Annotated in this window: 81 protein-coding genes and 1 tRNA gene (2 of these 82 running past the window's edge); 35 read left to right on the forward strand and 47 right to left on the reverse strand. The window is 72.8% G+C overall.

The genetic code is table 11. The annotated features are described in order from the left end of the window. From ACH4OW_RS24315 to uvrB, 3 genes are all read right to left on the reverse strand, one after another. Nucleotides 1-1319, reverse strand: partial view of a TerD family protein gene (locus ACH4OW_RS24315; RefSeq protein WP_398030003.1) — the 5' portion only. The gene continues 739 nt to the left of window position 1, outside the view; only the first 1319 of its 2058 coding nucleotides appear in the window; the start codon lies at nucleotides 1317-1319; its stop codon lies off the left edge, out of view. A 60-nt stretch (nucleotides 1320-1379) separates the two neighbouring features. Continuing rightward, nucleotides 1380-1958, reverse strand: coding sequence for a TerD family protein (locus ACH4OW_RS24320; protein WP_360126652.1), 579 nt, complete (start codon nucleotides 1956-1958; stop codon nucleotides 1380-1382). Between the two features lie 684 nt (nucleotides 1959-2642). After that, nucleotides 2643-4775 carry an excinuclease ABC subunit UvrB gene (gene uvrB / locus ACH4OW_RS24325; protein ID WP_360126655.1) on the reverse strand — a complete coding sequence of 711 codons (2133 nt, stop codon included), beginning with the start codon at nucleotides 4773-4775 and terminating at the stop codon, nucleotides 2643-2645. Nucleotides 4776-5246: 471 nt separating this feature from the next. Here uvrB and ACH4OW_RS24330 point away from each other — a divergent pair, with 471 nt between their 5' ends. The 3 genes from ACH4OW_RS24330 to ACH4OW_RS24340 all read left to right on the forward strand — a co-directional run bounded on the left by ACH4OW_RS24330 (nucleotide 5247) and on the right by ACH4OW_RS24340 (nucleotide 7475). Then, a complete protein-coding gene (locus ACH4OW_RS24330) occupies nucleotides 5247-6128 on the forward strand; it encodes a glycerophosphodiester phosphodiesterase family protein (RefSeq protein WP_398030004.1) in 882 nt (293 codons plus the stop codon). A 158-nt stretch (nucleotides 6129-6286) separates the two neighbouring features. Beyond that, a complete protein-coding gene (locus tag ACH4OW_RS24335) occupies nucleotides 6287-6856 on the forward strand; it encodes a methylated-DNA--[protein]-cysteine S-methyltransferase (RefSeq protein WP_398030082.1) in 570 nt (189 codons plus the stop codon). 64 nt (nucleotides 6857-6920) lie between these two features. Continuing rightward, entirely contained in the window at nucleotides 6921-7475 is a 555-nt protein-coding gene (locus ACH4OW_RS24340) for a DUF1697 domain-containing protein (protein ID WP_398030005.1), read from the forward strand. 56 nt (nucleotides 7476-7531) lie between these two features. Here the strand turns inward: ACH4OW_RS24340 and ACH4OW_RS24345 are convergent, their stop codons facing one another. Then, on the reverse strand, nucleotides 7532-8170 hold the full coding sequence (locus ACH4OW_RS24345) for a uridine kinase (protein ID WP_398030006.1): 639 nt from the start codon (nucleotides 8168-8170) through the stop codon (nucleotides 7532-7534). A gap of 85 nt (nucleotides 8171-8255) precedes the next feature. On the opposite strand from ACH4OW_RS24345, the gene ACH4OW_RS24350 reads away from it, so the two are divergent. After that, the gene (locus tag ACH4OW_RS24350; protein ID WP_398030007.1) at nucleotides 8256-10115 is read left to right on the forward strand and encodes a hypothetical protein; all 1860 of its coding nucleotides are present in this window, start codon (nucleotides 8256-8258) and stop codon (nucleotides 10113-10115) included. On the opposite strand, the gene ACH4OW_RS24355 is transcribed toward ACH4OW_RS24350, so the two are convergent. The 5 genes from ACH4OW_RS24355 to ACH4OW_RS24375 form a co-directional block, all read right to left on the reverse strand. Next, on the reverse strand, nucleotides 10099-12441 hold the full coding sequence (locus ACH4OW_RS24355) for a tetratricopeptide repeat protein (protein WP_398030008.1): 2343 nt from the start codon (nucleotides 12439-12441) through the stop codon (nucleotides 10099-10101). The genes ACH4OW_RS24350 and ACH4OW_RS24355 overlap by 17 nt on opposite strands. Further along, nucleotides 12434-12892: a hypothetical protein gene (locus tag ACH4OW_RS24360; protein ID WP_360126673.1), complete on the reverse strand. Its 459-nt coding sequence runs from the start codon at nucleotides 12890-12892 to the stop codon at nucleotides 12434-12436. Before ACH4OW_RS24360 ends, ACH4OW_RS24355 begins: the two co-directional genes overlap by 8 nt. A gap of 208 nt (nucleotides 12893-13100) precedes the next feature. After that, the gene (locus ACH4OW_RS24365) at nucleotides 13101-14981 is read right to left on the reverse strand and encodes a helicase-associated domain-containing protein (RefSeq protein WP_398030009.1); all 1881 of its coding nucleotides are present in this window, start codon (nucleotides 14979-14981) and stop codon (nucleotides 13101-13103) included. Nucleotides 14982-14995: 14 nt separating this feature from the next. Further along, entirely contained in the window at nucleotides 14996-16588 is a 1593-nt protein-coding gene (locus ACH4OW_RS24370) for an SWIM zinc finger family protein (protein ID WP_398030010.1), read from the reverse strand. Continuing rightward, entirely contained in the window at nucleotides 16585-19557 is a 2973-nt protein-coding gene (locus tag ACH4OW_RS24375) for an SNF2-related protein (protein WP_398030011.1), read from the reverse strand. Before ACH4OW_RS24375 ends, ACH4OW_RS24370 begins: the two co-directional genes overlap by 4 nt. Nucleotides 19558-19926: 369 nt before the next feature. On the opposite strand from ACH4OW_RS24375, the gene ACH4OW_RS24380 reads away from it, so the two are divergent. Then, nucleotides 19927-21471 carry a UvrD-helicase domain-containing protein gene (locus ACH4OW_RS24380; protein WP_398030012.1) on the forward strand — a complete coding sequence of 515 codons (1545 nt, stop codon included), beginning with the start codon at nucleotides 19927-19929 and terminating at the stop codon, nucleotides 21469-21471. A 151-nt stretch (nucleotides 21472-21622) separates the two neighbouring features. Next, on the forward strand, nucleotides 21623-21988 hold the full coding sequence (locus ACH4OW_RS24385) for a DUF6343 family protein (RefSeq protein WP_398030013.1): 366 nt from the start codon (nucleotides 21623-21625) through the stop codon (nucleotides 21986-21988). Between the two features lie 99 nt (nucleotides 21989-22087). On the opposite strand, the gene ACH4OW_RS24390 is transcribed toward ACH4OW_RS24385, so the two are convergent. Next, the gene (locus ACH4OW_RS24390) at nucleotides 22088-22939 is read right to left on the reverse strand and encodes an alpha/beta fold hydrolase (protein ID WP_398030014.1); all 852 of its coding nucleotides are present in this window, start codon (nucleotides 22937-22939) and stop codon (nucleotides 22088-22090) included. Between the two features lie 103 nt (nucleotides 22940-23042). Between ACH4OW_RS24390 and ACH4OW_RS24395 the strand changes: the two genes are divergently transcribed. Then, complete coding sequence (locus ACH4OW_RS24395; RefSeq protein WP_398030015.1) at nucleotides 23043-23477, forward strand: winged helix-turn-helix transcriptional regulator; 435 nt, start codon at nucleotides 23043-23045, stop codon at nucleotides 23475-23477. A 194-nt stretch (nucleotides 23478-23671) separates the two neighbouring features. Here ACH4OW_RS24395 and ACH4OW_RS24400 read toward each other — a convergent pair whose 3' ends face one another. The 4 genes from ACH4OW_RS24400 to ACH4OW_RS24415 form a co-directional block, all read right to left on the reverse strand. Next, nucleotides 23672-24055: a tetratricopeptide repeat protein gene (locus ACH4OW_RS24400; protein WP_398030016.1), complete on the reverse strand. Its 384-nt coding sequence runs from the start codon at nucleotides 24053-24055 to the stop codon at nucleotides 23672-23674. A 187-nt stretch (nucleotides 24056-24242) separates the two neighbouring features. Continuing rightward, nucleotides 24243-24671 carry a cupin domain-containing protein gene (locus ACH4OW_RS24405; protein ID WP_398030017.1) on the reverse strand — a complete coding sequence of 143 codons (429 nt, stop codon included), beginning with the start codon at nucleotides 24669-24671 and terminating at the stop codon, nucleotides 24243-24245. Between the two features lie 320 nt (nucleotides 24672-24991). Continuing rightward, nucleotides 24992-25582 carry a dephospho-CoA kinase gene (gene coaE / locus ACH4OW_RS24410; RefSeq protein WP_360126703.1) on the reverse strand — a complete coding sequence of 197 codons (591 nt, stop codon included), beginning with the start codon at nucleotides 25580-25582 and terminating at the stop codon, nucleotides 24992-24994. Nucleotides 25583-25771: 189 nt separating this feature from the next. Then, complete coding sequence (locus ACH4OW_RS24415; RefSeq protein ID WP_360126706.1) at nucleotides 25772-26719, reverse strand: PAC2 family protein; 948 nt, start codon at nucleotides 26717-26719, stop codon at nucleotides 25772-25774. Between the two features lie 555 nt (nucleotides 26720-27274). On the opposite strand from ACH4OW_RS24415, the gene ACH4OW_RS24420 reads away from it, so the two are divergent. Continuing rightward, the gene (locus ACH4OW_RS24420) at nucleotides 27275-28258 is read left to right on the forward strand and encodes a right-handed parallel beta-helix repeat-containing protein (protein ID WP_398030018.1); all 984 of its coding nucleotides are present in this window, start codon (nucleotides 27275-27277) and stop codon (nucleotides 28256-28258) included. A gap of 181 nt (nucleotides 28259-28439) precedes the next feature. Here ACH4OW_RS24420 and rpsA read toward each other — a convergent pair whose 3' ends face one another. Continuing rightward, nucleotides 28440-29957 (reverse strand): 30S ribosomal protein S1, encoded by a 1518-nt coding sequence (gene rpsA / locus ACH4OW_RS24425; protein WP_030021005.1) that lies wholly within the window; start codon nucleotides 29955-29957, stop codon nucleotides 28440-28442. A gap of 374 nt (nucleotides 29958-30331) precedes the next feature. On the opposite strand from rpsA, the gene ACH4OW_RS24430 reads away from it, so the two are divergent. Together ACH4OW_RS24430 and hrpB are read left to right on the forward strand one after the other, a co-directional pair. Further along, on the forward strand, nucleotides 30332-31168 hold the full coding sequence (locus ACH4OW_RS24430; protein WP_398030019.1) for a class I SAM-dependent methyltransferase: 837 nt from the start codon (nucleotides 30332-30334) through the stop codon (nucleotides 31166-31168). Nucleotides 31169-31292: 124 nt separating this feature from the next. Continuing rightward, the gene (gene hrpB / locus ACH4OW_RS24435) at nucleotides 31293-33869 is read left to right on the forward strand and encodes an ATP-dependent helicase HrpB (protein ID WP_398030020.1); all 2577 of its coding nucleotides are present in this window, start codon (nucleotides 31293-31295) and stop codon (nucleotides 33867-33869) included. On the opposite strand, the gene ACH4OW_RS24440 is transcribed toward hrpB, so the two are convergent. The 3 genes from ACH4OW_RS24440 to ACH4OW_RS24450 all read right to left on the reverse strand — a co-directional run bounded on the left by ACH4OW_RS24440 (nucleotide 33856) and on the right by ACH4OW_RS24450 (nucleotide 36988). Then, a complete protein-coding gene (locus ACH4OW_RS24440) occupies nucleotides 33856-34848 on the reverse strand; it encodes a DUF3068 domain-containing protein (protein WP_398030021.1) in 993 nt (330 codons plus the stop codon). The two genes, hrpB and ACH4OW_RS24440, sit on opposite strands and share 14 nt — an antisense overlap. Nucleotides 34849-34864: 16 nt before the next feature. After that, the gene (locus tag ACH4OW_RS24445; RefSeq protein WP_360126721.1) at nucleotides 34865-34999 is read right to left on the reverse strand and encodes an SPW_0924 family protein; all 135 of its coding nucleotides are present in this window, start codon (nucleotides 34997-34999) and stop codon (nucleotides 34865-34867) included. Nucleotides 35000-35200: 201 nt separating this feature from the next. Further along, the gene (locus ACH4OW_RS24450) at nucleotides 35201-36988 is read right to left on the reverse strand and encodes a lytic transglycosylase (RefSeq protein WP_398030022.1); all 1788 of its coding nucleotides are present in this window, start codon (nucleotides 36986-36988) and stop codon (nucleotides 35201-35203) included. 154 nt (nucleotides 36989-37142) lie between these two features. On the opposite strand from ACH4OW_RS24450, the gene ACH4OW_RS24455 reads away from it, so the two are divergent. Beyond that, nucleotides 37143-38012, forward strand: coding sequence for a DUF4184 family protein (locus ACH4OW_RS24455; protein ID WP_398030023.1), 870 nt, complete (start codon nucleotides 37143-37145; stop codon nucleotides 38010-38012). Between the two features lie 80 nt (nucleotides 38013-38092). On the opposite strand, the gene polA is transcribed toward ACH4OW_RS24455, so the two are convergent. Then, nucleotides 38093-40831: a DNA polymerase I gene (gene polA, locus ACH4OW_RS24460; RefSeq protein ID WP_360126730.1), complete on the reverse strand. Its 2739-nt coding sequence runs from the start codon at nucleotides 40829-40831 to the stop codon at nucleotides 38093-38095. Nucleotides 40832-40994: 163 nt separating this feature from the next. Between polA and ACH4OW_RS24465 the strand changes: the two genes are divergently transcribed. The 7 genes from ACH4OW_RS24465 to ACH4OW_RS24495 all read left to right on the forward strand — a co-directional run bounded on the left by ACH4OW_RS24465 (nucleotide 40995) and on the right by ACH4OW_RS24495 (nucleotide 50296). Next, entirely contained in the window at nucleotides 40995-43283 is a 2289-nt protein-coding gene (locus tag ACH4OW_RS24465) for an FdhF/YdeP family oxidoreductase (protein WP_360126733.1), read from the forward strand. Nucleotides 43284-43445: 162 nt separating this feature from the next. Further along, complete coding sequence (locus ACH4OW_RS24470; RefSeq protein ID WP_398030024.1) at nucleotides 43446-43919, forward strand: PaaI family thioesterase; 474 nt, start codon at nucleotides 43446-43448, stop codon at nucleotides 43917-43919. Between the two features lie 501 nt (nucleotides 43920-44420). Then, nucleotides 44421-45656, forward strand: coding sequence for a branched-chain amino acid ABC transporter substrate-binding protein (locus tag ACH4OW_RS24475; protein WP_360126813.1), 1236 nt, complete (start codon nucleotides 44421-44423; stop codon nucleotides 45654-45656). 204 nt (nucleotides 45657-45860) lie between these two features. Then, a complete protein-coding gene (locus ACH4OW_RS24480) occupies nucleotides 45861-46790 on the forward strand; it encodes a branched-chain amino acid ABC transporter permease (protein WP_360126739.1) in 930 nt (309 codons plus the stop codon). 5 nt (nucleotides 46791-46795) lie between these two features. Continuing rightward, nucleotides 46796-48634: a branched-chain amino acid ABC transporter permease gene (locus tag ACH4OW_RS24485; RefSeq protein ID WP_360126742.1), complete on the forward strand. Its 1839-nt coding sequence runs from the start codon at nucleotides 46796-46798 to the stop codon at nucleotides 48632-48634. Between the two features lie 7 nt (nucleotides 48635-48641). Next, complete coding sequence (locus tag ACH4OW_RS24490) at nucleotides 48642-49559, forward strand: ABC transporter ATP-binding protein (protein WP_398030025.1); 918 nt, start codon at nucleotides 48642-48644, stop codon at nucleotides 49557-49559. Beyond that, nucleotides 49556-50296: an ABC transporter ATP-binding protein gene (locus tag ACH4OW_RS24495; protein ID WP_398030026.1), complete on the forward strand. Its 741-nt coding sequence runs from the start codon at nucleotides 49556-49558 to the stop codon at nucleotides 50294-50296. The genes ACH4OW_RS24490 and ACH4OW_RS24495 overlap by 4 nt, the downstream gene beginning before the upstream one ends. An 81-nt stretch (nucleotides 50297-50377) precedes the next feature. On the opposite strand, the gene ACH4OW_RS24500 is transcribed toward ACH4OW_RS24495, so the two are convergent. Next, a complete protein-coding gene (locus tag ACH4OW_RS24500; protein WP_398030027.1) occupies nucleotides 50378-51052 on the reverse strand; it encodes an ANTAR domain-containing response regulator in 675 nt (224 codons plus the stop codon). Between the two features lie 92 nt (nucleotides 51053-51144). On the opposite strand from ACH4OW_RS24500, the gene ACH4OW_RS24505 reads away from it, so the two are divergent. From ACH4OW_RS24505 to ACH4OW_RS24515, 3 genes are all read left to right on the forward strand, one after another. Further along, nucleotides 51145-51227, forward strand: a tRNA-Leu gene (locus ACH4OW_RS24505). Nucleotides 51228-51313: 86 nt separating this feature from the next. Further along, a complete protein-coding gene (locus ACH4OW_RS24510) occupies nucleotides 51314-52102 on the forward strand; it encodes a helix-turn-helix domain-containing protein (RefSeq protein WP_398030028.1) in 789 nt (262 codons plus the stop codon). Between the two features lie 124 nt (nucleotides 52103-52226). Further along, a complete protein-coding gene (locus tag ACH4OW_RS24515; RefSeq protein WP_398030029.1) occupies nucleotides 52227-53000 on the forward strand; it encodes a helix-turn-helix domain-containing protein in 774 nt (257 codons plus the stop codon). A gap of 8 nt (nucleotides 53001-53008) precedes the next feature. On the opposite strand, the gene pyk is transcribed toward ACH4OW_RS24515, so the two are convergent. After that, nucleotides 53009-54445 (reverse strand): pyruvate kinase, encoded by a 1437-nt coding sequence (gene pyk, locus ACH4OW_RS24520; RefSeq protein ID WP_398030030.1) that lies wholly within the window; start codon nucleotides 54443-54445, stop codon nucleotides 53009-53011. Between the two features lie 142 nt (nucleotides 54446-54587). Then, nucleotides 54588-55298 (reverse strand): SIMPL domain-containing protein, encoded by a 711-nt coding sequence (locus ACH4OW_RS24525; protein WP_398030031.1) that lies wholly within the window; start codon nucleotides 55296-55298, stop codon nucleotides 54588-54590. A 217-nt stretch (nucleotides 55299-55515) separates the two neighbouring features. Between ACH4OW_RS24525 and ACH4OW_RS24530 the strand changes: the two genes are divergently transcribed. Next, entirely contained in the window at nucleotides 55516-57321 is a 1806-nt protein-coding gene (locus tag ACH4OW_RS24530) for a bifunctional metallophosphatase/5'-nucleotidase (protein ID WP_398030083.1), read from the forward strand. Between the two features lie 100 nt (nucleotides 57322-57421). Here ACH4OW_RS24530 and ACH4OW_RS24535 read toward each other — a convergent pair whose 3' ends face one another. The 5 genes from ACH4OW_RS24535 to ACH4OW_RS24555 all read right to left on the reverse strand — a co-directional run bounded on the left by ACH4OW_RS24535 (nucleotide 57422) and on the right by ACH4OW_RS24555 (nucleotide 65059). Next, complete coding sequence (locus tag ACH4OW_RS24535; protein WP_360126763.1) at nucleotides 57422-57982, reverse strand: isochorismatase family cysteine hydrolase; 561 nt, start codon at nucleotides 57980-57982, stop codon at nucleotides 57422-57424. A 119-nt stretch (nucleotides 57983-58101) separates the two neighbouring features. After that, on the reverse strand, nucleotides 58102-59628 hold the full coding sequence (locus ACH4OW_RS24540) for a SidA/IucD/PvdA family monooxygenase (protein WP_360126766.1): 1527 nt from the start codon (nucleotides 59626-59628) through the stop codon (nucleotides 58102-58104). Then, nucleotides 59625-61169 (reverse strand): pyridoxal phosphate-dependent decarboxylase family protein, encoded by a 1545-nt coding sequence (locus tag ACH4OW_RS24545; RefSeq protein WP_398030032.1) that lies wholly within the window; start codon nucleotides 61167-61169, stop codon nucleotides 59625-59627. The genes ACH4OW_RS24540 and ACH4OW_RS24545 overlap by 4 nt, the downstream gene beginning before the upstream one ends. A 298-nt stretch (nucleotides 61170-61467) precedes the next feature. After that, nucleotides 61468-64047 (reverse strand): aminopeptidase N, encoded by a 2580-nt coding sequence (gene pepN, locus ACH4OW_RS24550; RefSeq protein ID WP_398030033.1) that lies wholly within the window; start codon nucleotides 64045-64047, stop codon nucleotides 61468-61470. 124 nt (nucleotides 64048-64171) lie between these two features. Further along, complete coding sequence (locus ACH4OW_RS24555) at nucleotides 64172-65059, reverse strand: helix-turn-helix domain-containing protein (RefSeq protein WP_398030034.1); 888 nt, start codon at nucleotides 65057-65059, stop codon at nucleotides 64172-64174. Between the two features lie 158 nt (nucleotides 65060-65217). On the opposite strand from ACH4OW_RS24555, the gene ACH4OW_RS24560 reads away from it, so the two are divergent. Further along, nucleotides 65218-66987: a beta-galactosidase gene (locus ACH4OW_RS24560; RefSeq protein ID WP_398030035.1), complete on the forward strand. Its 1770-nt coding sequence runs from the start codon at nucleotides 65218-65220 to the stop codon at nucleotides 66985-66987. Nucleotides 66988-67105: 118 nt separating this feature from the next. Here ACH4OW_RS24560 and ACH4OW_RS24565 read toward each other — a convergent pair whose 3' ends face one another. Together ACH4OW_RS24565 and ACH4OW_RS24570 are read right to left on the reverse strand one after the other, a co-directional pair. Further along, nucleotides 67106-70276, reverse strand: a complete 3171-nt coding sequence (locus ACH4OW_RS24565; RefSeq protein WP_398030036.1) for an endo-alpha-N-acetylgalactosaminidase family protein — start codon at nucleotides 70274-70276, stop codon at nucleotides 67106-67108. A 229-nt stretch (nucleotides 70277-70505) separates the two neighbouring features. Continuing rightward, on the reverse strand, nucleotides 70506-71312 hold the full coding sequence (locus ACH4OW_RS24570) for a serine protease (protein WP_360126784.1): 807 nt from the start codon (nucleotides 71310-71312) through the stop codon (nucleotides 70506-70508). A gap of 267 nt (nucleotides 71313-71579) precedes the next feature. Here ACH4OW_RS24570 and ACH4OW_RS24575 point away from each other — a divergent pair, with 267 nt between their 5' ends. Then, nucleotides 71580-72500 (forward strand): hypothetical protein, encoded by a 921-nt coding sequence (locus ACH4OW_RS24575; protein WP_398030037.1) that lies wholly within the window; start codon nucleotides 71580-71582, stop codon nucleotides 72498-72500. 18 nt (nucleotides 72501-72518) lie between these two features. Here the strand turns inward: ACH4OW_RS24575 and ACH4OW_RS24580 are convergent, their stop codons facing one another. From ACH4OW_RS24580 to ACH4OW_RS24590, 3 genes are read right to left on the reverse strand one after another with little or no spacing between them, the layout of a single operon-like run. After that, nucleotides 72519-73514, reverse strand: a complete 996-nt coding sequence (locus tag ACH4OW_RS24580; protein ID WP_360134423.1) for a hypothetical protein — start codon at nucleotides 73512-73514, stop codon at nucleotides 72519-72521. Between the two features lie 37 nt (nucleotides 73515-73551). Beyond that, nucleotides 73552-76350: a right-handed parallel beta-helix repeat-containing protein gene (locus ACH4OW_RS24585; RefSeq protein WP_398030038.1), complete on the reverse strand. Its 2799-nt coding sequence runs from the start codon at nucleotides 76348-76350 to the stop codon at nucleotides 73552-73554. Beyond that, the gene (locus ACH4OW_RS24590; protein ID WP_398030039.1) at nucleotides 76350-82610 is read right to left on the reverse strand and encodes a putative T7SS-secreted protein; all 6261 of its coding nucleotides are present in this window, start codon (nucleotides 82608-82610) and stop codon (nucleotides 76350-76352) included. Before ACH4OW_RS24590 ends, ACH4OW_RS24585 begins: the two co-directional genes overlap by 1 nt. A gap of 234 nt (nucleotides 82611-82844) precedes the next feature. On the opposite strand from ACH4OW_RS24590, the gene ACH4OW_RS24595 reads away from it, so the two are divergent. After that, on the forward strand, nucleotides 82845-83852 hold the full coding sequence (locus tag ACH4OW_RS24595; RefSeq protein ID WP_360134432.1) for a hypothetical protein: 1008 nt from the start codon (nucleotides 82845-82847) through the stop codon (nucleotides 83850-83852). A gap of 82 nt (nucleotides 83853-83934) precedes the next feature. After that, nucleotides 83935-84243, forward strand: coding sequence for a hypothetical protein (locus ACH4OW_RS24600; protein WP_360134435.1), 309 nt, complete (start codon nucleotides 83935-83937; stop codon nucleotides 84241-84243). 88 nt (nucleotides 84244-84331) lie between these two features. On the opposite strand, the gene ACH4OW_RS24605 is transcribed toward ACH4OW_RS24600, so the two are convergent. The 7 genes from ACH4OW_RS24605 to ACH4OW_RS24635 form a co-directional block, all read right to left on the reverse strand. Next, entirely contained in the window at nucleotides 84332-89044 is a 4713-nt protein-coding gene (locus ACH4OW_RS24605; protein ID WP_398030040.1) for an FtsK/SpoIIIE domain-containing protein, read from the reverse strand. Next, nucleotides 89041-90603 carry a hypothetical protein gene (locus ACH4OW_RS24610; protein WP_398030041.1) on the reverse strand — a complete coding sequence of 521 codons (1563 nt, stop codon included), beginning with the start codon at nucleotides 90601-90603 and terminating at the stop codon, nucleotides 89041-89043. The genes ACH4OW_RS24605 and ACH4OW_RS24610 overlap by 4 nt, the downstream gene beginning before the upstream one ends. Further along, on the reverse strand, nucleotides 90600-91214 hold the full coding sequence (locus ACH4OW_RS24615) for a sigma-70 family RNA polymerase sigma factor (RefSeq protein WP_398030042.1): 615 nt from the start codon (nucleotides 91212-91214) through the stop codon (nucleotides 90600-90602). Before ACH4OW_RS24615 ends, ACH4OW_RS24610 begins: the two co-directional genes overlap by 4 nt. 242 nt (nucleotides 91215-91456) lie before the next feature. Continuing rightward, entirely contained in the window at nucleotides 91457-92152 is a 696-nt protein-coding gene (locus tag ACH4OW_RS24620; RefSeq protein WP_398030043.1) for an alpha/beta fold hydrolase, read from the reverse strand. 117 nt (nucleotides 92153-92269) lie between these two features. Then, nucleotides 92270-93031: an MBL fold metallo-hydrolase gene (locus tag ACH4OW_RS24625; RefSeq protein ID WP_398030044.1), complete on the reverse strand. Its 762-nt coding sequence runs from the start codon at nucleotides 93029-93031 to the stop codon at nucleotides 92270-92272. Between the two features lie 91 nt (nucleotides 93032-93122). Continuing rightward, nucleotides 93123-94229 (reverse strand): hypothetical protein, encoded by a 1107-nt coding sequence (locus ACH4OW_RS24630; protein WP_398030045.1) that lies wholly within the window; start codon nucleotides 94227-94229, stop codon nucleotides 93123-93125. Nucleotides 94230-94245: 16 nt separating this feature from the next. Continuing rightward, nucleotides 94246-94506 carry a hypothetical protein gene (locus ACH4OW_RS24635; RefSeq protein WP_360134456.1) on the reverse strand — a complete coding sequence of 87 codons (261 nt, stop codon included), beginning with the start codon at nucleotides 94504-94506 and terminating at the stop codon, nucleotides 94246-94248. 144 nt (nucleotides 94507-94650) lie between these two features. Between ACH4OW_RS24635 and ACH4OW_RS24640 the strand changes: the two genes are divergently transcribed. Continuing rightward, a complete protein-coding gene (locus ACH4OW_RS24640; protein WP_360134459.1) occupies nucleotides 94651-95118 on the forward strand; it encodes a PPOX class F420-dependent oxidoreductase in 468 nt (155 codons plus the stop codon). A 22-nt stretch (nucleotides 95119-95140) separates the two neighbouring features. On the opposite strand, the gene ACH4OW_RS24645 is transcribed toward ACH4OW_RS24640, so the two are convergent. Beyond that, on the reverse strand, nucleotides 95141-95869 hold the full coding sequence (locus tag ACH4OW_RS24645; RefSeq protein WP_398030046.1) for an SDR family NAD(P)-dependent oxidoreductase: 729 nt from the start codon (nucleotides 95867-95869) through the stop codon (nucleotides 95141-95143). 69 nt (nucleotides 95870-95938) lie between these two features. Between ACH4OW_RS24645 and ACH4OW_RS24650 the strand changes: the two genes are divergently transcribed. Further along, entirely contained in the window at nucleotides 95939-96478 is a 540-nt protein-coding gene (locus tag ACH4OW_RS24650) for a MarR family winged helix-turn-helix transcriptional regulator (RefSeq protein WP_398030047.1), read from the forward strand. Nucleotides 96479-96562: 84 nt separating this feature from the next. Next, entirely contained in the window at nucleotides 96563-97507 is a 945-nt protein-coding gene (locus tag ACH4OW_RS24655) for a serine hydrolase (RefSeq protein ID WP_398030048.1), read from the forward strand. A 110-nt stretch (nucleotides 97508-97617) separates the two neighbouring features. Here ACH4OW_RS24655 and ACH4OW_RS24660 read toward each other — a convergent pair whose 3' ends face one another. The 3 genes from ACH4OW_RS24660 to ACH4OW_RS24670 form a co-directional block, all read right to left on the reverse strand. Beyond that, nucleotides 97618-99078, reverse strand: coding sequence for a glutamate synthase subunit beta (locus ACH4OW_RS24660; RefSeq protein ID WP_360134470.1), 1461 nt, complete (start codon nucleotides 99076-99078; stop codon nucleotides 97618-97620). Then, a complete protein-coding gene (gltB, locus tag ACH4OW_RS24665) occupies nucleotides 99071-103702 on the reverse strand; it encodes a glutamate synthase large subunit (protein WP_398030049.1) in 4632 nt (1543 codons plus the stop codon). The genes ACH4OW_RS24660 and gltB overlap by 8 nt, the downstream gene beginning before the upstream one ends. A 311-nt stretch (nucleotides 103703-104013) precedes the next feature. Then, entirely contained in the window at nucleotides 104014-104745 is a 732-nt protein-coding gene (locus ACH4OW_RS24670; RefSeq protein ID WP_360134670.1) for a VIT1/CCC1 transporter family protein, read from the reverse strand. Nucleotides 104746-105144: 399 nt separating this feature from the next. Between ACH4OW_RS24670 and ACH4OW_RS24675 the strand changes: the two genes are divergently transcribed. From ACH4OW_RS24675 to ACH4OW_RS24700, 6 genes are read left to right on the forward strand one after another with little or no spacing between them, the layout of a single operon-like run. Continuing rightward, nucleotides 105145-106245, forward strand: coding sequence for an ADP-ribosylglycohydrolase family protein (locus ACH4OW_RS24675; RefSeq protein ID WP_360134476.1), 1101 nt, complete (start codon nucleotides 105145-105147; stop codon nucleotides 106243-106245). Continuing rightward, entirely contained in the window at nucleotides 106242-107414 is a 1173-nt protein-coding gene (locus ACH4OW_RS24680) for an ADP-ribosylglycohydrolase family protein (RefSeq protein WP_398030050.1), read from the forward strand. Before ACH4OW_RS24675 ends, ACH4OW_RS24680 begins: the two co-directional genes overlap by 4 nt. Before the next feature lie 6 nt (nucleotides 107415-107420). Further along, the gene (locus ACH4OW_RS24685) at nucleotides 107421-108581 is read left to right on the forward strand and encodes an ADP-ribosylglycohydrolase family protein (protein ID WP_398030051.1); all 1161 of its coding nucleotides are present in this window, start codon (nucleotides 107421-107423) and stop codon (nucleotides 108579-108581) included. Then, complete coding sequence (locus tag ACH4OW_RS24690; protein WP_398030052.1) at nucleotides 108581-110011, forward strand: ADP-ribosylglycohydrolase family protein; 1431 nt, start codon at nucleotides 108581-108583, stop codon at nucleotides 110009-110011. Before ACH4OW_RS24685 ends, ACH4OW_RS24690 begins: the two co-directional genes overlap by 1 nt. After that, the gene (locus tag ACH4OW_RS24695) at nucleotides 110008-111318 is read left to right on the forward strand and encodes a CaiB/BaiF CoA transferase family protein (protein WP_398030053.1); all 1311 of its coding nucleotides are present in this window, start codon (nucleotides 110008-110010) and stop codon (nucleotides 111316-111318) included. The genes ACH4OW_RS24690 and ACH4OW_RS24695 overlap by 4 nt, the downstream gene beginning before the upstream one ends. Then, the gene (locus ACH4OW_RS24700) at nucleotides 111315-112193 is read left to right on the forward strand and encodes an aldolase/citrate lyase family protein (RefSeq protein ID WP_360134491.1); all 879 of its coding nucleotides are present in this window, start codon (nucleotides 111315-111317) and stop codon (nucleotides 112191-112193) included. Before ACH4OW_RS24695 ends, ACH4OW_RS24700 begins: the two co-directional genes overlap by 4 nt. Nucleotides 112194-112271: 78 nt before the next feature. Here ACH4OW_RS24700 and lgt read toward each other — a convergent pair whose 3' ends face one another. The 4 genes from lgt to trpB all read right to left on the reverse strand — a co-directional run. After that, nucleotides 112272-113231 (reverse strand): prolipoprotein diacylglyceryl transferase, encoded by a 960-nt coding sequence (gene lgt, locus ACH4OW_RS24705; protein WP_360134494.1) that lies wholly within the window; start codon nucleotides 113229-113231, stop codon nucleotides 112272-112274. 70 nt (nucleotides 113232-113301) lie between these two features. After that, nucleotides 113302-114222: a DsbA family protein gene (locus ACH4OW_RS24710; RefSeq protein ID WP_398030054.1), complete on the reverse strand. Its 921-nt coding sequence runs from the start codon at nucleotides 114220-114222 to the stop codon at nucleotides 113302-113304. A gap of 80 nt (nucleotides 114223-114302) precedes the next feature. After that, nucleotides 114303-115121 carry a tryptophan synthase subunit alpha gene (gene trpA, locus ACH4OW_RS24715; protein ID WP_398030055.1) on the reverse strand — a complete coding sequence of 273 codons (819 nt, stop codon included), beginning with the start codon at nucleotides 115119-115121 and terminating at the stop codon, nucleotides 114303-114305. Then, on the reverse strand, nucleotides 115121-115343 hold the final stretch of the coding sequence (gene trpB, locus ACH4OW_RS24720; RefSeq protein ID WP_398030056.1) for a tryptophan synthase subunit beta. Its footprint extends 1082 nt past the window's final position; 223 of the gene's 1305 nt are visible here — the last part of the coding sequence; the start codon falls outside the window, past its right edge; the stop codon is at nucleotides 115121-115123. The genes trpA and trpB overlap by 1 nt, the downstream gene beginning before the upstream one ends.

Here is a 115343-nt window from a genome sequence, read left to right on the forward strand (position 1 = left end):
CCGCTGTCGATCCACAGCCCGCGGTCCATCGGCAGCCGTACGAGCATGGGAATGCGCAGGTCCGGGCACTCCGGCAGGCGCAGATCGCCGAGCCGCACCGCCGTCGGGTACTCCTCCGCTGCCCGGTAGCCCTGCCAGACGGGGCTGCTCCAGGCGGCGAGGGCGGGCGGCAGGGCGGGCTCGACGACCTCGGCCTCGGCCGTGAGCTGGGCCAGATCCCGGTCGAGCACCTCGCGGGCCTGGACGGCGAGCCGGGCGTGCTTGTCGTGTGCCGCGGCGCGCGCGGCGTCGGCGGCCGCCCCGACGCGGTTGCGCGGGTCGGCGTTGACGGCGTCCAGCTCCTTCGCCAGGCGGGACTGGGCGAAGTCCATGGCGCTGCGGTAGGCGGCGACCGTACGCGCCAGGTCTTCGAACATGCCCCAGACCTGGTTGTAGAGCCGCTCGTCCATGGTCCGGCCGGCGGCGTCACCGGCGACCGGGCCGGTGGGGGCGCCTTGGGCCGCCGGGGGCGCTCCTGCTGCGGTCGGGGGCGCGCCTGCGGCGGTGGGAGCGGCCGGGGCGGGGCTGTCCGGCTGCGGGTGCGGGCTCGGGGTGCGGCGCTTCGGGTGGCGGTAGTCGACGGGGCCGGCGGCGGAAGCGGCTTCCGGCGCCGGGCCGGCGTCCGGGGCTGCGCCCGTGCCCGTACGCGAGCCTGTGCCCGTACGCGTACCCGTGCCCGTACGCGAACCCGTACCCGCGTCCGGGGCGGGAGCGGGGACCGAGCGCGCGTGGCCGCTGCGTACCGCTTCCTGGATTTCCGAGGCCAGCTCGGCGGCCTGCGGCAGGCCCTGGTCCTGGAGCAGCGCCGCGAGCCCGCCCGCGTACCCCTGGCCCACGGCGCGCACCTTCCAGGCGCCCTGCCTGCGGTACAGCTCCAGCGCGACGACGGCGGTCTCGGCGCCGAGGTCGGTGAGGGTGTAGCTGGCGATGCCCGTGCCGTCGAGACCCGTCACGGAGACGAACGGTGCCGCCGCGGCGCCGATGGCCGCCGGGCCGCCGACGCCGACGGGCAGCGCGAGCAGCACGCTCACCCGGTGCACGGCGGCAGGCAGGGCGTCGAGATCCACCGCTATCCGGTGCTCGGCCGCGGCCTGCCGGGGAACCTCGATGCCGGTACGGCGCGGCGCGCCCGGATGGGCGACCGCCTCGACGCCCGGGATGCCACCCGCCTCGTCGGCGAGCGTCGCCCCCGCGACGACGGGTCCGCCCGCCGCGATCCTGATCTCCAAACGGGTCCGGTCCAGCGGGTGGTTCTGCCCGCGGACGAGTTCGGCCGTCATCGTCGTTCCCCCGAAGTGTCGTGCCGCGCCCCGTGCTCGCCGACGGGGCGCCGTGTGTGCTTACAGGTACGGCAGGATCGCCGGTACCACGTCCTTGAACGTACGGCCGTTCGACGGCTCGCCGATCGCGGTCATCTGCCAGCCGCTGCCGGAACGGTGCACCTTGCTCATGATCTGCGCGGTGTAGTCGCCGCCGCCGGTGAGGGTGTAGCGGGCCATCTCCTGGCCGGTGGACTCGTCGACCAGGCGGCAGAAGGCATCCTGCACCTCGGCGAAGGTCTGCCCGGTGAAGGAGTTCACGGTGAACACGATCTGGTCGATGTGCACCGGCACCCGCGCCAGGTCGACGACGATCGCCTCGTCGTCCCCGCCCTGCCCGGCGCCGCCGACCACGTTGTCGCCGGTGTGCCGCACCGAACCGTCGTCGCTGACGAGGTGCTGGAAGAAGACGACGTCCATCGGCTGCTTGTCGGCGAACAGCACGGCCGAGGCGTCGAGGTCGATCTCCCGGGTGCGCGATCCGAACAGGCCGCGGCGCGGCGCCGCCCGCCAGCCCAGGCCCATCCGCACCGCGGTCAGCGTTCCCCCGTCGGACTTCGCCAGGCTGATGCCCTGCCCCTTGGACAAGTTGACCGACACGTGCCGTCCCCTCTCGTTCCGTTCCCCGTTTGCCGCCTCCCCGGCGGCCTTCCCCGACCCTATGCGCGGAACGGGCCAGTCATTCGCCCGCCCCACGCTTTGTGGCGTTCCTGCAACACAGCGACAGGCCGGGGAAGGCGCCGGGTGGCGAGGAGCGCGCCGGGTGACGGGGAGCATGCCGGGTGGCGGGGAGCGTGCCGGGTGACGGGGAGCGTGCCGGGTGACGGGGAGCGTGCCGGGTGACGGGGGCGTGCCGGGTGACGGGGGCGTGCCGGGTGCCGGGGGCGTGCCGGGTGCCGGGGGCGTGCCGGGTGCCGGGGGCGTGCCGGGTGCCGGGTATGGCGCCGGCCGCTGGGCGGGCGCGTCAGCCCGGGCATGGGGCCGGGCGCCGGGCACGGCGTCGGTTACCGGGCGGGCGCGTCAACCCGGGGCATGACGCCAGCAGCCTGGCGGGCGCATCGGCCCGGGCGCGACGCTGGCCGCTGGGCGGGCGCGTCAACCCGGGCATGACGCCAGCCGCCGAGCGGGCGCCTCAACCCGGGCACGACGCCAGCAGTCAAGTGGGCGCCTCAGTCCGGCCCGGCCGGCGTGGGCGGGCCGCCCGGTCGGCCCCGCTCCCGCTGCTCCCCGGCCCGCCCGGCTCCCCCGGCACACCCCGCGTCACCTCGTCACCGCGTCACCTCGTCACCGCAGTCCGGCCTCCCTCATCTGCCGCAGTTCCTTCTTGAGCTCCCCCACCTCGTCGCGCAGCCGGGCGGCCACCTCGAACTGGAGTTCCGCGGCGGCGGCCCGCATCCGGTCGGTCATCTCCTCGATGAGCTCGGCCAGTTCGGCGGCGGGTCGGTCGGTGGGCGTGGCACCGGCCTTGCCGCCCTTGCCCTTGGCCGCCTTGCCGCCCAGCGCGGGTACCGGCGCCTTGCCCTTGGCGTCCTTGCCTTCGGCCGCCTTGCGGTAGCCCGTGCCCAGCAGCTCCTGGGTGTCGATCTCCTCGCGCGCCAGCGTCGCGACGATGTCGCCGATCTTCTTGCGGAGCGGCTGCGGGTCGATGCCCTTTTCCTTGTTGTACGCGAGCTGCTTCTCCCGGCGGCGGTTGGTCTCCTCGATCGCCTTCTGCATGGCCGGGGTGATCTTGTCCGCGTACATGTGCACCTGGCCGGAGACGTTACGGGCGGCCCGGCCAATGGTCTGGATCAAGGACGTGCCGGACCGCAGGAAGCCCTCCTTGTCGGCGTCGAGGATCGCCACCAGCGACACCTCGGGCAGGTCCAGGCCCTCCCGCAGCAGGTTGATGCCGACCAGGACGTCGTACTCGCCGGCCCGCAGCTCCCGCAGCAGCTCGATGCGCCGCAGGGTGTCCACGTCGCTGTGCAGGTAGCGGACCTGGATGCCCAGCTCCAGGAAGTAGTCCGTGAGGTCCTCGGCCATCTTCTTGGTGAGGGTGGTGACCAGGACCCGTTCGTCCTTCTCCGTACGCAGCCGGATCTCGTGCACCAGGTCGTCGATCTGGCCCTCGGTGGACTTCACGATCACCTCGGGGTCGACCAGGCCCGTCGGGCGGATGATCTGCTCCACGAAGCCGTCGGAGCGGGAGAGCTCGTAGTTGCCGGGCGTCGCGGAGAGGTAGACCGTCTGGCCGACGCGCTCCAGGAACTCCTCCCACTTGAGCGGCCGGTTGTCGAGGGCCGACGGCAGCCGGAAGCCGTGCTCGACGAGGGTGCGCTTGCGGGACGCGTCGCCCTCGTACATCGCGCCGATCTGCGGCACGGTGACGTGCGACTCGTCGATGACCAGGAGGAAGTCCTCCGGGAAGTAGTCGAGGAGGGTGTTGGGCGCGGTGCCGGGCGCGCGGTCGTCCATGTGCATCGAGTAGTTCTCGATGCCGGAGCAGGAGCCGACCTGGCGCATCATCTCGATGTCGTAGGTCGTGCGCATGCGCAGCCGCTGGGCCTCCAGGTGCTTGCCCTGCTTCTCCATCGTGGCCAGGCTCTCGGCCAGCTCCGCCTCGATCCCGGCGATGGCCTTCTCCATGCGCTCCGGGCCCGCGACGTAGTGGCTGGCGGGGAAGACGTACAGCTGCCGGTCCTCGCTGATGACCTCGCCGGTGAGCGGGTGGAGCGTGGACAGCGCCTCGATCTCGTCGCCGAACATCTCGATCCGGACGGCCAGCTCCTCGTAGACCGGGAAGATCTCGATGGTGTCGCCGCGCACACGGAAGGTGCCGCGGGTGAACGCCAGGTCGTTGCGGGTGTACTGGATGTCGACGAAGCGGCGCAGAAGCTGGTCGCGGTCGATCTCGTCACCGACCTTGAGCTGCACCATGCGGTCCACGTACTCCTGGGGCGTGCCCAGGCCGTAGATGCAGGACACCGAGGCGACCACGACCACGTCACGCCGTGTGAGCAGGGAGTTCGTCGCGGAGTGGCGCAGCCGCTCGACCTCCTCGTTGATCGAGGAGTCCTTTTCGATGTACGTGTCCGACTGCGGGACGTACGCCTCGGGCTGGTAGTAGTCGTAGTAGGAGACGAAGTACTCGACGGCGTTGTTGGGCAGCAGCTCGCGGAACTCGTTGGCGAGCTGCGCCGCGAGGGTCTTGTTGGGCGCCATGACGAGGGTGGGGCGCTGCAGCTTCTCGATCATCCACGCGGTGGTCGCCGACTTGCCGGTACCGGTCGCGCCGAGCAGGACGACATCCTTCTCACCACCGCTGACGCGCTGCTCCAGCTCGGCGATGGCCGCCGGCTGGTCGCCACTGGGCTGATACGGGCTGACGACCTCGAAAGGTGCCACCGTGCGTTCGATCTTGGATACGGGCCGCATGGAACCAACCGTACGACTCCCCACTGACAACCGGCCGGAAAACGCTCCGGCCAGCGGTTCCGTGGTCGGGGGCAGCGGGGTGCGGAGTCTCGCGGGAGGAGTCGGCGGCGGGTGAGGGCCGGGCGGTCCCGGCCGCAAGCCGAAAACCGGTCGGAGAGGCCGGGCGGGCCGTTTCCCGGTCTGCGGGCCTGGAGGCCGGGACTATACGTCGCCGGCCGGGCACGGACCGTGCGTATGTTGCGCACCGCCCGGGCGGAGGGCGCGGGCCGCGGCGTTCAAACCCGGAACACAGGACACTTCTCGTTCAATTTCTGTCCATCGGGCGCCTGTCTTCCGGTACACCCCAACTGCGAACCTCTGCGCGTCCCACCCCGAATTCCACCTCGTTACCGCAAGAGTCCCGGTTCCGCTCCGGCCCTGCCGGATCCGGCCCGGACCGCGCTCGCCTTCCCGTCGTCACTAGGAGTCCGTATGCGTATCCGTCCTGTCGCCACCGTCGCCGGTGCGCTCGTGGGCCTGGCCGCGTCCATGCTCCCCGCGGCCGGCGCCCAGGCCGCCGAGAGGCACCACAAAGTGGTGACCATCGCCCACCGGGGCGCCTCCGCCTACGCGCCCGAGAACACGCTCGCCGCCGTCGACGCCGCCGCCGACCTCGGGATCACCTGGGTGGAGAACGACGTCCAGCGCACCAAGGACGGCGAGCTGGTCATCCTGCACGACACCTCGCTCGCCCGGACGACCAACGTGGAGCAGGTCTTCCCGGGCCGCGCGCCCTGGAACGTCGGCGACTTCACGCTCAAGGAAATCGAGCAGTTGGACGCCGGCAGCTGGTTCAGCCCGAAGTTCGCCGGCGAGCGGGTACCGACGCTGGAGGACTACATGGACGCGGTCGAGGACAACGACCAGAAGCTCCTGATGGAGCTCAAGGCCCCCGAGCTGTATCCCGGCATCGAGCGGCAGACGCTCAAGGAGCTGCGCGAGGACGGCTGGCTGGACCGTGACCACGTCAAGAACCGGCTGATCGTCCAGAGCTTCAACGCCGACTCGGTGAAGAAGGTCCACAGCCTGCGGCGCGACGTCAAGACGGGCTTCCTCGGCACTCCGGGCGTCGCCGAGCTGCCCAAGTACGCGGCGTTCGCCGACCAGATCAACCCGCAGTACAAGTCGATCGACGCGGCCTACGTCTCGGCCGTGCACAAGGTGAAGGGCCCGCACGGCCGCCCGCTGGAGGTCTTCACCTGGACCGTCGACGACGCACCGAACGCGGTCAAGGCCGCAGGTCAGGGTGTCGACGGCATCATCAGCAACAAGCCCGACGTCATCCGCGACGCAGTGAAGAAGACCGGCCGGTAGTACGGCGGTGACAGCCCCCGGAACCGCGTTCCGGGGGCGTTGTCAGTGGTGGGTCATAGGCTGAATCCGTGACGAACTCAGAGCGGGATCAGCGGGATCAGCGGGACGGCCCGGCCGGCCGACACGAGCGGCCCGGGCCGGAGACGCCGCCCGGACGGGTGGCGCCGCGCCGGGAGCCGGAGTCGCACCGGGAGCCCGAGTCACGCGACTGGGCCTGGCGGGTGCTGGACACCCCCATCGGCCCGCTGCTGCTCGCGGCGACCCGCGAGGGGCTGGCGCTGGTCGGCTTCCACGCCGACGAGCGGACCACCCGCCGCTCCCTGAGCCGCCTCCGGCACGCGTTCGGCCGCGAACCGCTCCCCGAGATACCCCACTTGACCACGGCCGCCGACGAGCTGACCCGGTATTTCGACGGCGGCCTGCGCGCCTTCACCGTCCCCCTGGACTGGTCCCTGTCGGCGGGCTTCAACGAGCGGGTGCTGCGCGAACTGGCCGCCCACGTCCCGTACGGCGCGGTGGTCGGCTACCAGCACCTGGCCGACCGGGTCGGCGAGCCGGGCGCCGCCCGCGCGGTGGGCGCGGCCATGGGCTCCAACCCGCTCCCCGTCGTCGTCCCCTGCCACCGGGTGGTGGCCAGCGACGGCGGCATCGGCGGTTTCGGCGGCGGCCTGGAGACCAAGCGCCGCCTGCTGGCCCTGGAGGGCGTCCTTCCGCAGCCCCTCTTCTGACGCGTCCGTTTCCGGCTCCCGAGCCCCGCGCACCTCCCGTACGCGAGAAAGGCCCGTACCCGCCATGTCCCGCCAGATCGCCCTGCTCCGCGGCATCAACGTCGGAGGCCGCAACAAGTTCACCATGGCCCAACAGCGTGAACTGTTCGCCGCGTTGGGCCACAAGGACGTGACGGTCCTCCTGCAGACCGGCAACATCGTCTTCGCGGACCCCGGCACGCCGCCCGAGGAGACCGCCCACGCCATCGAGGCCCGGATCGCCGACGAACTGGGCTTTCCCGTCCCCGTGCTGGTCCGTACGCGTGACGAATTGGCCGCCGCCATCGCCGCCAACCCCTTCCCGCAGGCCGAGGCGGAGCCCAAGACCCTTCACGTGACCTTCCTGTCAGCCGAGCCCGCCCACGTCGCCCCGCTGGAGGCCCTGGAAGAGGCCTTGGACACCGGGGCGTACACCCCGGACCGGTTCCGGCTCGTCGGCCGCGAGCTGTACCTGTGGTGCCCGAACGGAATAGGCCGTTCCAAGCTGGCCGAGGCGGTCTCCCGCGCCCGGCTCGGCGTGACGGCCACCGCCCGCAACTGGAACACCGTGACCAAGCTGCTGGCCCTGGCCGACGCCTGACACGGCGCGGGCCGCACACCCCGGGAAGGCCCGGTGCGCCAGAGGAAAGCGGCTGGTCAGGCGCTTCCGGTCCAGACCGGGCGGTTCGGATCGTCCGCCTTCACGACGACGTCCGCGGTCTCGTCAGGCCGCACCTCGTCCTCGTAGCGCGCGAAGGCGGCCAGCGTCCACCGCTCGCCCTCCGGCGTGCGCCGGGTCAGGGCGGCGGGCGACAGCTTCAGGTGGACCGACAGGTCGAAGGGGAACCAGTGGCCGAACAGCAGCGGTCCGTGCAGCAGCAGGACACCGCCCGGCGGCAGCGCGGTATACGGACTGCGCGTGGCCCGGTCCGTCCGGGGATCCCACAGGTCCGGCAGCACCCGGCCCGTGCCGCCCGGATCCAGCGGCGTGAAGACCTCGCGCCAGAGTGCCTGCCGGTCGAACCACTCGTCGTAATACGCGTCGGGGTCTTCCTTCCCGTACTCCAGGCGGAGGGAGGCGGGGCGCAGGAACCCGTCGGCCGCGACGACGTGCACGGGCCGGCCGCGCAGCCGCAGTGCCTCCGCGAGCCGCCCGGCGGCGTCCTCCGGGCGGGCGGCCGGCGCCCCGTCGATCGCGACGCGCAGCCACGGGCCGCCGTCCGCCGCCTCCGTCGCACCGATCCGCTCGGCCAGCGCGTCGGTCAGCCGTTCCCAGGTGATCGCTTCGAGCCGCACTCCTTCATTCTGCCGGGCGTACGGGACCACCGGTTAGGGTGGCCGGTCGGGCCAGGGGTGAACGGCGAGTCGTGTGGGGGAAGCGGTGGCGGACAGGCTGCGATGGCTGCGGGTGCCGGTTGGCCCGGAGGGGCCGCAGTGGTCGACCCGGGCCGGAGCCGCGCGGGTCCTGTTCGTGGTGCACAACGTCACCTCCGCCACCCGGCTGCTAGACGTTCTCCCCCTGTTCGACGCCGACCCCCGCGTCCAGTGCCTCGCCACCTGCACGGGGTCGTCGCCCTACCTGCACGGCGTACCGGAACTGCTGGCGGACGCCGGGCTGCCCGTCCTGCCCTGGGAACAGGCCGTCCAGACCCCGGTCGACCTGGCGATCAGCGCCAGCTATGGCGGCGAACTTCAACTGATTAAAGGGAAGTTGGCCGTCCTCTCGCACGGCATTGGCTACAATAAGAGGCTTCCTACACCGGACACCGGACACCGGACACCGGACACCGGACACCGGACACCGGACACCGGACACCGGGGATCGAGATCGGGGCCGGGGCGCGAGCCTGATCCGGAGCAGGCGCCGGTCTTCGGACTCTCGCCTGAGTGGCTGCTGTGGGACGGCAAGCCCATCGCGAAGGCGACCGTGCTGTCCCACCCCGAGCAGCTCGTCCGTCTCCGCCACGCCTGTCCGCCCGCTGCCCGCACCGCCGTACTCGCCGGGGACCCGTGCTACGACCGTCTGCTGGCCGCCCTCCCCCATCGTGAAGGGTTCCGTCGCGCGCTCGGCGTCTCCACCGGTCAGCGCCTTGTCGTCCTCAACTCCACCTGGGGGCCGCGCTCCCTGTTCGGCGACGGCAACGACATCCTGCCCTGGCTCCTGGACAGCCTCGTCAGCGAACTCCCCGTCGACACCTACCGCCGCTGCGCCGTCCTGCATCCGAACATCTGGCACGGACACGGCCCCGGCCAGGTGCGCGCCTGGCTGCGGCACGCCGAGGACGCCGGGCTGACCCTCGTGCCTCCGCTGGGGCCTTGGCGGCAGGTCCTGGCCGCCGCCGACGCCGTCATCGGGGATCACGGCAGCGTGACGTACTACGCGGCCGCGACCGGTACGCCCGTGCTCCTCGGCGCGTTTCCCGCGCAGGACCTCGACCCGGGGTCGCCCGTCGCCGAACTGGGCCGCATGGCGCCGCGACTGCGCCCGTACGAACCGCTGCTCCCCCAGCTCGACAAGCTCTTCGCCGGCCACCACCCCGACCGGTACGCCCAGCTCACCGCCCTGGCCAGCTCGGCGCCCGGCGCATCGGCCACGCTGCTCCGGCGCACCTTCTACGGCCTCATGGGCCTCTCCGAACCCCGTCCGCCCGCCTACCTGCCGCGACTGCCGGCCCCCGCCTACGGGGACGGCCCCGCCACCATTTCGCCCGCGTCCCCGGTCCTGGCCCCCGTCCGGGTGCTGACGCGGCTGCGCGACCGCCGGCCGGACGCGCTCCCCGAGATAGCCGTCACCCGCCATGCGGGCACCTCCCACGAACCCGAGCCGCCGGAAGCGCCGTACCCGGAGCCGTACCCGGTTTCCGCGCACACCGCCGTCCACGAGGACGTACCGGACGCGACCCGGCTGTCCCTCGCCGACCTGGTGCTCCACCACTCCCAGCCCGAACCGGCGGCGTGGACGCAGGCCGCCGTGCGCCGCCACCGGCACTGCGCCATGGCCGCGTGCGTCACCGCGCCAGACGCCTGCGTCGTCCGCGTTCCGGACGGCCGTCTCGTCACGCTCAGCGCGGCGCCCGGCCCGGACGGCCACCGCGACCTGTGCGATCCGGCCGCGTACGCCTCGGCCCTCTACGCCTGGTACGAGAGCGGGAGGCCCGTCGAAGCCCTCCTCGACGGCCTGGTCGTGGTGACGGGCGACGCCGGCCACCGCCTCCACGTCACGATCACGCCTCCTCCGTAAGCCCTCCGGGCCCCTCCTCTCCCGTCACGCCACCGTCCGGACCGGCTTCTGCCTGAGCGGCTCGCAGCCGGTCGAGCCGCGCCCGTACGGCGCCGGTCCGGGGCGCTCCGGTCCTCTCGTGGAAGTCGAGCGCCACCCGTAGACACCGGATCTCACCCGCCAAGTCCCCCGCCTGGCGGGCCTGGTCGGCACGCAGCTCCGCGAGGTCGGCCTGCTGTACGACCGAACTCTCCGCCGCCATGAGGGCCTCCGCCCGGCCGAGCGGCTCGTCGGCCTCCCGCACGCGCCCGGCGTCGATCAGCGTCCGCCCGAGGCTCATGAGCACCCGGCCCTCGTTGTACGGATCGGGCAGCGCCCGCACCGACTCCAGCGCGTGCCGCAGCTGTTCGACCGCCTCCTCGTGGCGGCCCATGCCCTGGAGCGACCGTCCTAGGTGGTGTTCGAGCAGCGCCAGCGCGCGGGGGTCTCCGACCTGCCGGGCCAGGGTCCGTGCCGACCGGAAGCGCTCGGCGGCGTCGGCCCACCGCTCCTGCTTGAGGTGCAGCAGGCCCAGGGATTCCACCGCGGTGGCTTCGCCCCGTATGTGCCCGGCGCGACGGTCGGCGGCGGCCGCCCCTTCGAACTGCGTCTGCGCCTGCGCGTACTCCGCCAGCCCCAGGTACGCGAAGCCGAGCTGAGCGCGCATCCGCCCTTCGGCCTCGGGGCACTCCTCCGCGCAGCGCACCGCGGCCTCCACTCCGAGCAGGTGCGTGCGTACCCACTGCTCGTGGAATCCGAGCCGCAGGTGCAGCCCCCACATCGCCTCGCACAGCTGCCACGCCAGGTCGTCGTGCCCGTGGTCCACCGCGGCCCGTACCGCCTCGGCGAGGTTTTCCCGTTCGGCTCGCAGCCAGGTCAGCGCGGTGCGGCCGTTCTCGTATGCGGCAGGCCGGCCTGCCTGCTTCGTGTACGCGGGTCCCAGGTGCCAGCGGCCCGGCAGCACGCAGACGTCGGCCGCGACCGCGGCGCGTACGTACCAGAGCAGCGTTCTACGGACGGCCGCCGCCGCTCCCGCGATACCGTCCTGCGCCGCCGCACGGCGTTCCGCGTACTGCCGCCAGAGGTCATGGAACCGATAACGCTCCTGGTCCGCAGCATGGGCACCAGCTCCCGTCCCGGCTTCGGGTTCGGGTTCGGCTTCGGGTTCGGCCACACGTTCCAGCAGGTGCGCCTCGGCCAGTTCGGCGAGCAGGCTTCTCGCCTCGTCCTCGGTGACGCCCGCGGCAGCCGCAGCGGCGCCGGGTATCACATGCGTCCACGGCCGCAGGCTCACGAGCCGGAACAGCCTGGCCGCGGCCTCCGGCAGGTTCCCGTACGCGGTGTCCATCGCGCCCTGCATCGGCCGGCCGGAGCCCGCGCTCACCTCGTCGTCGCCCGGGCCGTTCCCACGGCTCGCGTCACTCACGGCCATTTCGCGCTCCAGCAGTTCCCAGTCCGGCTGTTCGGCCCCGGCGGCACGCGCCCCGATCGCGCACAGTGCGAGCGGCATCCCACCGCACCGCCGCGCCACCGCCTCGGCGCCGGGCCCGGCGCCGCCCAGGCGGGCGAGCAGCCCCACCGCGTCCCGGGTGGGCAGCGGCCCGAGACGTATGACGTGCGCGCCGTACTCGATCACCAGGCGGCGCAGGTCCGCACGGCTGGTCACGATCGTCAGGGAAGCCGGGGAGGCGGCCAGCAACGGCCGTACCTGGGCGGCCGAATGCGCGTCGTCCAGCACCGTCAGGATGCGCCGCCCCGCCGTCACGCTGCGGAACGCGCTCTCCTGCGCGTCCGGCTCCGCCGGTACGAAGTCCCGGTGCACACCGAGGTCGCGCAGGAAGCGCAGCAGTACCTCGGACGGCCCGGTCGCCGTCGCCGCCGACGCGCCGCGCAGGTGCGCGTACAGCTGGCCCTCTTCGAAGCGGCTCTCCAGCGCCGCGGCCAGGCGCAGCGCGGTGGCCGTCTTTCCCACACCACCCGGGCCGCACAGGACGACCACAAGGGGCGCCCCGCCGCCTCCAGTGCCTTCGGCGCCACCGTCCGGCAGCGCCTCGTCGAGTAACCCCGCCACCTCGGCCAGCACGGCGTCGCGGTCGACGAAGTGGCGGGTGCCCGGCGGCAGCGTACGGGGCACCGGCGCACCCGGCACGATCGCCGGAACGGCCTCCTGGATGGTCAGCGTGCCGATGGTCTGGGCCTGCACGGCAGATCCGTAGACCGTCCCGCTGATGTCGTTGCGCACGCCGACGGCCGCCTGCCCGTCCGATGCGGCCCCGGGCGCGGGCGCACCGGCCCCCGTGTCAGCCACGAGCCGGCCCCTCCGTGCCCCCGCCGCCGCCCTGGGTGAGCCGCGAGATCACCCCAGCCTGGATCACCGTGCCTTGATGCACCTCGCCACTGATGGTGTTGTGCACCTCGCGCACACTGACCCCGGCCTCCGCTTCGGGCCGCAACTCCGCCAGCAGCCGCCGCAGTTCCTCGGCCGCGGCCGGGTCGTCCCGCAGCACCCGCCGCAGCCGCACCCGCCATTCGGCCGCCACGTCGGCAGCGCCCTCCTCGTCACCGCTGCGCTGCGCGGCCACCAGTTCGGTACGCGACTCTTCCAGCTCCCCTTCGAGCGCTTCCTCTTCTCCGCCGCCCCGGCGCCGCGAGAAGAACGCCGCCACTCGCTCCCGCGCCTGTGACCACCCTTCGGTCACCATCTGCTGCACCAGCGTCGTCGCCCCTGCCGTCGCGAGCGCCGTCAACTCCGCGTCCATCCAACCCCCCTTGCCCCAGCCGTACGAGCTGCACGGCGTGCGTCGCTGTCACGGTAAGGAGAACTCTCTCCTCTTGCCCAGCCGGAGGGTGACCGGACGGCGGCGAAGCCACCGTCACACCCCTCCCGCCTCCCGTACCTTCCTCGTCGATTTCCTACTCCTCCACGCTACTTCCCCCCACTGACAGTGACGACTCCCGCACCGGCAGTCAGACCGCCAGGAGCCGTTGCGCCAGGGCGAGCGGCGTGGTGACGGGAGCCGGCGTGCTCGGGCGGGTGCGGTGACCGGAGCGGCGTTCGACGGAGGCGGTGCCGGACTCGGATTCGAGTGCGGGGGCGTAGCCGGCGGCGCGGAGTGCGTCGAGCGTCGGGGCGGGCGGCTCCGCGCTGACCAGGACGGTGGGGGCGACGACGCGCAGGCCGAGCTTCTGGAGGGAGCGGTGGGCGGCGAGTTCGCGGACCAGGGCCTCGTCGTCGGAACGGATGCAGCAGCCGGCGGGCAGGACGCGCATCTGGCCGTGTGTGCGAGCGGCGTCCTTGACGAGGTAGGCGAGGGGCTGCGGCAGGGGCCCGGCAGCCGACGCCTTGGCGAGGTCGTCGAGCAGGTCGGCGGCATCACGGCCGTCGTCGAGGGCACGGCGTACGGAGGCGGGGGTGAACCGCCAGGTCACGGCGTGGCCTTCGGATTCGCGGTCGGCGGCCGAGGACAGCAGGTCGGCGAGGGCCGCGGACGGCGCTCCTGTGACGACGGCGGTCAAGTCGGCCTGGAAGTGGGCCTGCTGGACGGGCGGCGGCAGGAGGTCGCGAAGGGCGGCGTCGAGGATCTCGGGGTGCGCGGGAGATGCGGCCAGGAGAGCGTGTCCGAGGGGCGTGAGGGTGCCGTGCGCGGTGAGTGCGAGGAAGGCCGCCTCGTCGAGGATGTGGGCGGCGCGAGCCTCGGCCAGCGGTTCGCCGATGACGGCCAGCGGCCGGTGCCAGGCCGCGGCTTCAAGGACGGCGGGCAGGTCCCGTACTCGCGGCGTGTCGGGCAGGGCCGGCGCACGGGCCGCGAGCCGGGCGGAAGCGGCATCGGCCGGGGCCGTGGACAGCGCTGCGAGCAGGGCGTGCCGCAGGGCCGGCGCGTGCCGGTCCTCGCCGCGCACCAGGGCCGTGGGGGTCTCTCCGAAGGGGGTGTGCGTGGGGATGGACCAGAGGGTGGTCCAGGCGGTGAGGACCGGGGTCAGCCGCTCGCCGGGGGCCAGGGCCAGCCAGTCGTCGTACGCGCCGGTGGGCAGCGCCGTGATGCCGGCGGGTGTACGGGTCAGCGCGATGAGGTCGGCGGCGAGGGTGAGGTCGAGCAGGAGGCGGGTACGGGCCTCGGTCGTGCCGGCCGCCTTGGCCAGGCGCTTGATCTCGCGGAGGGCCAGGCCACCGGTCTTCCGGAGGGCCGCCGGCTGGGCGGCGAGTGCGGCGAGGAGACGGTCCAGGGTGGCGGCGAGGGTGGTCGCGGCGGCCTGGGATTCGGCCTGGAGTGCGTCCGCCCCTGGGCCGGCGGTGGTGGCCTCGGGCACGGGGAGGCGCGGGGCGGCGTGCCGGAAGGGGCCCAGGTCATGGGCGGCCAGAAGCTGCGGCGCGCGGGGCGGCACCACGAGGGCGCCATCTTCGTCGGACGCGGCGAGGCCGTCTTCACGCAGGCGGTGCAGCGCGGCCGTGACGGCATCGCGGGCAGGGCCGGCCGCGGCGGCGCCGAGGGCCTCGTACACGTCTGCCGCCGGTACGGGGTCGGTGGCCAGCTCAGGGAAGGAGAGCCGGTGTGCCATCAGGGACTGGTAGTCGGCTCCGGCAGTGGGGGCCGCGGGCACGGGGGCGGCACGCCGGGCCAGGTCCTGGCTGATGCGGGCGGTGGCGGCCAGGACCTGGAGGCAGGGGTGGTCGAGGTGGAGGACGGTGTGGTGGAGGGTTTCGTACGACCACAGGGCGGTGGCCAGTTCGCGGAGCCGGGTGGGCGCGGGCCGGCGGGACAGCGGTTCCGCGTGGCGGGTGAGCAGGGCGGCGAGCTCTTCGGGGGTGCGCTGCGCGAGGGACCGGGTGAGTGTGTCGAGACCTTCCACGGCCCCGAGGTTAGTCACTGGCCGACAAGAGCGCCGAGGGCCCCCACGGGGTCGGCGTCGGCGCGGCCGGTGGGCCACCAGTCCTCGGTACCGGGGTCGGATTCGTAGGGGTACCAACGATTGTCGTGGCCGAAGCGCAGTTGGACGCCGCGGGCGGGGTCGGTGAGGTGGTTGTGGCGGGGTCTCAGGGCGGGGAGGCCGGCGGCGATCAGGGCGCTGCGGGCGCGGTCGAAGTCACCGGCGGGCGGATTCCAGGTGGTGTCGAGCAGGGTCAGTCCTTCGAGGCCGCCCTGCCGCCAGGCGGCGACCGCGCGGGCCACGTCCGTCACGGTACGTCCGGTGGCCGCGGCGAGGTCGCGGTAGAGCGCGCGGGTGGTGGCGGTCAGGCCCGCGGTGGGGTGGGCGGTGGCCGCCAGCCGGATGCCGTCCTGCCAGGGGGTGAGCGCGGGGAACGGGGATGGATCGGACGCCTGCCCGGCATGCGGCCCGGCCGGGTACGGCTGCCGGGAGGCCGCCGGCGGGGCGGGGGATATGGCGCTGAGGTAGGCGTGGGCGCGGGCTGTCGCGTCGGCGGCCAGGAATTCGAGGGCTCCTGCATCCAGAGGCAGGCCGTCGGCTTCCGGGAGGGCGTGGGTGTGCCCGGGGTGCGCCGGGAGGGTCAGGGGCGGCGGGAGGGGCGGCAGCAGCCGGTCGGCCAGGGCGATGCGGGCAAGCACACCGCGAGGCGGCCGTTCCTCCGGGGCTGGCGCCTGCTCCGGTGACGCGGAGACCACACGCTCCGCCGGCTTCGCGCGCCCGTCCGGCCCGTTCTCCGATGCCGCCTTGGCGCCTCCCGGTGTGCCCGTTTCCGCCGACGCCGCCTTCGTGGCGGCGATCGCCGCCCGTGCGTCCGCGCTGGGTACGGTGCGCGCGCCGGACAACGGCCCGACCGCCGCTCCCGGCCGTGCGCCGCGGGATTCCCGGGCGGTGAGCGTCGCATTGCGGCGCGACAGTTCGTCCAAGAGTTCGCGTTCACCGCGGCCGCGCATGAGAAGCAGCACGAACGGGTCGGCGTCCAGCAGCCGGGCCACCTGGAAGCAGACCGCGGCGGCGTGCTTGCACGGGTTTCCGTGGTCGGGGCAGGAGCAGCGGGGCACCAGGTCGCCCGGTCCTGGCAGCAGCCGTACGCCCGCTTCGGCTACGGCCCGCGGCAGATTCTTGGCCAGGAGGGCGGTGAGCTGGGCGGGCTCGGCGGCGATCGTGTCCAGGAGGACGGTCCACTCCTCCGCGGAGAGCACCTGGAGGCGGATCACCACGTTGTACGGGCGCGGCCTGCTGCCCCGCACGGAGGCGGCGATGCGCCCGGGGGTGATGTTGATCGTGTCGACGTTGCCGTCGCGTGCGTACGTACGGCCGCGGGCGAGCCGGCCGCTGTCCAGGGCCGTGGTCTCCAGGGCGTCCAGCCAGGCGCTCCCCCACCACGACTCGGCGAACAGCCCCCGGGCGCCGGAACGCTCCGGCAACGGCGGGAACGTACGCGACCGGTCGGAGCGGTCCATGGTCCCCGGCCGGTCGTCCGCGGCGCCACGGCCGGTGTCCGCGGGAAGGGGGCGCGGGCGGCGGCTCATGCGGCCCTCCTCAGGGAGACGAGATCGGCGAGCTGGGCGTCGGTCAGTTCGGTGAGCGCGGTCTCGCCGCCGGAGAGGACCGCGTCCGCGAGGGCGCGTTTCGCGGTGAGCAGTTCGGCGATGTTGTCCTCGACGGTGCCTTCGGCGATGAGCCGGTGGACCTGGACGGGCTGGGTCTGGCCGATGCGGTACGCCCGGTCGGTGGCCTGCTCCTCCACCGCGGGGTTCCACCACCGGTCGTAGTGGACGACATGGCCGGCCCGGGTGAGGTTGAGACCGGTGCCGGCCGCCTTCAAGGAGAGCAGGAAGACCGGGGCCTGGCCCGACTGGAAGCGGTCGACCATCTCCTCGCGCCGCTTCACGGGCGTACCGCCGTGCAGGAGTTGGGTGCCGATGCCGCGCGCGGTGAGGTGCTGTTCGAGCAGGCGCGCCATTTCCACGTACTGCGTGAAGATCAGTGTCGCGCCGCCCTCCGCGAGGATCGTGTCGAGCAGCTCGTCGAGCAGCTCCAGCTTGCCGGAGCGCGCCGCCAGACCGGGCGCCGCCTCCTTGAGGTACTGCGCGGGGTGGTTGCAGATCTGTTTGAGCGCCGTCAGCAGCTTCATGACCAGGCCGCGGCGGGCGATGCCCTCGGCCGCTTCGATACGGGCCAGGGTCTCGCGCACGACCGCCTCGTACAGCGCGGCCTGCTCACGGCCGAGCGCGACCGGATGGTCCGTCTCGGTCTTGGGCGGCAGTTCGGGAGCGATGCCAGGGTCGGACTTCTTGCGGCGCAGGATGAACGGGCGGACCAGGCGGGCGAGGCGCTCGGCCGCCTCCGGGTCCTCGCCGCCCTCGACCTCGCGCGCATACAGGGCACGGAAGCTCTTCAAGGAGCCGAGGAGGCCGGGAGTGGTCCAGTCGAGGAGGGTCCACAGCTCGGACAGGTTGTTCTCGACGGGAGTGCCGGTGAGGGCGATACGGGCCGGGGCCTTGATGCCGCGCAGTGCTTTGCCGGTGGAGGAGCGCGGGTTCTTCACGTGCTGTGCTTCGTCCGCGACGACCCACGCCCAGGAGCGGGCGGCCAGCGCGGCGGCGCTCGAACGCATCGTGCCGTACGTGGTCAGCACGAAGCCGCCGTCGACGTCTTCGAGGCTGCGGCCGGTGCCGTGGAAGCGCCGTACGGGAACGCCGGGGGCGAAGCGCTCGATCTCCCGCTGCCAGTTGCCCAGGAGGGAGGCCGGGCACACCACGAGGACGGGGGCGGCGGGGCGCTGGTGGAGGTGGAGGGCGATGACCGTGATGGTCTTGCCGAGGCCCATGTCGTCGGCGAGGCAGCCGCCGAGCCCGAGGGACGTCATCCGGTCCAGCCAGGCGAGGCCGCGCAGCTGGTAGTCGCGCAGGGTCGCGTGCAGACCGGCGGGCTGCGGCGGGACCGGTGCCTCCTGGGTCAGCCTGGAGCGCAGCGCGGCGAGGGCGCCCAACGGCACCACCTCGACCTCTTCGCCGTCCACCTCGGTGGTGCCGTTCAGCGTCGCGGCGAGGGCGTCGACCGGGTCCAGGTAGCCCAGCTCGCGCTTGCGGGCCTTGCGGACGAGCGCCGGATCGACCAGCACCCACTGGTCGCGCAGCCGCACCACGGGCCGGTGGGCCTCCGCCAGGGTGTCCATCTCCGCCTCTGTGAGCGGCTTGCCGTCGAGGGCCACCTGCCACCGGAACTGCAGCAGCTTCTCGGTGTCGAAGAAGCCGAAGCCGTCGGCCGCCGACCCGGGCGCCGGGCGCAGCACCGCGGCCGCGGTCAGGCCGCGGGCCAGCTCCTTCGGCCAGTGCACGGCGATTCCGGCGGCGGCCAGACGCGGCGCCGCCTCGCCCAGCAGTTCGTACAGCTCCTCTTCGGCCAGCGGCAGGACGTCGGGGACCGGCCGCTCCAGGAAGCGGGCCAGCGGCGGCCAGACGCGGGCCGCCCGGCGCAGCGCGAGCAAGGTGTCGACGCGGGCGCGCGGCCCGAAGTGATCAGGGCCTTCGCCCTCCCACAGCTGGCCGGCGTCGGCGATGAGAGTGGGATCGGTGAGGCTCTGCACTTGGAGGACGGCGGCCGCGGCACTGCGCTCCCCACTGGCACGCCCAGGCCCCCGACCATCACCGTCGCCCACGGCCCCCTCTCCCTCCCCTTCGCCTTCCCCGTCCGTTGCAGGCTCGTCCCGCATGTCGAAGAGCCCGTGGGCAGGCAGGTCCAATCGCAGCGACAGACGCACCCCGGCGTCCACGCCCGCCGCCACCTCGGCGGCCCAGTCGCGCGCGCCGGGCAAGTACTGCGGCGCTGCCGCTGCGAACGGGGCCCCGACCAGGTGAGCCGCAGCAGGCGTACGGGGCAGCGCGTCCGTCACCGCGTCCACCAGGGCTCGCACCATGTGCGCTGGGTCGTGGACTTGCAAGGGGCGGCTACCGGGGAGCGGGACGGCGTAAGCCTCGGGCGGCATGGCGGCGGCGACAGCCCGGAGGTGTGCGATGTCCTCGGGGTCCAGTGGCCCGGCGCGCCAGGCGTCGGCGTCCTCGGCGGTCAGCCCGGGGAGGAGCCGACCGCGTGCGGCCAGGTTCAGCGCATGCAGGACGGCTGCGCCCCAGCAGGCCGCGGCGGGGTGGGCAGCCGGGTCATGCCGGGCACGGGCCAGCAACGGCACGGCCTCGGCGACGGGCAGCAGCACAGCGGGGACCGTACGACTGCGGGCCCCGTTGCCGTGCCGGCGCGCGACCGTCAGCTCGGCCGCTCCCGCCGCGCCGGTCCCCTCCGCCGGGAGCGGGCCGCCGTCCGGTCGCCAGAACGCGAACCGACCGGCCCGGGGCGGCTCGGCGGGCAGAAAGACCGCGGCGCAGCGGACGAATGCATGACTGGCCGTTCCCTTCTCGCTGCCGGGCGCTGTGGCACCCGTGACGGCGGGCGGAGCGGCCGCGGGTGTCCGCCGTCCCGCCGCCTCCCTGCTGCCCGCCATGTCGCTGCCTTTCCCTAGCGCCCGTTCCGCCTCCGCTGCTGCCGTCCGGCAGCCACGTTCTGTCCGCCCCGTCCCCGGACCTGCGAGTTTACGGTCGTCCACCATCACGCCCCTCCCTTCCGCCAGCCGCCGACGCCACTCGCGAAGCAGCTCCGGGCCCCTTCCCGCGGCACCGTTTGCGAGCCCGAGATCGCTCGGACCGTGCGAGATCGATGGAAGCAGACGGCACTGACAACGCCCTCGCCGACGAGCGCCGGACGGAAGTTATCCACAGGCCGCGAGAGAAATCCCACGGCCGGCTCGCGATGGGCTACCGTCCAATCACTCGTCACGCACAGTGACGGATTCGCCACAACGCGAGGAGCAGTCATGAACCGTCCGACAGCCGAGCAGACCGCCGCCACCGACGCCTTCCGCGCAGGCGACCACCTCGTGATCCAGGCCGGAGCCGGCACGGGCAAGACCACCACACTCACCATGCTCGCCCACCACGCGTCCCCGCGCGGGCGCCCGGGCCGGCAAGGCCGCTACATCGCGTTCAACCGGGCGATCGCTCGCGACGCCGCTCAGCGGTTCCCCGGCCATGTCACGTGCAGTACCGCCCACGCGCTCGCTTACGCGTCCGTCGGCAAGGACTACCAGTCCCGGCTGAACGCGCCGCGGCAGGCCGGCTGGCGGGTCGGGGCCGCTCTCGGCATCGACGCGGACGTGACCGTACGCATCGGTGCCCGCCGGGTCGGCAGCCGGGCCCTGTCGTACTCGGCTCTGCGCACCGTGACCCGGTTCTGCCAGTCCGCCGATCCGGAGCTCGCGGCTCAGCACGTGCCACAGCTGCGCGGGGCCGAGTCGGACGTGGCGCACGCTCAACTGGCGGAGATCGTCCTGCCATTCGCCCGCAAGGCGTGGGCGGACCTCCAGCACCCCGAGCAGGGCGCCGTGCGATTCGAGCACGATCACTATCTGAAGATGTGGGCGCTGAGCGAGCCGAGAATCCCGGCGGACTTCCTTCTCTTGGACGAGGCCCAGGACACCAATCCCGTGGTCGAGCAGGTCTTCGCCGCGCAGCGCGAACGGGCGCAGCTGGTGCTGGTCGGGGATTCGGCGCAGGCCATCTACGGCTGGCGCGGAGCACGCGACGTCATGAGCACCTTCGACGGCAGACGCCTGATCCTCTCCCGGTCCTTCCGCTTCGGGCCGGCGCTGGCAGAAGAGGCGAACCGCTGGCTGGCCATCGTCGACGCCCCGATCAGACTCGACGGCTCGCCGTCGTTGACCACGGAGCTGGGAAAGGTACTCCAGCCGGACGCGGTGCTGTGCCGGACCAACGTCGGCGCGATGGTCGAGGTCATACGGCAGCTTGAGCGAGGCCGCCGGGTCGCGCTGGCGGGCGGCGGCGGGCCGCTGACCGCGCTGGCCCGGTCCGCGCACGACCTCAGATCAGGCCGTCGCCCCTCGCATCCCGAGCTGATGCTCTTCGAGTCCTGGCAGGAGTTGCGGGAGTACGCGGAATGCGACCCGTCCGGACGCGATCTGCAGCCGCTGGTCGAGTTGGTCACCGAGCACGGTACGGAGTCGTTGCTGCGGGCGCTGGACCGGTTGTCGGCAGAGGAGGCGGCCGAAGTCACCATTTCGACGGCGCACCGGGCCAAAGGCCGGGAGTGGCCGACGGTCCGGATCGCGGACGACTTCACGGGCCCCGACGATCTCGACGAACGCGGCGCGGACGGCGAACCGCTCCCCGGCCCCGTCAACGTGGCGGAAGCGCGCCTGGCATATGTCGCCGTGACCCGGGCCCGGATACGGCTCGACATCGGCGGCCTGTCCTGGATCAACAGCCACCCGGCCGGCGACCCCCGCCCGGGCCGGCCTCGCGATGCACCGCGCCGCGACGAAGTCGAGACAGGTGGCGGATGACTTGGCAGACGACTGGGCGGCCCGGAACCACATGACGCGTCCACGGATCGGGAGGACTCTGGGAGAGGGAGAACGCCATGGATATCGACGCAGAGGCACGAGGCAAACGGACCTCGCCGCAGCGCGCAAGCAGAGCGGGTGGTGAGTGGTGATGCGCACCGGTAACGAACCTCTCCAGGCTCGCAGCCCGCTGAAGATGCGCCGTGGGTTCGCGCTGTGGGGGCTGCTGTGGGCCGCGGCGGGGACGGTCGCCTTCGCACTGGTCGGCAGGCCCGGGTGGGCGGCGGCGTGTGCCGTAGTGACGGCAGTTGCCGCGACGGATCTCGCGGTGGTGATACGGCACATCCACCAGGGCGCGCACTACCAGCCGGGCAAGGACATACCCCCGTACGAGCCCGACCACGGCTCAGGCGCGGGGCCGCCGTCCCGCAGCCCACCCGACCTGGGCTGGCACGGCCACACGCCGGGCAGCCACGACGCGGACGACCGGAACCGGGGAAAGGAGGATCGAGGCTGAGGCGCACCGTGGCCTGTTCGGCAAGGCTTCGGCAGGACTTCGGCAGGGCTTCGCCAGTGCCTCCTAGGGCGGGTACGAGTCAGGCCCCGGCCCTCCAGGTCACGCTGCTTTTGCGTCCTCACCGGCCAGGAAGGGATACAGCAGCGTGAGCAGGGCGTGCGGGCGGTGCAGCGGGATGATGTGGCCGCAGTCTTCGATCACGTGTCCGGTGAGGTCGTCGGTGACCGGGCGGAGTTGGCGTTCCAGCGCCGCACCGACGGGCCGGGCGCCCAACGCCATCGTCGGCACCGTCAGGCGGGCAGCGGCGACCGCCTGCTCGATCTGCGCCGCGCTCGTGGGCAGCGCCCGATAGTACGAGAAGGCGCGGCTCAACGCCTGGCGGCCGGTGTAAGCCCGGACGAAGGCGTCCCGGAGGGCGGGGCGCACCCCGTCGCCGAGCGTGCCGGCCCGCAGAAACCAGTCGACGTAGGCGGCCTCGTGGCCCTCCAACACGGTCTCGGCAAGGCCGGGCGCGGCAGCATGGAAGCCGAACCACCACGGCGGCCCGTCGGCGAGGAAGTCCTCGGCACCGGGCAGCCTGCCCAGAAGGGACTCCATGACGACCAGGCGCCGGACGAGGCCGGGGCGGCGCAGGGCGAGGAGGAAGGCCGGCGCGGTACCCGCGTCGATGCCCACCACCGCGGCCGACGACACGCCGAGCGCGGTGAGGAGCGCCGCGGCGTCCTCGGCCAGGGTGCCCGCGTCGTACCCGGAGGCGGCTGGGCTGCTCGCACCGAAGCCGCGCAGGTCCGGCGCGATCACGCGGTAGCGGCCGGACAGGTCGGCCATGACGTCCGTCCACACCTCCCAGGTGTGCGGGAAACCGTGCAGCAGCAGTACGGCCGGGCCCGATCCGGCGAGGGCGACGTTCAGTTCGACACCGTTGACGGGGACGCGCCGCAACTCGGGCATGGAGAGGCTCCAGGTGTGTGGTGAGGAATAGTTACCAGGTCACGTTAAGGAACTACCCTGGAGCGTCCAAGACGGCACTTTCCCTTCAGGTGGTGAGCCCTGAGTGACCACATCGAGGCCCGGCGAACCCGGCCTGCGGCCCAGCGAACCCGGCCGGCGACCCGGTGAGCGGGGTGATCTGCTGGATCCGCGCTGCCCGACCCGCCAGTTGCTCGACCGTATCGGCACCAAGTGGACGTCGATGGTGGTCAAAGTGCTGGCCGAGGAGGCTCCGGACGAGCTCCGCTTCGCGGAACTGCGGCGCCGCATCCCTGGTATCTCGCAGAAGATGCTGTCCGTCACCCTGCAGAGCCTGGTCCGCGACGGCCTGGTCGCGCGCCGGGTGGAACCCACCGTGCCGCCCGCCGTCCACTACCGGCTCACCGAACTCGGCCTGTCCCTCGAAAGACCGCTTGCCGCCCTGCGGGTCTGGGCCGAAACACACATGCCGGAGATCGACCGCAGCAACCAGCTCGCCGACGGGGCGCCTCCCGACTAAGGCGTGGACCGGATGTGCTGGTCACAGCCACTCGTTGACGGCCGCTACGAGAACCGTCGCCTCGTAGCGGACCGCCGATTCGTCATACCGCGCCGCTACGACGCCACCAAGCCGCCCCCTCCGCCCCGATCTCCGCCTCAACCGCCCCCTTTGCCCGACGCCAAACTCCCCCGCGCCGAACTCCCCTCGCCCCGTTATGCCTCCTCGGCACCCGTCGGGGGTTCAAAGCGGGCGGCTTCGATGTATTCCGGGCGCGGGTCCAGGGCGGCGGCGAGGCGGAAGTGGCGTAGGGCCTCGTCGGAGCGGCCCGCGCGTTGGAGGGTGCGGGCCAGGGCGAAGTGGGCGAAGGCGTTGTCCGGCTCGCGCTCCAGGATGATCTGGAATTCCAGTTCGGCGGGGCGGAGTTGGGCGGCGAGGAAGAAAGCGCGGGCGCGCAGCAGGCGGGCCGCGGTGTTCTCGGGGTGGGCTGCGATGACAGGGTCCAGGAGTTGCACGGCGCCGCGGGGGTCGCGGGCCGCCAGCAGGTGTTCTGCGGCCCGGAAGTCGATGACGTTCGTCTCGGGGCTGCGTTCGGCCACGGCCGTCTCCTCCTCGCGTACCTCAGGCCGCATGTCGCTCGCCGCCCCGATGCGGGGGACAAGCAAGCATGCGCCGCCCGCTCTGCGGGCGTTACGTGCGGCACAACAAGCCCGCCACCCGTCGCATTCCCCGCTCGGATCGGCCCCCACACCCGCGCGGCGCCCGCACTCTCCGCCCGCGGCGCGTTCACATGCTGATGTGGTACGCCTTGCGCAGCGTCTCGTGCACCGTCCAGCGCGTACGGTCGCCTTCGCGCAGTACGCAGGCGTCGCCCGGGCCCACCTCAAGGGCAGGGCCGTTCTCGATCTCGATCGTGGCTCGGCCGCTGACGACGACGAACAGTTCGTTCGCCTCGGTGTCCGTCACCACACCTGGGGTGATCTGCCAGATGCCGCGTATCTGCTTGCCGTCCGGGGACTCCCACAGCACCTTGCCGGTGACCACCGGTTCGCCGGAAATGATCTGTGCGGGGTCCAGCGGCTCCGGTTCCAGTTCCGCGTCGGGTACGCCGGGGATGTTGACGACGAAGGAGCCGACGGAGGAGCCGATGGTGGAAGCGACGGAGGAAGCGACGGAAGGGGGGGCCGGGGTGGGGGCAAGATCAGGTCGGTTCATGGCCGGAGGATAGCCGTAGGGGCCGGGCCCCGCCCCGGGCCCGGTTCCATGACCACGGGCCACGGGCCATGGGCTCCGGCTTCGGGCCACGGGCCACGGGCTTCGGGCCTCGGGCCTCGGGCCTCGGGCCTCGGGCCGGATCAAACACCACGTACGTCTCGTACAGCGTGTGCGCCCCATGCGCCGTATGTGACCCGTGCACCGCTGGCGCCGCTGTGCGACTCGTGCACCGTCTGCGCCCCCGTGCACCGCACGCGTCCCCTGCGCCCCAGGCACCCCTGGCGCCGCCCCGCAGCTCCCCAGCTCCCCAGCTCCCCAGCTCAAACCCCCCGCAGCCGCCCCCACACCTCGCGTACCTGGGGTTCCAGGGCCTCCAGTGGGCCGTCGTTGTCGATGACCAGGTCTGCGATCGCGAGGCGCTGCTCGCGGGTTGCCTGTGCTTCCATGCGGGCCTTTGCCTCGCTCTCGGTCATTCCGCGCAGGCGTACCAGCCGGTCGAGCTGGGTGCGGGGCGTGGCGTCGACGACGATGACCAGGTCGTACAGGGGCGCGAGGCCGTTCTCGGTCAGGAGCGGTACGTCGTGCACCACCACGGCGTCCGGCCCCGCCGCGGCCTCCAGCTCGGCCGACCGGGCGCCCACCAGCGGGTGCACGATCGCGTTCAGGGCCTTGAGCTTGTCCGGGTCGCCGAAGACGACGGCGCCCAGCTTGGGGCGGTCCAAGGTGCCGTCCGCCGACAGCACCTCGGCGCCGAACTCCTCGACGACGGCCGCGAGTCCCGGGGTGCCCGGCTCGACGACCTCGCGTGCGATCTTGTCGGCGTCGACGATCACCGCGCCGTACGACGCGAGCAGCCGCGACACCTCGCTCTTGCCCGCGCCGATCCCGCCCGTAAGTCCCACCTTCACCATGGGGCCCACGCTATCGGGCACGCGGCGCGGCCCGCTGCCCGGCCCGGCCGCTCAGCCACCGCACCGGGCCCCCGCCCGCGAGCCCCGGCAACCGGGCGGAAGGCCGCAGGCCCCAGCAGCCAGCCGGAAGGCCGCAGGTTCCAGCTGCCGGACGGAATGCCGCAGGCCCCGGCAGCCGGGCGGAAGGTCTCAGGCCCCGCCGCCCTCGCCCTCGCGTTCTGCCAGGAAGCGTTCCAGTTCCCTGCCGATCTCGTCGGCGGACGGCAGCTCCACCGGCTCGGCCACCAGGTTGCCCCGGCTTTCCGCGCCCGCCACCGCGTCGTACTGGTGCTCAAGGCCGCTCACCAGGGCGACCAGTTCCTCGTCGCCCTCGGAGATCTGCCGTTCGATCTCCTCCTGGGTGCGCAGCGCCTCCGTGCGCAGCGAGTGCGCCGCGGTCGGCAGCACCAGTCCGGTGGCGGCCGTCACCGCCTCCAGCGCCGTCAGCGCCGCGTCCGGGTACGGGGACCGGGCGACGTAGTGCGGTACGTGCGCGGCCACGCCGAGTACGTCGTGCCCGGCCTCCGAGAGCCGGAACTCGATCAGCGACTCGGCGCTCCCCGGCACCTGCGCCTCGTCGAAGAAGCTGCTGTGGCCGGGCATGAGGTCGGTGCGGTTGCCGTGCGGCGTGATGCCCACGGGGCGGGTGTGGGGGACGCCCATCGGGATGCCGTGGAAGTTCACCGCCAGCCGTACGCCGAGCCGCTCCACCATCTGCCGTACGGCGGCGGCGAAGCGCTCCCACTCCACGTCCGGCTCGGGGCCGGACAGCAGCAGGAACGGCGCGCCGGTGGCGTCCTCGACGAGCCGCAGCTCGATGCTCGGCGTCTCGTACGCGCTCCAGCGGTGGCGCTCGAAGGTGAGCAGCGGCCTGCGGGCGCGGTAGTCGACGAGCCGGTCGTGGTCGAAGCGGGCGACGACCCGGTGCGTGAGGCTGCTCAGCAGCCGGTCCACGATCTGGTCGCCGGTCTCGCCGGCGTCGATGTAGCCGTCGAAGTGGTACAGCAGCACCAACCCCGCGGAGTCCCGAGCGGTGATCGCCTCCACCGCCGCGAGCCCGCTCGGCTCCCATTCGTACAAACCCTGGGGATCCAACACAGTGTCCGCTCCTCCTCGATGTCCGTCCCCCAGAACGTCAGAGGCTCCCCAGGCATTCCCGCCCCTGGCCGCTGCCCCTATCGCCCGCCCACCGCCCCGGTGCGGTCAGCCGTATCCGGCCTCGTCCGCCTCATACGCCACCGCGGGGCCTGCGGGCCTCGCAAGGCCCGCAGGCCCCGCGAGGCCCGGCTCCCGCCGCCTGCGATCACCGCTTTCTCAGCGGCCTTCCCGGCGACCGGAACCCTGCCGGCTGGCATCCCGGCCACCGGCACCCCGAGTTCGGGCACCCTGGCTCCCGGCATCCCAGCCGTTGGTATCCGGCCTGTTGGAATCCGACATGGTTACACCCCCGTGTACCCCCGTATATGAACCCTGTCATCCGATAAGACGCAAATCTCCGCACCGGGGATGCCCGAGAAGCGCCTCACTTCACCACCTTCCGCCTCCAACGCCCCAACCGTCGCCGCAGGTTGACCGCGCATCGATAAGTGCTACCTTCACCACGGTTCCCTGTTCATGTTGACGATCGTCGTTCACGTACAGGAAGGCACACGGATGCGCATCCGACCTCTACTGCCGGTTTCCGCCGCCGCGTTGCTGGGCGTCGGCGCCCTGTTCGCGAGCACCGCCACGGCACACGGCAGCAGCCCCGCCGCCACCGCCCGCACCGTCGATGTCACCACGGCAGCGCAGCTCAAGAGCGCGCTGGCGGCGGCCAGACCCGGCGATACGATCCGGCTCGCCGACGGTACGTACCGGGGCAACTTCAAGGCCGCCGGCGCGGCAAGCGCCTCCTCACGGATCACCCTCACGGGTTCCGCCAAGGCCGTTCTCACCGCGAGCGGCGGCTACGGGCTGCACCTGGACGGCGCCTCGTACTGGACGGTTCGGGGCATCACCGTCACCGGCGGCCAGAAGGGGATCGTGACGGACCGCGCGAACGGCGTCGTCCTCGACTCCGTGACCGTGCACGGCCTGGACATGGAGGGGGTGCACTTCCGCACGTCCAGCAAGGACGGCGTCATCAGGAACTCGAAGATCTACGACACCGGGAACGACGGCGGCGGCATGGGCGAGGGCGTGTACGTCGGCAGCGCCGGCGGCACCGGCGACAAGAGCGACAACGTACAGATTCTGAACAACTCGATCGGGCCCGGCGTCGGCGGCGAGAACATCGACATCAAGGAGGGCACGACCGGCGCGAAGATCATCGGCAACACGCTGGACGGCAGTGGGCTGACCGGCGCCCATTACGACGACTCGTGGGCCGACATCAAGGGCAACAACGTGCTGGTCGAGAACAACACCGGCAAGCACACCCGCAACAACGGCTACGAGACGCACAGCCAGCAGCCGGGGTGGGGCTGCGGGACGGTCTTCCGCGGTAACCGGTCCGATCTGAGCGGGGCGACGGGTCCTGACCGCTACGGCTTCAACATCACCAACTACCGGGCATCGGACTGCCCGGTGACGATATCCAGGGACAACACGGTCACGGGCGGACGCGGTACCGCCAACCCGGGCGTACCGGTCGGCTGACGACCCGCCGAGCCGGCCGACCGGCAGGCATAACGACCGGCATAACGGCAGGCACCACCCACGACGGGCACCACGGCAGGCAGCGCAACACGCACAACAACACGCCCCCGGCAAGACGAAGGCCCGCTCCCCCGAAAGGGAGCGGGCCTCGTTCTACCGGCTAGTGCCTAGCGGTGAGCGTTCAGCTCTGGCCGCCGGCCAGCTTCTCGCGGAGCGCGGCCAGGGCCTCGTCCGACGCCAGGGCGCCGGAGTTGTCCGCCGACTCCGAGGAGTACGAGCCACCGGAGACGTTGCCGCCGCCGGCGTTGCCCGAGCCGCCCGCGGCCGGAGCCGCAGCGCCCTCGGCCGCAGCCTGCTCGTCGGCCTCGCGCGACTTGATGACCTGGGCCTGGTGCTGCTCGAAGCGCTGCTGCGCCTCGGCGTACTGGGTCTCCCACGCCTCGCGCTGGGCCTCGTAGCCCTCCAGCCAGTCGTTGGTCTCCGGGTCGAAGCCCTCGGGGTAGATGTAGTTGCCCTGGTCGTCGTAGGACGCGGCCATGCCGTACAGGGTCGGGTCGAACTCGACGGCCGTCGGGTCGGCGCCGAAGGACTCGTTGGCCTGCTTGAGCGACAGCGAGATCCGGCGACGCTCCAGGTCGATGTCGATGACCTTGACGAAGATCTCGTCGTTGACCTGGACGACCTGCTCCGGGATCTCCACGTGGCGCTCGGCCAGCTCGGAGATGTGGACCAGGCCCTCGATGCCCTCGTCGACGCGCACGAACGCACCGAACGGAACGAGCTTGGTGACCTTACCCGGGACGACCTGACCGATCTGGTGGGTCCGGGCGAACTGCTGCCACGGGTCTTCCTGGGTCGCCTTGAGCGACAGGGACACGCGCTCGCGGTCCATGTCGACGTCCAGGACCTCGACCGTGACCTCCTGGCCGACCTCGACGACCTCGGAGGGGTGGTCGATGTGCTTCCAGGACAGCTCGGAGACGTGCACCAGGCCGTCCACGCCACCCAGGTCCACGAAGGCACCGAAGTTGACGATGGAGGAGACGACGCCGGAGCGCACCTGGCCCTTCTGGAGGGTGGTGAGGAAGGTCTGGCGGACCTCGCTCTGGGTCTGCTCCAGCCAGGCACGGCGGGACAGGACCACGTTGTTGCGGTTCTTGTCCAGCTCGATGATCTTGGCCTCGAGCTCCTTGCCCACGTAGGGCTGGAGGTCGCGCACGCGGCGCATCTCGACCAGGGAGGCCGGCAGGAAGCCACGGAGGCCGATGTCGAGGATGAGACCACCCTTGACGACCTCGATGACGGTACCGGTGACGATCCCGTCCTCTTCCTTGATCTTCTCGATGGTGCCCCAGGCACGCTCGTACTGGGCGCGCTTCTTCGAGAGGATCAGGCGGCCTTCCTTGTCCTCCTTCTGGAGAACAAGGGCTTCGATCTCGTCACCGACGGCGACGACCTCGTTGGGGTCGACGTCGTGCTTGATCGAGAGCTCGCGGCTCGGGATAACGCCTTCGGTCTTGTAACCGATGTCGAGCAGGACCTCGTCCCGGTCGACCTTCACGATGACGCCGTCGACGATGTCGCCGTCGTTGAAGTACTTGATCGTCTCGTCGATCGCGGCGAGGAAGGCTTCCTCGTTACCGATGTCGTTGACCGCAACCTGCGGGGTGGTGGCGGTGGTCTCGGTGCTGCTCGTCATGTGGGAAAGGGCTCCGGTACGGACATTGAAGTCGTAGGTACTGCTACGCCGGGAGCCTGTATCGCTTCTGCATAAGACCGGACAGCGTCAAGGACGCGTGAGCAAGAACTCCGAAAACCAACCGAAGCACCGGCAGCGTCCCGAAAACCGAGGGGACATACATACAGATGCGAGCGCGACCTGCTCCGTCTGAGGTGCGCAGGCCCGCAGCGCAACTTGTAGCATACGGGGGCAGCCGGACACGGTCAATGCGCGAAGGCGCACACCCGGGGCGGAACGCCCCATAACCGGCACACGCCATGTTCCGCGAGGCCAACACGGCATCGTGGATCCCGGCAGCCACAAGCTCAGCGAAGAGTACGACGACGGGCGCGATGATCCAAGAGTACGAGCCGGAGGCGACACGACGTGCCGCCTCGGACACGGAGAGCAGCCGGGCCAGCCGCGGCTGGTGGGACCGGAACGCGGACGAGTACCAGAACGAGCACGGCGCGTTCCTGGGGGACGACCGTTTCGTATGGGGTCCCGAAGGGCTGGACGAGGCCGAAGCCGGGCTGCTCGGGCCCGCGGCGGAGCTGAAGGGGCGGCGGGTCCTGGAGATCGGGGCCGGCGCGGCCCAGTGTTCGCGCTGGCTGGCGGCACAGGGTGCCCTGCCGGTGGCGCTCGACCTCTCGCACCGGCAGCTCCAGCACGCGCTGCGCATCGACGCGGGGGCCGGCGAGGCGGAGCCGGGCGCGCCCGCGCCGGTCGCGCTCGTCGAGGCGGACGCCGGTGTGCTGCCCTTCCGGGACGACTCCTTCGACCTCGCCTGTTCCGCGTACGGGGCGATCCCCTTCGTCGCGGACCCGGTGCGCGTGCTGCGGGAGGTGCGGCGGGTGCTGCGCCCCGGCGGGCGCTTCGTCTTCTCGGTGACGCACCCCGTCCGCTGGGCCTTTCCCGACGAGCCGGGCCCCGAGGGCCTGAGCGTCGCCGCGTCGTACTTCGACCGCACGCCGTACGTCGAGCAGGACGAGGCGGGCCGGGCGGTGTACGTCGAGCACCACCGGACGCTGGGCGACCGGGTGCGGGACGTGGCCGCCGCGGGCTTCCGGCTGGCGGACCTGGTCGAGCCGGAGTGGCCGGCGTGGAACACCCAGGAGTGGGGCGGCTGGTCGCCCCTGCGCGGCAATCTGATCCCCGGCACAGCGATCTTCGTCTGCCTCGCGAACTGACCGGCACAGCGATCTTCGTCTGCCTCGCGGACTGACGAGGAGGGGGACGGTTCGGGTACGGCCGCCCCCGTACCGCCCCCGTACCCGTACCGTCCCCTCCCCGCCCGTCCGGGAGACTGTTGGCGTGATCCGCCACGACGCTCTCGGCCAGTTGCCCGTACGGACCGCCCTGCCCGCGCTGGAGGAAGCGCTGGACCGGCGGGGCGCGGCGGTGCTCTGCGCGCCCCCTGGGACCGGCAAGACGACGCTGGTGCCGCTGGCCCTGGCGGGGCTGACCGGGCAGCCGCTGCCCTCCCCCCGCCGCGTGCTCGTCGCGGAGCCGCGCCGGATCGCCGCCCGTGCCGCGGCCCGGCGCATGGCGTGGCTGCTCGGCGAGCAGGTGGGCGACCGGGTCGGCTTCACCGTGCGGGGCGAGCGCAGGGCCGGTCCTCGTACGGTCGTGGAGGTCGTCACGACCGGTGTGCTGCTGCAACGGTTGCAGCGTGACCCCGAGCTGTCGGGTGTCGATGCCGTGATGCTGGACGAGTGCCACGAACGGCACCTGGACGCCGACACCGCCGCCGCCTTCCTTCTGGACGTACGCGCGACCCTGCGCCCGGAGCTGCGGCTGATCGCGGCGTCGGCGACGACGGACGCGGCGGGCTGGGCCCGGCTGCTGGGCGGTGCGGACGGCACGGACGGCGATGCGGCTCCGGTGGTGGAGGCCGCGGGTGTGTCGCATCCGGTGGAGGTCGTGTGGGCGCCGCCGGAGCGGCCGGTACGGCCTGCGCACGGTATGCGGGTCGATCCGGTGCTGCTCGGGCACGTGGCGGCGACGGTGCGGCGGGCGCTGCGGGAGCGGCCGGGGGACGTGCTCTGCTTCCTGCCCGGTGTCGGCGAGATCGCGCGGGTGGCGGGACAGCTGGGGGATCTGGCTGCCGCCGACGGGGGCGCCGAGGTTTTGCAGGTGCACGGGCGGGCGCCGGCGGCTGTGCAGGACGCGGTGCTGTCGGGGGGTGCGGGGCGGCGGCGGGTGGTCCTGACGACCTCGGTGGCCGAGTCGAGCCTGACGGTGCCGGGCGTGCGGGTGGTCGTGGACTGCGGGCTGGCGCGTGAGCCCCGTACCGATCATGCGCGGGGGCTGAGCGCGCTGACGACCGTACGGGCTTCGCAGGCGTCGGCCCGGCAGCGCGCGGGGCGGGCCGGGCGCGAGGCGCCGGGCACGGTCTACCGCTGCTGGTCGGAGGGCGAGGACGTGCGGCTGCCGCGTTTTCCGTCGCCGGAGATCAAGGTCGCGGATCTCACCGCGTTCGCGTTGCAGGCCGCGTGCTGGGGCGATCCGGACGCGGCGGGTCTGGCGCTGCTCGACGCGCCGCCCGCCGGTGCGATGGCCGCGGCGCGCGAGGTGCTGGTGACGATCGGCGCGGTACGCGCGGACGGCCGGGTCACGGACCGTGGCGTACGGATGTCGCGGCTCGGCCTCCACCCGCGTTTGGCGCGCGCGCTGCTGGACGGCGCGCGGCGGGTAGGTGAGCGTCGTGCCGCCGAGGTGGTCGCGCTGCTAAGCGAGGAGCCGCCGCGGGAGTACGGGGACGATCTGGCCGGGGCGTGGCGTACGGCGCGGCAAGGGCAGGACGCGTACGGCGCGCGCTGGCGCCAGGAGGCCCGCAGGCTCGCCTCCGCGGTGGCGGGGGCCGGGGACCGCACGGAAGCGGAGCCCCGCTCCGGCGGGCCCTGCGGTGACGACGCGGCCGCCGGGCTGGTGGCCGCGCTGGCGTTCCCGGAGCGGGTGGCGCGGGCCCGGGGCGCGGGCGCGTTCCTGATGGCGTCGGGTACCGGGGCCGAGCTGGGGGACGGTTCGCGGCTGCGCAGCGCGCCGTGGCTGGCGGTGGCGGTCGCCGACCGGCCCGTCGCGGCGGCGTCGGCGCGTGTGCGGCTGGCGGCCGTGATCGACGAGGACACCGCGCGTACGGCGGCCGCGGCCCTGTACTCCTCGGGCGAGGAGGTGCGCTGGGCCGACGGGGACGTGGTGGCCCGCGCCGTAGAACGGCTGGGCGCCGTCGAACTGGTCGCCCGCGCGCTGCGCTCCCCCGACCCCGGCCTGGTCCGGGAGGCGTTGGCGGACGGGTTGCGCCGGGAGGGCCTCGGGCTGCTGCGCTGGACCGAAGGGGCACGGGCGCTGCGGCAGCGGATGGCGTTTTTGCACCGGGTGTTGGGCGGTGACTGGCCGGACGTGTCGGACGCGGCGCTGCTGGCGCGGCTGGACACGTGGCTGGGTGTGGAGCTGGGCCGGGCGCGGCGGCGCGCCGATCTGGAGCGGGTGGACGCGGGGCAGGCGCTGGGCCGGCTGCTGCCGTGGTCGAGCGGGGAGGCGGTCCGGTTCGACGAGCTGGCGCCGGAGCGCATCGAGGTGCCGAGCGGGTCGCGGGTCCGGGTCGACTACGGGGGCGAGCAGCCCGTGCTGGCCGTCAAGCTCCAGGAACTGTTCGGCTGGCAGGAGTCTCCCCGGGTGGCGGGCGGCCGGGTGCCCGTACTGGTGCATCTGCTGTCCCCTGCCGGGCGTCCCGCTGCGGTCACGGCCGATCTGGCGTCCTTCTGGAAGGACGGCTACCGGTCGGTACGTGCCGAGTTGCGCGGCCGCTATCCGAAGCACCCCTGGCCGGAGGACCCGTCCGGCGCGCAGCCGACGCGGCACACCACGGCACGGCTCAAGCGGAGCTGACGCGCTCCGGGCGGTCCGGCTCGGTGCGGCCTCGCGCCGGGCGGCGGCCGCGTGCCTCCAGGACCAGGCTCAGGGTGAGGAGCGCGGCCCCCAGCGCGAGGAAGCCCCAGGGGAGGTGGCTGGTGAGGAGCAGGACGAGGCGACGCTGCGAGGTCACGAGGCCGACGGTGGCGTCCACGTAGTCGGGCCGCATCTTGACGTGCCCCGAGAAGGCGGTGACCTTGCCGCCGCCGGGGACGAGGCTGCCGCCGCGCAGTTCCTCGCGGTGGATCTCCTCGCCGTTGACGGGCGCGCCGGTGACCGGTTCCACCCAGAACATCCGCTTGGTGCTGTACCAGCGGCTGGTGCCCGCCTTCTCGACGGTCTGCGGGGTGATGCCCTCGACCGGCATCTTCTTGGGGAGCGCGACCTTGGTCCAGGGGATGGTCTGCTCGAAGTAGTAGACCTCCAGGCCGCGGAAGGTGCGGGTGCCCTTGTAGTGGATGGGGGCGGCGGTACGGGTCTGCGCGTCGAAGTAGTCGTAGTCGCGCTTCTCCGTCAGGAAGGGCCACTTGTATTCGATGCCGGTGCGCCGTACGGGGTCGCCGTCGACCATTTCGCCGGTGGCGTGCACGGGTTCCTGGGTGTGGGCGTCGAAGATGTAGCGCTCGGGGATCTGGGAGACCATTTTGCCGTCGGGCCCGGCGACGTGGGTCAGCGCGTCCCAGACGACGACGTCGCGGCCGGCGCTCTGCTCGATGCGTGCGGATTCCTCGGCGTTGCCCTTGAGCGTCTGCACGATGGAGACCTTGGGGACCTTCCGGGCGCGCATCGTGCCGTAGTCGAGGAGGATGGCGGGCTTCGCCTCCAGAACCATGTCCTGGTACTGGTTCGGCGGGATCTTGGCGAGCCTCGGGAAGGCGTACCAGCGCAGGAGCGGGGACAGCGCGGCGAAGAAGACGGCGAAGGCGAGCAGGACCAGGCTGGCTTTGCGTCGCATGCGGCGGCGCCCTCCCTCAGGGGTGTGCGGGGACCGTGGTGCGCAGCGGTTCGGGGGAGGTCTCGCCGCCGGGCGCGCCGGCCGCCGTCATGGCGAGGACGAGGGCGAAGGCCGCGGCCAGTCCGATGGCGGCGGCTGCCAGTGCGCGCATGCTCGGCCTCCCGAGGGGTTCCGGTACGGACCGGCCGGTGGGCTCCGGTGAGCTGACAGGGCGTCAGGGGCGGAGGGGCACCGTAGCAACGGGCGGCGCAGATGAGAACAGGTCGCGCCGAGGGCGCACCGGGCCGCGGGAAACGGCACCGCCGTCCGGCTCCGGCGGGAGCGGGACGGCGGTGGTCGCGGTGCGCGGGCCTTACGGCGTGACGGTCAGCTTCACGGTCAGTACGGCGCCGTCGGCGGTGGTGAGGCGGAGCAGGTACGTGCCGGCGTGCGCGTCGGTGCGGATCTCCGGCAGCTTGAGCAGGCCGTCGGCGCCGGTCTTGAGCGTCAGGGTGCGGACCTGCTCGTCCTTGTCCTCGCCCGTGCCCTGGAAGTACGGGCCCTTGTCGTTCTCCGCGGGCCGCTTCGGGTCGTCGGTGACCATCGTCGCGGTCACCGCCACTCCCGCGGCGGCCTTCCCCTGGTAGGTGGCCTTGACCTCGACGGAGCCTGCGGCGAAGGAGGCACCGGCCTTGGCCGTCAGCTCGGCGTCGGAGGTGCGGGCCAGCGCGTCGGCCTTGGGGGCGGGCGCCGGCTTGGCCTTGACGGTCGCGGCGACGTCGGTGGCGGGCAGGTTGCGGCCCAGCGCGGTCGCCCGGACGGTGAAGGTGCCCGCGCGGTCGCCCGCGCCGAGCTTCGGCGCGGTGGCGGTGCCGTCGGCGCCGGTGGTGACCGTGACGTGGTCGGCCTTGCCGGGGAAGCGCGCGCCGGTGGCGCCGACGACCCGGAACTCGACGGGGACGCCCGCGACCGGCTTGCCCTGGGCGTCCTTCGCCCGTACGCCCACCGGCTCGGCGAAGTCCTCGCCCGCGGTGGCCGAGATGTCCTTGGCGCCGGTCCGCTCCAGCGCCGTGGCTTCGGCGGGCTTGGTCGGCGGCTTGGTGGGGGGCTGCGTGGGCGGCTTGGGCGTGGGCGTGCCGGGGTCGGTCGTCGGCGGCTGCGGCTTGGGCTTCGGCGACGGCGTACTGCCGCCGTTGCCGCTGCCGCCGGGCTTGCCGGTGCCGGGGTGGCCGGGCTTGGTGCCCTGGCCGCCGGTGCCGGGCCGGTTGCCGGGCACGGTGGTGCCACCCGGGGTGGGCCCCGCGCCCGTGGAGCCGCTGCCGGCTCCGCCGCGGCCCACCGGCAGCAGGCCCTTGCCGTCGGGGACCTCGTGGGTGCCCTTGCGGTAGAACGAGAGCCAGGACATGACCAGGTTCAGGTAGTCCCGGGACGGGTTGTAGCCGAGGACGGCCTTGTCCAGGTCGCTCTGGATGGACAGGTCGCGGTGGTTGGCGCAGAGGTAGCGGCCGGCGCCGAGGGCGGCGTCGTAGATGTTGTTGGGGTCTTTCTTGCCGTCGCCGTTGCCGTCGGCGCCCCAACCGGTTCCGCCGGGGCCGCCCTTGGACCAGGTGGAGGGGATGAACTGCATCGGGCCCACCGCGCGGTCGTGCGTGGTGTCGCCGTCGAAGACGCCCTTGTCGGTGTCGGTGATCTGCGCGAAGCCCTTGCCGTTGAGCTGCGGGCCGGTGATCCGCTGGAGGGTGGTGCCCTCGGCGTCCACGGCTCCGCCGCGCGCGTGCCCGGATTCCACCTTGCCGATGGCGGCGAGCAGTTGCCAGGGCAGCCGGCAGCCGGGGTCGGTCTGGGCGACGTTGGCCTCGGCCTTCTTGTACGCGTCCAGGACGGTGGCGGGAATGCCGGCCTCGGCGGGGCCGGTGGCGATGGGCCCCGAGCCCTGCGTGCCGCCGGGCGGCACGGGGCTGTGCAGGGGCGGCAGGTCGGTGTAGTAGGGCGAGCCGCCGTCGATGGGGGTCTCGCCCCCGGGGGACGGCTCCTTGGCGCTGTTCGCCCTGCTCTCGGCGGCCCCGGGGGCCTGGGAGGCGGTCAGGGCGGCGAGCGCGAGTGCCGCGACCGCCGTCGATGCCGCTCCCTTGCGGAGCCGCCGCCCGAATGTGGCTGCCATCTGTGCCCGTCCCCTCGTGTTGATCCACCGCGCGCACGGCGCCGTTCAGCGCCCCCCGGCGCTCCCAACTCACGTGACACTACGACAACTTCCGGCGGGCATCTACTGCTCCCAACGCCAGACATACTGATCCTAAACGATCAGGGAGAGGGTCATGCCGTTCACACTCAGCCATGCCGCCGCGGTGCTGCCGGTCCTGCGCCGGACCGGCACAGCGCGCGGACCGCTGATCGCGTCGGCCCTCGTGGCCGGCTCCTTCGCGCCGGACGTCACCTACTTCGCGGACACCGTCGTGCCCGGCGCCATGCTCTTCGGCGACTTCACGCACGGCGTCCCCGGCGTCCTGACCGCGGACGCGCTGATCACCGCCCTGCTGGTCGCCGCCTGGCTGCTGCTGCGCGAGCCCCTGGTGGCGCTGCTGCCCGCGGCCTGGCGCGGCAAGGTGTACGCGGTAGTACGCGGCCGCCCCTGGCAGGCGGCGGGCGCGCCGCCCCTGCCCGTCACGCTCGCGTGGTTCTACGTCTCCGCGGTGCTGGGCTCCCTGACCCACATCGTCTGGGACGCCTTCACGCACCAGGGCCGCTGGGGCACGCGGCTGCTGCCCGTCCTCAACGAGACCGTCGCGGGCTTCCCCCTCTGCACCTACGTCCAGTACGGCACGTCGGCGCTGGCCCTGGGCGTCCTCGGCTGGTTCCTGTGGACCGCGGTGCGGCGGATACCGGAGGCCGCCGAACCGGCCGGGCTGCCGGTGCCGACCGGCGGGCCGCGGCGGCTGGCGGTGGCGCTGCTCGCGCTGTGCCTGCTCGCCGGAGCCGTGCACCGTACGCTGCGGGCCCGCGCCGTCTACGGGGACTTGGCGGTGACGTGGTTCGACTACGTGCCGACCGTGCTCTTCGGCGCGGGCGCCGGCCTGGCGCTCGGACTGCCGCTGTACGCGGTGGCGGTACGGCTCCTGCACCGCCGCGCCCGCACGCCGCGGACCGGGCGCGCCGACGCGTACGACCGCCCCGGCACCCGGCCGTAGACGGTCGTACGCGTTCGCATGCGGTCCTGTGCGGTCGTGACGCGGTCGCGGACGGCCCCGCGCGGCCGTCCGCAGCCGGGTCAGTGCGCCGCCGACTCCCAGTCGCCGCCGGAGCCGACCGACACGTCCAGCGGCGCGCGCAGCTCGACGGCGCCCGCCATCTCGCGCCGCACCAGCTCCTCGACCTTCTTGCGCTCGCCTGGCGCCACCTCCACCACGATTTCGTCGTGCACCTGGAGCAGCATCCGGGAGGTGAGGCCGGCCGCCCGCAGCGCCTCGTCGACCCGCAGCATCGCCAGCTTGACGATGTCGGCCGCGGTGCCCTGGATGGGGGCGTTCAGCGCCATCCGCTCGGCCATCTCGCGGCGCTGGCGGTTGTCGCTGTTCAGGTCGGGGAGGTAGCGGCGGCGGCCCATGATCGTCTCGGTGTAGCCGGTGGCGCGGGCCTTGTCGACGACGTCCTGGAGGTAGTCGCGCACCCCGCCGAACCGCTCGAAGAAGTTGTCCATCAGGCGGCGGGCCTCGTCGGGCTGGATGCCGAGCTGCTGGGACAGGCCGAACGCCGAGAGGCCGTACGCCAGGCCGTAGGACATCGCCTTGATCTTGCGGCGCATCTCCGGGTCGACCTCGGACTTGGCGACCGAGAACACCTGGGAGGCGACGGTCGTGTGCAGGTCCTCGCCGGAGGTGAACGCCTCGATCAGGCCCTCGTCCTCGGAGAGGTGGGCCATCACGCGCAGCTCGATCTGGCTGTAGTCGGCGGTCAGCAGGGACTCGTACCCCTCGCCGACCACGAAGCCGCGGCGGATCGCGCGGCCCTCGTCCGTGCGGACCGGAATGTTCTGCAAATTCGGCTCGGTGGAGGAGAGCCGGCCGGTGGCGGCCACCGTCTGGTTGAAGGTGGTGTGGATGCGGCCGTCCGCGGCGATCGTCTTGATCAGCCCCTCGACCGTCGTGCGCAGCTTGGCCTGCTCACGGTGGCGCAGCATGATCACCGGGAGCTCGTTCTCGGTCTGGGCCGCGAGCCAGGCCAGGGCGTCCGCGTCGGTCGTGTAACCGGTCTTGGTCTTCTTGGTCTTGGGCAGGCCCAGCTCGCCGAAGAGAACTTCCTGGAGTTGCTTGGGCGAGCCGAGGTTGAACTCGTGCCCCGCCGCCGCGTGCGCCTCCTGGACGGCCTGCTGGACGGCGGCGGCGAACTGCTGCTCGATGCGCTCCAGCCAGCCCCGGTCGGCGGCGATGCCCGCGCGCTCCATCCGGGCCAGCAGCACGCTCGTGGGCAGCTCCAGGTCGCGCAGCAGCTCGGCCGCGCCGACCTCGTCCAGCTTGGTGGTCATGGCGGCGCCGAGGTCCAGGACCGTACGGGCCTGGCTCATCAGGGCGTCCGCCTGGGCGCGGTCGTCGGCGCCGAAGGCGAGCTGGCCGTCGCCCTCCGCGGCGGGGGCCAGGTCGCGGCCCAGGTACTCGACGGACAGGGCGTCCAGCGCGAAGGAGCGGCGCCCCGGCTTGACCAGGTAGGCGGCGAGCGCGGTGTCCATGGTGACGCCGTCGATGCTCCAGCCGTGCTCGGCGAAGACCCGCAGCAGGCCCTTGACGTTGTGCATCACCTTGTGACTCGCCGGGTCGGCGCTCCAGGCGGCGAAGGCCCGCTCGTCGGCCTCGTCCAGCTCGGTGGGGTCGAACCAGACGGCCGGGCCCTCGGCGGTGGCGAGCGCGACCTCGGCGACGCTGCCGCTGCCGACCGTCCAGGTGTCCACGGTGGAGACGCCCAGCAGCTTCCCGCCGTGCTCGGCCAGCCAGGGGGCCAGCTCGCCGGCGGCGGCGACCGTGCCGTCGATCTCGACGTCGGCGGGCGCGGGCGCCGCTTCCCCGGCCTCCTCGGCACCCGGGTCGGCGGCCAGCAGGCGGTCCCGCAGGCCCTGGTTGCGGATCTCCAGGCCCTCCAGGAAGACGGTGAGTGCCGAACGGTCGTAGGCGTCGCGCACCAGCTCGGCGGGGCCGCAGGGCAGCTCCACGTCGCGCACCATCTCGGTCAGGACGCGGTTGAGCTTGACCGCGTCCAGGTGGTCGCGGAAATTCTGCCCGGCCTTGCCCTTGACCTCCTCGGCGCGCTCGACCAGCTCGGCGAACGAACCGAACTGGTTGATCCACTTCGCGGCGGTCTTCTCGCCGACGCCGGGGATGCCGGGCAGGTTGTCGGACGGGTCGCCGCGCAGCGCCGCGAAGTCCGGGTACTGGGCCGGGGTCAGGCCGTACTTCTCCTGGACCTTCTCCGGTGTGTAGCGGGTCAGCTCGGAGACGCCCTTGGTGGGGTACAGGACCGTGACGTCGTCGCTGACCAGCTGGAAGGAGTCCCGGTCGCCGGTGACGATGGAGACCTCGAAGCCCTGGGCGGTGGCCTGGGTGGCGAGCGTGGCGATGACGTCGTCGGCCTCGAAGCCCTCGACGGCGAAGCGCTTGACGCGCATCGCGTCCAGCATCTCGCCGATCAGCTCGACCTGGCCCTTGAACTCGTCGGGGGTCTTGGAGCGGTTCGCCTTGTAGTCGGGGAACTCCTCGGAGCGCCAGGTCTTGCGCGAGACGTCGAAGGCCACCGCGAAATGCGTGGGCGCCTCGTCGCGCAGAGTGTTCGCGAGCATCGACGCGAAGCCGTAGATCGCGTTGGTCGGTTGCCCGGTGGCGGTGGTGAAGTTCTCCACGGGCAGGGCGAAGAACGCCCGGTACGCCATGGAATGCCCGTCCATCAGGAGCAGCCGGGGACGGCCGCCCTCCACCGCTTCGGTGCCGGTCGCTTCGCTCTTCTTCGCTGCCTTTGCTGCCACACCCCGATCCTGCCACGCCCCACTGACAATCCCCGCCGCGACGACCGCGGCGGCGTCGCCGTCAGCCGTCCGTGACAAAATTCTGTACACGGCACCGATCGCGGCCCGGCGGGGTCGGCGGCACCGCACCCCTCCGCACCGCACCGGCTCAAGGGAGAGCGCCATGGCAGGCAAGCCGCCCGCTTCGGATCCCGTCCAGGACTCGCCCGAGGTCACGCCCCCCGAGCACTACGCCGTGGGCCTGCCGGCCATCACCCACGCGCTGCGGGTGTCCCAGAAGCAGATGGGCGTGCGCCGCACCGCCCTGACCCTGCTGCGCGTCAACCAGAAGGACGGCTTCGACTGCCCCGGCTGCGCCTGGCCCGAGCCCGAGCACCGGCACGCGGCCGAGTTCTGCGAGAACGGCGCCAAGGCCGTGGCCGAGGAGGCGACGCTGCGCCGCGTCACTCCCGACTTCTTCGCCGCCCACCCGGTCGCCGACCTCGCGGAACGCAGTGGCTACTGGCTCGGCCAGCAGGGGCGGCTGACCCGGCCGATGTACCTCGACGAGGGCGCCGAGAGGTACGTACCCGTGTCGTGGGAGCGGGCCTTCGACATCATCGGCGAAGAGCTGGCCGCGCTCGGCTCCCCCGACGAGGCCGTCTTCTACACCTCCGGCCGTACGAGCAACGAGGCCGCCTTCCTCTACCAGCTCTTCGCGCGCGAATTCGGCACGAACAACCTGCCCGACTGCTCCAACATGTGCCACGAGTCCTCCGGCTCCGCGCTCACGGAGACCATCGGTATCGGCAAGGGCAGCGTCCTGCTGGAGGACCTGTACAAGGCCGATCTGATCATCGTCGCCGGGCAGAACCCCGGCACCAACCACCCGCGGATGCTCTCCGCCCTGGAGCAGGCCAAGGCCGGCGGCGCGAAGATCATCTCGATCAACCCGCTGCCCGAAGCGGGCCTGGAGCGCTTCAAGAACCCGCAGACCCCGCGCGGCCTCGCCGGCCGCGGCACCGCCCTGACCGACCTCTTCCTCCAGGTGCGCATCGGCGGCGACCAGGCCCTCTTCCGTACGCTCAACCGCCTCGTCCTGGAGACCGAGGGCGCCGTCGACAGCGAGTTCATCGCCGAGCACACACATGGCTTCGAGGAGTTCGCCGCGGCGGCGCGCGCGGACACCGACTGGGAAGAGACGCTCGCCGCCACCGGCCTGACCCGCCAGGAGATCGAGCGCGCGCTGGAAATGGTCCTCCAGTCGCGCCGCACGATCGTCTGCTGGGCGATGGGCCTCACCCAGCACAAGCACTCCGTCCCCACCATCCAGGAAGTCGTCAACTTCCTCCTGCTGCGCGGCAACATCGGCCGCCCCGGCGCCGGCGTCTGCCCCGTACGCGGCCACAGCAACGTGCAAGGCGACCGCACGATGGGCATCTTCGAGCGGCCGGCGCCCGCCTTCCTGGACGCCCTGGAGAAGGAGTTCGGCTTCGCACCGCCGCGCGAACACGGCCTGGACGTCGTACGGGCCATCCGCGCCCTCCGCGACGGCGAGGCGAAGGTGTTCTTCGCGATGGGCGGCAACTTCGTCTCCGCCACCCCCGACACCGACGTCACCGAGGCCGCCGTGCGCCGCGCCCGGCTGACCGTCCACGTCTCCACCAAGCTCAACCGCTCGCACGTGGTCACCGGAGCCCGCGCCCTGATCCTGCCCACCCTGGGCCGCACGGAGCGCGACGTACAGGCGGGCGGCGAGCAGTTCGTGACCGTCGAGGACTCGATGGGCATGGTGCACGCCTCCCGCGGCAGGCTGGAGCCCGCGAGCCCCCACCTGCTCTCCGAACCCGCCATCGTCGCCCGCCTCGCCCGCCGCGTCCTGGGAACGGACAGCCGTACGCCCTGGGAGGAGTTCGAGAAGGACTACGGCGCCATCCGCGACCGGATCGCCCGCGTCGTCCCGGGCTTCGAGGACTTCAACGCCAAGGTGGCGCGCCCCGGCGGCTTCGCCCTGCCGCACGCCCCGCGCGACAAGCGCAGCTTCCCCACGGCCACCGGCAAGGCCAACTTCACGGCCGCGCCCGTCGAGTACCCGAAGCTCCCCGAGGGCCGGCTGCTCCTCCAGACGCTGCGCTCGCACGACCAGTACAACACCACGATCTACGGCCTCGACGACCGCTACCGGGGCATCAAGAACGGCCGCCGCGTCGTCCTGGTCAACCCCGAGGACGCCCGTGCGCTGGGTGTCGCCGACGGCTCGTACACCGACCTGGTCAGCGAGTGGACCGACGGCACGGAGCGGCGGGCGCCCGGCTTCCGCGTCGTCCACTACCCGACCGCGCGCGGCTGCGCGGCGGCGTACTACCCGGAGACCAACGTCCTGGTGCCGCTCGACCACACCGCCGACACCAGCAACACCCCCGCCTCCAAGTCGCTGGTCGTCCGCCTGGAGCCGACGGCTCCGCAGAGCTAGCACGAGAGCGCGCACGGCCGTACGGGCCGGGGCCCCGGCCCCGGCCCGTACGCCTGATCGGTAGCCTGATAAGAACGTGCACGACTCAACGACCGGCGCCGGACCGGCTCAGCGCCGGTACGCCGCACCGCCACCACGGGCACACGAACGGAGCCGCAGGACATGGGCGAGCAGAGCGCGACCAGGTTTCCGCAGGAGATCATCGACCAGTGGGCCGGGCTCGGCCTCGATCTCGCCGCGCTGTTCTCCGCGGGTCATCTCGGTACGCGCATGAGCGTCCAGGTCCTGGAGGCCGCCCCCGAGCGCGTCGTCGGCACCATGCCCGTCGAGGGCAACACCCAGCCGTACGGACTGCTGCACGGCGGCGCCTCCGCGGTGCTCGCCGAGACCCTCGGCTCGGTCGGCGCGATGCTGCACGGCGGCCCCACCAAGCTGGCGGTCGGCGTGGACCTGAACTGCACCCACCACCGCGGGGCCCGCTCGGGCCTGGTCACCGGCGTCGCCACCCCCGTGCACCGCGGCCGCTCCTCGGCCACGTACGAGGTCGCCATCACCGACGAGGGCGGCAAGCGGGTCTGTAGCGCCCGGCTGACCTGCATGCTGCGTGACGTGGAGGCGTCGGCGTACCGCGGCTGAGCCCAGCGCGCCCAGAGGGCGGCACGGCGGCCCCGTTCCCTGGTCAGGGAGCGGGGCCGCCGTCGTTCCGCGTGACGCCGCCGTACGCCACGGGCCCCATAACGCTCCGTAGCCCGCACGGGCGGCACCTCCACCGCAGGCCCGCCGCCACTCCACCGGTTCCGCACCCGTCACGCGCGTCACATCCGATATCCGGACGCCGGAGCCAAGATCGCCGCCAAATCCCCTGCGGGAAGTGCGAGTTCTGGCTCCGCCCGGCGTTCGCGCCCGATGTAAGGACCATGAGGGCAAAATGCTCATCGACGGTCATAACAAGAGCGTCACATCCTGGTCAGCGCCGCTGTCAGGTCACCCGGCACCGCTCTAGAGTCACCGCCAGTCACCGCGCCGCCGGGCGCGCCAGCACGGATCCTGTACCACTCGTACAGCCCGGCGCGCGAAACGGTCGTGCGACGCGCACCGACCGCGCCAGGGAAAGGACTGATCGTGCGTCACCGTTCCTTGCTCATCATCACCACCGCGGTCACCGCAGGCTCCCTCACCCTCTCCGCGTGCGGCTCCCGCGGCGACGGCGACAAGAAGGGCGGCGAGGGCTCCAAGACGACCGTCACCATCGGGCTCGACGCCCCCGTCACCGGCGAGCTGTCCGCCCTGGGCCTGGGCATCCGCAACTCCGCCCAGCTCGCCGTCGACAACGCCAACAAGGCCGGCGAGGTCAAGGGCGTCGAATTCAAGCTCCAGGCGCTCGACGACAAGGCACAGGCCAACGTCGGCCAGCAGAACGCCACCAAACTCGCCGGCGACAAGGACGTCATGGGCATCGTCGGCCCGCTGAACTCCAGCGTCGCCCAGTCCATGCAGCAGGTCGCCGAGCAGAACGGCGTGGCCCTCATATCCCCGGCCAACACCACCCCCGACCTCACCCAGGGCAAGGACTGGAAGCAGAACAAGCGCGTACGGCAGTTCTCCACCTACTTCCGCACCGCCACCACCGACGAGGTGCAGGGCGCCTTCGACGGCCAGTTCGCCTGGGAGAAGGCCAAGTTCAAGAACGCCTACGTCATCGACGACCAGAAGACCTACGGCGCCGGCCTCGCCGCCTCCTTCAAGACCCAGTTCACCAAGCTGGGCGGCAAGGTCGTCGGCTCCGAGCACGTCAACCCCGAGGACCGCGACTTCAAGGCCGTCGTCGCCAAGGTCAAGGCCGTCAAGCCCGACGTGGTCTTCTACGGCGGCGAGTACCCCGCGTCCGGGCCGCTGAGCCAGCAGCTCAAGGACGGCGGCGTCACCGTCCCCCTGATGGGCGGCGACGGCATGTACAGCGCCGACTACATCAAGCTCAACAAAAAGGCGCAGGGCGACTACGCCTCCTCCGTCGGCAAGCCCGTCGAACAGCTGGAATCCGCCAAGAAGTTCATCGCCGACTACAAGGCCGCCGGCTACAAGGACCGCTACGAGGCGTACGGCGGCTCCTCGTACGACGCCACCTGGGCCCTGATCCAGGCCGTCAAGAAGGTCGTCGGCGACAACGGCGGCAAGCTGCCGGGGGACGCGCGCAAGAAGGTCGTCGACGCCATGAACAAGGTCTCCTTCGACGGCGTCACCGGCCATGTCTCCTTCGACAAGTACGGCGACACCACCAACACCATGATCACCGCCTACCAGGTCGACCAGGGCAAGTGGGTCGCCCGCTTCAGCGCGGAGTTCAAGAAGTTCGACAAGGCCGGCAAGAGCTGAGCCCCACGGGCTGACCACGTCCCGCCGAGACCGGCGGGCCCGGACCGCATACAGCCCCGGGCCCGCCGGACCCCGCCGCACCACCACACCGGCCAGTGCCCCCCGGGCCGCGCCAGGACGCCACGAACGCCCCGGCGCGCCGACCGCGGCACGCGGGCTGCCGCCACCGCCCGTACCGTCTTCCCACCCCACGGAGGCCCTGCGGTGAACGAACTGCCGCAACAGCTGGCCAACGGACTCATCCTCGGCGCGATGTACGGACTCATCGCGATCGGCTACACGATGGTCTACGGCATCGTCCAGCTCATCAACTTCGCCCACGGCGAGATCTTCATGGTCGGCGGCTTCGGCGCGCTGACCGTCTTCCTCGCCCTGCCGTCCGGTGTCTCCCTCCTCTACGCCCTGCCGCTGATGCTCATCGGGGCGGTCGCCGTCTCGGTCCTCGTCGGCGTGGCAGCGGAACGTTTCGCCTACCGGCCCCTGCGCGGCGCACCCCGCCTCGCCCCCCTCATCACCGCCATCGGCCTGTCCATCGCCCTCCAGCAAGCCGTCTGGAAGTGGTACCCCGAAGGCAACAAAGCCCGCGTCTTCCCCCAGTTCAAAGGCGACTCCTTCGAAATCCTGGGCGCCACCGTCCAGCGCGGCGACATCTTCGTCCTCGTCGCCGCCCCCGTCTGCATGATCGGCCTCGGCTTCTTCGTCGCCCGCACCCGCAGCGGCCGCGCCATGCAGGCCACCGCCCAGGACCCGGACACCGCCAAACTCATGGGCGTCAACACCGACCGGATCATCGTGCTCGCCTTCGCCATCGGCGCCGCCTTCGCCGGCGTCGCCGCCGTCGCGTACGGGCTGCGCACCGGCGAGGTCCAGTTCCGCATGGGCTTCATCCTCGGCCTCAAGGCGTTCACCGCGGCCGTCCTCGGCGGCATCGGCAACATCTACGGCGCCATGCTCGGCGGCGTCGTCCTCGGCGTCGCCGAAGCCCTCGCCACCGGCTACATCGAGGACATCCCCGGCATGCAGCAGTTCGGCGGCGGAGCCTGGAAGGACGTCTGGGCCTTCGTCCTCCTCATCCTCGTACTCCTCCTGAGGCCACAGGGCCTGCTGGGCGAACGCGTCGCGGATCGGGCGTGATAGCGATGACCACTCCACCCACCAACGCGGGCCACGGCGGCGCACAGACCCCCGGCACCGCACCGCACCACCGCCCCGGCGTCCTGCCGCTGCCCGAACGCGGCGCCCGCCTCACCACCGCGGCCGCCGCCCTCGCCACCGCCGCCTCCACCGCCCTCGCCTGGACCTGGAGCAGCGAGTTCCCCGGCGACCTCACGTACTACGGCTCCCCCGCCGGCCTCCAGCTGATCACCCTCGCCGGCGGCGTCCTCACCCTCCTGTTCGCCCTCTCCGGCCTCGGCGTCCGCGGCCTCGGCTGGCTCACCCCCGCCGGCCGCAACGCCCCCGTCCTGTTCGCCGCCCTCGCCACCTTCGCCGCCACCTGGTTCACCCTCGGCGCCATCGCCGTCGAACTCGGCGGCCTCGTCAACCTCGACCCCGGCGGCTTCCTCGCGGGCGCCGCCGCCCTCCTCACCCTCCTCGGCGCCCTCGGCCTGCCCGCCGACCGCACCGCGCCGGAAGGCCCGGATACCGGCCCGCCGCCCGGCGCCTGGCACCGCTTCACCGGCGCCCTGGCCCCCGTCCAACCGCGCAAAACCGCCCGCCCGCTGCCCTCCTGGGCCGAGATCCTGATCATCGCCGCCGCGTTCGGCGCCGGGCTCTACGTCTTCACGTACGGCATCGACGCCGAGGACGGCCCGCCCTTCGTCGGCTACCTGATCTTCCTCGCGCTCGCCGTCCCCGCCCTCCACCGCGCCGGCCTCATCAGCCGCCTCACCGGCATCACCGCCCGGCACCGCGGCGCCGCGCTCGCCGCCGCCTTCGCCGCCGCCGCCTGCTTCCCGCTCACCCAGGACACCGACCAGTACACGATCATCGGCGCCAACATCCTCATCTTCGCCACCGTCGCCCTCGGCCTGAACGTCGTCGTCGGCCTCGCCGGCCTCCTCGACCTCGGCTACGTGGCCTTCCTCGGCGTCGGCGCCTACGCCGCCGCCCTCGTCTCCGGCAGCCCCGAATCCGCCCTCGGCCTGCACTTCCCGTTCTGGGCCGCACTGCTCACCGGCGCCGCCGCCTCACTCGTCTTCGGCGTCCTGATCGGCGCCCCCACCCTGCGCCTGCGCGGCGACTACCTCGCCATCGTCACCCTCGGCTTCGGCGAGATCTTCCGCATCGCCATGCTCAACCTCAACGGCACCACGGGACCCGACGTCACCAACGGCGCCATGGGCATCCCCAACGTCCCCAACCTGGAAATCTTCGGCTTCAACTTCGGCGAACCCCACAACATCCTCGGCTTCACCATCGCCACCTACGGCAACTACTACCTCCTGATGATCCTCGTCACCGCCGTCGTCGTCCTGGTCTTCCGCCGCGCCGCCGCCTCCCGCATCGGCCGCGCCTGGATCGCCATCCGCGAGGACGAGACCGCCGCCATCGCCATGGGGATCAACAGCTTCCGGCTGCGCCTGCTCGCCTTCGCCCTCGGCGCCGCCCTCGCCGGCTTCGCCGGCACCGTCCACGTCCACGTCGTCACCACCGCCACCCCCGAACAGTTCCAGTTCGCCGGCCCCACCCCACCCAACTCCGCGTTCCTCCTCGCCGCCGTCATCCTCGGCGGCATGGGCACCCTCGCCGGCCCCTTCGTCGGCGCGGCCCTGCTCTTCCTCATCCCCGCCAAACTCGACTTCCTCCAGGACTACCAGCTGCTCCTGTTCGGCCTCGCCCTCGTCCTGCTCATGCGCTTCCGCCCCGAGGGCCTGATCCCCGACCGCAGGAAACAGCTCGAATTCCACGAGACCGGCCAGCTCGACGTACCCGATACGCGCCTGCCCGACGGGGGCCAGGCCACGGTGAAGGCGTGACGACACCATGACCACACCCACCAGCACCGCCGGCACCGTCCTCGAAGCCACCGGCGTCACCATGCGCTTCGGCGGCCTGACCGCCGTACGCGGCGTCGACCTGACCGTCCGGGCCGGCGAGATCGTCGGCCTCATCGGCCCCAACGGCGCCGGCAAAACCACCTTCTTCAACTGCCTCACCGGCCTCTACACCCCCACCGAAGGCGCCGTCAGCTTCCAAGGCAACCGCCTCTCCCGCAAACCCCACCTCGTCACCAAAGCCGGTGTCGCCCGCACCTTCCAGAACATCCGCCTCTTCGCCAACATGACCGTCCTCGAAAACACCCTCGTCGGACGCCACACCCGCACCAAAGAAGGGCTCTGGTCCGCCCTCCTGCGCGGCCCCGGCTTCCGCAAAGCCGAACGCACCTCCGAGAAACGCGCCATGGAACTCCTGGAGTTCACCGGCCTCGCCGCCAAACGCGACCACCTCGCCCGCAACCTCCCCTACGGCGAACAGCGCAAGCTGGAAATCGCCCGCGCCCTCGCCAGCGAACCCGCCCTCCTCCTGCTCGACGAACCCACCGCCGGCATGAACCCCCAGGAGACCCGCGCCACCCAGGCCCTCGTCCTCGCCATCCGCGACCAGGGCACCGCCGTCCTCGTCATCGAGCACGACATGCGCTTCATCTTCAACCTCTGCGACCGCGTCGCCGTCCTCGTGCAAGGCGAAAAACTCGTCGAAGGCACCTCCGACGTCGTCCAGGCCGACGAACGCGTCGTCGCCGCCTACCTCGGAACGCCCTTCGAGAACGCGCCAGGCGCCGAGGAAGCCGCCGAAGTACACGCGGCGGAGGAACAGGCCCGCGCCGCGGACCACGGCCCCACCGCACCCGGCGCGCCCGGTGCCTCCGGCGCCTCCGGCGCGGAAGGAGCCCCCCAATGACCTCCCCCACCTCTTCCTCCCCCTCCCCCCTCCTCCAGGTGGAGGACCTGCGCGTCGCCTACGGCAAGATCGAAGCCGTCAAGGGCATCTCCTTCTCCGTCGCCCCCGGCCAGGTCGTCACCCTCATCGGCACCAACGGCGCCGGCAAGACCACCACCCTGCGCACCCTCTCCGGCCTCCTCAAACCCCTCGCCGGAAAGATCAGCTTCGACGGCGCGCCGCTCACCGGCGTCCCCGCCCACAAGATCGTCGAACGCGGCCTCGCCCACTCCCCCGAAGGCCGCCGCCTCTTCCCCCGCCTGACCATCGCCGAAAACCTCAAGCTCGGCGCGTTCCTGCGCAAGGACCCGGCCGGCATCGAAGCCGACATCCGGCGCGTCTACGAACTCTTCCCCATCCTCGGCGAACGCAGCCGCCAGGCGTCCGGCACCCTCTCCGGCGGCGAACAGCAGATGCTCGCCATGGGCCGCGCCCTGATGTCCCGCCCCAAACTCCTCATGCTCGACGAGCCCTCCATGGGCCTGTCCCCCATCATGATGCAGAAGATCATGGACACCATCCGCGAACTCCGCGCCCAGGGCACCACCATCCTCCTCGTCGAACAGAACGCCCAGGCCGCCCTCTCCCTCGCCGACCACGGCCACGTCATGGAAACCGGCACCATCGTCCTGTCCGGCACCGGCCAGGAACTCCTGCACGACGAGTCGGTACGGAAGGCATACCTGGGAGAGGACTGAGCAGCGTCTCGACACGAAAAAGGGCTGTGCCGGTCAGCAACCGGCACAGCCCCAGGAGGGAACTCGGGAGGAGAAAAATCCCTACTCCTTCCCTTCCTTCCCCTCCTTCTCCTTCTTCTGCTTCTTCTCCTCGGCGTCCTCGATGACGGCCTCGGCGACCTGCTGCATGGACAGCCGGCGGTCCATCGACGTCTTCTGGATCCAGCGGAAGGCGGCGGGCTCGGTCAGCCCGTACTGGGTCTGCAGAATGCTCTTCGCCCGGTCCACCAGCTTGCGGGTCTCCAGCCGCTGGGTGAGGTCGGCGACCTCCTTCTCCAGCGTCTTCAGCTCCGTGAAGCGGCTCACGGCCATCTCGATGGCCGGCACCACGTCACTCTTGCTGAACGGCTTCACGAGGTACGCCATGGCCCCCGCGTCCCGCGCCCGCTCCACCAGTTCGCGCTGCGAGAACGCGGTGAGCATCAGGACCGGGGCAATGCCCTCCTCGGCGATCCGCTCGGCGGCGGAGATCCCGTCGAGCTTCGGCATCTTCACGTCCAGGATCACCAGATCCGGACGGTGCTCCCGCGCCAGCTCCACGGCTTTCTCGCCGTCCCCGGCCTCACCGACGACGGTGTAGCCCTCCTCCTCCAGCATCTCTTTGAGATCGAGACGGATGAGGGCCTCGTCCTCGGCGATGACCACACGGGTCGTCTGCGGCGGGACATGCGACTGATCGTCGTCGGCGACGGGCTGCTCGGGCTCGGCGGCGCTCACGGGTCTCCTCGTTCCAGGCAGGTGGTGCCCTTGTACCCTACCTAGCAGCGCCCTCTGACACGTACACGGTATGCTGCTGGCAGCCCACCCCAGCCGGGTTGGTGGAATGGCATACACGGATGTCTCAAACACATCTGCCCGAAAGGGCTTGCGGGTTCGAGTCCCGCACCCGGCACTCTCACCACAAAGCGGATTTCCACGTTCGGATGGAAGATCCCGGGTCTCACCCTATGGGACGACCGCGCCACACAGAGTCATTTCATGCGGATCCATGAAGCTCACCTCCGCCTCAAGGCGGTCTCCCTCCTTCGCTCAGGCCACAAAAACGCCGACGTGGCCCGCGCTCTCGGCATCCCTTTGGGAACCGTGAGCTACTGGCGTCACATGGACCGGGCCAAGCGCGGCGAATGCCCCGGTGCGCACACCCCGTCATGTTCCCGGTGCGACCGAAGCCCCCTCGACGAGTCCGCGTACTCGTATCTACTGGGTCTCTACCTGGGGGACGGCCACATCATCCAGCCCGCCCAGCACCGGGTGCCCAGCCTCACGATCACCTGCGCCGACGACTGGCCCGGCCTCATGGAGGCGTGCGAGGCGGCGATGCATGCCGTCTTCCCCGACAACTCCGTATGCCGGGTCCGCAAGCCCGGGTGCCACAACCTGAAGGTGCACTCGAAGCATCTGTGGTGCCTGTTCCCGCAGCACGGCAAAGGTAAGAAACACGAGCGGCACATCTCCCTGGCACCCTGGCAACAGGAGATCGTCGACTCCTGTCCTTGGGAATTCGTCCGCGGGCTGTTCCACTCCGACGGCTGCCGCATCATGAACTGGACCACACGCACAGTCGGCGGCCGAAAGAAGCGCTACGAATACCCGCGCTATCTGTTCGCCAACAAATCCGACGATATCCGCAAGCTCTACTCGGACACCCTCACCAAGGTGGGCGTCGAGTGGACGACGCTCGCGCGTGGCAGCGACCCCTTCAACGTGTCCGTCGCCAGGAAGTCGTCGGTGGCCCTGATGGACGCGCACATCGGCCCTAAGTACTGAGTTCCCGGCAGTTCCCGCCCCGTGGCTCACAGCCCGCCAGGCGGGGAACGCGATCTTCACTCGCATCGGTGAACACAGTGACAAGACGCTCCGCGGAGGCAGCGGATCAACGAATCTCGTAGACATGTACGAGTCCACAACACGCGAGCAGGCGCTGGAACTGCTGCGCCGCGGCATGTCCCATCGCGCGGTGGCCGAGCGGCTCAACGTTCCACGCGGGACCATCGGATGGTGTCGCCACGAAGACCGCCGGCGCCGGAACGAGCCGTTCGAGCGCGTCCACGACTGCCCCCGCTGCGCGCCCCGGCCCTTCGACCGCAAGGCCTACGCGTACTTACTCGGCCTCTACCTCGGCGACGGGCACATCGTTTCCAAACCGAGGCAGCACCATCTGTCCGTCTACTGCGGCGATGCCTGGCCCGGACTCATCGGGGAAGCCGAGGAGGCCATGAGCAAGGTGATGGCCACGCCCACCGTGAGTCGGCGCCAGAAGGCCGGCTGTGTCGAGGTGAAGTCCTACACCCGGCACTGGACGTGCATGTTCCCGCAACATGGCCCCGGCAGGAAGCATGAGCGCCGCATCGCCCTGGAACCGTGGCAGCAGCATGTCGTCGACGAGCATCCGTGGCAACTGATTCGCGGCCTGTTCCATTCAGACGGCTGCCGGGTCACCAATTGGACCACGCGCCTCGTCTCCGGGCAGCCCAAGCGGTACGAATACACCCGCTACTTCTTCACCAACAAGTCCGACGACATTTTGCGCATCTGTTCCGGCGCCCTGACGGCCGTCGGTGTCGAGTGGAAAATCACCCGGAAGTTCGGCGCTCCGTTCAACATCTCCGTGGCGCGAAGGGTGTCTGTGGTGCTTATGGATGCGCGGGTCGGGGCGAAGTATTGAGGGGTGGGTCAGGAGGGGGAGTCGTCTTCGCCGATGTGGTGGACGCGGACGAGGTTGGTGGAGCCGGCGACGCCGGGTGGGGAGCCGGCGGTGATGATGACGACGTCGCCGCGGTCGCAGCGGCCGATGCGCAGGAGTTCCTCGTCGACCTGGGCGACCATTTCGTCGGTGGAGTCGACCTTTGGGCCGAGGAAGGTTTCCACGCCCCAGGTGAGGTTGAGTTGGGAGCGGGTGGCCGGTTCGGGGGTGAAGGCGAGGAGGGGGATGGGTGAGCGGTAGCGGGACAGGCGGCGGACGGTGTCGCCGGACTGGGTGAAGGCGACGAGGAATTTGGCGCCGAGGAAGTCGCCCATTTCGGCGGCCGCGCGGGCGACGGCGCCGCCTTGGGTGCGGGGCTTGTTGCGGTCGGTCAGCGGGGGCAGGCCCTTGGTGAGGATGTCCTCCTCGGCGGCTTCGACGATGCGGGCCATGGTGCGTACCGTCTCGGTGGCGTACTTGCCGACGCTGGTCTCGCCGGAGAGCATCACGGCGTCGGTGCCGTCGATGACGGCGTTGGCGACGTCGGAGGCTTCGGCGCGGGTGGGCCGGGAGTTCTCGATCATGGAGTCGAGCATCTGGGTGGCTACGATGACCGGCTTCGCATTGCGCTTGGCCAGTTTGATGGCGCGCTTTTGGACGATCGGGACCGTTTCCAGGGGCATTTCGACGCCGAGGTCGCCGCGGGCGACCATGATGCCGTCGAAGGCGGCGACGATGTCGTCGATCGCGTCGACGGCCTGCGGCTTTTCGACCTTGGCGATGACGGGCCGGAAACAGTTCTCCTGGCGCATGATGCGGTGGACGTCGTCGATGTCGTCGCCGCTGCGGACGAAGGACAGCGCGATGATGTCGGCGCCGGTGCGCAGGGCCCAGCGGAGGTCTTCGCGGTCCTTCTCGGAGAGGGCGGGGACGGAGACGGCGACGCCGGGGAGGTTGAGGCCCTTGTGGTCGGAGACCATGCCGCCTTCGATGACGGTGGTGCGGACCTCGGTGTCGCGGACGTCGGTGACTTCGAGGGTCACTTTTCCGTCGTCGACGAGGATGCGTTCGCCCGGGGTGACGTCGGCGGCGAGTCCTTCGTAGGTGGTGCCGCAGAGGTGGCGGTCGCCTTCGACGCCGGGTTCGACGGTGATGGTGAAGGTGTCGCCGCGTTCGAGAAGTACCGGCCCTTCGCGGAAGCGGCCGAGGCGGATCTTCGGACCTTGAAGGTCGGCGAGGACGCCGACGCTGCGGCCGGTCTCCTCGGATGCCTTGCGTACCCGCTCGTACCGCGCCTCGTGGTCGGCGTAGGTGCCGTGGCTGAGGTTGAGGCGGGCGATGTCCATGCCGGCTTCGACGAGTGCCTTGATCTGCTCGTACGAGTCGGTGGCGGGTCCCAGAGTGCAGACGATCTTTGCTCGGCGCATGGTTCGACCCTACGACCTACTCATAGGTAGGGCAGTGTGCGGAAGTGACTGCCCAACGGCCTTTGCGTGAAAGGCTCTTGACAAGTGATTGAATGCGCGCGGCGGCGCTCCTATGAGCGGATGAGAGGGGGAAATGTCCGGGTCACAGGGTGGGGCGGGTCATGGTGAAGCGGGCGTTCACCTGTGCGTAGACCTCTTGGCGTTCGGGTTCCAGGTCGAGGGCGGGGGCGCTTTCGGCCGCGTCCGACGGCCCGTAAGAAGCGGAGCGGAACATGCCGCCGGGGGCGGGGAAGGGCGTGGCGTTCTCGGCGCCGATGTCGGCGAGTTCGAGGACGGCTTCGAGGCGGGCGCCGAGGGCCTCGGCGTATTCGCGGGCGCGCCGGACCGCGTCATGTACGGCCTGTTTGCGGGCTTCGCGGTGGGCGGGCGAGTCGGGGCGCAGGGCCCACCAGGGGCCGTCGACGCGGGTGAGGTCGAGGTCGGCGAGGCGGGTGGTGAGTTCGCCGAGTGCGGTGAAGTCGGTGAGGGTGGCGGTGAGGCGGACGCGGCCGTGGTAGGCGCGGACGCGTTCGTGGCGGCCCTTGGCGGTCATTTCGGGGGTGACGGAGAAGGCGCCGGTGTCGAGTTTCTCGACGGCGTCGCCGTAGCTCTTGACGAGGGCGAGGACCTGGTCGTTGCGGTGGGTGAGGTCTTTGAGGGTGGTTTTGCGGTCGGTGCCGCGGGCGCCGACGGTGATGTCGACGCGGGCGGTCTCGGGGTCGGCTTCGATGCGGGCTTCACCGCGTACGGCGAGGCGGGGTGCGTCGGGGGTGCCGTACGGGAGGGCGCCGGTGCGGGGGTCGGTGTCGGTCATGGGGGCAGCCTGGCACGGGGTGAGGGGTTTGTCAGGGAGCGGCCGGGCGGGGTGGCGGTCATCTGATCGCAACCTGTGAGGGCTGTTGCGGGAGTGGTTGCTGCGTCAGAATCTACGCGCGTTGTCCATGGATGTCGCGGTGTGTCGTCGTTGTCGTCGTTGCAGTCGCTGTCGCCGTCGCCGCAGTCCGCTGCCGTATTTCGTCAAAGGAGATGTCATGCCGCTCGACCGTAGGAAGTTCCTGGGGAGTTCGGTCGCCACGGGCGCGGGGGCCGCGCTCGTCGGTACGGCGGGGCCGTCGGCGGCGGCCGCGCAGGTGCCCGGTGGCGGGGCGCAGCGGGCGCAGCGCTATTCCTTCACGGTCATGGGGACCACGGATCTGCACGGGAACGTCTTCAACTGGGATTACGCGACGGACGCGGAATTCGACGACAAGGACCACAACGATGTGGGGCTGGCGAAGATTTCGACGCTGGTGCGGCGGGTCAGGGCGGAGAAGGGTGAGCGCAATACGCTGCTGATCGACGCGGGTGACACGATCCAGGGGACGCAGCTGGCGTATTACTACGCGAAGGTGGATCCGATCACGGGTCCGAACGGCCCGGTGCATCCGATGGCGAAGGCGATGAACGCCATCGGGTACGACGCCGCGGCGCTCGGCAATCACGAGTTCAATTACGGCCTTTCGGTGCTGCGGAAGTTCGAGGAGAGCTGTGATTTTCCGCTGCTGGGGGCGAACGCGGTGGATGCGAAGTCGCTGCGGCCGGCGTTTCCGCCGTACTGGATGACGCGGTTGCGTACGCCGTGCGGGCGGGACGTGAAGGTGGCGGTGCTGGGGTTGACCAATCCGGGTATCGCGATCTGGGACAAGGCGCATGTGCAGGGGAAGCTGGCCTTTCCGGGGTTGGAGGAGCAGGCGGCGAAGTGGGTGCCGAAGCTGCGTTCGATGGGTGCGGACGTGGTGATCGTGTCCGCGCATTCGGGGACGAGTGGCACGTCGTCGTACGGGGATCAGCTGCCGTACGTGGAGAACGCGGCGGCGCTGGTGGCGGAGCGGGTGCCGGGGATCGACGCGATTCTGGTGGGGCACGCGCATGTGGAGGTGCCGGAGCGGCGGGTGGTGAACCGGGCGACGGGCCGTGAGGTGGTGTTGTCGGAGCCGTTGAAGTGGGGGCAGCGGCTGACGCTCTTCGACTTCGAGGTGGTGCGGTCGCGCGGGCGCTGGGCGGTGGAGTCGGTGTCGGCGAAGGTGCTGAATTCCAATACGGTGCCGGAGGATCCGCGGATCACGCGTCTGCTGCGTACGGAGCAGCGGAAGGTGGTGGCGTACGTCAATCAGGTCATCGGGCGGTCGAAGACGGAGATGACGGCGGCGGAGGCTCCGTACAAGGACACGCCGGTGCTGGAATTCATCGCGCATGTGCAGGCGGAGGCGGTGCGGAAGGCGCTGGCCGGCGGGGAGTTCGCGAAGCTGCCGGTGTTGTCGCAGGCGTCGTGTTTCTCGCGTACGGCGGCGGTGCCGGCGGGTGCGGTGACGATACGGGCGATGGCCGCGTTGTATCCGTTCGACAATACGCTGGAGGCGCGGGTGCTGACCGGGAAGCAGCTGCGGGAGTATCTGGAGTTCTCCGCCCGGTATTACGTGCGGACGCCTGCTGGTGGTCCGGTCGATCCGGCGAAGCTGACGAACGCGGAGGGGATTCCGGACTACAACTACGACGCGGTGAGCGGCGTTTCGTACGAGATCGACATCGCGCGGGAGCCGGGGCAGCGGATCGCGAAGCTGTCGTTCGAGGGGAAGCCGGTGGCGGACGACGCGCGGTTCGTGCTGGCGGTGAACAACTACCGGGCGGGTGGCGGCGGTAATTTCCCGCACGTGGCGAAGGCGCAGCAGGTGTGGTCGACGTCCGAGGAGATCCGGAATGTGATCATCGGGTGGGTGAAGGAGACCGGGGAGATCGACGAGGCGCGGTTCGCTCCGGTGGGCTGGCGGTTGACGCGGGACGGGGTGCCGGTGTTCTGAGTCCGGTCCTCCACCGGCCGGTCCGCGGAGCCGGGCGGGCCGGTGGGGCCGGGCGGGCCGGTGGGGCCGGCCGCCCGTGCGCCGTCCGCTCGGGCTGCCGCTACCGGGGGGCGTTCGCCTTGACCCAGTCGTCGACGGTGACGACGTCCGCCCACTGCGGGAACAGCCGCTCGACGAGAACGCGGTGCAGCTCGGGGTCGGTGTCCAGGCAGGCGTCGGACAGGACGGTGAGGCCGAAGTCCAGGTCGTTCGCCTGGCACAGGGTGGACAGCACCACGGCGCTGGTGGCGATGCCGGTGAGTACGAGGCTGTCGATCCCGCGTGCCCGGAGTACCACGTCGAGGTCGCTGCCCGAGAAGGCGCTCGCCCGCCTCTTGGTGACCACCACGTCGTCCGGCCGGGGCGCGATCTCGGGGTGGATCCCGGTGCCCGGTGCGCCCTCTACGAAGAGGCCGGCCTGGGCGATGGCGGCGAGCGGCCTGTTGCGCGTGCCGACTTCGGGGTAGCCGGGGCGCAGCGCGATGACCACGTAGATCACGGGGAGGCCCGCCGCCCGGGCCCCGTCGATCGCCGTGCGCAGGCGTGGCAGGTATCCGGAGCCGTCGTCGGCGATGTCCACGATGGCCTGTTGGACGTCCATCACGAGTAGGGCGCTGCCCATGGCGTCTCCAGGATCGAAGTGGGTCCGGCGTCGGGCGGGCCGGGTTCTGGTGTTCGATCCGGATCCTACGCGGCCTCGGGCCCAGGTTTCCGTGCGGTGCGGGGCCTGGGCCGGCCGGGTCAGGGGCTTTGCAGGAGGGTGGAGTTGGGGCGGGGGGTGCCGGTGGGGTTGGGGGGCGGGGAGGGGCGCAGGCCGAAGGTGGTGAAGGCGGTGCGGGACGGCAGGGGGTAGGCGGGGCGTTCGGTGAGGGTGTTGAGGATGGTGGCGCTGCGCCAGGCGGCGAGGCCGAGGTCGGGGGTGCCGACGCCGTGGGTGTGGTGTTCGGCGTTCTGTACGTAGACGGAGCCGGTGACGCAGGGGTCGAGGACGAGGCGTTGTTCGGTGTCGACGCAGGGGCGGTGGGCGGCGTCGCGCCGGAGGTAGGGGTCGAGGGCGGCGAGGAGGGTGTCGGTGTGGCCGGTGCGGTAGCCGGTGGCGAGGACGACGGCGTCGGTGGTCAGGCGGCTGCGGGTGGCCTGGTGGGGGTGTTCCAGGTGGAGTTCGACCTTGGTGGTGCCGACGCGTCCCGCGGTGCGGACGGTGACGCCGGGGGTGAGGGTGGCGTCGGGCCAGCCGCCGTGGAGGGTGCGCCGGTAGAGCTCGTCGTGGATGGCGGCGATGGTGTCGTGGTCGATGCCCTTGTAGAGCTGCCATTGGGCCGGGAGGAGTTCGTCGCGTACGGGTTCGGGGAGGGCGTGGAAGTAGCGGGTGTAGTCGGGGGTGAAGTGTTCGAGGCCGAGTTTGCCGTACTCCATGGGGGCGAAGGCGGGGGTGCGGGCGAGCCAGTGGAGGCGTTCGCGGCCGGCCGGGCGGGCGCGCAGCAGGTCGAGGAAGACTTCGGCGCCGGACTGGCCCGAGCCGATGACGGTGATGTGTTCGGCGGCCAGCAGGCGTTCGCGGTGGGCGAGGTAGTCGGCGGCGTGGATGACGGGGACGGCGGGGGCGTCCACGAGGGGTTTGAGGGCTTCGGGTACGTGGGGGACGGTGCCGGTGCCGAGGGCGATGTTGCGGGCGTAGGTGCGGCCGAGGGCCTCGGCTTCGCCGTCGGCGTCGAGCTGGGTGTAGTCGACTTCGAAGGCGGCGCGGTCGGTGTTCCAGCGGACGGCGTCGACCTGGTGGTCGAAGTGCAGGGCGGGGAGGTTTTCGCTGACCCAGCGGCAGTAGGCGTCGTATTCGGCGCGCTGGATGTGGAAGCGCTCGGCGAAGTAGAAGGGGTAGAGGCGTTCCCGGTGCCTGAGGTAGTTCAGGAAGCTCCAGGGGCTGGCGGGGTCGGCGAGGGTGACGAGGTCGGCGAGGAAGGGGACTTGGAGGGTGGTGCCGTCGATGAGGAGGCCGGGGTGCCAGTGGAAGGCGGGGCGCTGGTCGTAGAAGGCGGTGCGCAGGTGGGTGAGGGGGTGGGCGAGGGCGGCGAGGGAGAGGTTGAAGGGGCCGATACCGATGCCGGCGAGGTCCAGTGGTTCGTCAGGGCCGGTGGGGGGACGGGCGGGGGCGGCCTCGGGGGTGGGCGGTCCGGTGTCGGCGGGGCGGGGCGGGGCGGCCGTGGCGTCGGCCGGGCTGTGGGGTGAGGGCAGTTGGACGGTGACGGCGTCAGGGTGGGGGGTGCTCATCGGGGGGTGTGGCCTTCCACGAGTTTCAGCAGCGAGGTGAGGTCGTCGGTGGTGGTGTGGGGGTTGAGGAGGGTGGCCTTGAGCCAAAGTCCGGTGGGGGTGGTGGCGCGGCCGAGGACGGCGCGGCCGTTGTGCAGGAGGCGGCGGCGGATGGTGGCGACGGTGGTGTCGTCGGCGCCGGTGGGGCGGAAGAGAACGGTGCTGAGGGTGGGGTGGGAGTGGAGTTCGTGGGCGGGGTGGTCGTCGATCAGGCGGGCGAGGGTGCGGGCGGCGGCGAGGGTGCGGTCGACGAGGTCGGCGAGGCCGGTGCGGCCGAGGGCCTTGAGGGTGACGGCGATCTTGAGGATGTCGGGGCGGCGGGTGGTGCGCAGGGAGCGGCCGAGGAGGTCGGGGAGGCCGGCTTCGGTGTCGTCGTCGGCGTTGAGGTAGGCGGCGCGGTGGGCGAGCGGGGCGAGGCAGGCCGTGCCGGGGACGGCGAGGAGGCCGGCGGCGACCGGCTGCCAGCCGAGTTTGTGCAGGTCGAGGGTGACGGTGTGGGCGCGGTGCAGGCCGTCGAGGAGGTGGCGGTGGGTGTCGCTGAACAGGAGGGGGCCGCCGTAGGCGGCGTCGACGTGCAGGCGGGCGCCGTGGGTGCCGGCCACGTCGGCGAGGGCGGGGAGCGGGTCGATGGCGCCGGCGTCGGTGGTGCCCGCGGTGGCGCAGACGAGGACGGGAGGGGCGGGGGTACCGGGGGTGCGGAGGCCGGTGAGGGCCGTGTGGAGGGTGTGGGGGTCGAGGGTGCCGTCGGGGGTGGGGACGGTGTGCGGTTCGGCGAGTCCGAGGAGCCAGGCGGCGCGGTGGACGCTGTGGTGGGCGTTGGCGCCGCAGACGACCTGGAGGGGTGCGAGGTGGCGGGCGCGGGCGTGCTCGCGTGCGAGGAGGAGGGCGAGTTGGTTGGCCTCGGTGCCGCCGGTGGTGACGAGGGCGTCGGGGGCGCCGGTCTCGCGGGGACGGCCGGGTGCGCCGGGTGTGCCGGTCTCGCGGGGGTGGCCGGGCGCACCGGGTGCGCCGGTCTCGCAAGGGTGGCCCGGAGGTCCGAAACCGTGGGGTTCTCGATGGTGGCGGTGGCTCTCGGAGGCGTACGGGTAGACCAGTGCGGCCAGTTCGCGTGCGGTGCGGGCTTCGAGGGCGGAGGCGGCGGGGGCCTGGTCCCAGGAGTCCATCGAGGGGTTGAGGGCGCCGGCGGCGAGGTCGGCGGCGACGGCGACAGCCAGCGGCGGGCAGTGCAGGTGGGCGGCGCAGTGCGGGTCAGCGGGGTCGGCGGCGCCCGCGGCCATGGCGCGTACCAGGGCGCGCAGTGCCTCGTGGGGACCGCAGCCGGTCTCGGGCAGGACCGGTCCCGCGGCCTCCCGCAGCCGTGCGGCGACGCGGCCCGGGCCGCCGGCGGGCAGCGGCCCGCCCCTGGCTTCCGCGCCGTCGCACAGCGCGTCGAGGACGGTGCCGAGGAGCGGTCGCAGGGCGTCGGGGCCTGCGGCTCCGCCGGCGAGGGGCGGGGTGTTCATGGGCGGTCCTTCGGGTGCGTGCGCGACAGCGGGCACCTCCAGCCTGGCCGGGGCCGGGTGGCGTGCCTGCCGAGCCGAGCGAGCTCAACCCGAAAGTGGTATCGGTACGGAGGGCGGGGCGGTTGTGATCGGTTTGCCTGCTATGCAGTCCGTACGGGGCGCGGGTGGACGCGCCGTCGGCACCGGGGCCGGGGACGGTGACGAAACCTTTCACCGGGCCCCCGGCGGGACGTGCGGTCCGGCGGGCCGTGCGGTCCGGCGGGCCGACTCTCCCCCGCCGGGCCGCACGCGCGGGCCGTTACGCGCCGCGTACCCGCAGCGCCCTCCTGAGGTCGTCCACCTGGTCGGCGAGCTTGCGGCGGAGGGCCGGGGCCGGGTCGGCGGTGCGCAGGCACTCCTCGGCCAGGTGGAGGGTGGCGGTGTCGACGAGGGGTGTGGGGAAGGCGAGGCGGCCGGCGGATTCGGCGAGGGCCGGGCCCCGGCGGGCGGCGAGGGCCACGGCGTCGGGGAAGTAGCGGGCGGCGTAGGGGCGCACCAGGTCGAGCTGCTCGGGGGCCCAGAAGCCGGCGGCGGTGGCGTTGAAGAGGTAGTTGGAGAGGTCGGTGCTCTCGTCGGTGGCGAACAGGGCGTCCCAGGCGGCCTGCTTGCCGGCCGGGTCGGGCAGGGCCGCGTGGCAGGTGGCGGCGCCCTGGCGGCCGGTGGCGCTGGGGTCGCGGGCCAGTTCGTCGTCGATGGCGGCCGGGGTGGTGGCGCCGAGGACGGCGAGGCGCCCGAGGATGCGCCAGCGCAGCTCGGGGTCGAGGGCGGGGCCGCCGGGGACGCTGCCGCCGGAGAGCCAGTCCTGTATGCCGTCGGGGGTGGTGGCGCTGTCGATGAAGGTACGGACGGCGGCGAGGCGCGGGCCCTGGCCGTCGCCGTTCTCGGAGCCTTCGGTGCGGCGCAGGATGTCGCGGGCGATGGTGCTGAGGGTGTTCAGGGCGGCGGGCCGGTCGGCGGCGGGGAGGTAGCGGTCGGCGATCTGGGTGCGGGCGAAGGCGAGGGCGCCGGAGACGATGGCGGTGTCGGTTTCGTACGGGAGGTGGGCGCGGGCGGCGTCCAGGTACGCGGTGGGGGGCAGCTCGCCGTCGCGGACCATGTCGCGGGCGGCGTTCCACACGACGGCACGGGTGAGGGGGTCGGGCAGGCCGGAGAGCGCGTCGCGGGCGGTTTCCCAGGAGGCGGGGTCGAGGCGGACCTTGGCGTAGGTGAGGTCGCCGTCGTTCAGGAGGATGAGGGCGGGGCGGGGGCCGGGGGCGGTGTGCTGGCGGCGGGGGGTGGTGCCGCCCGCGGTGGCGGGCCCGGCCGTCGCGGCGTCGTCGTCCGGGGCGGCCGGGGCGGGGATGTCCCAGGCGAGGCGGTCGCGGGCGACGAGGCGGGCGGGGTCGGTGGGGTCGCGGTCGTACAGTCCGACGGTGAGGTGGTGGGGGCGGCTGCCGTCCCGGTCGACGCGCAGCGTCCAGCCGCCGTCGGCGCCGGTGCCGACGACGGGCACGAGGGTGTCGACGCCGGTGGTGCGCAGCCAGCTCGCGGCCCAGGCGGGTACGTCGCGGTCGGTGGCGCGGGCGAGGGAGTCGACGAAGTCGGCGAGGGTGGCGTTGCCGAAGCGGTGGCGGGAGATGTGGTCGTTGATGCCGGCGAGGAAGTCCTTCTCGCCCATCCAGGCGACGAGCTGGCGCAGGGCCGAGGCGCCCTTGGCGTAGGAGATGCCGTCGAAGTTGAGGAGGGCGGAGGCGGTGTCGGGCACGTCCTCGGGGGCGGGGGCGACGGGGTGGGTGGAGGGGCGCTGGTCGGCGTCGTAGCCCCAGCTCTTGCGGGCGATGCCGAAGTCGGTCCAGGTGTCGGTGAAGTGCGTGGCCTCGGAGAGGACCTGGTAGCCCATGTACTCGGCGAAGGACTCGTTGAGCCAGATGTCGTCCCACCACGCGAGGGTGACGAGGTCGCCGAACCACATGTGGGCCATCTCGTGGGCGATGACCATGCCGCGGGACTGGCGTTCGGTGTCGGTGACGGCGGAGCGGAAGACGAAGTCGTCGCGGAGGGTGACCAGGCCGGGGTTCTCCATGGCGCCCATGTTGAACTCGGGGACGAACGCCTGGTCGTAGGAGTCGAAGGGGTAGGGCTCGTCGAAGAGGGCGTGGTAGCGGTCGTAGCAGCGGCGGGTGATGTCGAGGATTTCCTCGGCGTCGGTGTCCAGGTGGGGGCCCAGGGAGCGGCGGCAGTGGATGCCGAAGGGCAGGCCGGCGTGTTCGGTGCGCACGGTGTGCCAGGGGCCGGCGGCGACGGCGACGAGGTAGGTGCTGATGGGCGGGGTGGCGGCGAGGGTCCAGCGGCCTTCGGTGGCGTCGTCGCGGGTGGCGGTGCCGTTGCCGAGGACGGTCCAGCCGGGGGGCGCGGTGACGGTCAGCTCGAAGACGGCTTTCAGGTCGGGCTGGTCGAAGGCGGCGAAGACGCGCTGGACGTCGTCCAGGAACATCTGGGTGTAGACGTAGGTCTCGCCGTCGGCGGGGTCGGTGAAGCGGTGCATGCCCTCGCCGGTGCGGGAGTAGGACATGGCGGCTTCCAGGCGCAGTTCGTGCTCGCCGGCGGTGAGGCCGGTGAGCGGCAGGCGGTTGCCGTCGAGGGTGGCCGGGTCGAGGGGGCGGCCGTCGAGGGTGGCGGAGCGCAGCTCGGCCGGTTTGATGTCGACGAAGGTGTCGCCCGGGGTGCGCGCGCTGAAGCGGACGGCCGTGCGGGACACGAAGTGGGCGGGGCCGTGGGTGAGGTCGAGGTCGATCGCGTAGCGGTGGACGTCGAGGAGTCGGGCTCGGGTCTGCGCCTCGTCGCGCGTCAGTGCGGGCATGTCCACATGCTGCCGCACGGCACTGACACCGCGCACTCGACCCGTGGTTTTCCCGGCCGGGCCGCGCCCCGGCCGTGCTTCGCGCGCCCCGGTGCCCGCTCTTCCCGGCCGGTGGCCGGCCCGTTCAGCCGTCCGCGCCGCCGATCACCGGCGGGTCGTCGGGGTCGGGGACGCGGGTGGACCAGCCGCCGGGGACGCTGCGTCCCTGGCGGGCGCGGAAGCGTACGGGCGCGGTGCCGACGCGGCGGGTGAACAGGCGGCTGAAGTAGGCGGGGTCGGTGTAGCCGACGCGGCGGGCGACGGCGGCGACGGGGAGTTCGGTGGCGGTGAGCAGTTCCTTGGCGCGGCCGAGGCGGATGCCCAGGAGGTAGTCCTTGGGGCTGCACCCTGCGCCGCGGCGTACGGCGGTGCGCAGGGCGGCGGGGGTCATGCCGTGGCGGGCGGCGTGTTCGGCGACGGACAGCGGCAGGAACGCGTCGCGGGCCAGGGCCTGGAGTACGGGGTCGCCGTCGGCGTCGGTGTCGGCGCGGGCGCGGCGCAGCGCGACGAGGAGTTCGTGGACGGCGGCGGCGGTCTCGACCTCCAGGAGGGGGTTGCCGCGGCGGGCGGCGCGGGCGATGCGGGTGATGGCGGTGCGGGGCGCCGCCGGGTCGGTGAGGGGGACGAGGGGGCGGTCGGGTTCGATGTAGCCGAGTTCGGTGTAGGTGGCGGTGGCCGGGCCTGTGAAGTCGACGAAGCTCTCGTCCCAGCCGGTGTCCGGGTCGGCGCCGTAGTGGTGGGGGACGCCGGGCAGGAGCCACAGGAGGGCGGGTGCGGTGACCGGCTCGCGGGTGCCGTCGGTGGCGGTGGTCCAGCCGCGGCCGGCGCTGACGACGACGGCGACGTGGTGGTCGAGGACGCGCGGGCCGACGGGCGGCAGGGTGCCGTGCTGGAGGCCGACGCCGAGGCACACCAGGCCGAGGCGGTGGTGGACCGGGCTGGGCGTGAAGTACCGCATCCAGGTGTGGTACATGCGGGCGTCCTCCCGTCTGTTCCCGGCCGGTCCGTGTCCGGACGTGACCGTGCCCGGCCCGTGTTCCGTCCAATCAATGCCGATCTTTGTCCATGGACCCGTGTGCCGCCAGGGGTGAGGGTGGGCGGGAGGCCGGGCGGACGGACGGGGCGGGCGGAGTGGGCGAGTTCGTGGTGGGCGTGCGGGACTTCGAGCGGGACGGGCGGCCGGTGCGGCTGCTGTCGGGGGCCCTGCACTACTTCCGGGTGCACGAGGGCCACTGGGGGCACCGGCTCGCGATGCTGCGCGCGATGGGCCTGAACTGCGTGGAGACGTACGTGCCCTGGAACCTGCACGAGCCGCGTCCTGGCGTCTTCCGCGACCCGGAGGCGCTGGGCCGCTTCCTGGACGCGGCACGGGCGGCGGGGCTGCTCGCGCTGGTCAGGCCGGGCCCGTACATCTGCGCCGAGTGGGAGAACGGCGGGCTGCCGCACTGGCTGACCGGCCCGCTGGGGCGGCGCGTGCGGACGCGCGACCCGGAGTACCTGCGGGCGGTGGACGCGTGGTTCGGGCGGCTGCTGCCGCAGGTGGTGGCGCGGCAGTACGACCGTGGCGGCCCGGTGGTGATGGTGCAGGCGGAGAACGAGTACGGGTCGTACGGCAGCGACCGGGAGTACCTGGCGTACATGGCGGGCCTGCTGCGCGGCCTCGGTGTGACGGTGCCGCTGTTCACGTCGGACGGGCCGGAGGACCACATGCTCACCGGCGGTTCGGTGCCCGGCGTCCTGGCCACCGCCAACTTCGGTTCGGGGGCCCGGGAGGCGTTCGCCGCGCTGCGCCGCCATCGGCCGGACGGCCCGCTGATGTGCATGGAGTTCTGGTGCGGCTGGTTCTCGCACTGGGGTGATACGCCGGTGGAGCGCTCCTCGGAGGACGCGGCGCAGGCGCTGCGGGAGATCCTGGAGTGCGGCGCTTCGGTCAACGTCTACATGGCGCACGGGGGCACCAGCTTCGGCGGCTGGGCGGGGGCGAATCGTTCCGGCGAGCTGCACGACGGCACTCTGGAGCCGACCGTGACGTCGTACGACTACGACGCGCCGGTCGACGAACGCGGGCGCCCTACAGAGAAGTTCCGGCGCTTCCGCGAGGCGCTGGCGGCGTACGCGCCGGGCCCGCTGCCCGAGGTGCCCGAGCCGCCGCCGGTGCTCGCCGCGCCCGTACGGGCCGTGCCGGACGCGTGGGTGCCGCTCGGGGACGTCCTGGAGGTGCTCGGCGGCCCGGAGGTCACCTCGGGCGTCCCGCCGACGTTCGAGGAACTGGGCGTGGACCGGGGCGTGGTCCGCTACCGCCTGGAGGTGCCCGGGCCGCGCGGGCCGTACCCGCTGCGGGTGACGGGTTTGCGCGACCGGGCGGTGACGTACGTGGACGGGGTGCGCGGGCCCGTGCTGGACGCCGAGGAGGCGGTAATCGGCGCGGCGGTGGCCGGGCCCGCCGCCGTGGAGCTGTGGGTGGAGTCGCTGGGCCGGGTCAACTACGGGCCGCGGCTCGGGGAGCCGAAGGGCATCACGGGCGGGGTGCTGCACGAGCGGCAGTACCTGCACGGCATACGGGCGCGCGGGCTGCGGCTCGACGCCCTGGAGGACGCGGCGGCGGTGCGGCGGGTGCCCTTCACGGCGGTCGGCGCTCCAGGCCTGCCGGGCCTCTACCGGGCCGCGCTGCCCACCCCCTCCCCCGGTGACGCCGTACTGGAACTCCCCGGCTGGACCCGGGGTTTCGCCTGGGTGAACGGTTTCTGCCTGGGCCGTTACTGGTCAGCGGGCCCGCAGCGCACGCTGTTCGTCCCCGGCCCGGCGCTGCGGGCCGGGGACAACGAGCTGCTCCTGCTGGAGCTGGAGGGCGCCCCGGCCTTTGAGGGGGAAGGGGCAGGGGCGCCCAGTCTGGTGCCCTGACGCGTCAGGGCCGGTGCCTCTCGGATCTCGGATCGCGGATCGCGGATCGCGGATCGCGGATCGCGGATCGCGGATCGCGGATCGCGGATCGCGGAAGCCGCATCTCGGATCCCGGACCTCAGATCTCCCGCACCTCGAACGCGTCGAGGACGAACTCCGCCTTCCCGTCGCCGCCCGTCTTCCGCAGCCCCACCCACGCCTCGCCGCCGTCCGGGGCGGTGAACTCGTAGGTGTGGGTGGCGGGCCGCGTGGCGACGGGCAGTGGGGTGCGGCCCAGCTCGCGGGCGGCGGGCTCGTCCACGGCCGTGATCCAGGCGTACTGCCCGGCCTGCTCGTTCTCGTAGCGGAAGGTGACCCGGTAGCGGCGCCCAGGGGTGAAGCGCACGGTGTGCGGCACCGTGCGGTAGACCAGCCCGGCGTTCTCGCCGCGGGACTTGAGGGACTGGCCGCCGTCGATGACGTCGTCGACCGCCTTGCCGTGCCAGCCGCGCTGGGTGAAGGGCGCGTGCCGCTGCGCGATGTGTGTGCGCGGGTCGGTGACCCGGCCCGCGTCGCCCTTGACGAACGGGCCCCAGCCCTGCGGTACGTGTTCGAAGTCCTCGTAGGCGACGGTGCCGGGGCGGTGCGCCGGAACCGCGGGCACGACCCGTACGTTGTCGAAGCGGACGCGCGGGGTGCCGGCCGCCGTTCTGAGGGTGAGGGTGACCGGGCCGCCGCCCTCGGGGACGGTGAAGTGGGTGAACATCCGCTGGAAGCGGGTGCCGTGCTTGCGGTCGGCGGCGACGAAGTTCCCGGCGGTGGAGGTCTCGGTCCAGTTGGCGGCCGTGACGCCGTCGCCGGTGCGTACCTCCAGTGCGGCCCGGCGCCGCTCCCCCGGTCGCGCGCCCACCTCGACCTGCACGGAGGCCGCGTACGTGCCGGGGGCGAGCCGGGTGAGCCGCTGGCCGACGGCTGCCGCGCCGCCCGCGCCGACGACCAGTTCGTAGTCGCCCAGCGCGCTCGGTCGGACCTGGGCGGGCCCGCTGACCTGCCAGGAGTCGAGGGTGCCGGAGTGGAAGCCGGGGTCGGCGAGCGGCGTCCCCTCGCCCCAGTCAGGACCGCCCCGGCCAGGGCCGCTCCGGCTGCCGCTCCCGCCCCAGCCGGGGCCGCCCTGGGCCGGAGCGGGGCGGCGGTAGACGACGTACGGCTGTCCGGCCTCGGCGGTGACGGTGACCTTCCCACCGCGTACGGCCAGCCGCCGCATTCCGCTCCGGCCCTGGTCGGTGAGCCGGTACAGGTACACGCTCCGGGTGCCCGACCAGCCGCGCGGCAGCGTCCAAGTGGTGGTGCCGCCCCCGGGGTTGTAGTGGTAGAGCTTCTCGGGGTCGGTGGCGCGGCGCGGTTCCCACGGCAGCAGGTAGCGGCCGCCCTCGTAGACGAGCCGTCCGTCGGTGGTGATCCGGCGGGTGCCGCCGGTGTCGGAGACGGTGGTGGCGGTCGGTCCCTCGAAGGTGATCTCGTGCTCGCGCCAGGTGCGGATCGGGTACGCCTGGAGGTACTTTGCGGGCAGCGCGTCCACCCAGATGATCTTGTAGAAGGCGTGCCAGTCGGTCTTGCCGACCCAGCCCTCGAAGTTGCCCATCCGGGCGCCGCCCAGCAGCGTCGGCCACTTGTCGGCGAACACGTCCTTCTGGTGGTTGCGCACGAAGCGGACGAGCCGGGAGTTGACGCCGCGCGAGGAGTCGCCGCCGTAGTCGGTCTCGTTGGCCCAGTGCGACCACAGGGCGGCGCGTTCCAGGCCGTGGCCCCATTCGGTGGTCACCTGCCAGCCCTGTTCGCGCAGGTGGCGCTGGAGGCGGTCGGAGTTCCAGCCGGATTCGCGGAAGACGTCGATGTAGAGGGTGTCCAGGGCGGGGTCGGTCTCCTCGCGCAGCTGCCGGAAGCGGCGGGCGATGTCGCCGGAGACCAGGTCGCGGCGCGCGTCGATGCGGTAGGACTGGTCCAGCCAGTCCCACTGTTCGTCGTTCTTGTCGACGAGGGTTTCGGAGAAGGCGTGCGCGACCGGGTAGGACTCGGTGGCGTTGACGTGTACGGCGAAGTCGCTGTGCCACTTCTTCCCGGCGCGCAGCAGGGTGTTGAGGTCGGCGAGGCCGCCGGCGCGTTCGTTGTAGTTGCCGCCGTAGTCGGGGTGCGCGGAGTCGTGGCCCTCGGACTGGTAGCCCTTCAGGAGGGTGAACTGCCGCAGCCCGTCGGTCGCCAGCGCGATCCGTTTGACGTTGTCGAGGGTGGCCAGGAAGGGGTTGGTGGCCTGGCTGGCGAAGTTGAAGGGAATGTGGGCGACGACGCGCAGGTGCTGTTCGCCGGCGCCGGGCGGGCTGACCATGATGTCGCGCAGCGCGATGGCGGCGTCCTGCCAGTCGGCGGTGCCGTCGCCGTTGCGGTCGCGGGTGACGGCGACGGTGGCGTACGGCAGGGGTTCGGTGGCGTCCAGAGGCGCGGTGGCCGCGCGGTGGGTCCACTGGCCGCAGCCGATACGGGCGCTGCGGTGGCCGGCGCTGTGGACGGTCTGCCGCCACAACCGCCCGTTCTCCCAGGTGGTGGCCCCGGTGGGCCGGTCGTACACGGTGTTGGTCTCGATGGCGGCGGCCAGCAGGCCGGTGGCGGCGACCGCGTAGGCGCAGCCGAGAGGCGCGGCGTCCACTGGGGTCGTGGGGCCGATCTGGACGAGGGTGTCGCCGCTTTTGGCCTTGTCCAGGTCGATGCGGGCCGCGAGGAGGGCGGCGCCCGGCTGGTCGCTGCGGACGGCCAGGAAGGCGAGCCCGGGGATCTGGAGGGTGCCAATGCGCAGGGCGGGGGTGTCGGCGATCCTGGTGACGCGCCAGTCCACGCGCCGGCCGCGGACGGTGATCTCGGCGTCGATCTCGGTGCCGCCGTCGAAGGCGAGGGTGTAGGCGATGCGGTCGGTGGCCGGGCGGGAGGTGACCCGGGGGGTGCGGGCGGTGCCGTCGACGAGGACCTGGGTGACCGGGTCCTCCTGGCCGTACAGGACGGCGCCGGTGCCCCGGTCGGTGTAGGAGACGATGCGCGGGAAGGCGGTGTCGACGCGTACGTCCAGGGCGCCGGACCGCAGCACGGTCTCGCCGCCGGTGGTGTGCGGGCCCGTGGTGTGCGGGTCCGCTGCGTACGCGCTGCCGGCGCCGAGCGGGAGGGCGGTGGCGAGCCCGGCGAGCGCGGTGCTGACGACGATGTTCCTGCGGCTGGGCCCGGGTTCCGCGCCTGCCGGTCCCGCCGCGTCTGTCGGTCCGTTCACGTGCGCTCTCCGTCCTTCGCGCCGGCACTGCTTGTCGCGGGACAGCGTGCTGGGTGCGTGGCGGGCGGGCCCATGGACAAAGGCGGTGCAGGTGTTGGACTAACGGAGGACGGGACGGTCGGGGACCGGCCGACGCGGCGGGCTCCGGCCTGCCGGGGCCGCATGCGAACGACCGCGCCCCGGTGCCGTACGGCGTCGGGGCGCGGTGCGCTTGCCGGTGCGGGGCGGGTCAGCCGGCCAGGCCGTCGGCCGCCTTCTTGATGTCCGCGGCGAACGTGCTCACCTCGGTGTAGACGCCGGGCTTGCCGGGCCGGGCGCAGCCCTCGCCCCAGCTGACGATGCCGACCTGGAGCCACTGGCCCGCGTCGTCCTTGCGGAACATCGGGCCGCCGGAGTCGCCCTGGCAGGTGTCGGTGCCGCCGGTGTCCAGCTTGCCGGCGCAGATCTCCTCGCCGGGGGTGAGCTGGTCGCCGTACGCCTTCTTGCAGGTGGCGTCGTCGACGAAGGGCACCTTGGCCTTGAGGAGGTAGCGCTGCTGGTCGCCGCCTTCCTTGTCGGCGCCCCAGCCGGCTATGTCGAAGTCGCCGTTGGTGAGCTTGTCGTCCGTGGCGATCTTCAGGGTCGGCAGGTCGATGGGCTTGGCGAGCTTGATCAGCGCCCAGTCCTTGCCCTTGCCGTTGTAGCCGGGGGCCTGGAGGACCTCGGTGGACTTGACGCTGACCGCCTTGGCGTCCTGGAGGTCGACCACGCCGGCGGTGGCGGTGATGGAGGTGTTGGGGCCGCTGCCGTCCACGCAGTGCGCGGCGGTCAGGACGACGTCCTTGGCGTAGAGGGCGCCGCCGCAGCCCATCGACAGCCGGACCATGAACGGGAATTCGCCCTGGCTCGCCTTGGTGCCGCCGACGATCTTGGTCTGTACGGGGCCCGGCTGCGGGCCGGGGGCGGCCGCGGTGGCGGCGGTGGGGGCGAGGCTGAAGGCCGCCAGGGCGACGGCGCCGGCCGCGGTGGCTCTCTTGAGGTGCTTCAGGTAGCTCAACGGGCTTCCTTTCGTGGGGGGTTGCACGTCAATGTCAGGCCCATGCCAAGGTGGAAACCGGAAGGGGCCGCCGGAAATCGTGCGGAGGAAGCCGGCAGCACGCCGTAAGGCGTCCGGACCCAGTGGGGGGTGAGCCCGCAAAGCGCCCTTGGATTATGTGGAGCAAGCGATCACAGTGGCAAGGGTGTACATCCGGCCAACTCCTGTTCTACCCACGGCGTGTACGGCCCATACCGGACGTTCCCTTACGAGCCGTACAGTGGACGGGTGGCGACGGGAAGCGCGGGGCGGGCCGGCGGCGACATCGTGCACGGCTACCCGCACCTGGACACGGTTCGCGCGGCCGTCACCGCGCTCTACAAACGCCTGTCGTACGACACCGTGCGGACCTTCGACACCAGCGTGCTCCCCGCCGACGTGGCCCTCTCCGACGCGGAGGAGCTGTACGCGGGCACCCAGCGGGTCGCCCGCGCCATGGTGCGGCACCTGCGGCTCCCCGACGCGCGGATGATCGTCGCCTTCCGCGACATGCAGCACGCCGCGCACGTCGAACTGACCGCGGGCCCCGAGTACTTCGTCGAGCTGAACACGCGCTTCAAGAGCCACCGCAAGGACATCGGAGCGGCCCTCGCCCACGAGGTGATGCACGTCTACCTGCACCGCCTGGACCTGTCCTTCCCCGGCACCCGGGACAACGAGATCCTCACCGACACCGCCACCGCCTACCTGGGCGCGGGCTGGCTGCTGCTGGACGCGTACCGCGAGCACGGACCGTTCTCGCAGAAGCTGGGCTACCTGACGCCGGAGGAGTTCGGCTACGTCGTCGCCAAGCGGGCGCTGTTCTTCGGCGAGGACCCGGCGCCGTGGTTCACCAGCCCGCAGGCGTACGACGCCTACACCGCCGGCCTGGCGGCGGCCCGCCGGGACGGGCAGCAGCCGCCGCTCGCCGCGGCCGGGTGGAGCACCCGCCGCCGCTACGCCAGGGACCGGCGCGCGGCCCAGGACCCACGGCGCGCCGGCCGTCCCGGGGCTCCCGGGCCGGCCGGCGGCTACGCCTTCGAAGGGCACGCGCCGCTGCGGGTGTCCTTCCCCTGCCCGACGTGCCACCAGCGCATCCGCGTCCCGGTGCGCGGCAGGCTGCGGGCCCGCTGCGCACTGTGCCGCTCGGAACTGGACTGCGACACGTAGCGGGCCCGCCGGGGGCGGTCAGCCGTGGCAGGTGACCTTGATCGCGCCGGCCGCGTGGTGGGCGCGGTCCCGGCCCGGCGAGTGGTTGTCGCCGCGGTCCAGCAGCTTCACGCCGATCTTGTTCTGGCGGACCTCGAAGGTGCCGGCCGGCTGCCAGCTGCCGCGGTGCCCGACCTGGTCGATGGTGAAGCTCGCGTACTTCGAGTCACGGTTGAAGGGGTCGGTCAGGACGTGGTACGTGGTCGGCGCGCCGGCCACGTCGGGGTCGCTGGGGCCCTTGGGCACGTAGACCGAGATCTGGCAGCTGCGGGACTCCGGGCCCGGCTCCCACCACCACATCACGCGGCTCTGGGCGTCCTTGTTCTTGTCGCCGGACATCGGCACGGACGTGAACTGGCCGCTGCAACCGCCGTCGCGGGTGCTGCCGCCGGTGAGCCCGTACCAGCCCTTGCCGCCGTCGTTGTAGGCGCCCTGCTCCTGGAAGCCGCCGCGCGGCGGGGTCGGGCAGCCGGGGCCCGCGATGCCCTCGTACGTCACCTTGGCGTTGGCGCCGGCGACGCGCGGCTGGTCGGAGGGCTTCTTGGCCTCGGGGGCCGGGCTGTTCTTCTTCTCCGGCGTGGGCACACCGGGGCCGGGTGCGCCCGCCCCGTTGCCCGGCGAGGGCGCGCCGCCGGGCTTCTGGCCGGCCGGCGTCTCACCGGCGGGCTTGCCGGGCTTGGCCGCCGGCGCGGGCGAACCGGTCTTGGGCTGCTGCGGCTGCTTGGCGGCGACGACCTGTTCCTTGCCGTCGTCGAAGCGTACCTGGGACGCGCCGAGGGTGGTGAGCGCCACCGCGCCGACGGCGACGCCGGCCAGGACGGGCAGCCCCAGCGCCGTCTTCCACACCCGGCGGCCGGGCGCCATGCCGCGCAGCGGCGAACGCGCTCCCTTGGAGAAGGTCTCCGCGAATCCGGACCGCGCGGGGTCGGTTGCGCCGGAGCGGTCCGGTCCGGCGCTCTTGTTCGGCTGTGACAACGGGGTTTCCTCCTGAGAGTGACTGCGGGGGGGCTGGTCAGGCCGGGTGGACGGCTGCGCCGGCGCCGGGCGGTTGCGGTACGGCGGCGCCGGGCGGGTCCGCTGCCGGTACGTCCAGTTCCGGTACGTCCAGTTCGGACAGGGTCCGCAGGTCCGCCTCGGAGGGCGCGTCGTTCTCCGCGACGCGGTACGCCTGCCGTTCGGTCATCGCCTGGAACGTCTGCCGGGCCGAGCGCCCGTTGCCGAACCGGCCGTCGCGCGGGACGTGGTCGAAGTAGCCGACGAGGGTGTCGCGTGCCGCGTCGGTCAGTTCGTACTGGTGGGCCGCCGCGTGCTGTTCCACGATCTGCACCAGGTCCTCGGTGCCGTAGTCCTCGAACAGCAGCGTGCGGTTGAACCGGGAGGCGAGTCCCGGGTTGGAGTCGATGAAGTGCTCCATCTCCACCGGGTATCCGGCGACGATGACCACGACGGCGTCGCGGTGGTCCTCCATCAGCTTCACGAGGGTGGCGATGGCCTCCTGCGCGAAGTCGTTGCCGCCGGTGGCGTGGGCGGGCGCCAGCGAGTACGCCTCGTCGATGAACAGCACGCCGCCCATCGCCTCCATGAAGACCCGCTGGGTCTTCGGCCCTGTGTGGCCGACGTACTCGCCGACCAGCGCGGAGCGGTCCGCCTCGACGAGGTGGCCCTTCTCCAGCAGGCCGACGGCGGCCAGGATGCGCCCGTAGAGCCGGGCGACCGTGGTCTTGCCGGTGCCGGGGTTGCCCGCGAAGACCAGGTGGCGGCTGAGCGGCGGCGCGGCCAGTCCGGCCGCCTCCCGGCGCTGCACCATGCGCATCAGCTTCACGAGCGAGGCGACGTCCTGCTTGACGCGCTCCAGGCCGATCAGCTCGTGCAGCTCGCCGAGGAGTTCGTCGAGGTCGGCCTCGGTGGGCGGGACCGTCGTCGCGGTGCCGTCGCCGGCCGCGGGGGCGCCCGCCGACTGCGTGGCGCCGGCGCCGGCCGCGGCCGTGGCGGGCGCGAAGGGCGCGGGCCAGTGCGCGTCCTTGACCTGCCAGGCGACGCAGTCGCGCACCTGCGGCTCGGCGCCGTCCTCGGTGCTCAGGTCGGCGTCGGCGTCCTGGACGCGGACGCGGGTCAGTACGGGGGTGGCCGCCGCGCCCAGGTGGACGGCGGGGAAGCCGGGCCCGGTGATCTCGCAGTCCTCGTAGGTGCCGCCGCCCTTGGCGTCGACGATGAGGCCGTTCTTGCCAGGGCGGACGATCCGTACGTCCCGGACGTCCGGTGCGGCGCCCGCCGCCACCACCATCCCGGACCCGGCCGCGTCGGTGATCTCCACGTGCGCGGCCCGTACGGTGGCGCCGTCCTGGCACACCAGCCCGGCGGTGCCGGCGCGCAGCACCCGGGCGCCGTCCAGTTCCGCTTCGCCGCCGCCGAAGGTGAACCCGGCGCGCTCCGCGTCGGCGACCGTGCACCCGGCCAGCCGCACCGCGCCGCCCGAGCCGGCGACGACGCCGTTGCGGCAGCGCGCGACGGACAGTTCGGTGGCTTCGGCGGCCGCCGTGCCGGACAGGTCGAGGCCGGACATGCCGCAGTCGGTGAGGTGCACCTCGGCGAGGGTCAGGCGGCTGTCGGCGACGGCGTGCAGCCCGTGTTCGGGGGTGCTGCCCGCGCGCAGCCGGGTCAGCGTCAGCTCGGCGTCACCGCCGGCGTGCACGGCGCTGTACCGGCAGTCCGTCACCTCGCCGTCGGTCAGCCGGACGGTGGCGGAGCCGGTGGCCAGCAGGCCGTTGGCCGACGAGCCGCGTACGGTCGTGCCGCGCGCGTCCAGCCGGGCCGTGCCGTGTGCCGTCAGGGCCGCGGCCGTGGTCCGTGCGATGCGGGTGTCGGCCAGCCGTACGCGGGCCCGCTCGCCGGCGGCGGCACCGGAGCCGCCGCTGTCCCGCAGAACGCAGCCGACGAGTATGGCATCGCCGCCCCCTGCGACGTGCAGCGCGTCGGCGCCCGAGCCGGTCAGCTCGCAGCCGTACAGCAGCAGTCCGCCACGGGCCGCTTCCGGTGCCCCGGCGTGCGGTGTGTCGTACGGGTCGCCGTCCTCCGGCACGGGCGAGGTGTCCAGCACCCGCACCGCCTCGCCGCCGCAGTCCCGCACTCGGCAGTCCACGAGCAGCGCCGCCGCCCGGTCCTCGAACAGCAGCCCGCTGCGGCCCGCGCCGTCGATGAGGCAGTCGCGCAGCACGATGCGCGCGTCCTCGCGGACCCGCACTCCCGAACCGGTGGCGCCCTTGATCCGGGTGCCGGTCAGTTCCAGGCGCGAGTCGCCGCCCACCACCACGCCGGTGCCCTGGGCGCCGTCGAGGACGCAGTCCGTGAGCCGGACCGCGCCGGTGGTACGGATCAGCGCTCCGGCCAGTGCCGCGCCCGTCAGGCGGGCCTCGGTCATCGTGAGCGCGGCCTCGCGCAGCACCTCCAGGCGCCCGCGGTCGGTGCCGCCGCCGTGCCAGTGGGTGACGCCGCCGGACAGCAGGACGGCGGGCCGGTCCGCGGCGCCGCCGCGTACGGTCAGCCCGTCCAGCGTCAGCCGGGCGCCGGGCAGGACTTCGAGCGCGGGCGCGCCGCCGCCGGACGCGGCCAGGGTGACCCCGCCGCCGTCCGCTGCCCGCAGGGTCACGTCCCGGTCGACGCGCAGGCTCTCCTCGTACGTCCCGGCCGCGACGCGGACCTCGTCGCCGGGCGCGGCGGCGTGCAGCGCCGCGGCGAGGGTGGCGTGGGCACCGGGGCGGCCGGGGGCCACGTGGTGGACGCCGGCGCCCGGAGCCGTCTGGTCGGTGGTCATCAGGCGTCTCCCATGGGCGTGTCCTGGTCTGCGGGCGGGGCGGCCCGGCCCTTGCCCTTGCGGGGGCGCTTGTGGCTGCCGGGGTCGCCGCCCGGCCCGTCCGCGCTGTCGTGTCCGCGCTTGCCGCCGGCCGGGGCCGGTTCGGTGTCGGCGACGCTCCAGTAACCGCCGTCCGGATAGTGCACGACGTCGTCGCTGGCCGTCCAGACGATCTCCACCGGCGGCGGCAGCCGCTTGACCTTCTTCGGCAGGTTGTCGGGGGCGAAGGTGGCCATACTGCCGTCGGCGAAGGTGATGTGCACCTCGCGGCCGAGGACGTTGGTGAAGCGCTGGAGGGCGAGGTCCTCCGCCGTGGTCCTGACGGGCCCGCCGGCGGTGCCGCCCAGGCCGTCGGGAAGGAAGTTCTCGCGGCGCAGCCGGCCGGTGGTCAGGGCGATATACAGCTCCTGCCCGTTGGTACCGCGCGCGATCGCCTCGTCGATCGCGGCGTCGACCCGGGTCCTGGTGTTGCCGCGGAATTCCAACTGGCTGCGCACACCGCGCAGGAGTTCCTCCGGCGAGGGCAGGCCCAGCCGCTCGGGCGCGTTCTCGAAGGCGTGGAAGACCGAGGTGGGCGGCGGCCGGTGCGAGGGGTGCACGATGGCGTAGTCGAGGTGGTTCAGGAACCGCGACGCCTGGGAGTTGTGGGCGTAGGCGTGGGTGATGAACCGGATGTCCTCCTGGCGGATGCCGGCCCGTACCGACGGGTCGCTGGGCAGCGGGGCGGAGACCTGGGGCCCCAGCGGGTTGGCGTCCGTTCCCAGCGTGTCGCCGAGCCGCGCGGCGATCTCGCGGGGCGTTTCCTGGCCCGGCGTCGTGACGGGCCGGAACGGGTTGAGGTGGTCCGCCGCCTCCGGGGACAGCTTGAAGCGGTTGTCGCGGACGTCCGCCAGCTCCAGCCCGGACTTGGCGTCCTTGTTCTCGACCAGGCGCTCCAGCTGCGACAGTCCGGCGTGGTCCTGGAGCAGCTTCTTGTCCTTGCCGAAGAGCCCGGCCATGATCCGGGACAGGTCGGTGGGGATGGCCGCGTTCACGTACTCGGTGACGAAGGCCGTGCCGCGGTCGGGCAGGGTGTGGTTGCCGGCCGCGATGTCGCGCTGCGCGTCGCGGTCGGTGATGCCGTCGTCCACCCGCTTGAGCCAGTCGTCCTCGCTCTCCCCCGCCAGCCGGGGGAAGTCGTCCTTGGTGAGCCGCGGCAGGGTGGTGTCCAGCTCCCAGGCGTTGAACGTGTTGAGCGCGCGGCTCATCTGGTGGAACTCGGCACCGCGGGGGCCGAAGCGCAGCGGTGTCCAGTTCTTGACCGGCACGGCGTCCACCAGCGTCGCGGCGGCGTCCACGAAGAGGTTGGGCTCGGGCGCGTACGGCAGCATCTGGTGGCTGCCGGAGATGCCGACGCGGGCGAGGGTGTCCGCGTTGACCCGGTTGACGAGGACCTGCCGGTCGTCCGGCGTGACCCGCAGCTCGCCCGGCCGGCGCGGCGGCGGCTCCACCGCCTTGGCCTTGCCCTTCCCCTTGCCCTTGGAGCCGCCGGGGTCGGCGGCGGACGACGGACCGGCGTCGTTCCCCGGCAGGTCGTTCGCGGCCTCGGCCGCCTTGGCCTCGGCCGCCTTGGCCTCCGCGGCCGCCTTCGCCTCGGCCTTGGCCAGGTGTTCGTCGGTCTTGACCAGGAGCGGGTCGGGCAGGCCGCCGGCCGGCGGCTCGGGCACCCGGTAGCCGCCGGTCATCATCAGCGGGCGCAGCGGCGGCGCGGCGGCGGGCTCCCCCGCCCGTTCGACGCCGCGCATCTCGAACTTCTTCTCGAAGTAGTCGAAGATGTGCCGGCCGCTGGGCACGGTGTGCTCGAACGTGTCGAAGTCCATGAAGGCGAGGTACGGATGGGTCGCGCCCGTGCCGTCGGCGCCGCCGGCCATCATGGTGTGGATCATCGACCGGCTGGCCGGGCTGGTCATGACGCTGTTGCGGACGGTGCCGAAGGGGAACTTGCTGCCGCTCCAGCCGACGCCGACGACGGCGAGCGGGAAGTCCGTGTGCACGTCGTCCAGGACCTGGCGCACCGCGGCGTTGACGCGGCCGATCTCCGCCGCGGGCCCGTTGACGCCGATGACCACGCCGAAGCGTCCGTCGAAGCTGTCCGGCAGGTTGGTGCGGACCGCCCGCAGGAAGTCCTCCAGCTGGCCGGCGCCGAACTCGTCGTACCTGACGACGGCGTTGACGACGTAGGAGACCGGGCGCCGCTCGTCGAGGCTCTGCCGCAGGTTGCGCAGGTACTCCGCGTCGGACAGCGGGCGCTGGCTGTGCCCGTGGAGGTCACGGAACGCGGTGTTGACCCGGATGTCGCCGGTGGTGGTCCCGCGGCTGAGGTCGCGGTCCCAGTGCAGTCCGGAGGGCAGGGTGTGGTTGCCGCCGTGGCCCGGCGCTCCCGCTGCCGCGTCGGTCATCTCGATGTCGTGCGAGCCGCTCGGCTCCCCGGCGCGCGGGGACGGCGCGCCGCCGAGCGGGCCGACGTACTCGCCACGCTGCGCGCGGTCGATGGCGATCGCGGTGTTCGCGTCGTCGATCTGCTGCCGCAGGGCGTTCGAGTCCATGCCCAGGTCGTCGAGGCGGGCCTCGGCCTTGGCCAGGTCCGCCTGCCGGACGTTCAGGTCCTCAAGCGCGTCGAGGGCAGCGGCGGACGGCTTGGACGGTCCCGGCTGACCCGCCTTGGGCACCAGCCCGTCCGCCTTCTCCTGGGCACGCGCCAGGTCGTACGACGCGCGCTGGTACTGCTCCCAGGCGCTGAGCCGCAGTTCGGCCTGCGGCCCGCTCGTACCGCCGGTGACGATGTCGTGCTTGGCCTGGGCGCGCTCGCCCCGCCCGGTGCCGGGGCCGAGGCCGAGCCGGTCCTGCGGCTCCGGGCGGACCGGGGCGGGGTGGTCCGGCAGGGCCTGGTCCGGTACGGGGTCGGGGTCCACGGCGTTGGCCTTGCCCTTGCCCTTGTCGACGGCCGGCACCGCCTGCGGCTCCGGCTGCGGGTGCGGCTTCGGGCCGCCGGCAGGGCCGTGTTCGCCGAAGATGCCGCCGGTGAGGGCGTTGATCTGCTTGCGGGTCTGCGCGGCGTCGATGCCCAGTTCGTCGAGCTTGGCCTCGGCCTTGGCGACCTCCGCGTGCTTGACACCCAGGTCGTCCAGGGCCTCGGCCAGGGCGGGCGAGGGCTCGCCCGCGGTCACGCCGGGCGGCGGCGCCAGCTCGTCCGCCCGGCGCTCCGCCTTGCCGAGCTGTGAGAGCGCGTGCTCGTATCCGGCCCACGCGTTGAGCTTGGCCCCGGCCTCCGGGCCGACCGAGCCGCCCAGGATCAGGTCGTTGCGGAAGCGCAGGCGCTGGTTCATGGCCGCGGCGCCGGAGAAGCCGCCGAAACGGTTGCCCTGGGGCGTGGTGACGGGGCCGGCGTCCTTCGGTCCGGGCGCGGGGGTGTGCGCGGCGCCGGCCTTCGGGGCGGGTACGGGCGTGGGCGCGGGCTCGGTGCCCTTAACGGCGGCCGGTATGCCGACGGCGGCCTCGTCCTCCGCCTTCGCCGGGCCGCCCGGGTGGGCGATCAGGTCGAGGACGCTGTGGTCCGCGGGGCCGGTGGCGCCGCGGGCGCCCGCCCCGTCCAGGTCGGGGAGGGCCGACACCCCGGAGGGGCTGTCGGAGACGGCGCTGCGGCCGGTGGCCGGGAGCGGCTTGCGGTCACCGGTGTCGAGCAGGCTCATGGCCATGTCGTGCTCGTTGACGACGGGCCGGGGCGCCGCCTTGGGGGCGGCGCCGGTGCCGGGCGCCGCGGCGGGCTTGGTCTCCGGGGCCTTCAGCCGCAGCGGGTCGTGCACGCCGGCGGTCGCCGGGATGTCGGCTGGGGCCTTGGCGAGGTTGCGGGGCGGGGGTACGGCGGCCTGGACGGCCGGGGCCTCGCCGTGCGTGCCCGTCAGGTTGTGCGTGCCGAGCGGGGTCTGCGTGCCCGTCAGGCCCTGCGTGCTGGGCGTGTCCACGCGTACGGGGGTGCCGGGTGCCGTGCTCGCCAGGTGGTCGGAGGTGATCGTGCGCGGGGCCGCGTCGCCGATGCGGAAGCTGATGCCGTCCCCGTGGAAGGCGGTCACCGCGACATCGCCGTTGGCCAGCGCCTGCAGCTCCGGGAAGGTCATGTCCTCCAGGGCCTCGCCGTGCCCGATCGCGCCGCGGGCCATGGAGTGGCCGTCGCCGATGCCGTGGACGAAGCCGCTGTCGAACGAGGTCTCGGGGACGCGGACGGTGGTGCCCTCCGGCACGTGCCCGAGCGCGGACGACGACCCGTGGGCGTCCTTGAGGAGGTCGATGGCGGTGTCGGCGGACAGCAGCAGGTTGTTGTCCATGCGGACCTGGCCGGCCGCGAAGTCGGTCTGCTGGATGAGCTGGGTGGCGCCGGCGCCGTGCACGTCCGGGACGCTCAGGCCGTTGTCGAGCGTGGTCGTCCCCGGCATGTGGAGGTCGGGGGTGGCTATCAGCCCGGGCTGGTCGAAGTGGGCGCCCGTGTGCGTGAGGGAGCCGCTGGGCACGGTGATGCCGTGCGGCATGCTCACGCCGGTGTGCGGCACATTGACCCCGGTGTGCGGCACGTTCACGCCGACGTGCGTGACGGTCCCCAGCCCCTTGGTGCCGAGATTGCCCAGGTTGCCGGGGATGTTGAGGTTCAGTCCGCCGTGGCCGAACGAGCCCAAGCCGTTGGGCAGCAGGTTGCCGACGCCGGTGAAGCCGAACGACCCCGGCCCGGCCGGCCGGAGCGCCCCGATCCCGTCCAGGGAGAGCCCGCCGATCCCGTTGGGCACGGCGGCACCCGGGAACCTGGTGAGCCCGCCGGGCGACACGGAGGGGATGTGCACCCCGGGGAAGGACGTGCCGTGGAAGCCGCCGGGGACGAAGTGCAGGGCCGAGAGGTCCACGAAGCCGCCCGGCACGAAGTGCGTGCCGAGGCCGCCGACGGGCCGGAACGGCACCATCGTGCCGAGCCCGCCGAAGTTGCCGGTGGGGACGCCGTTGCGCAGCGCCGCGTCCGTACGTCCCGCGTTGGCCAGCAGGTTCTTCAGGTCGTTCTGCGGGATGCCCAGCACCCGTTCGGCGAAGGCGAGCCGCGCGGCGCCGCCGATGCCCAGCACGCCCATCTCGGTGAAGTCCAGCGGCAGGACGGTGGCGATGCCCGCCCGGCCGAGCCGCTCGAAGTTGACCTTCGCGTACGCGCCGAGCTTGTTCCAGTCCCCCGTGATGCCCTTGGTGGCATCCGCCCAGTCCTTGGAGACGGTCTTGACCAGCGACTCCCAGCCGCCCTTGCCGAGGTTGCCCAGGCCCTTGACGCCGTTGACGACGTTGAAGGCGGGGGCCGCGTGGAGGCCGAGCACGATCGGCGCCACCACGATCTTCGGCATGTTGTGCAGCGAGGAGAAGTGGCCGATCTCCTTGATGATGTTCTTGCCGGCGCCGGCGATGCCCTGGAAGCCGCCCTTGAGGACGCCGCCCAGGCCCTTGATGATGGAGCCGACCGGCAGTGCCTTGGTGGTGGGGAAGAGCACGCCGAGGAAGGCGAGGCCGAGTTCCAGGCCGCTGGCCTTGCCCTGGCTGAAGTCGACGATGGTCTTGATCAGCAGGACCGCGTTCATGCCCCAGGCGAGGATCGCGAGCACGCCGCCGGTGAAGATGGCGATGACCGACAGGATGATGGTCAGCCACTGGAAGGCTTCCCAGAACATGTCGCAGTCGCTGACCGGCTGGACCATCAGCGACCCGGCCGAGGTCAGTGCCTTGTCCAGGGTGCTCGCCGCGGTACTGAGGGCGCTCTTCGCGTCGTCGGCCCGGTCCTTGTACGTCTGGAGCTGCGGGTCGTCCTTGTCCAGCCCCTGGGCCGCGGTCAGCGCCGCGTCGGCGTCGGCCTGCGCGTCGGTGACGGCGGTGGCGTACTTGCGCAGCGCCGTCTCGGCCTGGTTGAAGGAGTCCGCGACGTGGCCGACGAAGTTGTGCAGGTGGTCGTCGACCATGTCGCGCAGCTGGTCGGCGGTCTTGCCGATGAAGCGCTGGCCGTCGCCCGCGGTCTGCTGGAGTGCCTTGAGGCCGTTGTTGATGGTGCCCGCGTGCGTGGCGAGGTCGCGCATCGCGTCGGCGATGGTGGTGATGGCGGAGGCGTCGCCCGGGGTCGGGTCGCCGTCGAGGCCGAGGGCCCCCCAGTCACCGGGACGCGTAGCCAAGCCTCTTCCCTTCGCGCAGCAGACCGTTCACAGGTGTCGCGTCCGGCGCTTTCCGCGCATCTGGATCATGGGACACCACACCTACGTTTACGTATCTGCGGAGCGATCGGTTCACTGTGTGAACGACATCACTTCGCACCGCTTCCGTCGTTCAGGGGTGAACCGTTCCGCTTCGTGTTGCGTGTGACCATGTGAGACGTGAAGTGATCTCCAGACCGCGGGAGGGGTGTGACCATGTCCGACATAGCCGTCGACTACGAGCTGCTCAACGATGTCGCGCAGAAGTCCGGCAAGCTGAAGGACGAGGTCAAGCAGGCCCGCGAGAGCAAGCAGGAGTACTCGGTCGACGAGGTCGGCTCCCGGGTGGCCGTCGCGGCGATCCGCAAGTACTACTCGACGTGGAAGGGCTCCTTCAAGCGCTCCGAGGAGAAGCTGGAAAAGCTGAAGAACCTCTACGAGGGCGTGGCGAAGAAGTGGGCCGACTGGGACTTCGACCTGGCCAACAAGGCGGCCAAGCAGAGCGCCCAGATCTCCTCCGACCTGTGGAAGGCCCGCGACGAGGAGTGGAACGCGTGGCACGACGCGGTCGAGAAGGCCAAGAAGGAGCACCCGGACCTCGACCCGTCCCAGCTGCCGAAGGAGCCCGAGAAGCCCGGTGAGCGTCCCCACGAGTGGACCACCGACGACGGGCACGGCAACAAGACCACGACGACGTACGAGTACGGGCCGGACGGCGAGCCGACGAAGGTCACCACGACCATGGAGACCAAGACCGGCCTCAAGGCGACCGACACCACGAACTACCACGCCGACGGCACCTACGACTCGAAGTCGACGGACGTCTTCGGCAACGTCACGAACACCACCGGCACCACCACGAAGACCGAGACGGACGAGCACAAGACGACGACGGACGACTTCAAGAGCAAGACGAAGGACACCGACGGCAACGAGAGCACGACGACCGGCACCACCACCTCGGTCACCGACAACAAGACCGGTCACCGTGACACCAAGACCACCTACACCACCGTCGGTCCCGACGAGGACGGCAACGAAGAGACGGTGAACGGCACGACCCACTCCTCCGTCGACCTCAACGGCCACGAGGTGACCACCACCATCGAGGTCAAGAAGGACGGCAGCGGCACCAAGACCGTGGTGACCGACGGCAAGACGGAGGAGTGGACGAGCGACGACGCCAAGGGGGACACGGGCTGGAAGGTCAAGAAGTCCGACTGACCGCCCGCCCCGCGGCCCGGCGCACCCCGGGCCTCCGTCCGGAGCCCCACCCATCCCCATACCGATCCAGGGAGACAGCACCATGCCCGCAGGCAACATCAACCTCGACTACAACGAGATCCAGCGCGTCTCCGGCGTGATGAACCAGGCCGTCAACGACATCAACCCGCTGCTGCTGAGCACCAAGTCCTCCGTCGAGGGCCTGCTCGACAACGGCATGTTCATGCAGCAGAGCAGCCCGGCGCTGAAGGAGTCCTACACCAACCTCACCGCGTCGCTGCAGAAGGCCGTCGAGAGCATCAACTCCTTCGCCAACCAGTTCAACCAGATCAAGAACAACGTCGAGAAGATGGACGCGGACATCGCGGCCGGCACGAAGAAGGCCGGCTGACCGACCGACCGACCGACCGACACGACGGTGCCCCGCCGCCGGACCCGAGGTCCGGTGGCGGGGCACCGTCGTCAGGGCGCCCGGCCGGTCAGCCGGCGTCCCCCTCGCGCAGCACGGTCTCCGGCACCAGCACCGACACCAGCGCGCCCGAGACCGGGTCGACGGTCAGGCCCCGGCCGGGGGTCGGGCGGCCGCGCAGCAGGTCGTACGGCACCCGTACGCCGAGGATGTCGCCCTCGCCGGGTGACTGCGGCGAGAGCAGCACGCCCTTGCGCACCCGCCGTACGAGGCCGAGCCAGCCGATGCCCACCGAGGTGAGCGTCTCGGCGGTGGCCGCGGCGACCAGTCCGATGCCGCGGTCCCGCCCCGTGGTGGCGACCTCGCGCAGCGCCGCGTCGGCGGCGGGCAGCTGGGAGAGCAGGTCGGCGTCGTCCACCAGGACCACGGCGGGCCCCGGTTCGGCGGTCAGCGCCGCGGTGACCTCGTCGGCCAGCGGGTCGGGGTCCTGGATGACCACGGCACGCGGATGCCGGGCCAGGCCGCGCAGCGGCGACTCGCGCGGGGTGAGCGCGACCACCCGGGTGCCGCCGGCCAGCAGGGACACCGCGAGCGTGGTGAGCGCGGTGGACCGGCCGCTGCCGGGCGGGCCGCTGATCAGGAAGGACGGCGCGTCGGCCGCGAAGTCCACGCCGATGGGGCCGAGTTCGTCGCCGCCGACGCCGAGCAGGCCCCACAGGGGGCGCCGGTCGGCGGCCGGGACCTTCTCGTACGCCTCGGTGAAGGACACCTGGCGGGGCAGGCTCAGGACGCGTGCGGGGCGGCGCGCGGCAGGCACGTCGCGGTCCCGCTGCTCGGCCCGCTCGCCGATGCGCTTGAGCGCCTCGGCCTGGTCGCGGCCGGTGACCGGTCCCTCGGTCCGTTCGCCGAGCAGCGCGACCTGCACCTCGGTGGCGCTGCCGCCGCGCCAGCCGCGGCCCTGCGGTACGACCGCCGGCACCTGCTTGGGCGGCACGCCCGCAAGGCTGTACTCGTTGCGGTCGGTCAGCCTGAGCAGCAGGCGCTCGTCGTTGAGCGAGGCGATCTTGCCGGTCATCAGCGCGCGTTCGGACGTGGCGATGACGTGCAGACCCATCGGCGCGCCCTCGCGGATCAGCGAGGTCAGCTCCTGCACCGGGCGGCCGCCGTCGTGGTCGCCCAGCAGGGCGGCCAGCGAGTCCCAGCCGTCGATCAGGACGACGATGTGGGCGGGGCGTTCGGCGGGCGGCAGGAAGGCGCGCAGTTCGGTGAGGTTGGCCGCGCCGTGCGAGGTGAGCAGTTCCTGGCGGGCGCTCATCTCTGCGGTCAGGCGGGTCAGCAGCCGGCCGAGCCGCTCCAGGTCGGCGCGCGGTACGACGGCGCCGCAGTGCGGCAGGGCGGCCAGCGGGGCCAGCGCGCCACCGGCCGCGTCGATGCCGTACAGGTGCACGTCGGCGCTGGAGTGCCGGCGGGCCAGGGCGCCGCCGATGGTGCGCAGGACCTGGGAGCGTCCGGAGCGCGGGGTGCCCAGGACGTACAGGTGCCCGAAGCGGGTGAGGTCCAGTTCCAGGGGCTCCTGGCGCTGGGCGCCCGGCAGGTCGGCCAGGCCCCAGACGACCGGCGCGAGGCGCCCGTCGGCGGGGTCGGGCCGCTCGGGGAGTTCGGACAGGGTCACCGTGTGCGGCAGCGCGGGCAGCCAGGGGCTGGGCTGCCGCTCGATCTCCAGGTCGGCGGCGGCCTGCCGGACCGCGTCGACCAGGGCCGTCAGGTCGGTCGGCGCGTCGCGGTCGTCCATCGCCTCCTGGATGGCGTCGAAGAGGTCCGCGGTCTCCTCGACGGGTTCGGCGGCCGTACGGCCCAGCAGCGACCAGGTGAGTTCGCTGGTCCACACGTCGGCGTCGGGCTGCGGCTGCGCGCCCGCCCCCTTGTCCCCGGCGTCCTGGGGCGTGGCCTGCGCGCCGTCGCGTACGGCGCCCACGAACGCCGTCTGGAACGGCAGTACCGAGCGGTGCCCGATACGGGCCAGGGCGCGGCCGGGGGTGTCGCTGGAGATGCTGACCGCGTCGTTGACCTCCAGGACGTCCTGGCTGTCGAGGGCGTCGGTGACGCGCAGCGAGATCCGCAGGTTGGTGTTGGCGCGGATGTCGGCGGTGACCACGCCCGCCGGACGCTGGGTGGCGAGCAGCAGGTGCAGGCCGAGCGAGCGGCCGCGCTGCGCGATGCCGACCAGGCCCGGCACGAACTCCGGCACGTCGCGGGCGAGGGTGGCGAACTCGTCGATGATGAGCAGCAGCCTCGGCAGCGGCGCCAGCGCGGGGTCGCGGCGGCGCATCGCCCGGTACTCGGTGTGGTCCTTGGCGCCCGCGTCGGCCAGGAGGCGTTCGCGGCGGGTCAGTTCCGCGGTCAGCGAGGTCAGGGCCCGCTCGACCAGGTGGCTGTCCAGGTCGGTGACCATGCCCAGCACGTGCGGCAGCCGCTCGCAGCCCGCGAAGGCGCTGCCGCCCTTGTAGTCGACCAGCACGAACGTCATCTCGTCCGGCCGGTTGACCGCCGCCAGGGAGGCCACCAGCGTCTGGAGGAGTTCGGACTTGCCGGCGCCGGTGGTGCCCGCGATGAGGCCGTGCGGGCCGTCTTTGACCAGGTCGAAGGTGACGGGCCCGGTGTAGCCGGCGCCGAGCAGGACGCCGGTGGAGGCCGGGCGCTTGGTCCAGCGGGCGGCCAGTTCGGCGGCCTGCGGCGGCTCCAGACCGAGCAGGTCCAGCAGCTTGACGCGGTCCGGCAGGCCGTCGGAGCCGTCGGGGGTGACGTCGCGTACGGGGGCCAGGGCGCGGGCGATCCGCTCGCACCAGCCGGTGTCCACCAGGTCGGGACGGATGGCGGTGAGGTCGGCGCTGCCGGTACGGCGCAGCGTCACCTCGCGGGCGCCGACCGCGCAGACGGTGACGCACTCCTCGGGGAGCATCCGCTCCTCCTGGTCGAGGCAGATCAGGAAGACCCGTACGGCCGGGCCCTCCTTGAGGACCTGCACCACGCCGGGCACGTCGCGCAGCCGCCGCGCGCCGTCCAGCACCACGACGAGGTCGGGCTCGGCGAGCAGGGCGCCGCCCATCGCGGACTCGCGCGTACGGGCCCGGGAGCGGATCGCGGAGACCAGTTCGGAGACCCGGTTGGCCACCGTCTCCGGGTCGTTGCCGACGGTCACGGTGGGCCCGCCGGTGGGCGGCGCGGCGACGCCGCCCTCGCCGGGGCGGGCGTGCGGCAGCCAGCGCACCCACTCCCAGGCGGACGCGCCCGCCGCGTCGGTGAGGACGGTGATCCGTACGTCGCGCGGGCTGTGCAGGATCGCGGCCTGCGCCACCGTCCAGCGGGCCAGGGCGCGGGCCGCGTCCGTCTCGCCCGAGATGCCGACGACGCCGTCGCCGCACAGGTCCACGCCGATCGGCATGTCGGGGATCTGCCAGTTCACCGTGCGGTGGTTGTCCTCGCGGGAGCTGTCCTCGATCGTCAGCAGCGACGCCTGGCGCACCGTGCCGACGCGCAGCAGCAGGTGGTCGGGGTGGCCGCGGCGGCGCTCCCACAGCCGGGCGCCGGGGCCGACGGCCCACATGCCGGCGGCGGCCGGGTCGGGTCCGGCGGCGACCCGCAGGCCGCGTTCGCGCGCGACCATGCCCTTGACGTCGTTCTCCAGCGAGGCGCGCCGGGCGCGGTAGTTGGCGACCGAGGTCAGGAAGTCGCGCCAGCCGCTGCGCCGGGAGCTGATCAGGTTGCCGATGGCGAGCACCGGGCTGAAGAACGCGAACATCAGGTAGAAGTACGAGTGCAGGAAGACGACCATGCCGATGCCCATGAACATCGGCGCGATCACCACCAGCAGCGGGATGGAGCGGCGGGCGGGCGGCACCGGCGGCGAGGGCAGCGTGAACCGCTCCGGCACCAGCGGCGGGACGATCCGCGGCGGCCGGTTGAAGTCCAGGTACGCGCCGTCCTCGGAGGCCGTCACGGCGGCGTCCGCCTCGGTGGGCTCGGCCACCCGCAGCAGGTACTCGCCCATCCGCAGCTCGCCGCCGAGCGGCCACTCCACCCAGCCGTCGGGCACGGGCGCGTGGGTGTCGGCGTACGGGTCGGGCAGTTCCGGCGGGGGCGCGGGCGGCAGCGGGGTGGCGTCGGCGCGCGGCCGCTCGGGCGGCGGCTCGGGCAGGGACAGGTGGACGTCGGTGCGGTGGCCCGTCGCGGGTCCGGCGTCCAGCAGCACCGTGCCGTCCGGGCGGACGGTGATCCGGATGCCGGCGGCGGGCACGTCGCGGCCCTGGAGGCGTACCGAACTGCCCTCCGCGGGCCCGACGGTGTGCGTGCCGAGGTCCAGCGGCCAGACCCGCCCGGCGCCGCGCCCGCCGACGAGCTGGAGCTCCACGCGGGGAGCGCGCGGCAGCCGCTCGCCGTCGGCGGAGCGGGACGGCGGGGGCAGTTCGGCGCGATCGGGGCCGTAGCCGCCGTCGGGCTCGGGCGGTACGGGGCCGCCGAGGCCGAGCGTGGCGCCGTCCCGTATGCCGGTGGCGGACAGCGGCAGGTCGGCGGGGAGTTCGCGGTCGCCGAGGTAGAGGGCGGGGGCCGCGCCGCCGTCGCCGGCGTGCTCACCGGCGAGGCGTGCGGCCAGGGCGCCGACGGTGGTGCCGCCCGGGGTGTGCAAAACCAGGTCGCGCCGCTCGGGGGCGGCGTGCGGGGAGCCGGGCCGGGCCGGAGCGGAGGCTTCCGGGGCGGCCGGCGCGAGGGTGACGAAGAGTCTCACGGGTTACGAGGAGTCCGTTCCTGGGGATCGCCGGGGTCGGCGGGGGCGGAGTCGGCGTCGGAGCGGTTCGAGGCGGCGGACACCCCGGCCAGGCCGGGTGCGGCGGCGGGCCGGGGCTCGGCCAGGTCCGGTTCCGCGAAGTCGGCGCCGGCCTGGGAGCCGGCTTCGGCGGTACGGCCGGTCCTGTCCTCGGCCTGCGCCGGAGCGGTGACGGACGGGGCCGCGGCGGGGGCCGCGGGGGCGGGCGCGCCCGGCTCGGGCTCGGCGAAGTCGGCGTCGAAGCCGGCGTCGCGGACGATGGCGGGCGGCTCGGGCACGGGAGCGGGCTCGGATACGGGAGCGGGCTCGGGTACGGGAGCGGGCTCGGGCTCGGGCTCGGGCTTGCGGAACTCCGGCTTCTGCGGGGCGGTTTCCCGTACGGGCCCGGCCGGGACGCCGGGACCGGCACCCGTACCCGCGTCCGTACCCGCGTTCATACCCGCGTCCGGCAGCCAGGAGTACGGCGCGGGGAGTCCCCGCCGTACCGCGCGGGCCACGGAGCGGCCGAGTGCGGGCGACTCCACGTCCACCTGCGGCCCGGGGCCGAGCAGCCTGCCGTCCGCCTCGGCGTGCAGGACCCAGCAGGCGCCGGGCAGCCGGCCGCCGGCCAGCACGCGGGCCTGTCCCCTGGCGCACAGCTCCGCGAGCCGCGCCGCCTGCTCGGGGCCGGGCGCCCAGCAGACGATCACCGGTGCCGTCTCGGTCGCGTCCTCCGGTCCCGCCGCCAGCTCCGCGAGGACGTCGTCCAGCGGACGCCCGGGGAAGCGCGGGTGGACACCGGACGCGACCACGACGGGCGGCCCGTCCGGCATCCGGTCCACCTGAGCGGCCAGCGCCTGGAGCACGCTGCGGGACACCCGCGCGTCTCCCTCGACGGCGAGCGCGGCGGGGCCGCGCAGCCAGTCCACGAGGACGACGCCCGGCGCCTTGCGGTCCACACCCAGGACGAGCGGCAGCCGTACGGGCCGGCCGCGGCCGGTGCGGTCCCGCACCGCGCCGGCCGGTGCCGCCCAGGTCCACTCGCCCGGCTCGTCCGCCGCGTCCGCCCAGGGCAGGTCGGGGCCGGCGGTACCGGCCGGGTCGCGGCCCGCGACGACGACGCGCACGCGGTCCCCCGCCTGCGTCAGCTGGACCGCCGGCGCGTGGCAGCCGTCGCCCGCGGCCGTGTCCGCGCGGTCCAGGGCCGTCCGCACGAGGTCGTGCGCGGCCGGGTCGGCGAAGTACGCGGCCAGGATGCGGGCGCAGCGGCGGTGCCGCAGGTAGGCACGCAGCGGCGCGGTGAACGCCCGGGCCGTCATCCGGGTCTCCCACGCGATGCGGCGGCAGGTACGGCGGAAGCCGCCCAGCTTGCGCACGGTCCTGGCGAGCAGCCAGACGAGCAGGACGAGGGCGGCGAGGAAGCCGGCGAGGATCAGCCAGGAGTTGCGGTCCGGCATGCCGAGGGCCAGCGGCACCGGGGACTGCGCCGGTGCCGCCACGGCCGCCGTCCCCCACGGTGCGATGTGGCCGGTGGCGCTCACGCACACTCCCGCGCGGCGAGGGCGGCGGCCCGCCGCAGGTGGTGCATCGCATGGTGCAGCCGGGACTTCACCGTGCCGGGCGGGATGCCCAGGGCGTGCGCCGTATCGGGGCCGGAACAGCCGAGCAGGTATGTGTACACCAGAACCTCTCGATGGGGACGGGACAGTTGGGCGAGCAGCTCGACGACGTGCGTCCGTTCGACGACGCGCGTGACCTCGTCCGCCGGGCCGGCCGCCTCCGGCGGCAGCCCGGTCGGCACCGCCGGCCGGGAGCTGTCGCGCCGGCTCCAGTCGATCACGACGTTGCGGGCGACCCGGAACAGCCAGGGCAGGCCCGGTTCCCACCCCGCCTCGCGCCGGGACCCGCGGACGTGGGAGACGTCACTTTCCAGCCAGGCGCGCAGCAGCGTCTCCTGGACGACGTCCTCCGCGCGCTGGGGGTCGGCGGGCAGCAGGCCGGTGACGTACCGTAACAGCGGTTGACGGTAGGTCAGGACCAAGGTGGTGATGCGCTCCTCGGCGAACGGGCGGGCGGGCGGCGGGGGAACCGGCGTGGGGCGCCCGGGCCCGGTGGCGGCAGGGCCCCGGGCCGATATCGCCGGTTCGCTCATCGATGTGCTGCCTCAGGGGATTTAAGGGGGTACCGGTCCGTGCGCCGACCGGGACGGGTGGTTGGCACAACCACGCACCACACCCTAATCAGCGGCCGCCGAACGCGGCAAAACCCCCTGGGGCAAACCGGCTCCCCGCCGCCGCATCCGGCCACCCCACGGTGGTGCAACTTTGAACATTCAGCGGCAATTCCGGCAGTCGACGGAAAGAACGGCAGGTGACGGGCCCGTCCGGCAGCCGGCTACAGCCATCCCTCCAGCGACTTCATGAAGCCGTCGAAGTCGTCCCGGTGGATGGTGTGCCCGGCGCCCTCCACCGTGCGGACCTCGAAACCGCGCGCCGCCACCCGCTCCTTGTCCGCCTCAGTGAACAGGAACCCCTCCCCCGCCACCTGCACCAGGGACGGGACGACCGGACGCTCCGGTATGCGCTCCTTGAGGTCCTTGCCGGAGAGGGCCAGCGCGGTGTCCGGGTCCCACTCCTGAATAGTCGCCATTTCCAGTTCTATGTCGGCTTCCTCCCAACGCGGGTTGAAACCCCTGATCATCTGCCGGGTGGCGCGCTTGAACTCGACGAACAGCGCGGGGTCCATCGGCCGCCCGGCGTTGCCGAGGGTCCACGCCGGGTCCGAGTACACGGCGCGCTGCGGGCGCAGCCGCTCCGCCGCCAGGGACAGCGCCATCGCGCCCAGCGAGTGCCCCAGCGCCAGTTCCACGTCCGCCGGCAGGGTCTCCACCAGGTCGTCGGCGAAGACCGTGTCCCGGTACGGGCCGCGCGGGCTGGCCCCGTGGCCGCGCAGGTCCACGGCGATCACACGGTAGCCGCGCTCGGCCAGCGCCGGGCCCACCCGGCGCCAGGTGCGGTGGTCCGACATGATCCCGTGAACCAGGACCGCGACCCGGTCGCCGGTCCCCCACTCGTGGGTGTGCAGCTGCATGACGAAGCCTTTCTGTTCCGTTCCGCGCCGGACTGGGGCACCGGACCGGTCCCTATTGTCGCCACATGGGCAAACCGCCTCTCGGCCCCGACGACTTCACCGGCGCGGCCGCGCAGGTCACAGCCAGTCGGTCTCCGGCGTGGCCGCCGCCAGGGCCCGTGCCGCGCCCGTACGGACCGGCGTGCCGTGCGGCACGCACAGCGTGTCCACGCCGGGCAGTGCGGCCAGCCGCCGGAAGGAGGCGATGGCCACGGCCCGGTCGACGTTGAAGGGGCCGAGGACGATCCGGCCGTCCGGTCCCGCGCCTATGTTGTCGCCGGGGAACAGCACACCGTTCGCGGGCAGGTGCAGGGCGATGCTGCCCGGGGTGTGACCGGGGACGTGCAGCACGCGTGCGGGACCCGGCCAGTCGTCGAGGATGTCGCCCTCGTGGAGTGCGACGTCCACCTCCACGTGCCGCAACGGCGGGGTGCCCGTCTCCGCGATGCCCGCCATGACCTGCTCGTGCAGGGCCTGTTCGGCGGGGGTGTACACCGGCGGCGGCTCCGGCGCGGTGCCGCGGATGTACGGGGCGTCGGCGGCGCCCGCCAGGACGCGTGCGCCGGTGGCGGCCACCAGGTCGGCGGCCGAGCCCATGTGGTCGATGTGCGAGTGCGTCAGCACGATCTGCCGCAGCGCGCCGGGACCGCCGCCGAGCCGTACCAGCGCGTCCAGGATCACGGGCGCCGAGCCCGGGAGACCGGTGTCGACGGCCGCGTAGCCACCACCGCTCAGGCCGACGAGGTAGACGTGCCCTACCGGGAACGGCAGGTGCCAGACGTCGGGAGCGACCGGTACGGGTACGGCGTGCGCCTGTCCGGCGGCAGAGGAGTCGTTCATGCCACGGACGCTAGCGGGCGACCCCCGGCGGGCCACCCGCTTTGCGCCCGGGGCGAATTGAGCGGACGGCGAACACCCCGCCGCCTTCGCGCTACCCCTCCCCCTCCCCCTGCCCCTGGAAGGCCGGCAGCGCGAAGACGCGTTCCTTGGCGGGCTCGTCCATCAGCTCCACCAGCGGCAGGACCGCGTCCCACAGGTCCTGCTTCTCGATCTCCAGCACCATCGCTTCCAAATCCGCGTCCGGCAGCCCGCCGGCCGCGTCCGCCACGGCCTTGCGCGACTCCGGCGGCAACGCGTCCACCAGCGGCAGGAATTCCGCCCACAGCCCGGTCGCCACGACCGCCCGTACGACGGCGCCGAGCACCCGCGCGTCCCGCAGCGACGGCAGGGCGGCGACCGTACGCCGGTCCTCTACGGACAGCAGGGCCACCAGCGGCAGCAGCGCCTCCCACAGCTCCTGTTCGTGCGCGGTGCGCACCAGCCCGTCCAGCCGCTGCGGGTCCTGCCGGGCGGCGAGGGCGGCGATCTCCGCACGCCGTCCGGGGCCGGCCATCGCGGCCACGGCCAGCGCCTCGGGCCACAGGCCGTCCCCGGCCGCGGCCACCACCGAGGTGAGCCGTTCCTCGCCCATCAGCTCCAGGATGGCGTCGAGGCGTTCCGGCAGGTCGATGTAGAACCCGACGCGCAGCACCACGCGGTCGTCGACGCGTTGCAGGATGCGCTCCAGGGCCCGGTCGCGCAGGTGGCCGACGAAGCGGCCCATCGTGAGGTGGTCGCCGCGTTCGGCGAGGGCGACGGCGATGCGGACGACGAGGTCCTCGTCCAGCCGGTCGACGACGCCGGCGATACGGCGCGGGTCCAGGTGGCCGCAGGACTCGGCCGTGAAGGCGACGGGCAGCTTCTCGATGATGTCGGCGGCGCGCCCGGCCTCCAGCCGCCCGGCCACGGAGGCCGCCAGCCGCGGCCCGAGCGCCTTCTGCGAGATGGCGGCGGCGACTCCGGCCGGTACGAGCTTGGTGGCGGCGGCGATGCGGTCCAGCATGTCCGGCGCGTGGTCGAAGAGCGCGTCCACGGTGCGGGCGCGCAGTTGCCGTACGTCCTGCGCCGGGAGCGCGTGCAGGAACTCCAGCCGCTCCGGCGGCACGTCGAGCAGCTGCGCGATCTTCTGTGCTTCGGCCCGGTTGGCGAGCGCTTTCACGGTGATCACCGTCCCGTCAGCGGAAGAGGATGCGGCGGACGGGGCCGCGGGCGAGGGCGGGCACCAGCTTGAGGGCCTCTTCGGCCGCGTCGTTCAGCCCTGCGGCCTCGCTCTCCCGGCGGGCGCGCACCGCGCTCGCCAGGAAGGCGAGGTCGTCGGGCGGGGCGGCGGCGAGGCCGGGCGGCGCCGCCGCGCCGAGCGCCCGCGTCAGTTCCTCCAGGGCGGCGGAGGCTCCGCCCTCTCCGGCCCGTGCGCCTGTACCTGAACCTGTACCCACCTGTCCTCCCGGGGTGCGGCTACGACGGCTGCCCAGCAGCGTCGGCCTGCTTTGACTTTTAGTCAATAGCGCGGACCGCCCGGAACGTTCCGCCCCCGGAACGCCGCCTCCCCCGAGCGCGCTCCACCGCCTAGGCTCGCCCGCATGAGCCCTTCCGTCGCTTCCAACACCCGCGTGGAACTGCCCGGCCTGCTGGAGTTCGTACGCCCCCGGCACCGCGCCGTCCTGCTCACCCGCCGCTCCGACGGCACCCCGCAAGCCTCGCCGCTGACCTGCGGCGTCGACAGCGAGGGGCGCCTGGTGATGTCGACGTACCCGGAGCGCGCCAAGGTGCGCAACGCCCGCCGGGCGCCGTCGGTGAGCGTGCTCGTGCTGTCCGACGAGTGGGACGGCCCCTGGGTGCAGATCGACGGCGAGGCCGAGATCCTGGACGCGCCGGACTCGGTCGAGCCGCTCGTCGAGTACTACCGCGTCATCGCGGGCGAGCACCCGGACTGGGACGAGTACCGCGCCGCGATGCTCAAGCAGGGCAAGTCGCTGATCCGGGTCTCGCCGCTGCGCTGGGGGCCGATCGCCAAGGGCGGCTTCCCCGCCCGTCTCGTCGAGGAGTGAGACCGCCCGGCACGGCGCCCGCTCAACGCGTCTTGTACGCACCCCCGTTGACCTCCAGCACCTGCCCCGTGATGTGCCGCGCGCCCTCTGACGCGAGGAACACCACCACCGCCGCGATGTCGTCCGGCCGCCCCGCACGACCCGTCGCGGTGGCGTCCACCAGCCCCGCGCGCCGCTCGTCGGAGAGCCGGTCACGGAAGAACTCGGTGTCCTCCACGTAGCCGGGCGAGACGACGTTGGCGGTGATGCCGCGCGGGCCGAGCACGTCGGCCAGGTCGAGGTTCCAGGTGCCGAGCCCGGCCTTGGCGGCGCCGTAGGCGCCCAGCGAGCCCGCACCCCTGGCCGCGGCGATCGAGCCGATGTGCACGACGGCGCCACCCGGCGCGAGCCGTTCCTCGACGGCCTTGGTGGTGAGGGCCGCGGTGAGCAGGTTGGCGTCGAGGTTGGCCCGGAAGGCGGCCGCGTACGAGGCGAGGCCGCCGTCCGGCGCGGCATCCAGGTCGGTGTTGCCGCCGGCGTTGTTGACCAGGACGTCGACCGAGGCGGGCAGTTCGGCCAGCAGGCGGTCCAGCGCGGCGGGGTCGGTGTGGTCGCAGACGACCGCGCGGGCGCCGGTCTCCTCGGCGGCCTTCTCCAGGGGCGCGGGGCGGCGGCCGGTGACGGTGACCGCGTCGCCCTGTGCGGCGAAGCGGCGGGCGACGGCCAGACCGATACCGGTGGCGCCGCCGGTGACCAGGATGGTGCGTGACATAAGGTAGCTCCCGACGTCAGTCATTCAGGTCTAAATTTAGGTCTGAACGTAACACCCGCAGGAGGGCCCATGGCAAGTGCGGACGCCCCGTACCCCGTCCAGGAGATCGCCGACGCCTGGGAACGCGAGCGCCCCGGCACCCCGGTCTCCTCCATCGGGATCGTCACGCCCCTCTGGCAACTGGCCAAGCTGCTGGGCGACGACCGGCGCCGGGTACTGGCCCGCGCCGGCGTGGACACCGCCACCCTCGACCTGCTGAGCGTGCTGCGCCGCGCCGGAACCCCGTACACCCTCAGCACCCGCGAACTGGCGGCCCGCTCCATGGTGACGGCCGGCGCGATCTCCCAGCGCGTCGCGCGCGCCGAGCGGGAGGGCCTGGTCGCACGCCGCGCCGGCGAGGGCCGCCCCCGCGCGGTGTGGGTGGAGCTGACCCCGGCCGGACACGCACTGGTCGAGGAAACCGTGGACCAGGTACTGAACCGCGAAGCCGAACTGGTCGACGGCCTCACACCGGACCAACAGAATCAACTCGCGGGCCTACTGAAGCTCCTCCTCCAGGACGTACAGTCACGACTCGGCGACGCCCGGATCACGCAGGTGGGGGAATAGGCCCCGAACCTCGCCGGGCGGGTCCCGGCTTGCCGGCGGCCACGATCAGAAAGGCGGAGAAGCGCCTTGCGCCCACACATAGCCATGTCAGGTACCGGTCAGCGGCGGCTGTCGGCGGTGGTGGTGGTCACCGCCGCGCTGTCCTCGCTCCTCGCGGCCGCGGCCCCGGCGACGGCCGCGGCGACGGCAGACGCACAGCCGACGCCCCCGCAGGTGACCTGTACGTCCGCCAAGGGCGGGCTCGCCGACCGGCTCTCGGAGGACCTCGGCCGGGTGTTGGGTGCGCACACTTCAGGCCATACGTCGTTCGCCCTGTACGAGCGCACGAGCGGCACCCGGTGCGCGTACGACGCGGGCCGGCAGTACGACTCGGCGAGTGTCGTGAAGGTCGTGGTGCTGGGTGCGCTCCTGCGGCAGGCCGAGGACGAGGGCCGCGAGCTGACCGCGGACGAGAAGAAGCTCGCGGAAGCGATGATCACTCAGTCGGACAACGGCGCCACCACCACCTTGTGGAAGCGGATCGGCCTCGCGAGGATAAACGTTTTTCTTCGGCTCGCCGGGATGCACGGCACCGTGCCCGACACGGAGGGGTACTGGGGACTGACCCAGATCAACGCCGCCGATCAGCTCACCCTGCTGGGACTCCTCACCTCCGAGAACTCCGTACTCGGCGGCGCCTCCCGCGCCTATGCCCTGGACCTCATGGGCCGGGTGGTGCCCGAGCAGCGCTGGGGAGTGCCGGCCGGCGCACCGGCAGGGGCGAAGGTGCAGGTGAAGAACGGGTGGTTGCAGCGGAGCAGCGGCGGCTGGCGGGTGCACAGCGTCGGCGCGTTCACCGGTGGGGGCCATGACTACGCGCTCGCCGTGCTGACCGCGGACCACCCGGGCATGGACGCCGGGGTCGGGGCGATCGAAGACCTCTCCCGCGCCGTGCACAAGGATCTCAACGGGACGGCGGGCCCGGTGCGGTCGGCGCGTGCCAGGGTGCTCCCCCGCACCTCGGACGGCTCGCTGGTCCCCGGGCCCTGACGGTGATCCGGTACGCATAGGTTGCGGCGCCTGCCCTCCGGTCGGGGAGGGAGGCAGGCGCCGCTGGTGTTCCGCACGTCGTTGTGCGGGACATCTGTGAGCCGGGGCCGCTACACGGTCAGTGCGCGGTCCGTCGGCTTGATGGGCGCGGGCAGCGCGCTGGCGCCCGCGAGGTAGCGGTCCACACCGCGCGCCGCGGAGCGGCCCTCGGCGATGGCCCACACGATCAGCGACTGGCCGCGGCCCGCGTCACCCGCAACGTACACGCCCGGGACGTTGGTGGCGAAGTCGGCGTCGCGGGCGATGTTGCCGCGCGCGTCCAGCTCCAGTCCGAACTGTGAGACGAGGCCGTTGTCCTGGTCGGTGCCGGTGAAGCCCATGGCCAGGGTGACCAGCTGCGCGGGGATCTTGCGCTCGGTGCCCGGCTTCGGCTCCGGACGGCCGTCCTTGAACTCCACCTCGACCAGGTGCAGCCACTGGACGTTGCCGTCCTCGTCGCCCTCGAAGTGGGTGGTGGAGACGGAGTACAGCCGGTCGCCGCCCTCCTCGTGCGCGGAGGTGACCTTGTAGAGCATCGGGAAGGTCGGCCACGGCTGGTTCGGGTTCCGCTCGTCGCCGGGCTTGCCCATGATCTCCAGCTGGGTGACCGAGGCCGCGCCCTGGCGGTGCGCGGTGCCGACGCAGTCGGCGCCGGTGTCGCCGCCGCCGATGACCACGACGTGCTTGCCCTCGGCGGTGATCGGGGCGACGGTCAGGTCGCCCTCCTGCACCTTGTTGGCGAGCGGCAGGTACTCCATCGCGAAGTGGATGCCGTTCAGCTCGCGGCCGGGGACCTTGAGGTCGCGGGAGGTGGTGGCACCGGCGGCGATCACGACGGCGTCGTAGCGCTTGCGCAGCTTGGCGGCGTCGATGTCCCGGCCGATCTCCACCTCCGTACGGAACTTGGTGCCTTCCGCCCGCATCTGCTCGATACGGCGGTTGATGTGGCGCTTTTCCATCTTGAACTCGGGGATGCCGTAGCGGAGGAGACCACCGATACGGTCCGCGCGCTCGTAGACGGCGACGGTGTGGCCCGCCCGGGTCAGCTGCTGGGCGGCGGCCAGGCCGGCCGGGCCCGAGCCGATGACGGCGACGGTCTTGCCGGACAGGCGCTCGGGCGGCTGCGGGGTGACGTCCCCGTTGTCCCACGCCTTGTCGATGATGGTGACCTCGACGTTCTTGATGGTCACCGGCGGCTGGTTGATGCCCAGCACGCACGCCGACTCGCACGGGGCGGGGCACAGGCGACCGGTGAACTCCGGGAAGTTGTTGGTCGCGTGCAGCCGCTCGCTGGCGGCCGTCCAGTCCTCGCGGTACGCGTAGTCGTTCCACTCGGGGATGAGGTTGCCGAGCGGACAGCCGTTGTGGCAGAAGGGGATGCCGCAGTCCATGCAGCGCCCGGCCTGCTTGCTGATGATCGGCAGCAGCGAACCGGGAACGTAGACCTCGTTCCAGTCCCGGACGCGCTCCTCGACGGGGCGGGTCTTGGCGACCTCGCGGCCGGTGGTCAGGAAGCCCTTGGGGTCAGCCATTGATCGCCGCCTCCATCATCTTCTCGTGGGTCTCGGACTCGGAGAGCCCGGCTCGCTCGGCGGCGTCCTTGGCGGCGAGCACTGCCTGGTAGGTGGCCGGAATGACCTTGCTGAAACGGGCCAGCGCGGCGTCCCAGTCGGCCAGCAGCTTCGCGGCGACGGTGGAGCCGGTCTCCTCCTGGTGGCGGCGCACGACGTCGTGCAGCCACTGCCGGTCGGTGGCGTCCAGCTCGGTGGTCACGGCGGCGGTCAGCTCACGGTTGACGTTGGCCGGGTCCAGGTCGATCACGTACGCGATGCCGCCGGACATGCCGGCCGCGAAGTTGCGCCCGGTCTCGCCCAGGACGACGGCGTGGCCACCGGTCATGTACTCGCAGCCGTGGTCGCCGACGCCCTCGGAGACCACCGTGGCACCGGAGTTGCGGACGCAGAACCGCTCGCCGACACGGCCGCGCAGGAACAGTTCGCCGCCGGTGGCGCCGTAGGCGAGGGTGTTGCCCGCGATGGTCGAGTACTCGGCGAGGTGGTCGGCGCCGCGGTCCGGGCGGACCACGATCCGGCCGCCCGACAGGCCCTTGCCGACGTAGTCGTTGGCGTCGCCCTCCAGGCGCAGCGTGACGCCGCGCGGCAGGAACGCGCCGAAGGACTGGCCGGCCGAGCCGGTGAAGGTGATGTCGATGGTGTCGTCGGGCAGGCCGGCGCCGCCGAACTTCTTGGTCACCTCGTGGCCGAGCATGGTGCCGACGGTCCGGTTGATGTTCCGGATCGCGATCTGGGCCCGTACGGGCTGCGCGGCCTCGGCGGTGTCCGCGGACAGCGCGTCGGCGGACAGCTTGATCAGCTCGTTGTCGAGCGCCTTCTCCAGGCCGTGGTCCTGGACGGCGACCTGGTGGCGTACGGCGCCCTCGGGCAGCTCGGGCACGTGCAGCAGCGGGGCCAGGTCCAGGCCCTGGGCCTTCCAGTGCTTGACGGCCTTGGAGGTGTCGAGCAGGCCGGCGTGGCCGATCGCCTCGTCCAGTGAGCGGAAGCCCAGCTCGGCGAGGATCTCGCGGACCTCCTCCGCGATGAACTGGAAGAAGTTGACGACGTATTCGGCCTTGCCGCTGAACCGTTCGCGCAGCGTCGGGTTCTGGGTGGCGATGCCGACCGGGCAGGTGTCCAGGTGGCAGACGCGCATCATGACGCAGCCGGAGACCACCAGCGGCGCGGTCGCGAAGCCGTACTCCTCGGCGCCCAGCAGGGCGGCGATGACCACGTCGCGGCCGGTCTTGAGCTGGCCGTCGGTCTGCACGACGATCCGGTCGCGCAGGCCGTTGAGGAGCAGCGTCTGCTGCGTCTCGGCCAGGCCCAGCTCCCAGGGGCCGCCCGCGTGCTTGAGGGAGGTCAGCGGGGAGGCGCCCGTACCGCCGTCGTGGCCGGAGATGAGGACCACGTCCGCGTGCGCCTTGGAGACGCCCGCGGCGACCGTGCCGACGCCGACCTCGGAGACCAGCTTCACGTGGATGCGGGCCCGCGGGTTGGCGTTCTTCAGGTCGTGGATGAGCTGGGCGAGGTCCTCGATGGAGTAGATGTCGTGGTGCGGCGGCGGGGAGATCAGGCCCACGCCCGGTGTCGAGTGCCGCGTCTTGGCGACCCACGGGTAGACCTTGTGGCCGGGCAGCTGGCCGCCCTCGCCTGGCTTGGCGCCCTGCGCCATCTTGATCTGGATGTCGTCGGAGTTGACCAGGTATTCGCTGGTCACGCCGAAGCGGCCGGAGGCGACCTGCTTGATGGCGGAGCGGCGCGCCGGGTCGTACAGGCGCTCCGGATCCTCGCCGCCCTCACCGGTGTTGGACTTGCCGCCCAGCTGGTTCATGGCGATGGCGAGGGTCTCGTGCGCCTCCTGGGAGATGGAGCCGTACGACATGGCGCCGGTGGAGAAGCGCTTGACGATCTCCGAGGCGGGCTCGACCTCCTCCAGCGGCACCGCGGGGCGGTCGGACTTGAAGGAGAACAGGCCGCGCAGCGTCATCAGGCGCTCGGACTGCTCGTTCACCCGGTCCGTGTACTGCTTGAAGATGTCGTAGCGGCGCGAGCGGGTGGAGTGCTGGAGGCGGAAGACGGTGTCCGGGTCGAACAGGTGCGGCTCGCCCTCGCGGCGCCACTGGTACTCGCCGCCGATGTCCAGCGCACGGTGGGTGGCGGCGATGCCGGTGGCCGGGTACGCCTTGGCGTGCCGGGCCGCGACCTCCTTGGCGATCACGTCGAGGCCGGCGCCGCCGATCTTCGTGGTGGTGCCGTGGAAGTAGGCGTCCACGAAGGACTGGTCCAGGCCGACGGCCTCGAAGACCTGCGCGCCCCGGTAGGAGGCGACGGTGGAGATGCCCATCTTGGACATGACCTTCAGGACGCCCTTGCCCAGCGCCTTGATCAGGTTCTTGATCGCGGCCTCGGCGTCGGTGTCCTTCGGCAGGAACGTGCCCGCGCGGACCAGGTCCTCGACGGACTCCATCGCCAGGTACGGGTTGACGGCGGCGGCGCCGTACCCGATGAGCAGCGCGACGTGGTGCACCTCGCGCACGTCGCCGGCCTCGACGAGCAGGCCGACCTGGGTGCGCTGCTTGGTGCCGATGAGGTGGTGGTGCACCGCGGCGGTCAGCAGCAGGGACGGGATCGGGGCGTGCTCGGCGTCCGAGTGCCGGTCGGAGAGCACGATCAGGCGGGCGCCGTCCTCGATGGCGGCGTCGGCCTCGGCGCAGATCTCCGCGATCCGGGCGGCCAGTGCCTCGCCACCGCCGGATACCCGGTACAGGCCGGCAAGGGTGACGGCCTTCATGCCCGGCATGTCGCCGTCGGCGTTGATGTGGATGAGCTTGGCCAGCTCGTCGTTGTCGATCACCGGGAAGGGCAGCATGACGCTGCGACAGGAGGCCGCGCTCGGCTCCAGCAGGTTGCCCTGCGGGCCGAGCGAGGAGATCAGCGAGGTGACCAGCTCCTCGCGGATGGCGTCCAGCGGCGGGTTGGTGACCTGCGCGAACAGCTGGGTGAAGTAGTCGAACAGCAGCCGGGGGCGCTCGGAGAGGGCGGCGATCGGCGAGTCCGTGCCCATGGAGCCGATGGGCTCGGCGCCGGCCTTGGCCATCGGCGCCAGGATGACGCGCAGCTCCTCCTCGGTGTAGCCGAAGGTCTGCTGGCGGCGGGTGACCGAGGCGTGGGTGTGCACGATGTGCTCGCGCTCTGGCAGGTCGGCCAGCTCGATCAGGCCCGCGTCCAGCCACTCCTGGTACGGGTGCTCGGCGGCGAGCTGCGCCTTGATCTCGTCGTCCTCGATGATGCGGTGCTCGGCGGTGTCCACCAGGAACATCCGGCCGGGCTGCAGGCGGCCCTTGCGCACGACCTTGGCCGGGTCGATGTCCAGGACGCCGACCTCGGAGGAGAGCACCACCAGGCCGTCGTCGGTGACCCAGTAGCGGCCGGGGCGCAGGCCGTTGCGGTCCAGGACCGCGCCGACCTGGGTGCCGTCGGTGAAGGTGACGCAGGCCGGGCCGTCCCAGGGCTCCATCATCGTGGAGTGGTACGCGTAGAACGCCCGCCGCGCCGGGTCCATGGAGGTGCTGTTCTCCCACGCCTCCGGGACCATCATCAGCACCGAGTGCGGCAGCGACCGGCCGCCGAGGTGCAGCAGTTCCAGGACCTCGTCGAAGGAGGCCGAGTCGGAGGCGTCCGGCGTGCAGACCGGGAACAGGCGCTCCAGGTTGTCGCTGTTGCCGGTGGCGTCCGCGAAGAGCTTGCTGGCGAGCTGGGACTCGCGGGCCCGCATCCAGTTGCGGTTGCCCTGGACGGTGTTGATCTCACCGTTGTGGGCGACGAAGCGGTACGGGTGGGCCAGCGGCCAGCTCGGGAAGGTGTTGGTGGAGAAGCGGGAGTGGACCAGCGCGATGGCGGTGGCGAACCGGCGGTCGGACAGGTCCGGGAAGAACGGCTCCAGCTGCCCGGTGGTCAGCATCCCCTTGTAGACGATGGTGCGCGCGGACAGCGAGGGGAAGTAGACGCCCGCCTCGCGCTCGGCGCGCTTGCGCAGCACGAACGCCTTGCGGTCCAGGGCGAGGCCGGTGTCCTTGCCGTGCTTGTCGGCCACGAACAGCTGGGAGAAGGCGGGCATGGTGGCGCGGGCGCCGTTGCCGAGCAGCTGCGGGGCGACGGGGACGACCCGCCATCCGAGGACGTCCAGGCCCTCTTCGGACGCGATCGTCTCGATCCGCGAGACGGCGGCCGCGGCGTCCTCGGCCACGGACGGCAGGAAGGCGATGCCGACGGCGTACGCGCCGGCCTCGGGCAGACCGAAGCTGACGCTCTCGCGCAGGAACGCGTCCGGGACCTGGAGGAGGATGCCGGCGCCGTCGCCGGAGTCCGGCTCGGAGCCGGTCGCGCCGCGGTGCTCAAGGTTGCGCAGGACGGTGAGGGCCCGCTCGACCAGCGCGTGGTCGGCCTCGCCGGTGAGGGTCGCCACGAAGCCGACGCCGCAGGCGTCGTGCTCGTTGCGGGGGTCGTACATCCCCTGCCGGGCGGGGCGCCCGTCCATGGGCGACCAGGGGGCGGCGCTGGCGCTGCCGGTGGTCGCGGAGTGCGTGGACGCGGAACGCATCGGCTCTCCCAACGTCGTCGTGGCATGTGAACTGCCGAGGGACGACGTTGGCCCTCCGCGAAATTTCGTGCAGGTTACAGGATGGCTCGCTTCTCGAAAAGCGGATAGAGCCTTCCAGCATGCGGACACCACTCGTGGCGGTGGACCGGGGACGCGGACGGACGGATCGGCCTCCGTCGGCGCCGTGAGCGTCGTTTTCGAGCAGGCGACATTGCCCGCAACGCTTGGGCCTTATGCCCGCCCTCCGGCGAGGCGAAACCGCCAAGTAACACTTTAGTTATGCGACGGCCCGCATAGCGCTGCACGAGGCGTCACCCTACGGCCGTACCGAACAATGCGCCCAGGACGTACGTCACACCCGCCGCCGCGCCGCCGAGGGCCAGCTGCCGCAACCCGCTGTACCACCAGGACCGCGCCGTCACACGGGCCACGACGGCCCCGCACCCGAACAGCCCCACCAGCGCCAGCAGCACCGCGGGCCACAGCCGGGAGGCGCCCAGGAGGTACGGCAGCACCGGCAGCAGGGCGCCCAGCGCGAAGGAGCCGAAGGACGAGACGGCGGCGACCATGGGCGACGGCAGGTCGGACGGGTCGATGCCCAGCTCCTCGCGGGCGTGGATCTCCAGCGCCTGTTCGGGGTCCTTCGACAGCTGCTTGGCCACCTCGCGGGCCAGCTCGGGCTCCACCCCGCGCGACTCGTAGAGCGCGGCCAGCTCCGCCAGCTCGTCCTTGGGGTGTTTGCGCAGCTCACGGCGCTCGACATCCAGCTCGGCGAGGACCAGCTCACGCTGCGAGGCCACCGAGGTGTACTCGCCGGCGGCCATCGAGAAGGCGCCCGCGGCCAGGCCCGCCAGGCCGGTGATGACGATGGTCTGCTGCGAGACCGCGCCGCCCGCGACACCGGTCATCAGGGCGAGGTTGGACACCAGCCCGTCCATCGCGCCGAAGACGGCGGGGCGCAGCCAGCCGCCGTTCACGTCGCGGTGCGTGTGGTTGTCCCGGTGGGCGATGTGCGTGGGCGCCGACGCGTCCATGACTTCCATGACGGACATGAGATGACCCGTTCCCTTCTCGCGAGGCGTGGGCCGGTACCGGCGCTTCCCCCTCCAACACTTCGAAGCTATGCGCCACTTGCCCCGCCGCGCTAGCAAGGAAGGCCGAACTTACCTCTCTGACCTGCGGTTTTACGGGCGGCGCCGCCGGTGGTGAGGCGGGGATCACAGGGGGCGGACTGTGGCGGGCCGTGCGCCTGCCCGCGGAAATCCCCCGCCGCCCGAGGGGTGGGGAGCCGGATTTCGGTAAACGTTTTCAGTAGCCGGTGGGCAAGGGGGCGGCGGGACGGGAGCGGTACGGGCCGGCGTGACCACCACCCCCGTGTCCGGGTGCTGACATGAGGGCGCGCCCGCGCCCGCTCCCGTACCGCTCGACAGATCGGCACGCACATGAGCGCACTGCACCTCCCGCAGCCCCAACCCCCGTCACCCCGGCGCCCGCTGCTGCGTCCCGTACCACCGGCCCCCTCCCGGGCCGCCGACGGCCACGGCGCCCTGCGGGAACGGGCCCGCGGCGCGCTGCTCGGGCTCGCCGTCGGCGACGCGCTCGGCGCCCCCGCCGAGAACATGAAGCCCTCGCAGATCCGCCGGCGCTGGGGCCGTATCGAGGGTTTCGTCACCGACGACCCGGCCGGCACGGACGACACCGAGTACGCCGTCTTCTCCGGGCTGCTACTGGCCCGGCACGGCTCGTCGCTCACCGTGGCGCACGTCGAGGCGGCCTGGCACCGGTGGATCGCCGACCTCGACGAAGGCCCGTTCCGCGGCGCGGGGTTCAGCGAGCGCGGCACCCTGGAGAACCTGCGCCGGGGCCTGGCCGCCCCCATCTCGGCCCAGCACCGCCACGCCTGGAGCGACGGCCTCGCCATGCGTGCCGCCCCCTTCGGCGTGTTCGCCGCCGGCCGTCCCGCCGAGGCCGCCCGCCTGGTCGCCGTGGACGGCACGGTCAGCCACGACGGCGAGGGCATCCACGGGGGCCGGGCCGTGGCCGCCGGGGTCGCCGCCGCCATGGTGGCCGGGTCGGTGGACGCCGTCGTCGCGGCCGCGCTGTCCGTGGTCCCCGAGGACTCCTGGACCGCCCGTTCACTGCGCCGGGCGGTCGCCGCGGCGCAGCGCTCCCGCCGTACCCCGGACAGCACCCGGCTCGGTACGGAACGCGCGGTCCGCTCCGCCGTCGTCATCGGCGGGTACCCGTGGACCGACCTCGCCCCCGAGGCCGTCGGCCTGGCCTTCGGCGCGTTCGCGGCGTCCGGCGGCGACTTCGCCGCGTCGGTGCTGACCGCGGTCAACATGGGCCGGGACGCGGACACGACGGCGGCGGTCGCCGGCGCGCTGGCCGGGGCGCTGGGCGGCGACGGCGCCATACCCGGCGACTGGTCCCGGGCCATCGGCCCGGTCCGCGGCAGCTGCCTGCCCTCCATGGCGGGCTACCACGTCCTGGACGTCGCCGAGTTGCTCACCCCCGCCCCCGGCGGGGCGACGGCGCCGTGACCGGCGGGCCACGGGTACCCGCCGATGACGACGGCGGAGCGGACCGCATCGAGGGACTGCTGCTCGGGCTGGCCGCGGGCGATGCCGCCGGGTGGCCGGCGGCCCGGCACCGGGCGGCGCGGATGCCGGAGTGGACCCGGCGGCTGACCCGGGAGCTGGACACCTTCGCCGAGCAGAACGCGACGACCACCCTGCCCGTGCCCATCGCCCTCAACCAGCCGCCCGAGCCGCTGCGCCTGGGCCCCTCGGACGACGCCGAGTGGGCCGCCTTCACCGCGCGGGCCGTGCTCGGTGCCGCCGGTGCGACGCTCAGCGGCCCGGGCCGGGGCCGCCGGACGCGCGCCTCCATCGACCTGGCGTGGAGCGCGCTGGCCGACGAGATCGCCGCGGCCGCCGAGCGGGCGCCCGAGGTGGAGTCGGCGGTGCTGCCGCTGCGCGCCCGGATCTCGGTACGCGCCGGGCTCGGCAACCTCGCCGCCGGGCTGCGCCCGCCCGCAACCGGCCACGACAACCCGCACTTCTTCGACGACGCCGCCTGCGTACGGGCCTGTGTGCTGGCCGTCGCGCACCCCGGCGACCCGCTCGCGGCCGCTGAGCTGGCGGAGTTCGACGCCCGCTACACCCAGGACGGCGACGGGGTGCACGGCGCCCGCGCCATGGCCGCTGCGGTCGCGGCGGCGCTCGGCGGCGCCACCGCGGACGCCTGCGCCGACGCGGCGCTGGCCCAGCTGCCGGACGGTACGGAGATCCGCCGCAACGCCCTGCACGCCGTACGGCTCGCCCGCGCGCCCGCCACCGGCCGGTCCGGCACCGCGTTCGTCCTGGTCCCCACCCTGGAGCACGAGATCGTCGACCACGTCTACAGCTACGGCATCGCCGCGGCCGAGACGGTGCCCGTGGCCCTCGCCCTGGGCATCGCGGGCGGCGGCCGGCTGGCCGAGGCCGTACCGGCCGCCGCCTGCCTCTCCCGCGTCGCCGACTCGGCGCCCGCCCTGACCGGCGCGCTGACCGGCGCGATCGGCGGCGCGGCCGGCGTGCCCGGCTCCTGGCGCGACGCGTGCCGCACCCTCTCCGGGTGCGCGCTGCCCCGGCTGGCCGGCACCGACCTCGTCGAACTGGCCGCACTGCTCGCCCGTACGGAACCGACGTCCCCGGAACGGAAGGACTGACCGGCCATGACGCATCCCGCATCCCCCTGCCCGTCCCTGGAGGACCGCGCGACCGGCTGCCTGGCCGGCGCCGCGGTCGGTGACGCCCTCGGCGGGCCCGTCGAAGGGTGCACACCGGAGCAGATCGTGGCGCGGCACGGCGGCCGCGTCACCGGCATCGTCGGCCCCTTCCACGACGATTGGCGCACCGCGCGCCCCATCGCGCCGTACCACAAGGGCGACGGGCACGTCACCGACGACACCCTCATGACGCACGCGCTGGTGCGGGTCTACGAGAAGGTCCGCGACCACCTGGACGCGTACGCCGTCGCCGAGCACCTGGTGCCCGACCTGATGGGCACCCCCCGCTGGATTCCCGAACTGGAGGCCGAGGCGCTGCCGCTGCACCGCCTCTTCCTCGCCGAGAAGTGGCTCGTGGCCCGGCTGCACTACGCACACGCCGATCCGCGCGAGGCGGGCGTCGGCAACATCGTCAACTGCGGTGCCGCGATGTACATGGCGCCGGTCGGCATCGTCAACGCCGGTCACCCCGAAGGGGCTTACGCGGAGGCGCTGGACATCGCCGGCGCCCACCAGTCCTCGTACGGGCGGGAGGCGGCGGGCGTCTTCGCGGCCGCCGTGGCCGCCGCCTTCAAGCCGGGGGCCACGCCCGCCTCCGTGGCCGAGGACGTGCTGTGCCTCGCGAAGGACGGGACGCGGGCCGCCGTGGAGGCCGTCTGCGCCGCGGCCGGGGACCACACGGACTTCGAGTCCGCGTTGGAGCCGCTGCGCGCGGCCGTCGCGCCCTTCGACACCGTCGGCCCCGCCTACCGGGAGCCCTCCCTCGGGGCGCGCCGCCCGTCCCGGCTGCACTCCATCGAGGAACTGCCCGTCGCCCTGGGCATGTTGCTCGTCGGCGCGGGCGACTTCCGCCGTACGGTCCTGGGCTCGGTCAACTACGGGCGCGACTGCGACTCCATCGCCACCATGAGCGGCGCGCTCGCGGGCGCCCTGCACGGCGAGCGCGCGATCCCGCCGGACTGGGCCGCTGACGTCGCCCGTGCGAGCCGGCTCGACCTGCGGGCCCCGGCCGTGGCGCTGGCCGGGGTCGCCCGCGAGGTCTTCGCCAAGGACCGGCGGCGACGGCTCGGCCACGAGCGCGCCTTCGCCGCGATCGCGGGTGCGTGATGGCCCGCCGGCAGCCGGGCGGGACCCCCGGCGCGCTGCGGCTGACCTGGGTGCAGCCCGAAGATCTGATCGGGCACGAACTGCGGCAGGCGGCCGAGGACGGGCGGGACGCCTCGGCCGTCGAACACCGGTGGTACACGGCGGGCGGCCGCCCCGCCCCCGCGCGGTCCGGCGCCTCCCCCCGGCCCGCCGACCCGCGGCTGCGCGCCCTGGCCGACCGGCTGCTCGCCGAACTCGCCGCGCTCCCCTCCCCGTTGGCCGCCGACGAACCCACCGACCTGCCCGCGATCAAAGCCGCCTGCCCCTCCTGGCCGGCCAAGCCCGCCACCGCACCCGACCCGCCCCAGGCGCTGCGCCCCCGCCTGGAAGCCGCCTGGCTGGGGCGGGCGGCCGGGTGCCTGCTCGGCAAGCCGGTCGAGAAGCTGCCGCTCGCCGGCATCCGGGCGCTCGCCCGCGCCACCGGCAACTGGCCGCTGCACGACTGGTTCACCGCCGTCGGCCTGGACCCCGCGCTCGCCGCCCGCTACCCGTGGAACCGGAGCAGCCGCGCCACCTCGCTCGCCGAGAACATCGACGGCATGCCCGAGGACGACGACCTCGACTACCCGGTGCTCGGACTCCTGCTCCTCCAGCGCCACGGCCACGGCTTCCGCACCACGGACGTGGCCAGGCTCTGGCTCGCCGAACTGCCCGCCGGGCGGACGTTCACCGCCGAGCGCGTGGCGTACCGCAACCTCCTGGACGGCATCGAACCGCCGCACACCGCGACCCACCGCAACCCCTTCCGGGAGTGGATCGGCGCGCTGATCAGGGCGGACGTCTTCGGCTTGACCCACCCCCGCGACCCGGCCGGCGCGGCGGAGGCGGCCTGGCGGGACGCGACGCTCAGCCACACCGCCAACGGCGTGTACGGCGCGATGTTCGCGGCGGCTGCCATCGCCGAGGCGGCGGGCGGGCACACGGACGTGCACGGCTGCCTGCGGGCCGGGCTCGCCGTCGTACCCGGGCGGTCCCGCCTGGCCACGGCCGTACGGTTCGGCATCGAGACGGCGCGCGCCGAACCCACCGGGACCGACGCCGGTTTCGCGGCCGTCGTCGACCGGCTCCACCTCGCGTACGGACACCACCACTGGGTGCACGTCGTACCGAACGCGGCCCTGCTCGCCGCCGCCCTCACCCATGCCGGCGGCGCCTTCACCGGCTCCGTCTGCCGGGTGGTGTCCGGCGGCTGGGACACCGACTCCAACGGCGCCACGGCCGGTTCGGTCGCCGGTCTCCTCGCGGGGTCGCCGGACGCGCTGCCCGCCCGCTGGACGGCACCGCTCCGCAACCGCCTCGCCACCACCGTCGGCGGCCTGGACGGCATCGGCTTCGACGCCCTCGCGGACCGCACGGCGGCACTGGTCGCCGGCCGCCCCGCCGCGCCATGAGCACCCCGGTCCCCGGCCCCGCCCCACTCCCCCCGCACCGCGAGAAAGCGAGGCGCCCCGTGCACCAGCCCCCAGGAAGCCGGCCACCCGAGCAGCCCGCACCGCCGGCCGCCCCCTCCCCCGGCCCCCTGGCCGGGTTGCGCGTCCTCGACCTGGCCACGCTGTTCGCCGGGCCCCTGGCCGCCACACTGCTCGGCGACTTCGGCGCCGAGGTCGTCAAGGTCGAGCACCCCCGGCGCCCCGACCCGTCCCGCGGGCACGGCCCCGCCAAGGACGGCGTCGGGCTGTGGTGGAAACTGCTCGGCCGCAACAAGCAGACGGTCACCGCCGACCTCGCCACCCCGGGCGGCCGGGACGTCCTGCTGCGCCTGGCCGCCACCGCGGACGTCGTGATCGAGAACTTCCGGCCCGGCACCCTGGAGAAGTGGGGCCTCGGCCCGGCGGAGCTGGCCGCCGCCCAGCCGGGGCTGGTGCTCGCCAGGGTCACCGGGTTCGGCCAGTTCGGGCCGTACGCCCACCGCCCCGGCTTCGGCACCCTCGCCGAGGCGATGAGCGGCTTCGCCGCGCTCACCGGCGAGCCGGACGGCCCGCCGACGCTGCCGCCGTTCGGCCTCGCCGACTCCGTCGCCGCGCTGACCACCGCGTTCGCCGTGCTGGCGGCGCTGCGCGGCCGGGAGAGCACCGGCCGTGGCCAGGTCGTGGACCTCGCCATCATCGAGCCGATGCTGACGGTCCTGGGCCCGCAGCCCCTCTGGTACGACCAGCTCGGCCACGTCCAGGCGCGTACCGGTAACCGTTCCGCCAACAGCGCCCCGCGCAACACCTACCGGACCGCCGACGGCGCCTGGCTGGCCGTCTCCGCTTCCACCCGGTCCGTGGCGGAGCGGGTGCTGCGCCTGGTCGGCCACCCGGAGTTCGCCGCCGAGGAGTGGTTCGAGACCGGCTCGGGGCGGGCCCGGCACGCCGACGAGCTGGACGCGGCGGTCGGCGGGTGGATAGCGCGGCACGGCGCGGACGAGGTGGTGGCCGCGTTCGAACGGGCCGAGGCGGCGGTGGCGCCGGTCTGCGACGTCCGCGGGGTGATGGCGAACGAGCAGTACCGGGCGCTCGGTTCGATCACCGAGGTCCCGGACGGCGAACTGGGCACCATCCGGATGCAGAACGTCCTCTTCCGGCTCTCCGCGACGCCGGGCGCCATCCGGTGGGCGGGCCGCCCGCACGGCGCGGACACGGACGCGGTGCTGACCGGCCTGCTCGGTCTCCCGGCGGCGCGCGTCGCCGCCCTGCGCGCCGAGGGCGCCGTATGACCGCCACCGCGGCACCGGCCGCCGTCCCGCCGCTGACCTGGCTGTACGTGCCGGGCGACCGCCCCGGGACGGTCGCCAAGGCGCTGGCCTCCGGGGCCGACGCGGTCGTGATCGACCTGGAGGACGCGGTCGCCGCCGACCGCAAGACCTACGCCCTGCGGGCCACCGCCGAGCTGCTCGCCGAACCCCGGCCCACGGGCACCCCCGCGCTCCACGTCCGTGTCAACGCGCTCACCGGCCCGCGCGCCGCGACGGAGATCCGGCTGCTCGCGGCCCTGCCCGCGCTGGCGGGGCTGCGGCTGCCCAAGGTGTGCACGGCCGCCGACGTCGGCCGCGCCGCGGCCTGGGCGGCCGCGGCCTGCCCAGGCCGCGCGGAGGGGGTGCCCCCGCTGTACGCGCTGCTCGAAACCGCGCTCGGCGTGGAGAACGCCTTCGCCGTCGCCACCGCGCACCCGGCGCTGTGCGGCATCTCCCTCGGCGAGGCCGACCTCCGGGCCGAGCTGGGCGTACGGGACGAGGACGGGCTCGGCTGGGCCCGCGGCCGTACGGTGGTCGCCGCCCGCGCGGCCGGGCTGCCGCCCCCGCCGCAGTCGGTCTTCACCGACGTGCGCGACACCGAGGCGCTGGCGCTCTCGTGCGCGCGGGGCCGGGCCATGGGATTCCTCGGCCGGGCCGCGCTGCACCCCCGCCAACTACCGGTGATCGAACGGGCCTTCCTGCCGACCGCCGAGGAGGTCGAGGGGGCCGTGGAGGTGGTGCGGGCGGCGGCCGCCCGCACCGGTGCCTGCGCCCTGCCGGACGGCCGTTTCGTCGACGCGGCCGTGGTCGCAGCGGCGCGCCGGGTCCTCGCGCTCGCGACCCGCCGGCCCCGGTGAGCCCGCAGGAAACGGCGGAGGCCGCCCCGGCCCCATCGGGTCGGTGCGGCCTCCGGCCGGGCGGTGCGGCGCCGTGCGTCAGGACTCCTTGCCGCTCTTGGCCCCGGTGTCCTTCGTCAGCTTCGCGGCGCTCCTGACGGTCTTGGCCGCCTTGGCGTCCTTGCCGGTCCCGGCGTCCTGCGGGTCCTCGGCGTCCCCGCCGTCCGTGACCGCGTCCTGCGCCCCCGGCTCGACGACCTCCTCGCGGCCCGGGATCTTCTTCGCGGAGATCACCAGGTAGGCGACGGAGACGACCAGGCCGATCAGCGCGGTCCACACGTTCAGGCGCAGGCCCAGGATGTGGTGGGCCTCGTCCACCCGCATGTACTCGATCCAGGCGCGGCCCGCGCAGTACGACGCCACGTACAGCGCGAACGCCCGCCCGTGGCCCAGCTTGAAGCGCTTGTCCGCCCAGATCACGAGCAGCGCGACACCGACGCACCACAGCGACTCGTAGAGGAACGTCGGGTGGTAGGTGCCGCCGACCCGGCCGATGGACGGATCGTCGGCGATCTTCAACGCCCACGGGACGTCGGTCGCGCGGCCGTACAGCTCCTGGTTGAACCAGTTGCCCCAGCGGCCGATCGCCTGGCCCAGCGCGAGGCCCGGCGCCAGCGCGTCCATGTAGGCGGGCAGCGGGATGCCGCGCCGCCGGCAGCCGATCCAGGCGCCCAGCGCGCCGAGCGCGACGGCGCCCCAGATGCCGAGGCCGCCTTCCCAGACCTTGAAGGCGTCGAGGGGGTGGCCGCCCTTGCCGAAGTACGGCTCGTACGTCGTGATGACGTGGTAGAGGCGGCCGCCGACGAGCCCGAAGGGCACGGCCCACACGGCGATATCCGCGACGGTCCCGGAGCGGCCGCCGCGCTGGATCCAGCGCTTGTTGCCGAGCCAGACACCGACGAAGACGCCGATGATGATGCAGAAAGCGTAGCCGCGCAACGGAATCGGGCCGAGGTAGACGACACCGGTCGAGGGGCTGGGAATGAATGCGAGGTCCATGGCAGGGACGACGCTACCGCGCCAGGTGGGCACGGCGACAACCCACCCGGCTACGGCTGTGTAACGACCCTTACGGAGCCGGCACCCCGCTCGCCGCCCCGCCCGGGTGCTCCGCACCGGCCCCGGCGCCGTGCCCCGTACCGGCGCCGTGCCCCGTACCGGCTCCGTGGCTCGCGCCCGCGCCCGTGCCCTCGTTCTTGCTCTTGTCCTTGCTCTTGTTCTTGTCCTTGGCGGCGTCCCGCACCTTCTGCTTGAGCTGGTCGGGAGTGAGGTTCTTCTCGTCCGCCAGGTTCTTGCCGTCCAGCAGGACCGTCGGTGTCCCGCGGTACCCGGTGTTGGTGAAGGCGCTGTTGGACTTGTGCACGAAGTCGGTGTACTTGCCGTCGTTGACGCACCGGGTGAAGGCGTCACCGGCCAGTCCGGGGACCTTACCGGCCAGTTCGATCAGGTACTTCTTGTCGGCGAACCGGTCCTGCTGCTCGGGCGGCTGGTTGTCGTACAGCACGTCGTGGTACTCGCGGAAGCGGCCCGCGTCCTGGGCGCACATCGCGGCGTTGGCGGCGGTGACGGACCCCTTGCCGCCCATGCCGGCGTCGATGATCGTCGCGAGGTGGTAGTCGCTCTTGAGCTGCCCGGAGTCCTCCAGCTCGTGGATGGCGCCGCGGAAGCCCTTCTCGAACTGGGCGCAGGCGGGGCAGCGGAAGTCCTCCCACACGGTGAGCGTGGCCGGGGCCTCCTTCTTGCCGACCGGCACCGCGGGCTTGTCGCTGTCCTGCGCCCCCTTGGGCACGGCCACCGCGCCGGTGCCGCCGGAGTCGTCGCCGGAGGAGGCCGCCCAGACGCCGATGCCGCCGGCCACGACCAGCACGGCCACCACGGCCCCGCCGACCTTCCACTGCCGGCTGCGCCGCTCGCGCGCCTTTTCCTTCGCCCGCTGGGCTTGCAGCCGCTCACGGGCACTGTTCTTTTTGTCTTGATTGTTCTGGCTCACGCCCCTGAACAACGAAGCGGAGGGGCGCCGTCGCACCCCTCCGCCGCGTTCTTCGTCCTAACGAGGGACACCGGCGCGCGTCAGCCCCGCTTGCGCACCCCGGCCGCCAGTTCGCCCGCCAGCTCGCGGACGCCCGCGAGGCCGGCTTCCAGGTCGTCCCCGGCGTCCAGCAGCCGCTTGACGAAGGCCGACCCGACGATGACCCCGTCCGCGAACTGCGCGACCTCGGCGGCCTGTTCGGCGTTCGAGACGCCGAGGCCGACGCAGACCGGCAGGTCGGTGGTGGCCCTGGTGCGCGCGACCAGGTCCTGCGCCTCGCGGCCGACCGACTCGCGGGTGCCGGTGACGCCCATCAGCGAGGCCGCGTACACGAACCCGCTGCCCGCCGCGGTGATCTTCGCCAGGCGTTCGTCCCGGCTGCTCGGCGCGACCACGAACACGGTGGCCAGACCGTGCTGCCCGGCGGCCGCGCGCCACACCCCGGACTCCTCGACCGGCAGGTCGGGCAGGATGCACCCGGCGCCGCCCGCGGCGGCCAGGTCGGCGGCGAACCGCTCGACGCCGTACGCGTCCACGGGGTTCCAGTACGTCATGCACAGCACCGGCGCGCCGGTCGCCGCGTGCACCTCGCCGACCGTGCGGATGACGTCCTTGATCTTGACGCCGCCGCGCAGCGCGATGTCGTCGGCGGTCTGGATGACCGGGCCGTCCAGGACCGGGTCGCTGTGCGGCAGCCCGATCTCGACGACGTCGCAGCCGCCCTCGATCATCGCCGTGACGGCCCGTACCCCGCCGTCCACGGTCGGGAAGCCGGCCGGCAGGTAGCCGACCAGCGCGGCCCGGTTCTCCTCCTTGGCCGCGGCCAGGGTGCTGCCGAGCAGTTGGAGGTTGCCCGCCATCACTTGCTCCCCTCGTCGTGCGCGCCGAGCGCGGTGTCCGTGGCGTCGGTGTCGTCCGCCTCGACCACGTCGTCGGCGGGCGCCCCGTACAGCCCGAAGTAGCGGGCCGCGGTGTCCATGTCCTTGTCGCCGCGCCCGGACAGGTTGACCAGGATCAGCCCGTCCTCGCCCAGTTCGCGGCCGAGCTCCAGCGCGCCCGCCAGCGCGTGCGCGCTCTCGATG

Origin of the sequence: Streptomyces sp. NPDC017056 (assembly GCF_044332485.1) — a bacterium.
GTDB lineage: Bacteria > Actinomycetota > Actinomycetes > Streptomycetales > Streptomycetaceae > Streptomyces.

Excerpts from the sequence above, each read along its gene's own strand:
- ACH4OW_RS24405 (WP_398030017.1), bottom strand. The coding sequence starts at position 24,671 with ATGAACCGACCTGATCTTGCCCCCACCCCGGCCCCCCCTTCCGTCGCT.
- ACH4OW_RS24510 (WP_398030028.1), top strand. The coding sequence starts at position 51,314 with ATGCGGATCCATGAAGCTCACCTCCGCCTCAAGGCGGTCTCCCTCCTT.
- ACH4OW_RS24535 (WP_360126763.1), bottom strand. The coding sequence starts at position 57,982 with ATGGGCAGCGCCCTACTCGTGATGGACGTCCAACAGGCCATCGTGGAC.
- pepN (WP_398030033.1), bottom strand. The coding sequence starts at position 64,047 with ATGCCCGCACTGACGCGCGACGAGGCGCAGACCCGAGCCCGACTCCTC.
- ACH4OW_RS24465 (WP_360126733.1), top strand. The coding sequence starts at position 40,995 with ATGGCAGGCAAGCCGCCCGCTTCGGATCCCGTCCAGGACTCGCCCGAG.
- gltB (WP_398030049.1), bottom strand. The coding sequence starts at position 103,702 with ATGCGTTCCGCGTCCACGCACTCCGCGACCACCGGCAGCGCCAGCGCC.
- rpsA (WP_030021005.1), bottom strand. The coding sequence starts at position 29,957 with ATGACGAGCAGCACCGAGACCACCGCCACCACCCCGCAGGTTGCGGTC.
- ACH4OW_RS24595 (WP_360134432.1), top strand. The coding sequence starts at position 82,845 with ATGTCCGACATAGCCGTCGACTACGAGCTGCTCAACGATGTCGCGCAG.
- ACH4OW_RS24485 (WP_360126742.1), top strand. The coding sequence starts at position 46,796 with ATGACCACTCCACCCACCAACGCGGGCCACGGCGGCGCACAGACCCCC.
- ACH4OW_RS24555 (WP_398030034.1), bottom strand. The coding sequence starts at position 65,059 with ATGTACCACACCTGGATGCGGTACTTCACGCCCAGCCCGGTCCACCAC.
- ACH4OW_RS24380 (WP_398030012.1), top strand. The coding sequence starts at position 19,927 with ATGAACCGTCCGACAGCCGAGCAGACCGCCGCCACCGACGCCTTCCGC.
- ACH4OW_RS24390 (WP_398030014.1), bottom strand. The coding sequence starts at position 22,939 with ATGCCCGAGTTGCGGCGCGTCCCCGTCAACGGTGTCGAACTGAACGTC.
- ACH4OW_RS24375 (WP_398030011.1), bottom strand. The coding sequence starts at position 19,557 with ATGGCGGGCAGCAGGGAGGCGGCGGGACGGCGGACACCCGCGGCCGCT.
- ACH4OW_RS24685 (WP_398030051.1), top strand. The coding sequence starts at position 107,421 with ATGACGCATCCCGCATCCCCCTGCCCGTCCCTGGAGGACCGCGCGACC.
- ACH4OW_RS24640 (WP_360134459.1), top strand. The coding sequence starts at position 94,651 with ATGAGCCCTTCCGTCGCTTCCAACACCCGCGTGGAACTGCCCGGCCTG.
- ACH4OW_RS24620 (WP_398030043.1), bottom strand. The coding sequence starts at position 92,152 with ATGCAGCTGCACACCCACGAGTGGGGGACCGGCGACCGGGTCGCGGTC.
- ACH4OW_RS24675 (WP_360134476.1), top strand. The coding sequence starts at position 105,145 with ATGAGCGCACTGCACCTCCCGCAGCCCCAACCCCCGTCACCCCGGCGC.
- ACH4OW_RS24670 (WP_360134670.1), bottom strand. The coding sequence starts at position 104,745 with ATGGAAGTCATGGACGCGTCGGCGCCCACGCACATCGCCCACCGGGAC.
- ACH4OW_RS24330 (WP_398030004.1), top strand. The coding sequence starts at position 5,247 with ATGCGTATCCGTCCTGTCGCCACCGTCGCCGGTGCGCTCGTGGGCCTG.
- ACH4OW_RS24420 (WP_398030018.1), top strand. The coding sequence starts at position 27,275 with ATGCGCATCCGACCTCTACTGCCGGTTTCCGCCGCCGCGTTGCTGGGC.
- ACH4OW_RS24450 (WP_398030022.1), bottom strand. The coding sequence starts at position 36,988 with ATGGCAGCCACATTCGGGCGGCGGCTCCGCAAGGGAGCGGCATCGACG.
- ACH4OW_RS24645 (WP_398030046.1), bottom strand. The coding sequence starts at position 95,869 with ATGTCACGCACCATCCTGGTCACCGGCGGCGCCACCGGTATCGGTCTG.
- ACH4OW_RS24360 (WP_360126673.1), bottom strand. The coding sequence starts at position 12,892 with ATGGACGCGGAGTTGACGGCGCTCGCGACGGCAGGGGCGACGACGCTG.
- ACH4OW_RS24615 (WP_398030042.1), bottom strand. The coding sequence starts at position 91,214 with ATGAGCGAACCGGCGATATCGGCCCGGGGCCCTGCCGCCACCGGGCCC.
- ACH4OW_RS24690 (WP_398030052.1), top strand. The coding sequence starts at position 108,581 with ATGGCCCGCCGGCAGCCGGGCGGGACCCCCGGCGCGCTGCGGCTGACC.
- ACH4OW_RS24545 (WP_398030032.1), bottom strand. The coding sequence starts at position 61,169 with ATGAACACCCCGCCCCTCGCCGGCGGAGCCGCAGGCCCCGACGCCCTG.
- ACH4OW_RS24370 (WP_398030010.1), bottom strand. The coding sequence starts at position 16,588 with ATGAGCCGCCGCCCGCGCCCCCTTCCCGCGGACACCGGCCGTGGCGCC.
- lgt (WP_360134494.1), bottom strand. The coding sequence starts at position 113,231 with ATGGACCTCGCATTCATTCCCAGCCCCTCGACCGGTGTCGTCTACCTC.
- uvrB (WP_360126655.1), bottom strand. The coding sequence starts at position 4,775 with ATGCGGCCCGTATCCAAGATCGAACGCACGGTGGCACCTTTCGAGGTC.
- ACH4OW_RS24625 (WP_398030044.1), bottom strand. The coding sequence starts at position 93,031 with ATGAACGACTCCTCTGCCGCCGGACAGGCGCACGCCGTACCCGTACCG.
- ACH4OW_RS24660 (WP_360134470.1), bottom strand. The coding sequence starts at position 99,078 with ATGGCTGACCCCAAGGGCTTCCTGACCACCGGCCGCGAGGTCGCCAAG.
- ACH4OW_RS24530 (WP_398030083.1), top strand. The coding sequence starts at position 55,516 with ATGCCGCTCGACCGTAGGAAGTTCCTGGGGAGTTCGGTCGCCACGGGC.
- ACH4OW_RS24445 (WP_360126721.1), bottom strand. The coding sequence starts at position 34,999 with ATGCGCGCACTGGCAGCCGCCGCCATCGGACTGGCCGCGGCCTTCGCC.
- pyk (WP_398030030.1), bottom strand. The coding sequence starts at position 54,445 with ATGCGCCGAGCAAAGATCGTCTGCACTCTGGGACCCGCCACCGACTCG.
- coaE (WP_360126703.1), bottom strand. The coding sequence starts at position 25,582 with ATGGTGAAGGTGGGACTTACGGGCGGGATCGGCGCGGGCAAGAGCGAG.
- ACH4OW_RS24495 (WP_398030026.1), top strand. The coding sequence starts at position 49,556 with ATGACCTCCCCCACCTCTTCCTCCCCCTCCCCCCTCCTCCAGGTGGAG.
- ACH4OW_RS24455 (WP_398030023.1), top strand. The coding sequence starts at position 37,143 with ATGCCGTTCACACTCAGCCATGCCGCCGCGGTGCTGCCGGTCCTGCGC.
- ACH4OW_RS24695 (WP_398030053.1), top strand. The coding sequence starts at position 110,008 with ATGAGCACCCCGGTCCCCGGCCCCGCCCCACTCCCCCCGCACCGCGAG.
- ACH4OW_RS24540 (WP_360126766.1), bottom strand. The coding sequence starts at position 59,628 with ATGAGCACCCCCCACCCTGACGCCGTCACCGTCCAACTGCCCTCACCC.
- ACH4OW_RS24490 (WP_398030025.1), top strand. The coding sequence starts at position 48,642 with ATGACCACACCCACCAGCACCGCCGGCACCGTCCTCGAAGCCACCGGC.
- trpA (WP_398030055.1), bottom strand. The coding sequence starts at position 115,121 with ATGGCGGGCAACCTCCAACTGCTCGGCAGCACCCTGGCCGCGGCCAAG.
- ACH4OW_RS24650 (WP_398030047.1), top strand. The coding sequence starts at position 95,939 with ATGGCAAGTGCGGACGCCCCGTACCCCGTCCAGGAGATCGCCGACGCC.
- ACH4OW_RS24515 (WP_398030029.1), top strand. The coding sequence starts at position 52,227 with ATGTACGAGTCCACAACACGCGAGCAGGCGCTGGAACTGCTGCGCCGC.
- ACH4OW_RS24430 (WP_398030019.1), top strand. The coding sequence starts at position 30,332 with ATGATCCAAGAGTACGAGCCGGAGGCGACACGACGTGCCGCCTCGGAC.
- ACH4OW_RS24440 (WP_398030021.1), bottom strand. The coding sequence starts at position 34,848 with ATGCGACGCAAAGCCAGCCTGGTCCTGCTCGCCTTCGCCGTCTTCTTC.
- ACH4OW_RS24340 (WP_398030005.1), top strand. The coding sequence starts at position 6,921 with ATGTCCCGCCAGATCGCCCTGCTCCGCGGCATCAACGTCGGAGGCCGC.
- ACH4OW_RS24585 (WP_398030038.1), bottom strand. The coding sequence starts at position 76,350 with ATGACCACCGACCAGACGGCTCCGGGCGCCGGCGTCCACCACGTGGCC.
- ACH4OW_RS24525 (WP_398030031.1), bottom strand. The coding sequence starts at position 55,298 with ATGACCGACACCGACCCCCGCACCGGCGCCCTCCCGTACGGCACCCCC.
- ACH4OW_RS24470 (WP_398030024.1), top strand. The coding sequence starts at position 43,446 with ATGGGCGAGCAGAGCGCGACCAGGTTTCCGCAGGAGATCATCGACCAG.
- ACH4OW_RS24655 (WP_398030048.1), top strand. The coding sequence starts at position 96,563 with ATGTCAGGTACCGGTCAGCGGCGGCTGTCGGCGGTGGTGGTGGTCACC.
- ACH4OW_RS24600 (WP_360134435.1), top strand. The coding sequence starts at position 83,935 with ATGCCCGCAGGCAACATCAACCTCGACTACAACGAGATCCAGCGCGTC.
- ACH4OW_RS24700 (WP_360134491.1), top strand. The coding sequence starts at position 111,315 with ATGACCGCCACCGCGGCACCGGCCGCCGTCCCGCCGCTGACCTGGCTG.
- ACH4OW_RS24385 (WP_398030013.1), top strand. The coding sequence starts at position 21,623 with ATGCGCACCGGTAACGAACCTCTCCAGGCTCGCAGCCCGCTGAAGATG.